The 110,883-nt window shown below is 73.0% G+C and carries 107 protein-coding genes, 2 pseudogenes and 1 riboswitch (2 of these 110 only partly in view); of the genes and pseudogenes, 58 read left to right on the top strand and 51 right to left on the bottom strand.

Annotated elements, in window-relative coordinates:
- Positions 1-179: the final stretch of a carbohydrate-binding protein gene (locus tag ACZ8ZB_RS15365; RefSeq protein WP_470738298.1), read on the top strand. The gene continues 763 nt to the left of window position 1, outside the view; the window shows 179 of its 942 coding nt (coding positions 764-942); its start codon lies beyond the left edge, outside the window; it ends in the stop codon at positions 177-179.
- Positions 180-185: 6 nt separating this feature from the next.
- Here ACZ8ZB_RS15365 and ACZ8ZB_RS15360 read toward each other — a convergent pair whose 3' ends face one another.
- The 3 genes from ACZ8ZB_RS15360 to ACZ8ZB_RS15350 form a co-directional block, all read right to left on the bottom strand.
- Positions 186-1,115, bottom strand: a complete 930-nt coding sequence (locus ACZ8ZB_RS15360; RefSeq protein ID WP_470741489.1) for a 1-phosphofructokinase family hexose kinase — start codon at positions 1,113-1,115, stop codon at positions 186-188.
- Between the two features lie 116 nt (positions 1,116-1,231).
- Positions 1,232-2,377, bottom strand: a complete 1,146-nt coding sequence (gene nagA / locus ACZ8ZB_RS15355; RefSeq protein WP_470738297.1) for an N-acetylglucosamine-6-phosphate deacetylase — start codon at positions 2,375-2,377, stop codon at positions 1,232-1,234.
- On the bottom strand, positions 2,377-3,330 hold the full coding sequence (locus tag ACZ8ZB_RS15350) for an ROK family protein (protein ID WP_470738296.1): 954 nt from the start codon (positions 3,328-3,330) through the stop codon (positions 2,377-2,379). Before ACZ8ZB_RS15350 ends, nagA begins: the two co-directional genes overlap by 1 nt.
- Before the next feature lie 120 nt (positions 3,331-3,450).
- Between ACZ8ZB_RS15350 and ACZ8ZB_RS15345 the strand changes: the two genes are divergently transcribed.
- Both ACZ8ZB_RS15345 and ACZ8ZB_RS15340 read left to right on the top strand, forming a co-directional pair.
- A complete protein-coding gene (locus tag ACZ8ZB_RS15345) occupies positions 3,451-4,719 on the top strand; it encodes an extracellular solute-binding protein (protein WP_470738295.1) in 1,269 nt (422 codons plus the stop codon).
- Between the two features lie 10 nt (positions 4,720-4,729).
- A complete protein-coding gene (locus ACZ8ZB_RS15340; protein WP_470738294.1) occupies positions 4,730-4,984 on the top strand; it encodes a DUF3263 domain-containing protein in 255 nt (84 codons plus the stop codon).
- 78 nt (positions 4,985-5,062) lie between these two features.
- Here the strand turns inward: ACZ8ZB_RS15340 and otsB are convergent, their stop codons facing one another.
- Together otsB and ACZ8ZB_RS15330 are read right to left on the bottom strand one after the other, a co-directional pair.
- On the bottom strand, positions 5,063-5,923 hold the full coding sequence (gene otsB / locus ACZ8ZB_RS15335; RefSeq protein ID WP_470738293.1) for a trehalose-phosphatase: 861 nt from the start codon (positions 5,921-5,923) through the stop codon (positions 5,063-5,065).
- 56 nt (positions 5,924-5,979) lie between these two features.
- Positions 5,980-7,383, bottom strand: a complete 1,404-nt coding sequence (locus ACZ8ZB_RS15330) for an alpha,alpha-trehalose-phosphate synthase (UDP-forming) (RefSeq protein WP_470738292.1) — start codon at positions 7,381-7,383, stop codon at positions 5,980-5,982.
- Positions 7,384-7,535: 152 nt separating this feature from the next.
- Here ACZ8ZB_RS15330 and ACZ8ZB_RS15325 point away from each other — a divergent pair, with 152 nt between their 5' ends.
- Positions 7,536-8,246, top strand: coding sequence for a hypothetical protein (locus ACZ8ZB_RS15325; RefSeq protein WP_470738291.1), 711 nt, complete (start codon positions 7,536-7,538; stop codon positions 8,244-8,246).
- 21 nt (positions 8,247-8,267) lie between these two features.
- On the opposite strand, the gene ACZ8ZB_RS15320 is transcribed toward ACZ8ZB_RS15325, so the two are convergent.
- Positions 8,268-9,212 carry a glucosyl-3-phosphoglycerate synthase gene (locus tag ACZ8ZB_RS15320; protein WP_470738290.1) on the bottom strand — a complete coding sequence of 315 codons (945 nt, stop codon included), beginning with the start codon at positions 9,210-9,212 and terminating at the stop codon, positions 8,268-8,270.
- A 133-nt stretch (positions 9,213-9,345) separates the two neighbouring features.
- A riboswitch (SAM riboswitch) is annotated at positions 9,346-9,502 on the top strand.
- 18 nt (positions 9,503-9,520) lie between these two features.
- Between ACZ8ZB_RS15320 and thrC the strand changes: the two genes are divergently transcribed.
- The 4 genes from thrC to groL all read left to right on the top strand — a co-directional run bounded on the left by thrC (position 9,521) and on the right by groL (position 13,796).
- On the top strand, positions 9,521-10,828 hold the full coding sequence (thrC, locus tag ACZ8ZB_RS15315; protein ID WP_470738289.1) for a threonine synthase: 1,308 nt from the start codon (positions 9,521-9,523) through the stop codon (positions 10,826-10,828).
- A gap of 109 nt (positions 10,829-10,937) precedes the next feature.
- Positions 10,938-11,213: a ubiquitin-like small modifier protein 1 gene (locus ACZ8ZB_RS15310; protein ID WP_470738288.1), complete on the top strand. Its 276-nt coding sequence runs from the start codon at positions 10,938-10,940 to the stop codon at positions 11,211-11,213.
- A gap of 429 nt (positions 11,214-11,642) precedes the next feature.
- On the top strand, positions 11,643-11,846 hold the full coding sequence (locus tag ACZ8ZB_RS15305) for a cold-shock protein (protein ID WP_004929928.1): 204 nt from the start codon (positions 11,643-11,645) through the stop codon (positions 11,844-11,846).
- Positions 11,847-12,173: 327 nt separating this feature from the next.
- Positions 12,174-13,796 (top strand): chaperonin GroEL, encoded by a 1,623-nt coding sequence (gene groL / locus ACZ8ZB_RS15300; RefSeq protein WP_470738287.1) that lies wholly within the window; start codon positions 12,174-12,176, stop codon positions 13,794-13,796.
- Positions 13,797-13,878: 82 nt separating this feature from the next.
- On the opposite strand, the gene ACZ8ZB_RS15295 is transcribed toward groL, so the two are convergent.
- Positions 13,879-14,235 (bottom strand): hypothetical protein, encoded by a 357-nt coding sequence (locus tag ACZ8ZB_RS15295; protein ID WP_470738286.1) that lies wholly within the window; start codon positions 14,233-14,235, stop codon positions 13,879-13,881.
- Between the two features lie 155 nt (positions 14,236-14,390).
- Here ACZ8ZB_RS15295 and ACZ8ZB_RS15290 point away from each other — a divergent pair, with 155 nt between their 5' ends.
- Positions 14,391-15,521: an NADH:flavin oxidoreductase gene (locus ACZ8ZB_RS15290; protein ID WP_470738285.1), complete on the top strand. Its 1,131-nt coding sequence runs from the start codon at positions 14,391-14,393 to the stop codon at positions 15,519-15,521.
- A gap of 82 nt (positions 15,522-15,603) precedes the next feature.
- Here the strand turns inward: ACZ8ZB_RS15290 and ACZ8ZB_RS15285 are convergent, their stop codons facing one another.
- The 3 genes from ACZ8ZB_RS15285 to ACZ8ZB_RS15275 all read right to left on the bottom strand — a co-directional run bounded on the left by ACZ8ZB_RS15285 (position 15,604) and on the right by ACZ8ZB_RS15275 (position 18,200).
- A complete protein-coding gene (locus ACZ8ZB_RS15285; RefSeq protein ID WP_470738284.1) occupies positions 15,604-16,173 on the bottom strand; it encodes a hypothetical protein in 570 nt (189 codons plus the stop codon).
- Positions 16,174-16,215: 42 nt separating this feature from the next.
- Positions 16,216-17,157 carry an N-acetylmuramic acid 6-phosphate etherase gene (murQ, locus tag ACZ8ZB_RS15280; RefSeq protein ID WP_470738283.1) on the bottom strand — a complete coding sequence of 314 codons (942 nt, stop codon included), beginning with the start codon at positions 17,155-17,157 and terminating at the stop codon, positions 16,216-16,218.
- A 101-nt stretch (positions 17,158-17,258) separates the two neighbouring features.
- Complete coding sequence (locus ACZ8ZB_RS15275; protein WP_470738282.1) at positions 17,259-18,200, bottom strand: MurR/RpiR family transcriptional regulator; 942 nt, start codon at positions 18,198-18,200, stop codon at positions 17,259-17,261.
- A gap of 56 nt (positions 18,201-18,256) precedes the next feature.
- Between ACZ8ZB_RS15275 and ACZ8ZB_RS15270 the strand changes: the two genes are divergently transcribed.
- The gene (locus tag ACZ8ZB_RS15270; RefSeq protein ID WP_470738281.1) at positions 18,257-18,661 is read left to right on the top strand and encodes a hypothetical protein; all 405 of its coding nucleotides are present in this window, start codon (positions 18,257-18,259) and stop codon (positions 18,659-18,661) included.
- Positions 18,658-18,936, top strand: coding sequence for a DUF4031 domain-containing protein (locus ACZ8ZB_RS15265; RefSeq protein ID WP_470738280.1), 279 nt, complete (start codon positions 18,658-18,660; stop codon positions 18,934-18,936). The genes ACZ8ZB_RS15270 and ACZ8ZB_RS15265 overlap by 4 nt, the downstream gene beginning before the upstream one ends.
- Here the strand turns inward: ACZ8ZB_RS15265 and ACZ8ZB_RS15260 are convergent.
- The 4 genes from ACZ8ZB_RS15260 to ACZ8ZB_RS15245 form a co-directional block, all read right to left on the bottom strand.
- Positions 18,918-20,003, bottom strand: a complete 1,086-nt coding sequence (locus ACZ8ZB_RS15260) for a GNAT family N-acetyltransferase (protein WP_470738279.1) — start codon at positions 20,001-20,003, stop codon at positions 18,918-18,920. The genes ACZ8ZB_RS15265 and ACZ8ZB_RS15260 overlap by 19 nt on opposite strands.
- Before the next feature lie 10 nt (positions 20,004-20,013).
- Positions 20,014-20,676 (bottom strand): HD domain-containing protein, encoded by a 663-nt coding sequence (locus ACZ8ZB_RS15255; RefSeq protein WP_470738278.1) that lies wholly within the window; start codon positions 20,674-20,676, stop codon positions 20,014-20,016.
- A gap of 193 nt (positions 20,677-20,869) precedes the next feature.
- Entirely contained in the window at positions 20,870-21,820 is a 951-nt protein-coding gene (locus ACZ8ZB_RS15250; protein ID WP_470738277.1) for a MerR family transcriptional regulator, read from the bottom strand.
- A 175-nt stretch (positions 21,821-21,995) separates the two neighbouring features.
- On the bottom strand, positions 21,996-22,496 hold the full coding sequence (locus tag ACZ8ZB_RS15245) for an ATP-binding protein (RefSeq protein ID WP_470738276.1): 501 nt from the start codon (positions 22,494-22,496) through the stop codon (positions 21,996-21,998).
- 109 nt (positions 22,497-22,605) lie between these two features.
- On the opposite strand from ACZ8ZB_RS15245, the gene ACZ8ZB_RS15240 reads away from it, so the two are divergent.
- The 6 genes from ACZ8ZB_RS15240 (at position 22,606) to ACZ8ZB_RS15215 (ending at position 26,655) form a co-directional block, all read left to right on the top strand.
- Positions 22,606-23,451 carry a helix-turn-helix domain-containing protein gene (locus ACZ8ZB_RS15240; protein WP_470738275.1) on the top strand — a complete coding sequence of 282 codons (846 nt, stop codon included), beginning with the start codon at positions 22,606-22,608 and terminating at the stop codon, positions 23,449-23,451.
- A complete protein-coding gene (locus ACZ8ZB_RS15235; protein WP_470738274.1) occupies positions 23,448-23,651 on the top strand; it encodes a DUF397 domain-containing protein in 204 nt (67 codons plus the stop codon). Before ACZ8ZB_RS15240 ends, ACZ8ZB_RS15235 begins: the two co-directional genes overlap by 4 nt.
- A gap of 158 nt (positions 23,652-23,809) precedes the next feature.
- The gene (locus tag ACZ8ZB_RS15230) at positions 23,810-24,715 is read left to right on the top strand and encodes a DUF3800 domain-containing protein (protein ID WP_470738273.1); all 906 of its coding nucleotides are present in this window, start codon (positions 23,810-23,812) and stop codon (positions 24,713-24,715) included.
- Between the two features lie 21 nt (positions 24,716-24,736).
- The gene (locus ACZ8ZB_RS15225; protein WP_470738272.1) at positions 24,737-25,150 is read left to right on the top strand and encodes a cytidine deaminase family protein; all 414 of its coding nucleotides are present in this window, start codon (positions 24,737-24,739) and stop codon (positions 25,148-25,150) included.
- A 39-nt stretch (positions 25,151-25,189) separates the two neighbouring features.
- Complete coding sequence (locus ACZ8ZB_RS15220) at positions 25,190-25,870, top strand: maleylpyruvate isomerase family mycothiol-dependent enzyme (RefSeq protein WP_470738271.1); 681 nt, start codon at positions 25,190-25,192, stop codon at positions 25,868-25,870.
- A gap of 95 nt (positions 25,871-25,965) precedes the next feature.
- On the top strand, positions 25,966-26,655 hold the full coding sequence (locus ACZ8ZB_RS15215) for a copper homeostasis protein CutC (protein ID WP_470738270.1): 690 nt from the start codon (positions 25,966-25,968) through the stop codon (positions 26,653-26,655).
- Positions 26,656-26,807: 152 nt separating this feature from the next.
- Here the strand turns inward: ACZ8ZB_RS15215 and ACZ8ZB_RS15210 are convergent, their stop codons facing one another.
- A complete protein-coding gene (locus ACZ8ZB_RS15210; protein ID WP_470738269.1) occupies positions 26,808-28,889 on the bottom strand; it encodes a HelD family protein in 2,082 nt (693 codons plus the stop codon).
- Positions 28,890-29,065: 176 nt separating this feature from the next.
- A complete protein-coding gene (locus ACZ8ZB_RS15205) occupies positions 29,066-29,953 on the bottom strand; it encodes a helix-turn-helix domain-containing protein (protein ID WP_470738268.1) in 888 nt (295 codons plus the stop codon).
- A gap of 93 nt (positions 29,954-30,046) precedes the next feature.
- Between ACZ8ZB_RS15205 and ACZ8ZB_RS15200 the strand changes: the two genes are divergently transcribed.
- Both ACZ8ZB_RS15200 and ACZ8ZB_RS15195 read left to right on the top strand, forming a co-directional pair.
- Entirely contained in the window at positions 30,047-30,919 is an 873-nt protein-coding gene (locus ACZ8ZB_RS15200; protein WP_470738267.1) for an aldo/keto reductase family oxidoreductase, read from the top strand.
- A 130-nt stretch (positions 30,920-31,049) separates the two neighbouring features.
- Entirely contained in the window at positions 31,050-31,235 is a 186-nt protein-coding gene (locus ACZ8ZB_RS15195) for a hypothetical protein (RefSeq protein ID WP_470738266.1), read from the top strand.
- Positions 31,236-31,248: 13 nt separating this feature from the next.
- On the opposite strand, the gene ACZ8ZB_RS15190 is transcribed toward ACZ8ZB_RS15195, so the two are convergent.
- Entirely contained in the window at positions 31,249-32,004 is a 756-nt protein-coding gene (locus ACZ8ZB_RS15190; RefSeq protein WP_470738265.1) for a helix-turn-helix domain-containing protein, read from the bottom strand.
- Between the two features lie 221 nt (positions 32,005-32,225).
- Here ACZ8ZB_RS15190 and ACZ8ZB_RS15185 point away from each other — a divergent pair, with 221 nt between their 5' ends.
- From ACZ8ZB_RS15185 to ACZ8ZB_RS15175, 3 genes are read left to right on the top strand one after another with little or no spacing between them, the layout of a single operon-like run.
- On the top strand, positions 32,226-32,894 hold the full coding sequence (locus ACZ8ZB_RS15185; RefSeq protein WP_470738264.1) for a DUF4097 family beta strand repeat-containing protein: 669 nt from the start codon (positions 32,226-32,228) through the stop codon (positions 32,892-32,894).
- 19 nt (positions 32,895-32,913) lie between these two features.
- The gene (locus ACZ8ZB_RS15180) at positions 32,914-33,870 is read left to right on the top strand and encodes an ATP-binding cassette domain-containing protein (RefSeq protein ID WP_470738263.1); all 957 of its coding nucleotides are present in this window, start codon (positions 32,914-32,916) and stop codon (positions 33,868-33,870) included.
- Complete coding sequence (locus ACZ8ZB_RS15175; protein ID WP_470738262.1) at positions 33,867-34,658, top strand: ABC transporter permease; 792 nt, start codon at positions 33,867-33,869, stop codon at positions 34,656-34,658. Before ACZ8ZB_RS15180 ends, ACZ8ZB_RS15175 begins: the two co-directional genes overlap by 4 nt.
- A gap of 119 nt (positions 34,659-34,777) precedes the next feature.
- Here the strand turns inward: ACZ8ZB_RS15175 and ACZ8ZB_RS15170 are convergent, their stop codons facing one another.
- The 3 genes from ACZ8ZB_RS15170 to ACZ8ZB_RS15160 all read right to left on the bottom strand — a co-directional run bounded on the left by ACZ8ZB_RS15170 (position 34,778) and on the right by ACZ8ZB_RS15160 (position 39,723).
- On the bottom strand, positions 34,778-36,421 hold the full coding sequence (locus ACZ8ZB_RS15170; protein ID WP_470738261.1) for a DNA repair helicase XPB: 1,644 nt from the start codon (positions 36,419-36,421) through the stop codon (positions 34,778-34,780).
- Between the two features lie 98 nt (positions 36,422-36,519).
- Complete coding sequence (locus ACZ8ZB_RS15165) at positions 36,520-36,705, bottom strand: hypothetical protein (protein ID WP_470738260.1); 186 nt, start codon at positions 36,703-36,705, stop codon at positions 36,520-36,522.
- Positions 36,706-37,107: 402 nt separating this feature from the next.
- Positions 37,108-39,723 carry a helicase-associated domain-containing protein gene (locus tag ACZ8ZB_RS15160; protein WP_470738259.1) on the bottom strand — a complete coding sequence of 872 codons (2,616 nt, stop codon included), beginning with the start codon at positions 39,721-39,723 and terminating at the stop codon, positions 37,108-37,110.
- 117 nt (positions 39,724-39,840) lie between these two features.
- On the opposite strand from ACZ8ZB_RS15160, the gene ACZ8ZB_RS15155 reads away from it, so the two are divergent.
- Both ACZ8ZB_RS15155 and ACZ8ZB_RS15150 read left to right on the top strand, forming a co-directional pair.
- Complete coding sequence (locus tag ACZ8ZB_RS15155) at positions 39,841-40,836, top strand: hypothetical protein (RefSeq protein WP_470738258.1); 996 nt, start codon at positions 39,841-39,843, stop codon at positions 40,834-40,836.
- Between the two features lie 293 nt (positions 40,837-41,129).
- On the top strand, positions 41,130-41,759 hold the full coding sequence (locus tag ACZ8ZB_RS15150; protein ID WP_470738257.1) for an HAD family hydrolase: 630 nt from the start codon (positions 41,130-41,132) through the stop codon (positions 41,757-41,759).
- On the opposite strand, the gene ACZ8ZB_RS15145 is transcribed toward ACZ8ZB_RS15150, so the two are convergent.
- Entirely contained in the window at positions 41,741-42,025 is a 285-nt protein-coding gene (locus ACZ8ZB_RS15145; RefSeq protein WP_470738256.1) for a hypothetical protein, read from the bottom strand. The genes ACZ8ZB_RS15150 and ACZ8ZB_RS15145 overlap by 19 nt on opposite strands.
- Positions 42,026-42,189: 164 nt before the next feature.
- On the opposite strand from ACZ8ZB_RS15145, the gene ACZ8ZB_RS15140 reads away from it, so the two are divergent.
- The gene (locus tag ACZ8ZB_RS15140) at positions 42,190-42,573 is read left to right on the top strand and encodes a cold-shock protein (RefSeq protein WP_470738255.1); all 384 of its coding nucleotides are present in this window, start codon (positions 42,190-42,192) and stop codon (positions 42,571-42,573) included.
- 41 nt (positions 42,574-42,614) lie between these two features.
- On the opposite strand, the gene ACZ8ZB_RS15135 is transcribed toward ACZ8ZB_RS15140, so the two are convergent.
- The 4 genes from ACZ8ZB_RS15135 to ACZ8ZB_RS15120 form a co-directional block, all read right to left on the bottom strand.
- Positions 42,615-43,529, bottom strand: coding sequence for a 1,4-dihydroxy-6-naphthoate synthase (locus tag ACZ8ZB_RS15135; RefSeq protein WP_470738254.1), 915 nt, complete (start codon positions 43,527-43,529; stop codon positions 42,615-42,617).
- Positions 43,516-44,214, bottom strand: a complete 699-nt coding sequence (locus tag ACZ8ZB_RS15130) for a futalosine hydrolase (RefSeq protein WP_470738253.1) — start codon at positions 44,212-44,214, stop codon at positions 43,516-43,518. Before ACZ8ZB_RS15130 ends, ACZ8ZB_RS15135 begins: the two co-directional genes overlap by 14 nt.
- 23 nt (positions 44,215-44,237) lie before the next feature.
- Positions 44,238-44,738 carry a DUF2771 domain-containing protein gene (locus ACZ8ZB_RS15125; protein ID WP_470738252.1) on the bottom strand — a complete coding sequence of 167 codons (501 nt, stop codon included), beginning with the start codon at positions 44,736-44,738 and terminating at the stop codon, positions 44,238-44,240.
- Between the two features lie 64 nt (positions 44,739-44,802).
- Complete coding sequence (locus tag ACZ8ZB_RS15120) at positions 44,803-46,236, bottom strand: MFS transporter (RefSeq protein WP_470738251.1); 1,434 nt, start codon at positions 46,234-46,236, stop codon at positions 44,803-44,805.
- A gap of 343 nt (positions 46,237-46,579) precedes the next feature.
- Between ACZ8ZB_RS15120 and ACZ8ZB_RS15115 the strand changes: the two genes are divergently transcribed.
- On the top strand, positions 46,580-47,506 hold the full coding sequence (locus ACZ8ZB_RS15115) for a DUF3027 domain-containing protein (RefSeq protein WP_470738250.1): 927 nt from the start codon (positions 46,580-46,582) through the stop codon (positions 47,504-47,506).
- Between the two features lie 4 nt (positions 47,507-47,510).
- Here ACZ8ZB_RS15115 and ACZ8ZB_RS15110 read toward each other — a convergent pair whose 3' ends face one another.
- Positions 47,511-47,942 carry a DUF4440 domain-containing protein gene (locus ACZ8ZB_RS15110; RefSeq protein ID WP_470738249.1) on the bottom strand — a complete coding sequence of 144 codons (432 nt, stop codon included), beginning with the start codon at positions 47,940-47,942 and terminating at the stop codon, positions 47,511-47,513.
- 799 nt (positions 47,943-48,741) lie between these two features.
- Here ACZ8ZB_RS15110 and ACZ8ZB_RS15105 point away from each other — a divergent pair.
- Positions 48,742-49,347 carry a dihydrofolate reductase family protein gene (locus tag ACZ8ZB_RS15105; protein WP_470738248.1) on the top strand — a complete coding sequence of 202 codons (606 nt, stop codon included), beginning with the start codon at positions 48,742-48,744 and terminating at the stop codon, positions 49,345-49,347.
- A 227-nt stretch (positions 49,348-49,574) separates the two neighbouring features.
- On the opposite strand, the gene ACZ8ZB_RS15100 is transcribed toward ACZ8ZB_RS15105, so the two are convergent.
- Entirely contained in the window at positions 49,575-50,180 is a 606-nt protein-coding gene (locus ACZ8ZB_RS15100) for a M23 family metallopeptidase (protein ID WP_470738247.1), read from the bottom strand.
- 352 nt (positions 50,181-50,532) lie between these two features.
- Positions 50,533-51,795: an SLC13 family permease gene (locus tag ACZ8ZB_RS15095; RefSeq protein ID WP_470741488.1), complete on the bottom strand. Its 1,263-nt coding sequence runs from the start codon at positions 51,793-51,795 to the stop codon at positions 50,533-50,535.
- Positions 51,796-51,877: 82 nt separating this feature from the next.
- Between ACZ8ZB_RS15095 and ACZ8ZB_RS15090 the strand changes: the two genes are divergently transcribed.
- From ACZ8ZB_RS15090 to ACZ8ZB_RS15080, 3 genes are all read left to right on the top strand, one after another.
- Complete coding sequence (locus tag ACZ8ZB_RS15090) at positions 51,878-55,060, top strand: sacsin N-terminal ATP-binding-like domain-containing protein (RefSeq protein ID WP_470738246.1); 3,183 nt, start codon at positions 51,878-51,880, stop codon at positions 55,058-55,060.
- A 171-nt stretch (positions 55,061-55,231) separates the two neighbouring features.
- Positions 55,232-56,011, top strand: a complete 780-nt coding sequence (locus ACZ8ZB_RS15085) for a calcium-binding protein (RefSeq protein WP_470738245.1) — start codon at positions 55,232-55,234, stop codon at positions 56,009-56,011.
- A 161-nt stretch (positions 56,012-56,172) separates the two neighbouring features.
- Entirely contained in the window at positions 56,173-57,063 is an 891-nt protein-coding gene (locus ACZ8ZB_RS15080; protein WP_470738244.1) for a DUF5707 domain-containing protein, read from the top strand.
- Between the two features lie 9 nt (positions 57,064-57,072).
- On the opposite strand, the gene ACZ8ZB_RS15075 is transcribed toward ACZ8ZB_RS15080, so the two are convergent.
- Together ACZ8ZB_RS15075 and ACZ8ZB_RS15070 are read right to left on the bottom strand one after the other, a co-directional pair.
- Positions 57,073-59,475 carry an HAD-IC family P-type ATPase gene (locus ACZ8ZB_RS15075; RefSeq protein ID WP_470738243.1) on the bottom strand — a complete coding sequence of 801 codons (2,403 nt, stop codon included), beginning with the start codon at positions 59,473-59,475 and terminating at the stop codon, positions 57,073-57,075.
- A 145-nt stretch (positions 59,476-59,620) separates the two neighbouring features.
- Positions 59,621-59,914: a DUF2530 domain-containing protein gene (locus ACZ8ZB_RS15070; RefSeq protein WP_470738242.1), complete on the bottom strand. Its 294-nt coding sequence runs from the start codon at positions 59,912-59,914 to the stop codon at positions 59,621-59,623.
- A gap of 205 nt (positions 59,915-60,119) precedes the next feature.
- Between ACZ8ZB_RS15070 and ACZ8ZB_RS15065 the strand changes: the two genes are divergently transcribed.
- Positions 60,120-61,571, top strand: coding sequence for an NCS2 family permease (locus tag ACZ8ZB_RS15065; RefSeq protein WP_470738241.1), 1,452 nt, complete (start codon positions 60,120-60,122; stop codon positions 61,569-61,571).
- A gap of 16 nt (positions 61,572-61,587) precedes the next feature.
- Here ACZ8ZB_RS15065 and ACZ8ZB_RS15060 read toward each other — a convergent pair whose 3' ends face one another.
- Positions 61,588-61,770, bottom strand: coding sequence for a ribbon-helix-helix protein, CopG family (locus tag ACZ8ZB_RS15060; protein ID WP_470738240.1), 183 nt, complete (start codon positions 61,768-61,770; stop codon positions 61,588-61,590).
- A 155-nt stretch (positions 61,771-61,925) separates the two neighbouring features.
- Here ACZ8ZB_RS15060 and ACZ8ZB_RS15055 point away from each other — a divergent pair, with 155 nt between their 5' ends.
- Entirely contained in the window at positions 61,926-62,363 is a 438-nt protein-coding gene (locus tag ACZ8ZB_RS15055; protein ID WP_470738239.1) for a MarR family winged helix-turn-helix transcriptional regulator, read from the top strand.
- 40 nt (positions 62,364-62,403) lie between these two features.
- Positions 62,404-63,768, top strand: coding sequence for an MFS transporter (locus ACZ8ZB_RS15050; protein WP_470738238.1), 1,365 nt, complete (start codon positions 62,404-62,406; stop codon positions 63,766-63,768).
- A 6-nt stretch (positions 63,769-63,774) separates the two neighbouring features.
- Here ACZ8ZB_RS15050 and ACZ8ZB_RS15045 read toward each other — a convergent pair whose 3' ends face one another.
- Entirely contained in the window at positions 63,775-64,362 is a 588-nt protein-coding gene (locus ACZ8ZB_RS15045) for a Uma2 family endonuclease (RefSeq protein WP_470738237.1), read from the bottom strand.
- Between the two features lie 113 nt (positions 64,363-64,475).
- Between ACZ8ZB_RS15045 and thpR the strand changes: the two genes are divergently transcribed.
- Complete coding sequence (thpR, locus tag ACZ8ZB_RS15040) at positions 64,476-65,072, top strand: RNA 2',3'-cyclic phosphodiesterase (RefSeq protein WP_470738236.1); 597 nt, start codon at positions 64,476-64,478, stop codon at positions 65,070-65,072.
- A gap of 125 nt (positions 65,073-65,197) precedes the next feature.
- Here thpR and ACZ8ZB_RS15035 read toward each other — a convergent pair whose 3' ends face one another.
- The 3 genes from ACZ8ZB_RS15035 to ACZ8ZB_RS15025 form a co-directional block, all read right to left on the bottom strand.
- A complete protein-coding gene (locus ACZ8ZB_RS15035; protein ID WP_470738235.1) occupies positions 65,198-66,190 on the bottom strand; it encodes an aldo/keto reductase in 993 nt (330 codons plus the stop codon).
- A gap of 30 nt (positions 66,191-66,220) precedes the next feature.
- Positions 66,221-66,823, bottom strand: coding sequence for a Uma2 family endonuclease (locus ACZ8ZB_RS15030; protein ID WP_470738234.1), 603 nt, complete (start codon positions 66,821-66,823; stop codon positions 66,221-66,223).
- Positions 66,824-66,934: 111 nt separating this feature from the next.
- Positions 66,935-67,612 (bottom strand): SGNH/GDSL hydrolase family protein, encoded by a 678-nt coding sequence (locus tag ACZ8ZB_RS15025; protein ID WP_470738233.1) that lies wholly within the window; start codon positions 67,610-67,612, stop codon positions 66,935-66,937.
- 88 nt (positions 67,613-67,700) lie between these two features.
- Here ACZ8ZB_RS15025 and ACZ8ZB_RS15020 point away from each other — a divergent pair, with 88 nt between their 5' ends.
- Positions 67,701-68,675, top strand: a complete 975-nt coding sequence (locus ACZ8ZB_RS15020; RefSeq protein ID WP_470738232.1) for a WD40 repeat domain-containing protein — start codon at positions 67,701-67,703, stop codon at positions 68,673-68,675.
- Between the two features lie 27 nt (positions 68,676-68,702).
- Here the strand turns inward: ACZ8ZB_RS15020 and ACZ8ZB_RS15015 are convergent, their stop codons facing one another.
- The gene (locus tag ACZ8ZB_RS15015) at positions 68,703-69,470 is read right to left on the bottom strand and encodes a TetR/AcrR family transcriptional regulator (RefSeq protein ID WP_470738231.1); all 768 of its coding nucleotides are present in this window, start codon (positions 69,468-69,470) and stop codon (positions 68,703-68,705) included.
- Positions 69,471-69,556: 86 nt separating this feature from the next.
- On the opposite strand from ACZ8ZB_RS15015, the gene ACZ8ZB_RS15010 reads away from it, so the two are divergent.
- From ACZ8ZB_RS15010 to ACZ8ZB_RS14995, 4 genes are all read left to right on the top strand, one after another.
- A complete protein-coding gene (locus ACZ8ZB_RS15010; protein WP_470738230.1) occupies positions 69,557-70,522 on the top strand; it encodes an ATP-binding cassette domain-containing protein in 966 nt (321 codons plus the stop codon).
- Positions 70,519-71,340: an ABC transporter permease gene (locus tag ACZ8ZB_RS15005; RefSeq protein WP_470738229.1), complete on the top strand. Its 822-nt coding sequence runs from the start codon at positions 70,519-70,521 to the stop codon at positions 71,338-71,340. The genes ACZ8ZB_RS15010 and ACZ8ZB_RS15005 overlap by 4 nt, the downstream gene beginning before the upstream one ends.
- Positions 71,341-72,526: 1,186 nt before the next feature.
- Positions 72,527-73,204 (top strand): RICIN domain-containing protein, encoded by a 678-nt coding sequence (locus tag ACZ8ZB_RS15000; RefSeq protein WP_470738228.1) that lies wholly within the window; start codon positions 72,527-72,529, stop codon positions 73,202-73,204.
- A complete protein-coding gene (locus ACZ8ZB_RS14995) occupies positions 73,189-73,905 on the top strand; it encodes a hypothetical protein (protein ID WP_470738227.1) in 717 nt (238 codons plus the stop codon). Before ACZ8ZB_RS15000 ends, ACZ8ZB_RS14995 begins: the two co-directional genes overlap by 16 nt.
- A gap of 70 nt (positions 73,906-73,975) precedes the next feature.
- On the opposite strand, the gene serC is transcribed toward ACZ8ZB_RS14995, so the two are convergent.
- The 7 genes from serC to ACZ8ZB_RS14960 all read right to left on the bottom strand — a co-directional run bounded on the left by serC (position 73,976) and on the right by ACZ8ZB_RS14960 (position 81,056).
- On the bottom strand, positions 73,976-75,094 hold the full coding sequence (gene serC / locus ACZ8ZB_RS14990; RefSeq protein WP_470738226.1) for a phosphoserine transaminase: 1,119 nt from the start codon (positions 75,092-75,094) through the stop codon (positions 73,976-73,978).
- 124 nt (positions 75,095-75,218) lie between these two features.
- Positions 75,219-76,469 (bottom strand): cytochrome P450 family protein, encoded by a 1,251-nt coding sequence (locus ACZ8ZB_RS14985; protein WP_470738225.1) that lies wholly within the window; start codon positions 76,467-76,469, stop codon positions 75,219-75,221.
- Entirely contained in the window at positions 76,466-77,701 is a 1,236-nt protein-coding gene (locus tag ACZ8ZB_RS14980; protein WP_470738224.1) for a cytochrome P450, read from the bottom strand. Before ACZ8ZB_RS14980 ends, ACZ8ZB_RS14985 begins: the two co-directional genes overlap by 4 nt.
- Positions 77,698-78,315, bottom strand: coding sequence for a GTP-binding protein (locus ACZ8ZB_RS14975; protein ID WP_470738223.1), 618 nt, complete (start codon positions 78,313-78,315; stop codon positions 77,698-77,700). Before ACZ8ZB_RS14975 ends, ACZ8ZB_RS14980 begins: the two co-directional genes overlap by 4 nt.
- The gene (locus ACZ8ZB_RS14970) at positions 78,296-78,643 is read right to left on the bottom strand and encodes a DUF742 domain-containing protein (protein WP_470738222.1); all 348 of its coding nucleotides are present in this window, start codon (positions 78,641-78,643) and stop codon (positions 78,296-78,298) included. Before ACZ8ZB_RS14970 ends, ACZ8ZB_RS14975 begins: the two co-directional genes overlap by 20 nt.
- Positions 78,640-79,047: a roadblock/LC7 domain-containing protein gene (locus tag ACZ8ZB_RS14965; protein WP_470738221.1), complete on the bottom strand. Its 408-nt coding sequence runs from the start codon at positions 79,045-79,047 to the stop codon at positions 78,640-78,642. Before ACZ8ZB_RS14965 ends, ACZ8ZB_RS14970 begins: the two co-directional genes overlap by 4 nt.
- Complete coding sequence (locus ACZ8ZB_RS14960; RefSeq protein ID WP_470738220.1) at positions 79,044-81,056, bottom strand: ATP-binding protein; 2,013 nt, start codon at positions 81,054-81,056, stop codon at positions 79,044-79,046. Before ACZ8ZB_RS14960 ends, ACZ8ZB_RS14965 begins: the two co-directional genes overlap by 4 nt.
- Positions 81,057-81,365: 309 nt before the next feature.
- On the opposite strand from ACZ8ZB_RS14960, the gene ACZ8ZB_RS14955 reads away from it, so the two are divergent.
- Positions 81,366-84,233 (top strand): FAD-binding and (Fe-S)-binding domain-containing protein, encoded by a 2,868-nt coding sequence (locus ACZ8ZB_RS14955; RefSeq protein WP_470738219.1) that lies wholly within the window; start codon positions 81,366-81,368, stop codon positions 84,231-84,233.
- Positions 84,234-84,361: 128 nt separating this feature from the next.
- On the opposite strand, the gene ACZ8ZB_RS14950 is transcribed toward ACZ8ZB_RS14955, so the two are convergent.
- Complete coding sequence (locus tag ACZ8ZB_RS14950) at positions 84,362-84,814, bottom strand: NUDIX hydrolase (RefSeq protein WP_470738218.1); 453 nt, start codon at positions 84,812-84,814, stop codon at positions 84,362-84,364.
- Positions 84,815-85,039: 225 nt separating this feature from the next.
- On the opposite strand from ACZ8ZB_RS14950, the gene ACZ8ZB_RS14945 reads away from it, so the two are divergent.
- From ACZ8ZB_RS14945 to ACZ8ZB_RS14895, 11 genes are all read left to right on the top strand, one after another.
- Positions 85,040-85,996 carry an EamA family transporter gene (locus tag ACZ8ZB_RS14945; RefSeq protein WP_470738217.1) on the top strand — a complete coding sequence of 319 codons (957 nt, stop codon included), beginning with the start codon at positions 85,040-85,042 and terminating at the stop codon, positions 85,994-85,996.
- A 112-nt stretch (positions 85,997-86,108) separates the two neighbouring features.
- Complete coding sequence (locus tag ACZ8ZB_RS14940) at positions 86,109-86,471, top strand: DUF6247 family protein (protein ID WP_470738216.1); 363 nt, start codon at positions 86,109-86,111, stop codon at positions 86,469-86,471.
- Positions 86,468-86,728 (top strand): hypothetical protein, encoded by a 261-nt coding sequence (locus tag ACZ8ZB_RS14935; RefSeq protein WP_470738215.1) that lies wholly within the window; start codon positions 86,468-86,470, stop codon positions 86,726-86,728. The genes ACZ8ZB_RS14940 and ACZ8ZB_RS14935 overlap by 4 nt, the downstream gene beginning before the upstream one ends.
- Before the next feature lie 139 nt (positions 86,729-86,867).
- Positions 86,868-87,662 carry a TIGR03084 family metal-binding protein gene (locus tag ACZ8ZB_RS14930; protein ID WP_470738214.1) on the top strand — a complete coding sequence of 265 codons (795 nt, stop codon included), beginning with the start codon at positions 86,868-86,870 and terminating at the stop codon, positions 87,660-87,662.
- The gene (locus tag ACZ8ZB_RS14925; protein WP_470738213.1) at positions 87,659-89,341 is read left to right on the top strand and encodes an acyclic terpene utilization AtuA family protein; all 1,683 of its coding nucleotides are present in this window, start codon (positions 87,659-87,661) and stop codon (positions 89,339-89,341) included. Before ACZ8ZB_RS14930 ends, ACZ8ZB_RS14925 begins: the two co-directional genes overlap by 4 nt.
- A complete protein-coding gene (locus ACZ8ZB_RS14920) occupies positions 89,338-90,936 on the top strand; it encodes an acyl-CoA carboxylase subunit beta (RefSeq protein ID WP_470738212.1) in 1,599 nt (532 codons plus the stop codon). Before ACZ8ZB_RS14925 ends, ACZ8ZB_RS14920 begins: the two co-directional genes overlap by 4 nt.
- A 7-nt stretch (positions 90,937-90,943) precedes the next feature.
- Positions 90,944-92,827 carry an acetyl/propionyl/methylcrotonyl-CoA carboxylase subunit alpha gene (locus tag ACZ8ZB_RS14915; RefSeq protein ID WP_470738211.1) on the top strand — a complete coding sequence of 628 codons (1,884 nt, stop codon included), beginning with the start codon at positions 90,944-90,946 and terminating at the stop codon, positions 92,825-92,827.
- Positions 92,828-92,858: 31 nt separating this feature from the next.
- On the top strand, positions 92,859-93,998 hold the full coding sequence (locus ACZ8ZB_RS14910; protein ID WP_470738210.1) for an acyl-CoA dehydrogenase family protein: 1,140 nt from the start codon (positions 92,859-92,861) through the stop codon (positions 93,996-93,998).
- A gap of 26 nt (positions 93,999-94,024) precedes the next feature.
- On the top strand, positions 94,025-95,605 hold the full coding sequence (locus ACZ8ZB_RS14905; protein ID WP_470738209.1) for a 4-coumarate--CoA ligase family protein: 1,581 nt from the start codon (positions 94,025-94,027) through the stop codon (positions 95,603-95,605).
- Positions 95,602-96,336, top strand: coding sequence for an enoyl-CoA hydratase family protein (locus ACZ8ZB_RS14900; protein WP_470738208.1), 735 nt, complete (start codon positions 95,602-95,604; stop codon positions 96,334-96,336). Before ACZ8ZB_RS14905 ends, ACZ8ZB_RS14900 begins: the two co-directional genes overlap by 4 nt.
- Positions 96,324-96,938, top strand: coding sequence for a TetR/AcrR family transcriptional regulator (locus ACZ8ZB_RS14895; protein ID WP_470738207.1), 615 nt, complete (start codon positions 96,324-96,326; stop codon positions 96,936-96,938). Before ACZ8ZB_RS14900 ends, ACZ8ZB_RS14895 begins: the two co-directional genes overlap by 13 nt.
- 12 nt (positions 96,939-96,950) lie before the next feature.
- On the opposite strand, the gene ACZ8ZB_RS14890 is transcribed toward ACZ8ZB_RS14895, so the two are convergent.
- The 3 genes from ACZ8ZB_RS14890 to pdxH form a co-directional block, all read right to left on the bottom strand.
- Entirely contained in the window at positions 96,951-97,112 is a 162-nt protein-coding gene (locus tag ACZ8ZB_RS14890) for a hypothetical protein (RefSeq protein ID WP_470738206.1), read from the bottom strand.
- A gap of 238 nt (positions 97,113-97,350) precedes the next feature.
- The gene (locus tag ACZ8ZB_RS14885; protein ID WP_470738205.1) at positions 97,351-97,587 is read right to left on the bottom strand and encodes a FitA-like ribbon-helix-helix domain-containing protein; all 237 of its coding nucleotides are present in this window, start codon (positions 97,585-97,587) and stop codon (positions 97,351-97,353) included.
- A gap of 40 nt (positions 97,588-97,627) precedes the next feature.
- Entirely contained in the window at positions 97,628-98,314 is a 687-nt protein-coding gene (pdxH, locus tag ACZ8ZB_RS14880; protein ID WP_470738204.1) for a pyridoxamine 5'-phosphate oxidase, read from the bottom strand.
- 273 nt (positions 98,315-98,587) lie between these two features.
- Between pdxH and ACZ8ZB_RS14875 the strand changes: the two genes are divergently transcribed.
- The 3 genes and pseudogenes from ACZ8ZB_RS14875 (at position 98,588) to ACZ8ZB_RS14865 (ending at position 101,998) form a co-directional block, all read left to right on the top strand.
- Positions 98,588-99,688, top strand: a complete 1,101-nt coding sequence (locus ACZ8ZB_RS14875) for a citrate synthase 2 (protein WP_073934464.1) — start codon at positions 98,588-98,590, stop codon at positions 99,686-99,688.
- A gap of 315 nt (positions 99,689-100,003) precedes the next feature.
- Positions 100,004-100,461: pseudogene (locus tag ACZ8ZB_RS14870) on the top strand (GNAT family N-acetyltransferase).
- Positions 100,462-100,603: 142 nt separating this feature from the next.
- Positions 100,604-101,998, top strand: a complete 1,395-nt coding sequence (locus ACZ8ZB_RS14865; protein WP_470738203.1) for a PAS domain-containing protein — start codon at positions 100,604-100,606, stop codon at positions 101,996-101,998.
- A 127-nt stretch (positions 101,999-102,125) separates the two neighbouring features.
- Here the strand turns inward: ACZ8ZB_RS14865 and ACZ8ZB_RS14860 are convergent, their stop codons facing one another.
- Positions 102,126-102,881 carry an SIS domain-containing protein gene (locus tag ACZ8ZB_RS14860; protein WP_470738202.1) on the bottom strand — a complete coding sequence of 252 codons (756 nt, stop codon included), beginning with the start codon at positions 102,879-102,881 and terminating at the stop codon, positions 102,126-102,128.
- Positions 102,882-103,108: 227 nt separating this feature from the next.
- On the opposite strand from ACZ8ZB_RS14860, the gene ACZ8ZB_RS14855 reads away from it, so the two are divergent.
- Positions 103,109-103,801, top strand: a complete 693-nt coding sequence (locus ACZ8ZB_RS14855) for a metal-dependent transcriptional regulator (RefSeq protein WP_470738201.1) — start codon at positions 103,109-103,111, stop codon at positions 103,799-103,801.
- Positions 103,802-104,312: 511 nt separating this feature from the next.
- Complete coding sequence (locus ACZ8ZB_RS14850) at positions 104,313-105,191, top strand: alpha/beta fold hydrolase (RefSeq protein WP_470738200.1); 879 nt, start codon at positions 104,313-104,315, stop codon at positions 105,189-105,191.
- Positions 105,192-105,264: 73 nt separating this feature from the next.
- On the opposite strand, the pseudogene ACZ8ZB_RS14845 reads toward ACZ8ZB_RS14850, so the two are convergent.
- Positions 105,265-105,955: pseudogene (locus ACZ8ZB_RS14845) on the bottom strand (transporter); the annotation flags it as partial.
- A gap of 124 nt (positions 105,956-106,079) precedes the next feature.
- The gene (locus ACZ8ZB_RS14840) at positions 106,080-106,742 is read right to left on the bottom strand and encodes a bifunctional DNA primase/polymerase (protein WP_470738199.1); all 663 of its coding nucleotides are present in this window, start codon (positions 106,740-106,742) and stop codon (positions 106,080-106,082) included.
- Between the two features lie 306 nt (positions 106,743-107,048).
- On the opposite strand from ACZ8ZB_RS14840, the gene ACZ8ZB_RS14835 reads away from it, so the two are divergent.
- Entirely contained in the window at positions 107,049-108,434 is a 1,386-nt protein-coding gene (locus ACZ8ZB_RS14835; RefSeq protein WP_470738198.1) for a transcriptional regulator, read from the top strand.
- 178 nt (positions 108,435-108,612) lie between these two features.
- Positions 108,613-110,394: a hypothetical protein gene (locus ACZ8ZB_RS14830; RefSeq protein ID WP_470738197.1), complete on the top strand. Its 1,782-nt coding sequence runs from the start codon at positions 108,613-108,615 to the stop codon at positions 110,392-110,394.
- Between the two features lie 48 nt (positions 110,395-110,442).
- Here the strand turns inward: ACZ8ZB_RS14830 and ACZ8ZB_RS14825 are convergent, their stop codons facing one another.
- A protein-coding gene (locus ACZ8ZB_RS14825) for an ABC transporter substrate-binding protein (RefSeq protein WP_470738196.1) crosses the window boundary here: on the bottom strand, positions 110,443-110,883 show its final stretch. 870 nt of this gene lie beyond the right edge of the window; only the last 441 of its 1,311 coding nucleotides appear in the window; the start codon falls outside the window, past its right edge; its stop codon occupies positions 110,443-110,445.

Genomic DNA, 110,883 nt, shown 5'->3' with positions numbered 1-110,883 from the left:
ACATGGACAACTTCGCCGGTGCCAAGGACGGCGACTTCTCCAAGGGCTGGACCCAGACCTTCGCCTGGCCCACGCTCAACAAGGGCTCCAACACCATCTCGCTCTCCTGCGCCGACGGCGACAAGTGCAACGTCCTGGTGGACCAGCTGTGGCTGAAGGAGGGCCAGGTCAAGAAGTGACCTGGCCTACGCCGCGTTCGCCTCTCCCGTCACCGTGACCCCGGTCAGCAGCTCCTCGTAGACCGCCCGGTCGAACGTGCCGGCCGTCGGGGACAGGACCGTCGCCGCCGACAGGGCCGCCGCCCGGACGAGCCGGTCGGGCCAGGGGCGGTGTTCCACCAGGGCCGAGAGCAGACCCGCGACCGCCGAGTCGCCGGCGCCGGCCGGGTTGCCGTGCAGGCGCTGCGGAGGTGCCGCGCGCCAGCGGCCCTCGGGGGTGACGGCGAGCAGGCCCTCCGGGCCCAGGGAGGCGACCACCGCGCCCGCGCCGCGGCGGCGGGCGTCCTGGGTGGCGCGCAGCGGTTCGTGGGAGCCGGTGAGTTCGGCCAGTTCCTCCGCGTTCGGCTTGAGGACGTCGGGACGGCCTGCGACCCCGCGGCGCAGCGCCGCCCCACTGGTGTCCAGGAGGGTCGGCACCCCGGCCGCGCGGGCCGTGCGGATCAGGCCCGCGTACGCGCCCACCGGGACGCCCGGGGGCAGGCTGCCGCACAGGGCCACCGCCGAGGCCGAGGCCAGCAGGTCCTCGTACGCCTCCTGGAACGCGGACCACTCGGCGTGGGTGATCACCGGTCCGGGCTCGTTGAGCTGGGTGGTGGCGCCGGAGTGCCCGTCGACGACGGCGACGGTGCGCCGGGTCGTGCCGGAGACCGGGACCAGCGCGTCCGTCAGGTGCGGCACCCCGGTGAGCCGGTCGCGCAGGATCCGGCCCGTCGTGCCGCCCGAGAAGCCGGTGACCGTCACCTCGTGGCCGAGGGCCGCGAGCACCCGGGCCACGTTGACGCCCTTGCCGCCGGGGCGTTCCGTCACTTCGGCGACCCGGTGGGAGGTCCCCGGCCGCAGGGCCGGCACGCGATAGGTGATGTCGAGAGCGGTGTTCAGTGTGACCGTGAGGATCACCGGGCCGACCTCCCCTTTTGCCTGCGCTTCCACGTGTCCCGGGGGCACGATCATGCCAAAAGGACGGCGGTCGGCCCACCCCTCGGACCGGCCGCCGCCCCCGGCGAAGGGACGGATCAGCCCAGTCGGGGATCGATCACCCATTCCCCCCGGCGCATGACGCCCACCAGGTCGAACCCGTCGTCCAGGACCACCAGGTCGGCGTCCTTCCCGGGCTCCAGGGAGCCGGTCCGGTCGTCCAGGCCGAGCAGCCGGGCCGGGGTGGCGGAGATCGCCCGTACGACGTCCTCGACGGGCAGCCCGTCCACCGTCACCGCCCGCTTGAAGGCGCGGTCCAGGGTGAGCGTGGAGCCGGCGATCGAACCGCCCTCCACCAGCCGGGCCACGCCGTCCGCGACCTCGACCTCCATCGGGCCCAGCATGTAGCGGCCGTCGCCGAAGCCGGCCGCGTCCATCGCGTCGGTGATGAAGGCGACCCGGTCGGCGCCCGCGTGGTGGAAGGCCAGCCGGAGCGTGGCCGGATGCAGATGGGTGCCGTCGTTGATCAGCTCGACGGTGACCCGTTCGTCCTCGAGGAGGGCGGTGACCGGGCCGGGCGCGCGGTGGCCGAGCGGCGGCATCGCGTTGAACAGGTGGGTGGCGACGGACGCGCCCGCGTCGACGGCCTGGAGCGTCTGCTCGTACGTGGCGTCCGTGTGTCCGACGGCCGCGATCACCCCGTGCTCGGCGAGCAGCCGTACGGAGTCCAGGCCGCCCGGCAGTTCGGTGGCCAGCGTCATCATCCTCGCCTGTCCGTGCGCCGCGTCGAGCAGCTTGCGGACCTCGGCCGGGTCGGGGTCGCGCAGCAGCCCCTCGTCGTGCGCGCCCTTGCGGCACGGGGAGATGAACGGCCCCTCGAAGTGGATGCCGGCGATCTCCCCCTGCTGGGCCAGCTCGGCGAGCATCCCGGCCTGCCGGGCGAGGAAGTGCAGGTCGCCGGTGACGGCGGAGGCGACCACCGTGGTGGTGCCGTGCAGCCGGTGGGTGTGCACGCCCTTGAGGACGTCCTCGGCGGTGCCGCCGGTGAAGGACGCCCCGCCGCCGCCGTGGTTGTGGAGGTCGACGAAGCCGGGGACCACCCAGTGGCCGCTCAGGTCGACCGTCTCGGCGTTCTCGGGTCCCGTGGAGGCGATCCGCGTGCCCTCGACGGTCACGCGGCCGCCGTCCACGGTCCCGGTGGGCAGGACCACCCGGGCGCCGGCGAGAACCTTGGTGGGGGCCATCAGGTGGTTACCTCCGAGGGGTACGAGGAGTCAGTGGTGTCGATCAGGTCCCGGGCGAGGAGCCCCGCGCCCAGGCATCCGGCGGTGTCCCCGAGGGCCGCGGGGACCAGGGACGGCGGCTTCTGGAAGGTGATCCGCCGCCGGACGGCCTCCCGCAGCGGTGTGAACAAGGTTTCCCCCGCCTCGGCGAGCCCGCCACCGACGATCAGCGTGCGGGGGTCCAGCAGGGTGAGCGCGGTGACCAGCCCGTCGGCGAGCGCGTCCACCGCCTCCTGCCACACCCGGCGGGCCCGCGCGTCCCCGGCCTCGACGGCCTTCGCGCAGTCCGCCGCGTCCGCGCCCGGGTCACCGCAGGCCGCCGCCCACGCCTCGCTCACCGCCGCGGCGGACGCGAACCGCTCCAGACAGCCGCGCTGCCCGCACGGACAGGGGGCGCCCCGGGGCCGTACGACGATGTGGCCGATCTCGCCGGCGAAGCCGTGCGCGCCCGCCTCCACCCGGCCGTCGACGCCGATGGCGCCCGCGATACCGGTGCCCAGCGCCACGAACAGGAAGCGGTCGGCGCCCCGGCCCGCCCCGATGCGGCCCTCGGCGAGGCCGCCGGTGCGCACGTCGTGGCCGAGGGCGACGGGGACGCCGCCGAGGCGCTCGGCGAGCAGCGCGCGCAGCGGGACGTCGCGCCAGCCGAGGTTGGCGGCGTAGACGGCGACGCCCTCCGCCTCGTCGACGATGCCGGGGACGGCGACGCCGGCGGCGGAGGCGGGCTCGCCGTACCGCCGTACGCCGTGGGCGCGCAGTTCGGCCGCGAAGTCGAGGATGTCCGCGACGACCGCGTCCGGGCCGCGCTCGCGGCCGGTGGCGCGGCGGGCCCGGTGCAGCAGCTCGCCGTCCGCCCCGACCAGGGCGGCCTTCATCCCGGTGCCGCCCACATCGAGGGCGATGACGTGTCTCACGGGGGACAGTGTGGACCGGGGACCCGCAAGAGGTCTAGTCCATTCACGTGGTGTAGACCTTATTCCGATTATCGAAATGTCGTCGGACGGCGCGGAAGCGCCGGGGCAGGGGCTGAGCACGTGCAGCGGCGGGTCAGGACAAGGGCGATCGCGGTGGTGTCCGCACTGGGGCTGACGGGAGTCCTCGGCGGATGCGGGCTCGGCGGCGGGTCCTCGGACGTGACGCTGAAGCTGGTCGCCGCCGACTACGGCGACAGCGCGGCCAACAGCTCCGAGAAGTACTGGGCCGATCTGGTCGAGCGGTACGAGTCCGAGCATCCCGATGTGAAGATCGACGTCAGCGTCCACTCCTGGAACGACGTCGACCGCAAGGTCAAGGAGATGGTGGACGCGGGCGACCCGCCGGACATCGCGCAGATCGGCGCGTACGCCGACTACGCGGCCGAGGGCCTGCTCTACAAGGCCGGCGACCTGCTCTCCATCCCCGTCCAGGCGGACTTCCTCGCCCAGCTGACCACCGCGGGCGAGGTCAACAGCGTGCAGTACGGTCTGCCGTTCGCCTCCTCCACGCGCGTGCTCTTCTACAACAAGAAGCTGTTCGCCGAGGCCGGCGTCACCCCGCCGCGGACCTGGGACGAGCTCGCCGCGGCCGCCGAGGCGCTCGAGGCGGAGGGCGTGAAGTACCCGTACGCGCTGCCGCTCGGCCCGGAGGAGGCGCAGGCCGAGACCATGCAGTGGCTGCTCAGCGGCGGTGGCGGCTACACCGACATCACGGGCACGTACAGCATCGACTCCGCGCAGAACGTCAAGACCTTCGCCTGGCTGAAGGAAGAGCTGGTCGGCAAGGGCCTGACCGGTCCCGTAGCGCCCGGCAAGCTCGACCGGGCCGACGCGTTCGCGGCGTTCGCCGCCGGGGAGGTCGGCATGCTCAACGGGCACCCCTCGCTGATGGAGACGGCGAAGGAGAAGGGCGTGGAGTTCGGCATGGTGCCGACCCCGGGCGTCGACGGCGAGAGCCAGGTCACGCTCGGCGTCGCCGACTGGATGATGGCCTTCAAGGAGAACGGCCACCGCGACCAGGTCGGCGAGTTCCTCGACTTCGTCTACAGCGAGGAGAACGTGCTCGACTTCTCCCGCGAGTACAACCTGCTGCCGGTCACCGCCTCCGCCTCCCGGACGATGGCCGCGTCCGACCAGGACAAGGACCTCAAGCCCTTCCTCGACCAGCTGGCGATGTCGGAGCTCTACCCGGTCGGCAACACCTCCTGGGCGACGGTCAACGCGGCGGTCAAGAAGCAGATCGGCAAGGCGGTCGCCCCGAACGGCAGCCCCGCCGGCGTCCTCGGCGGCCTCCAGGCGACGGCGACGCGCGCGGAGACCGCGGAGTAACCTGCGGGGCATGGACACGGGGGACGAGGAGCGGGAGGCCGGCCGGCTGGGCCGGCGCGAGCGGGACATCCTCGCGCTGGAGCGCCGCGGCTTCGCCGGCCCCGGCGTCAAGGAGCGCGCGATCCGCGAGGAGCTGGGCCTGGCCCCCGTCCGCTACTACCAGCTCCTCAACGCCCTCCTCGACGACCCCCGCGCCCTCGCCCACGACCCGGTGACGGTCAACCGCCTCCGCCGCATCCGGGAAAACCGCCGCACGGAACGCTGAGCGCGCGGTGGGAACCAGCCCCTCCGGCGTCCGGGGAGCGGGGGCCCGGGGGCAGCGCCCCCGGGGGCGGGGAAACCGTCAGGACATCCGCGCCGCCAGCGCCCGCAGCAGCCGTACGACCCCCGCCGGCCCGTCGACCACCAGGTCCGCCCGCTCCCTCAGCTCCGTGACCTCGTCGCTGCCGCTGCACACCAGCAGCCCCGGCACACCAGCGGTGCGGAGCTTCTCGACGGCCGTGTAGGCCGCGAGGTCGCCCAGGTCGTCCCCGGCGTAGAGGACCGAACCGGCGCCGATCTCCCGGGCGTACTCCCACAGGGCGACGCCCTTGTCCATGCCGGGCGGGCGCAGCTCCAGGACCATGCGGCCGGGCTCGACGACGAGCCCGTGCCGGGCGGCCAGCCCGGCGAGCGGCTCGCGCAGGGCCTCGAACGCGGCCTGCGGATCGGCGGCCCTGCGGGTGTGGACCGCCACCGCGCGCCCCTTCTCCTCGATCCAGGTGCCCTGCCACGCGCCGACCCGGTCGAGCAGCCCGGGCAGCTCCGCGCGGGCGGTGGCGACGCCGGGGTGCGGGGCGGGCGCGGTGACCCTGCCGGTGGCGGTCTCCCAGCGCTCCGCGCCGTAGTGGCCGAGCACGACGAGGTGCTCGAGGCCGGGGACGCCCGCGAAGCCCCCGTGCCGGACCGCGACCCCCGCCGGCCGGCCGGTGACGACCGCGACCGCCGCCACCCGCGGGGCGATCGCGGCGAGCGCGGGCACCGCGTCGGGGTGCGCGCGGGCCTGCTCGGGGTCGGCCACGATCGGCGCGAGCGTCCCGTCGAAGTCGAGCCCGATCAGCGCCTTGCCCGGGCGGGAGACAAGTGCCTCCAGCCCTTCCCGTCCGGCCTGCGTGGCGGGCGTCGGCATGGCGTTCGGGTCCGTGGAATCCGTATGACTGCCCATACGCCCAACCTATCCACGCCCGCCCCCTCGCACTCCTGTGTGACCGGCCCCGCCGGTCAGCGGGGCGCCGGTCCGTCCCGCAGCGCCTCCAGCTGGTCCAGGAACCAGCGCTCCGGGGGCAGCGCGGTGGCCGCCGCGGCCAGGCGCTTGGTGCGCTCGGCGCGTTCGCCCGGGCCCATCGTCAGGGCCTGGTGCAGGGCGCGGGCGGTCTCGACGACGTCGTACGGGTTGACCGTGAGCGCGTCCTCGCCCAGCTCCTCGTGGGCGCCCGCCTCCCGCGACAGCACCAGCGCGCAGCCCGCGTCGGAGACGACCGGGACCTCCTTGGCGACCAGGTTCATGCCGTCGCGCACCGGGTTGACCAGGGCCACGTCCGCCAGCCGGTAGGCGGCGAGCGAACGCGCGAAGTCGTCCTTGACGTGGAGGACGACCGGCCGCCAGCCGGGCGTCCCGTACCGCTCGTTGATCTCCTCCGCGAGCCGCCGCACCTCGGCGGTGTAGTCGCGGTACACGGTGAGGTCCTGCCGGGAGGGATAGGCGAACGCGACGTGCACGACGCGCTCGCGCCACTCGGGGCGGTCCTCCAGGAGCTGCAGGTACGCCAGCAGTCCGCGCACGATGTTCTTCGACAGCTCGGTCCGGTCGACCCGGACGATCGTCCGGCGCCCCTCGCCGATCTCCTCCTTCAGCGCGGTGATCCGCTCCTCGACGTCCGCCTCGTGGGACCGGGCGCGCAGGAAGTCCGCGTCGGCGCCCAGGCCGTGCACCCCGACGCGCGTCTTTCCGAGCCCGTCCGCGAACCGCTCGCAGCACGCGGTGAACGCGTCCGCCCAGCGGCGGGTGAGGAAGCCGAGCCGGTCGGCGCCGAGCATCCCGCGCAGCACCTGCCGCGCGATGTCGTCGGGCAGCATCGCGAAGTACTCCGGCGGCGCCCACGGCGTGTGCGAGAAGTGCGCGATGCGCAGGTCGGGGCGGAGCTCGCGGAGCATCCCGGGGACCAGCGTGAGGTGGTAGTCCTGCACCAGCACCGCCGCGCCCGGCGCCGCCTCCTCGGCCAGCGCCTCGGCGAACGCCCGGTTGTAGGCCTCGTACGACGCCCACTGCCGGCGGAACTCCGCGTCGAAGACGGGCTCCAGCGGCGTCTGGTACAGCATGTGGTGCACGAACCACAGCACCGAGTTGGCGATCCCGTTGTACGCGTCCGCGTGCACGTCCGCCGGGATGTCCAGCATCCGCACGCCGTCCTCGCCGACCCCGCGCCGCACCGCCTCGCGGTCGCCGTCGGACAGCACCGAGCACACCCACAGCGCCCCGGCGTCCGGCCCGATCGCCGACAGTCCGGACACCAGCCCGCCACCACCCCGCTTGGCCCGCAGCGACCCGTCGTCCTCCACCGTGTACGAGACCGGTCCCCGATTGGAGGCGACCAGTACCTGAGCAGCACCGTTGCTTGAAGCCATACGCCTGAACCTAGCCCGGCCCCCGGAACCTCAAACGTGCCCGTGCGTCACCTCGGCGACGATTCGGTCACGCGTCTTGTGTGGAAGATGTGAGCGGGTCGAGGATGTGTAGTGCATGTTTCAACTTTTCGGGGGGTGTCATGCACATACGCATGTCCACAGGCTTGTCCGCAGGTGTGCGCAGACTCGCGGGCACGACCGCTTTGATCGCGGCCTCCGCACTGGCGCTGGCCGGCTGCGGCGACGCGGGCGCCGACACGGCGGCGGACGAACGGCCCGCCGCGGCCACCGCCACACCGAGCAGCGGCAGTCCCACCCCCGAGGCGTCCTCCGGCGCCGAGGCGTCCTCCGGCACCGAGGCCCCGACGTCCACCCCGGCGCCCACTCCGACCCCGACCCCCGTCACGTTGTCGGACCACACCGGCCGCAGCATCGGATCGGCCGTCATCGCGGCGAAGAAGGCCAGCCTCGACTACACCGTCCGCCTCCAGGGCACCGGGAAGCGGGCCTCCTCCTGGGGCACGGGCGAGAAGGTCTGCGAGCAGGCCGACGGAGCCGACGGCGTGACGTTCACCGTCCCCCGCGACGGCCGCGACTGCGACGGCCGCCCGCTGTACACCCCGAAGCCGACCCCGACCCCCGAACCGGCGCAGACACGGGACACCGGCAGCGACAGCGGTAGCACCGGTGGCGGCACCGGTGGCTGCGAACTCACCAGCCCGGCCGGCAACTGCTACGCCGACGGCCAGTTCTGCGCCAAGAAGCACCGCGGTCTGAGCACGCACGGCCGTGGCGGCGAGTACCTGACCTGCGCGCAGGACTCCGGCGGCACCTGGCGCTGGTCGGACGGCGTCTCCGGCTGACGTCCGGTCGACGCCGGCAGGTCAGGCCACCCTGCGTGCCTGGTACTCCGCGACCTGCGCCATCGGCGGCCGTTCCACCGTGTCCACGGAGTGCGTACGGGGGGCGAAGGTGTTGCCGACCCGCTCGAACTGGGTGAGCGCGGGACGTATCAGGTGGCCGCGGGCCAGGCGGAGCTGGGCGGTGCGGTAGATCGTGGCGGCCATGCGGCCGAGGGCCTGGCCGTCCTGGTGACGGTGCTTGCGGACGCCGACGTCGACCTGGGCGAGGGCGTCCAGGCCGACCAGGTGCAGGGCGTCGACCAGCATGCCGAGCTCGACGCCGTACCCGACCGGGAACGGGAGCTGTTCGAGCAGGCTCCGGCGGGCCGCGTACTCGCCGCCCAGCGGCTGGACGAAGCCGGCCAGCTGGGGCCAGTGCATGTTCAGCAGCGGGCGGGCCATCAGCTCCGTGACCCGGCCGCCCTGGCCGGCCGCGGTGCCGAGCGGGCGGTCGTACATGGCCTTGACCAGCTGCACGTCCGGCTCGGTGAGCAGCGGGCCGACGATGCCGGAGACGAAGTCGGAGGAGAACTCCCTGAGGTCCGCGTCGACGAAGCACACGATGTCACCGCGTGTGACGAGCAGCGACCGCCACAGCACCTCGCCCTTGCCGGGCACGGCCGGGATGCGGGGGAGGATCACGTCGCGGTGGACGACGCGGGCGCCCGCCGCCGCGGCCACCTCCGACGTGCGGTCGGTCGATCCGGAGTCCACGACCACGACCTCGTCGACGAGCGGCACCCGCCGCACCAGATCCCGGCGGATCACCGTGACGATGTCACCGACCGTCGCTTCCTCGTTGAGGGCGGGCAGTACCACGCTCACCGTCCGGCCCGTGGCGCGCTTGGCGGCCAGGAGCTGGTGCAGCGGCCGGTCGGTCACCGACCAGGAACGCTCGCCCAACCAGCGCTCGACTTCTTCCAGCACGGTCAGCGGCTCCTCACTTGTGATCCATCTCGCGGTTCGGACGACTATCTCAAACGCCCCGCTCGTCGGTTACAGTCTTGAACAGCGCGGAAGCCCACCGCAGGCCGGGGGTGTCGCGCGGACAACTGAACACCGCTCATCCAGAGGGGCAGAGGGACACGGCCCGATGAAGCCCCGGCAACCCTCCAGCCGGTTCTCGTAGATCACTGTTGATCTTTTCCGCGAGGCTCCCGGCTAGGGAAGGTGCCAAATCCGTCTCACGGCGAGATGCGTCGTGAGGAAGATGAGGAGAAAGGGCCTCGCCTCACATGGCTGTGCACACTGTTGCAACCACCACCGATTCCACCGTAGGCGCATCCGCCTCTTCCGTCGACTTGGGCCCCGCCGCCGCGCTCTCCTGCCGCGAATGCGGGCACCGGGTCCCCCTGGGCCCCGTCTTCGCCTGCGAGGAGTGTTTCGGCCCGCTGGAGATCGCGTACGACTTCTCGGCCCACGACACCGAGGAGCTCCGCAAGCGGATCGAAGCGGGCCCCGCGAACATCTGGCGCTACGCGCCGTTGCTGCCCGTGCCGGCGGACGTGGCGACCAAGCCGAACCTGAACCCCGGCTGGACCAAGCTCGTCCAGGCCGACAACCTCGCGCGTGAGCTGGGCGTCGACGCCGGCAAGCTGTTCGTCAAGGACGACTCGGGCAACCCGACGCACTCCTTCAAGGACCGCGTCGTCGCCCAGGCCATCGAGGCCGCCCGCGCCTTCGGCTTCACCACCCTCTCCTGCTCCTCCACCGGCAACCTCGCCGGCGCCGTCGGCGCCGCCGCGGCCCGGGCGGGCTTCCGGTCCTGCGTGTTCATCCCGCACGACCTGGAGCAGGGCAAGGTCGTCATGGCCGCCGTCTACGGCGGCGAGCTCGTCGGCATCGAGGGCAACTACGACGACGTGAACCGCTTCTGCTCCGAGCTGATCGGCGACCCGGCCGGCGAGGGCTGGGGCTTCGTCAACGTCAACCTGCGGCCGTACTACGCGGAGGGGTCCAAGACCCTCGCGTACGAGATCTGCGAGCAGCTCGGCTGGCGGCTGCCGGACCAGATCGTGATCCCGATCGCCTCCGGCTCGCAGCTCACGAAGATCGACAAGGGGCTGCAGGAGCTGATCAGGCTCGGCCTGGTCGAGGACAAGCCGTACAAGATCTTCGGTGCGCAGGCGGAGGGCTGCTCGCCGGTGTCCACCGCGTACAAGGCGGGGCACGACGTCGTACGTCCGCAGAAGCCGGACACGATCGCCAAGTCGCTGGCGATCGGCAACCCGGCGGACGGGCCGTACGTCCTGGACATCGCGCGTCGCACGGGCGGTGCGGTGGAGGACGTGGACGACGGGCGGATCGTCGAGGCGATCAAGCTGCTCGCGCGCACGGAGGGGATCTTCGCGGAGACCGCGGGGGGCGTGACCGTGGGGGTCACCAGGAAGCTCCTCGAGAGCGGGGCGCTCGACCCGTCCCTGACCACGGTCGTGCTCAACACGGGTGACGGTCTGAAGACGTTGGACGCGGTGGCCGGCACGGGGCTGACCGCGACGATCCGTCCGAGCCTCGAGTCGTTCCGCGAGGCCGGGCTCGTCTGAGTCGTTTCGTCCGCGGGCCGCCTGTGGCCGACCGCGCCCACGCGGCGGCAGCCGCATGTCAAACACAGCCCCGCGCCCCCAGGGGCGTCACCTGACCGGAGGTCTTGTCGTGAGCGTCACCGTTCGTATCCCCACCATCCTGCGCACCTACACCGGTGGGCAGGCCGAGGTGAGCGCCGAGGGCGCCACCCTCGGCGAGGTCATCCAGGACCTGGAGAAGAACCACACCGGTATCGCCGCCCGGGTGCTGGACGACCAGGGCAAGCTGCGGCGGTTCGTCAACGTCTACGTGAACGACGACGACGTGCGGTTCGAGCAGGGGCTCGAGACGGCCACCCCGGACGGGGCCGGCGTGTCCATCATCCCGGCGGTGGCCGGCGGCTGATCATTACCGTCGGTAACGACGGTTGCCGAGCGTTCGGCGCACTGCCCCCTCCGTGAGAGAAGCGGAGGGGGCAATTCCATGAGATTGGGCGCGGTAGAGTTGGGGAACGCGCTCCCGATCCACCGATCGGGAACACTGAATTCCTGCCGCGGGCCGACTGGATATGGCCAAAGTGCGCGCCCCCTTCGCGGCATTTTACCCCTTTATGCGGCCCGACTTGCCCTGGATTCAGGCGAATTCTCGCCACACTCCGGACCGGCGTCGTCCAGATTTCTCGTCCGACTGACCTGTTGCAGACGGCAGTTGGACAGATACATTCAGCCGCGGTCGACGCGTTCCGGCGCACGCCCCCAACCGTTGGGGGGTGAGGTCTGACCCGGATCCGCGAAGTGTGGATCTGTGCAAGGGCCAGTAATAGGGGAGTTAGGCATGGCTCAGGGCACCGTCAAGTGGTTCAACGCGGAGAAGGGGTACGGCTTCATCGCGGTCGACGGTGGTGCGGATGTTTTCGTCCACTACAGCGCGATCCAGATGGACGGCTACCGCACCCTCGAAGAAGGCCAGCGGGTCGAGTTCGAGATCTCGCAGGGTCAGAAGGGCCCGCAGGCCGACATGGTTCGTCTCAGCGCCTGAACGCGCTACCTGCCGCAAGCATCTTCTGCCGACGAAGGGCCCGCGACCTCCCGGGGTTGCGGGCCCTTCGCCATGCCCGCGTACGGCCGAACGGTGTTCGCGCGCGGCTGAGCGAGCCCCGCGACTCTCCGAAGGCGCTTGCACTCGCATGGGTCGAGTGCTAATCATTGGCGTTAGCACTCTGAAGGTGAGAGTGACAACGAAGGACCGGGTCGGTGAGGCCCGCGGGCCGTGTGGGGCAAGGAACCACGGGGTCGGCGAGCCGTCCGTCGCGGGCGCGGGCGCGGTCCGAAGGAATCACCCCCAGTCCTGGAGGGACCACTTCACATGGCCAAGATCATCGCGTTCGACGAGGAGGCGCGGCGCGGCCTCGAGCGCGGCATGAACCAGCTCGCGGACGCCGTCAAGGTGACGCTCGGCCCCAAGGGCCGCAACGTCGTCCTCGAGAAGAAGTGGGGCGCCCCCACGATCACCAACGATGGCGTGTCCATCGCCAAGGAGATCGAGCTCGAGGACCCGTACGAGAAGATCGGCGCCGAGCTGGTCAAGGAAGTCGCCAAGAAGACGGACGACGTCGCCGGCGACGGTACGACCACCGCGACCGTTCTCGCCCAGGCCCTGGTCAGGGAGGGCCTGCGCAACGTCGCCGCCGGCGCCAACCCGATGGCTCTGAAGCGCGGCATCGAGAAGGCCGTCGAGGCCGTCTCCGGCGCCCTGCTGGAGCAGGCGAAGGATGTCGAGACCAAGGAGCAGATCGCCTCCACGGCCTCCATCTCCGCCGCCGACACCCAGATCGGCGAGCTCATCGCCGAGGCCATGGACAAGGTCGGCAAGGAAGGCGTCATCACCGTCGAGGAGTCCCAGACCTTCGGTCTGGAGCTGGAGCTCACCGAGGGTATGCGCTTCGACAAGGGCTACATCTCGGCGTACTTCGCCACCGACATGGAGCGTATGGAGGCCGTCCTCGACGACCCGTACATCCTGATCGCCAACTCCAAGATCTCCAACGTCAAGGACCTGCTCCCGCTCCTGGAGAAGGTCATGCAGTCGGGCAAGCCGCTGCTGATCATCGCCGAGGACGTCGAGGGCGAGGCCCTGTCGACCCTGGTCGTCAACAAGATCCGCGGCACCTTCAAGTCCGTCGCCGTCAAGGCCCCGGGCTTCGGCGACCGCCGCAAGGCCATGCTCGGCGACATCGCCATCCTCACGGGCGGCGAGGTCATCTCCGAGGAGGTCGGCCTCAAGCTGGAGAACGCGACGCTCGACCTGCTGGGCAAGGCCCGCAAGGTCGTCATCACCAAGGACGAGACCACCATCGTCGACGGTGCCGGCTCGGCCGACCAGGTCCAGGGCCGCGTGAACCAGATCCGCGCCGAGATCGAGAACAGCGACTCGGACTACGACCGCGAGAAGCTGCAGGAGCGCCTGGCGAAGCTCGCCGGCGGTGTCGCGGTCATCAAGGCCGGCGCCGCCACCGAGGTGGAGCTCAAGGAGCGCAAGCACCGCATCGAGGACGCCGTCCGCAACGCGAAGGCCGCCGTCGAGGAGGGCATCGTCGCCGGTGGTGGCGTGGCCCTGCTGCAGGCCTCCCAGGTCTTCGAGAAGCTGGAGCTCGAGGGTGACGAGGCGACCGGCGCCCAGGCCGTGAAGCTCGCGCTCGAGGCCCCGCTGAAGCAGATCGCCGTCAACGCCGGCCTCGAGGGCGGCGTCGTGGTGGAGAAGGTGCGCAACCTGACCCCGGGCCACGGCCTGAACGCCGCGACCGGCGAGTACGTCGACCTGGTCAAGGAAGGCATCATCGACCCGGCGAAGGTGACCCGTTCCGCGCTGCAGAACGCCGCCTCCATCGCCGCGCTGTTCCTCACCACCGAGGCCGTCATCGCCGACAAGCCGGAGAAGGCCGCGGCCCCGGCCGGCGGCGGCATGCCGGGCGGTGACATGGACTTCTGATCCTTCCGGGGATCGGACCCGTCCGTCACGTACCGAGGGCGGCGCACCCTGCTACCGGCAGGGGGCGCCGCCCTCGGGCGTTTCAGGCGGCGCACCACGGCACACGGCAGGTGTGCGGCGCCGCGCCCTGCGGGCACAGGCCCCGCAGCACCGCCTTGCGGACCGCCCGCCAGGTCCGCAGCGAGCACACCAGGCGCACCCGCAGCTCGACCGGTTCCCGTGCGCCGGCGCTCCGCCCCGGGTTCTCCCAGGCCCATTGCTCCGCCAGGTGGTCGTAGAGGCCGGCGGTCGTCGTGCCGCTTCCCGGCGGGGTGCGCAGGACGGTCCGCCCGACGAGCCGGGCACCGTGTGCCGCCACGGCCCCGTCGACGAGTGAGCCGGCCCACGCCAGCCCCTCCTCGTCCGCGTACAGGCCGAAGCGCAGGAGACGTGTCCTCATCGGGCGACCGTATCCGGCGCGAGAGGAGGCGCTCCGTGACCGGGGTCACATCCGAGCGCCGGGGGGAATGCCCCTCGCCCCCGCCCGGTTGATGCTGAGCGTGCATTTAATGCATGTACACATACTTTCAGGTACGCGAAGCAGAGGAGCCCCACGTGACCGTCACCTCCCCGGACACCGCCGCCCGAGCCGCCGCAACGCTCTCCCGGCCCGTCGCGATCAACGGCCTGACCGTCCCCAACCGCATCGCCATGGCGCCGATGACCCGGATGTTCTCGCCGGGCGGCGTCCCCGGTGAGGACGTCGTGTCGTACTACTCCCGCCGTGCCGCCGCCGGTGTCGGGCTGATCGTCACCGAGGGGACGTACGTGGGGCACGAGTCGGCCGGGCAGAGCGACCGGGTGCCGCGCTTCCACGGGGAGGAGCAGCTCGCGGGCTGGGCGAAGGTCGCCGAGGCGGTGCACGCGGCGGGCGGCACGATCGTGCCGCAGCTCTGGCACATCGGCATGGTCCGTGAGCAGGGCCAGGCGCCGTACCCCCAGGCTCCGGCGGTCGGCCCGTCCGGGGTGCGCACGGACGGCACCGAGGGCGGGGGCAAGACGATGACGCAGGCCGACATCGACGACGTCGTCGCCGCGTTCGCCCGGGCGGCCGCCGATGCCGAGCGCATCGGCTTCGACGGCGTGGAGCTGCACGGCGCCCACGGCTACCTCATCGACCAGTTCCTGTGGTCCGGCACCAACCGCCGCACCGACGCCTACGGCGGCGACCCGGTGGCCCGCGCGAAGTTCGCCGCGGAGGTCGTGGCCGCGGTGCGCGCGGCCGTGTCGCCGGAGTTCCCCGTCATCTTCCGCTACTCGCAGTGGAAGCAGGACGCCTACGACGCCCGGCTCGCCGAGACGCCCCAGGAGCTGGAGGCGATCCTCGCCCCGCTCGCCGCGGCCGGTGTCGACGCCTTCCACGCCTCCACGCGCCGCTACTGGCTCCCGGAGTTCGAGGACTCCGACCTCAACCTGGCCGGCTGGACGAAGAAGCTGACCGGCAGGCCCGCCATCACCGTCGGCTCCGTCGGTCTGAACGGCGAGTTCCTCGAGGCCTTCCAGGGGAAGGGGGCCGAGCTCGGCAACCTCGACGACCTGCTCGACCGGATGGAGCGCGACGAGTTCGACCTCGTCGCCGTCGGCCGCGCGCTGCTCCAGGACCCGGACTGGGCGGCCAAGGTGCTGGCCGGCCGCTTCGACGAGCTGGCGCCGTACGACGCGGCGTCCCTGCAGACGCTGAGCTGAGCCGAGCCGGCCGGTCCCCGCGGCCGCCGCCCCGGGAGCCCCGGGCGGCGGCCGTCGGCGTCACGAACGGGGGCTGGAGCCCTCAGCCATGGCCCATCGGCTCGATGTCCACCCGCACCGGCGTCCCCCACACGCGCAGCACCTCGTAGTCGGTGAACTCGTGCACGACCCGGTACGCCATGGCGGCCCGGGGCCCGCGCAGCTGCGCCGCGACGTACAGCTCCGCCTCGCGCCGGTCCCGGCGCGGGGTGCCGCACAGCTGCCACGCCTGCCCGTTCCACAGCTCCGGCAGCCAGCGCTGCTGCGGCTGCGGCCGGTCCCCGCGCACCCCGTACCGGGACGGGGCGGGCTCGGTCGGACGGGGCTGCGGGGCGGGACCGTTGAACTCGGCGCGGCGGGCGGCGCGGCGCCGGGTCTCGCAGAGCAGACACAGGTCCGGGGCGCTCTCGTCGACCGGTCCGGTCGGGTGCTCGGCGCAGCGCGTGCTGGGCGCGGCCGTGGTGACGCTCTCCTCCAGCAGGTCCAGGGCCCGCCGCAGGTCGTCCTTCACTTCGTGCAGCCGGGCGTCGGGGGTGTCGGCGGACAGCGCCTCGCCGTGCTCCCCGAGCACGCGCAGGGCGCGGCCCAGGGCGGTGAGCTGCGCGTGGTTCATGGTTCGTCTCCGGGTCGGGTGCCTCCAGTATCCGCCCGGCCGCTACGCCCCGTCGCCCGCCCTGGCCAGCGCCGCGCGCAGGTGGCCGTCGGACTCCGCGAGGAGGCGGGCGGCCGTCGGGCCGTCCACGTCGGCCAGGATGACCAGGATCGCGTGTTTGACCTCGCCGTCCGCGGCGGCCAGGGCGCGCTCGACGACATCGTCCGCCGCGCCCGTCGCCTGCGCGACGATACGGCGGGAGCGGGCGCGCAGCTTCTCGTTGGAGGCCCGCACGTCGACCATCAGGTTCCCGTAGGTCTTGCCCAGCCGGATCATCGTGATCGTGGACAGCATGTTCAGCACCAGCTTCTGCGCCGTACCGGCCTTCAGGCGCGTGGAGCCGGTGAGGAACTCCGGGCCGACGACGACCTCGATGCCGTGCTCGGCCGCCGCCGCCAGCGCGCTGCCCCGGTTGCAGGCCAGGCCCACGGTGAGGGCGCCGCGCGCACGGGCGTACGCGACGGCGCCGACCGCGTAGGGGGTGCGGCCGGAGGCGGATACCCCGACCACCGTGTCGTCGGCGGTCAGCCCCAGCACGGCCAGGTCGGCCTCGGCCAGCTCGCGGGAGTCCTCGGCGCCCTCCACCGAGGTGACCAGGGCGCCCTGGCCGCCCGCGATCAGACCGACGACCCGCGCGGGATCGGTGTTGAAGGTGGGCGGGCACTCGGAGGCGTCCAGCACCCCCAGCCGGCCGGCGGTGCCGGCGCCCGCGTAGACCAGCCGCCCGCCGCGGGCCATCCGCTCGGCGACGGCGTCGATCGCGGCGGCGATCACCGGCACCTGCTCGGCCACGGCACCGGCCACCGAGGCGTCCTCGCCGTTCATCAGGCGCGCGATGTCGAGGGTGGGCAACCGGTCGACGTCCGCCAGCTCGGGCCGGAACGCCTCGGTGGTCAGGGTCTCCAGCTGGGCCCGGAGGTCGCGGTGGCGGGAGGTGGAATTCATGGCGGATCTTTCCGGTCCGGGAATTGGGCAGCGCACTCAGGGGCGCGGGGAACTGTGCGATCGACCACGGACCACCCGCGGTCGACCACGGCGACCACCCCCTACGGGCCTTTGCGCACCGCCCGGTGCCGGTGCGCCAAAGCCTCGTACGACGCGGTCAGCGAAGGCGCCGCCGACTCGTACGTCCGCTGGGCGACCCCCACGAACAGGCAGTCCACCACCAGCAGCTGTCCCGTCCGGGAGGACATCGCGGCCGGCCGCAGCTCGCTCTCCCGGGCCGTGGACGTGGTCAGGACGTGGTCGGCGTACTGCGTGACGGGGCCGTCCGGACGGCCGGTGACCGCCACCGTCGTCGCGCCGCGCTCGAAGGCGACCCGGAGGGGCTCGATGACGTCCCCGGTCGACCCGGAGTGGGTGACGGCGATCGCCACGTCCCCCGGGCGCAGCTGCACCGCGTTGGTGACGGCGAGGTGCGGGTCGCTGTGGGCGTGCGCCAGCAGGCCTATGCGCAGCAGCTTCTGGGTGAGGTCCTGGGCGACGAGGCCCGAGGCGCCGACGCCGTACACATCGGTGCGGCGGGCGCCGGCCAGGGCGGACACGGCCGCCGCGAGCTGCACGGTGTCCAGTCCGGCCGCGGTGTCGGCGAGGGTCTGCTGTTCGTCGTAGGCGAGTTTCACCACGACGTCGGCTATGGGGTCGTCCACCGCGATGTCGGTGGTGATGGCGGGCGCCCGCCCGGACTGCTGCTGGGCGGCGAGACCGGCCAGCGCGAGGCGCAGATCGCGGTAGCCGGGGTAACCGAGCAGACGGGCGGTGCGGACGACGGTGGCCTCGCTGGTGCCGGTGAGCTCGGCGAGCCCCGTGACCGTGAGGGCCGCACAGCCGGCCGGGTCGTCGGCGACGGCCTCGGCGACCCGCTGCATGGAACGGGTCATCGACGGAGCCAGTGTGCGGACCTTGGCCGCCAGGGCGGCGGGCGGGGGAGGGGCGGGCACACCGCCGCCGGAACCGCTTCCGAAGATTTCCTTCACTTCACGGGTCACGGTGTGAAAGATATTTTCGTTCCGGGTGCGTGGTCAAGAGTGCGCACAATGGGGGCATGGACCCCCACGACGAACCCGGAGCCCCCGGACCCCGCCCCCTCAGCCCCCTGGAGCAGGCCTTGCACGCGGCGCGCGCCCTCGTCCTCGCCGATCTGGCCGCGCGCGAGGTCGCCGAGGCGGACGTGGTGTCCCTCGTCGAGGAGTCCGTCGCGCACCGGCGCTGGTGGGTGGAACAGTGGCCGGACGGCGCCGGGTTCCTCCCCGGCCTGGTCGCCCAGGACGTACAGGACGCCCTGCTGGAGAGGCACGGGCGCTGGCCGCTGTGCCCGGTCTGCGGCTCCGGCGACCCGCACGCGCTGGAGGTGGAGCCGGAACTCGGACCCGATCCGCACTGGGTGTGCCACAAGGCGGGCGTGAGGGTCGCGGCGGTGGGCACGCTGGGCGGAGCGACGCCCTCGTGACCGTCTACATCGACCCGCCCGCCTGGCCGGGCCACGGCCGGATGTGGTCCCACCTCGTCAGCGACCTCTCCTACGACGAACTGCACGCCTTCGCCGACCGCCTGGGCGTGCCCCGCCGCGCCTTCGAACGCGACCACTACGACATCCCCCGGCACCGGTACGCCGACGCCGTGCGCGCCGGGGCGGTCGAGGTCAGCAGCCGCGAGGTGGTGCGGCTGCTGCACGGGGCGGGGCTGCGGCGCCGCAAGGGCGCGGCTCAGCCGCCCAGTTCGTAGGAGATCCGCCCCTCCTGCCGGGACACCTCGGTGAAACCGGCCCGGGTGACGACCCTCTGCGAGGGCACGTTCTCCTGGTCGACGACGGCGGCCACCGTCCGTACGCCGTCCTGCGCGAGCGCCCACGCCGACAGGGTGCGCAGCGCCTCGGTGGCGTAGCCGCGGCCGCGGGCGTCCACGGCGAGGTCGTAGCCGATCTCCACCCTGCCGTCCCCGTCCGGGACGCCGTGGAACCCCATCGCGCCCACCGCGCGGTCGTCCTCGCGCCGGACCAGGACGTACATGGCCCACTCCGGGTGGAAGACCCCCTCCTCGTACTGCGTGAGCAGCATCCCGGCGCCCTCCCGCGTCCCCTCGAACGGGCCCGGGTCCACCCAGTCGAACCCGCCGTCGCCGGCGAGGGAGAGATCGGCCGCGACCGCGGGCGTGACGCCCTCCAGGGCCAGCCGCTCCGACCGCAGCACCGGGTTGTTGCTCCACCGCCACCCGGTGACCGGCTCCCGCCCCGGCAGTTCGCCGCGCCCGGTCGCCCACAGCAGCGTCCGCCAGGGGGTGGGACCCGGTTCGACCCGCGGGAAGATCCGGGTGAGGACGAAGGAGGCCAGTTCGGCCGGCGGTTCGTGGTCGATGCCCGTTCCCTTGGCGATGTCGTGCGTGTGCAGCAGCACCTCGGCCACGCCCATCGCGGCGAAGCCCTCACGGTTCGCGTGCCGGAAGGGGTACGGGTGGAAGGCGCGGACCGCGCGGGGGGTGGTGCGGATCGCGGCGGCGAGCAGGGCGCCGGTCGTGGTGATCACCTGGAGGGCGCCCGCGTTGTCGGCGGGGTCCAGGCCGTCCTCGCTGCCGTCGAGCGTGATCTCGAAGGGCACGTACGCGTCCTGCGCCCGCCCGGCGAGCTGCCCCGCGTACGCGACGAGATCGCTCGCGATGTGCGCCGCCGTCTTCCGGCAGCTCCACTCCAGCCGCCCGGCCCTCACCTCCCCCCAGTCCCGGTCGGTGACCGCCCCCAGCGCCGCCACGCAGTCCGCGACGGCTTCCTCCACCTGCTCCGCTCCCACAGCACGCATGCGGGGCAGGCTAGGCGGGCGGCGCGGCCGAGGTCGACAGCATTTCCAGCTCGCCGCGCACGTTGTAGCGGGCGGTGGCCTCCCAGCGCTCCTGGCCGTAGGGGGTGCGGAACAACCGTGGCAGGGCGAGAAGTCGCCGTAGCACGTCCGCCCGGCCCTCGCGGAAGGCCTCGTTCGGCACGAAGTGGTACTCCTCGCGGACGGCGGCGGTGTAGGCGGCGTACGCCGACGGCGACGCGGCGAGGACCGCGAGGTCGGCGTCGCACAGCACCTGCCCGTTCCGGTCGTCGTCGGCGGGATCGTGCGTGACGGTGAGCCGCACCAGCCGGGCCACCTCGGCGGTCCTCTGCGCGGACACCCCGGCCTCGGGGAGCGCCCGCTCGGCGAGCCGGGCGGACCGCTCCTCGTTCTCCGACCGCTCCGGCAGGTACACGGCGTCGTGGAACCAGGCGGCGAGCCGGACCACGTCCGGGTCGGCGGCGTGGTCCGCCAGCTCGTCGACGTGGTCGAGGACCGCCGTGAGGTGGGTGGGCGTGTGGTAGCGCCGCTGCGGTTCCCGCCAGCGCCCGAGCAGGTCGTCGGCGTACGGCAGCGGATCCGGACCGCCCCCGGGACCACGGGCCCCTTCCAGGGCGCGGACGAAACGGGCACGCAGGGCTTCGGTGTCGGCCATGCCGTCATTCTTCCCTCCCGCGGGTGGCCCGTTCCACGGCTCCGGGATCTTCGCGCCCTGCCCACCCTGCCGCGGCGGCTGCCCGGCGTCGTCGTGGTCGACGAGCAGGCGGACGGCTCCCTGCCCTCCGAGGACGACGAGAGCCGCACCGAGGCTCTGTGGAACGTCGTGCTTCACGGGATGCCCCCGGGGCTCAAGACGTCGCTGCCGCGACGGGAGCACCGCACGGGGCGGTGGTGAACCAGGTGTAGACGGGGGCGAGCGTCGGTGACGCGGGCCGTCCGTTGACCGTCGCCAGGAGCTGCCAGTAGCGCCTGGCGTGCGGGTCGGCGGCCATCTCCAGACGGGCGACGAGCCAGCGGCGCAGATCGCCGTCGCCGACGCTCGCGAAGGCGTGGCCGTACAGGCCGCCCGGTGAGTCGGCCAGGGGCGCGGTCGTGGCGGAGGCGGGCAGGACGCCGGTGGACACGGCTTCTTCGATTCGCTCGCGCACCGCTCGGTCGAGGCCGTCGTGCAGGCCGGCCACGTCCTGCCGGGAAGGTTCCCCCGCCTGCTCCTCGGCCATGCGCCGCACCGCGGCACGGAAGTCCGCGTCCTGGCAGAGCTCGGCGAGCTCCGCCCAGGCCTCGACCTGTTCGGGCGTGGGGTCGTCGGGGAGCTCGGGCGTGGCGGACCGCATCAGCGCCACGAACTCGGGGTTGACGTCGGGACCGTTGAAGGTGTCGTCGGTGAAGTCGGCCACCAGTTGCCGTTGTTCGGTCCGGGAAAGCGTGGCGAGTCGATGCATGAGGTCCCTCTCCATGGTCGTGGTCCAGCCTCTGGCGACTGCTCGTAGTACCGCCCGGCGCAGACGGAGGGCCCGGATCTGTACGTCCAGGGCGTCGGCGTGCGCTTCCGCGACCTCCGGTACGGACGCCTCCCGGTCCAGCACCCTGCGCACGGCCGCCAGGTCGAGCCCGAGATCGCGCAGCGTGCGGACCAGGTTCAGGCGGGCGAGAGCGTCGGGGCCGTACAGCCGGTAGCCCGCCGGGCTCCGGTCGGTCGCCGGGACGATGCCCTTGTCGGAGTAGTGCCGGATGGTCTTCACCGCCAGGCCGGCCCGGCGGGACAGCTCTCCGATGGAATGGAGCGTGTCGCTGTCCATGCCCCCAGCCTGGTGTCTCCCCCGCGGGAGACACAACCGGGAACAGGACTCGCCGCGGGGCCCCATCAGCACCGGGGCCGGTGTCATCCACCCTTGTGGTCACAGCCGACGCCGGAGCCGTGCACGCCTCGGCGCGGACCCGTACCGCTCACGTCGTGACCGTACGGTCATTCGGTCACTCCGAGACCTGGTTGATCGCGAGGGCTTCGCCGCAGAGGTCCAGCTCGGCTCGTACCGTCTTGCCCGGTCCTCCCTCCTCGCGCGGGCCGACGGACAACCGGCTCGCCAGGCGGGACACCAACCACAGGCCGCGGCCCCCCTCCGCCTCGGGATCCTGAGGAGCACAGGACCAGGCCGGCGACGAGCCACCGTCTCGAGCGTCGGTGACCTCGACGCGCACGAGGTCGCGGGCGGCCGCCAGTGCCAGGCTCAGGCGGAAGTCGCGGCCCGGAACACGGCCGTGGGTCACCGCGTTGGCGGTGAGCTCGGCCACGACCAGCGTCACGGTCTCGTTCACCTCGGACTCGTACGGGAAGCCCCAGGCATCCAAGCGGTGGGAAGCGAGCCGCCGGGCCAGGCGGGCGCCTCGCGGGGTGGAGGTGAAGCACATGGAGAACTCTTCGGCATGGGCTGTGGGCTGCCCAGTGTGCTCGATGGGGGGAATTTCGGTGGTCATGGGGGCGAGCCTCGTACGGCGTACGTACGGTGACCAGCAACCACGTTCTTACACAGTGTGTCTGTAAGGGCGCCGAATGTGTCTGTAGGGGCAGGAAAAGGGGTGGCCCATGGTGCAGGTTCCGGAACAGGCGATCGCAGCGCGCGGCCAGGATCCTGCCGACGAGCTCCTGCGGTGCTTCGGTAGGCAGATCAAGCTCTTTCGGGAGCGTGCCGGTCTCACCCAGGCCGCCCTCGGCCCGCTCCTCGGATACAGCGAGGCGCAGATCGCCGCGATCGAGCAGGGCCGGCGTATCGCCAGGCCGGACACCATCGAGAAGCTGGACATGTTGCTTGAGGCAGACGGTGTTCTGCTTGCGATGAAGCGAGCGGTCGCCCTGACGCGGTACCCGGCCTTCTTTCGGGATGCTGCGCGGATCGAGGAAGAAGCCGTCGAATTCCACGCGTACGCGGTGCTGGCCGTGCCCGGCCTGCTCCAGACTGAGGAGTACGCACGGACCATGTTCACCGTGTGGCGGCCCCGGCGGCGCGAGGACGAGATCGAGCAGATGGTGGCGGCGCGGATGGCCCGTCACAGGATCTACGAGCGGAAGCCCGCGCCGACCCTTAGCTTCGTCATCGAAGAATCCGTGCTGGAGCGTCCGTTCGGTGGCGTGGATGTATTGCGTGGTCAGTTGGAGCACATGCTGCTCGTTGCCGAAAACCCTCACGTTGAGATCCAGGTCATGCCGACCCGGGTTGCCGATCACGCAGGGGCGGACGGTCCATTCACGATCATGACCCCGGAGGGCGGGGAGCAAGTTGCGTACGTGGAGAGCCAGGGCAACGGGCGTGTGATCGCCAAGCGGGAAAGCGTACGCGGGTTCGCCGTGCGGTATGGAATCCTGCGGGCACAGGCGCTGTCCCCTGCCGAATCCGTGCGCCACATCGAGAAGTTGCTGCAAGGAGACCTATGAACACCGAGCAGTCCCAGGCCCAGGCGCTCCACTGGTTCAAGTCCAGCTACAGCGGTGGCGCGGGCGGCGAATGCATCGAGGTCGCCGCCCTCCCCGCCTCCGTCCACGTCCGCGACTCCAAGGACACGGGCCAGGGCGCCTTCACGGTGCCCCCCGCCGCCTGGTCCGCCTTCGTCGCTCACGCACGTCACGCTCACTGAATGAAAAGATACGTCAACGTAGTGTGACGGCCGGCTTGACCCGCTTCCGTCGGTCTTGACACCATTGGTACTAGCAAACAAAACACGGTGCATACGGCTGCACCAGGTCCTGGGGCCGCTCCTTCGGGAGCGGCCCCAGTGTTTTCCGGGAGGGATCGTTGTACCTGTGCTGCATCGACGAGGCGGGCAACGGCCAGACGCTCGACCCCGCCAGACCGGACGCCCCGCCGGTCCTCGTCGTCGGTGGCTTCACCGTCCACGACTCCCACGTCAAGCAGTTGACCTGGGACTTCCTCAGCGTCAAGAAGACGTACCGGCCGCAGTTGCGCCGTGCCCAGCATCTCTCCGAAGTGATCCACACGGAGATCAAGGGGTCCGACGTCCGCAAGGACGTCCGTGTCGGGAACCGTGATCGGCGCCGGGCGGCGATGTTCCTCGTCGACTCGGTTCTCGGCTTGCTGGAGCGCTGCAACGCACGCCTGCTGGCCCGTGGGTGGGTGAAGCAGGAGGGCCTCGCCTTCGACGAGACCGGCGTGTACCGCACCTCCGTCGGGAGCCTCACCGAGACGTTCCAGGCCCAGCTGCTGGACTGTCACTCGCGCGGCGTCATGGTCCTCGACAGCCGCACCAAGTCCAAGAACGTCCCGAACGTGCACTGCGTGACGACGCGCAAGTACCGCGCGGGTGGCGACCCCCTCAAGGGCGTCATCGAGTCGCCGGTCCTCGGGCACAGCGACACCCACACGCTGCTCCAGCTTTCGGACCTCGTCGTCTCCTCCCTGCTGTTCCCCGTCGCGTGCCACGCCTACCTGAGCGACGTGAGGTGGAACGTGCACTGCGACGACGCGTACCGCCCGCTGCGGGAGGAGTTCGGGGAGCGGCTGAAGAAGCTCCAGTTCCGGTACCAGGATCCGGCGGGCAAGTGGCGTGGCGGGATCGTGGTGTCCGACCGGCGGACCGCGCGGCCGTCGAGCCTGATGTTCGGGCCGGGGAGGCCTGTCGCGTCCGGGGTCGTGATTCCCGCGCAGCAGGCGGACGGCGGAGGGCTGCCGAGCGTGTTGTAGCGCCTGTTGCAGACTGAGGGGATGACCACCCAGATCCACTCCGTCGACCGTGAACTCGTCGAGGCCGCCGCCCGGGTCGCCCGTACCCGGTGCCGGGGTGACAACCACACCATGGCGGCCGCCGGCCGTGGCCGGGACGGGCGGATCGTCACCGCGGTGAACGCCTACCACTTCACCGGAGGGCCCTGCGCCGAGCTGGTCCTCGTCGGCGCGGCCGCGGCCCAGGGGATCTACGAACTGGAGACGATCGTCGCCGTGGGGGACCGGGACCGGGGGGTCGTTCCGCCGTGCGGCCGGTGCCGGCAGGTCCTGCTCGACTACTTTCCCGGGCTCCAGGTCATAGTCGGCGGGGGCGAGGACGTCCGTACCGTCCCCATCGCCGAGCTGCTGCCCGTGAGCTATGTCTGGGCCGATCACCAGATCGACGGCGAGTAGGTCCTGTGGGCCGGCGGTTCCGCAACTAGCGTGGGCGGCATGACGACTCCTGCGGATGTGCAGAACGTACGAGACCCCGAACTGCCCGGGCGGCTGCTGGCCGTCGAGCGGGACGCGCTGATCCCGCTGCTGCGGGGGCGCGGTGACGCGGACTTCGCGCTGCCGGTGGCGGCGTGTCCGGGATGGACGGTGCGGGACGTGCTGGCGCACTGTTCGGCCGCGTTCACCCGGGTCCTGGAGCGACGGTTCGAGGACGGGGTGTTCTCGCCCGGGAGCAACGAGCGCGACATCGCGGAGCGGGCGGAGTGGACGAACGCCCGGGTCCTGGACGAGCTGGAGCGCGGGATGACCGGGGCGGGGCCCGTGATCGCCAAGGCGGACGGGGCGCTGGACAAGCTCGCGCTGGGCGAGTGGGTGCACGCCGGGGACGTGCGGGCCGCGCTCGGGGAGCCGGGGGCGTACGCGGGCGCGGGGCTGCCGTACGCGCTGGAGCTGCTGGCGCAGGTCACGTGCCGCACGGGGCACCTCTCCCTGCACGCCGACCTCGACGACGCCGACGAGCCGCTGCGGCTGGGCGACGCCACGGGGGAACGCCCTCCGGCCCGCTACATCGGCGACGGGCCGACGCTCCTGCGGCTGTACGCGGGGCGCCCGGTGGACGGGGCCGCGTACGAGCTGGCCGGGGTGGAGGCGGCGGAGCTGAACATCTTCGGAGGGTGAGCCGAGGGGCGGGGCGGCCCCGGGCCGGTGGTCGGGCGTAGGCTTGGATTGGACTAGACCTGTAGTCGCCGCCTGATGCCGAGGAATGGGGTCCCATGAGCAAGCGTGCAGTCCTGGAGGTGATCGCCCTCGACGTCGAGGACGCGGTGGCCGCCCAGGCCGGAGGTGCGGACCGCCTCGAGCTGGTGACCGACATGGCCGCGGACGGGCTGACGCCGGCCGCGGCGACCGTCGCGGGGATCCGGGCGGCCGTGGACATCCCGGTGCGGGTGATGCTGCGGCTGGCGGACGGGTTCGCGGCGGGGTCCGTCGAACGGCTGGCGGAGACCGCGTGCGCGATGCGCGGGGCCGGGGCGGAGGAGTTCGTGCTCGGGTTCCTCGGCCCGGACGGGGGTGTGGACCTGGGGGCGGTGGAGCGGGTGGCCCGTGAGCTGGAGGGGTGCCGGTGGACGTTCCACCGGGCCATCGACCGGGCCGCCGACCGGGACGCCCTGCGCAAGCAGCTCGCGGACTTCCCCGGCCTGGACACCTACCTGACGGCCGGGTCGGCCGACGGGGTGGACGCCGGGCTGCCGACCCTGCTCGCGGAGGCGGGGCGGCGGGGGGAGCCGGGGTACGAGCAGCGGTTGCTGGTGGGGGGCGGGTTGCGGCTGGACCATGTGCCGCTGTTGCTGAAGGCCGGCATCGACGCCTTCCACATCGGGGGAGCGGCGCGGCCGGAGGGCTGGGGCGGGCCGGTCTCGGCGGAGGCCGTCGCGGAGTGGCGGCGGGTACTGGGGGGTTGAGCGTTCGCTCCCTTGGCGCCGGGCTTCACGCTGAGCGGGGGTGGGTCGCGCGGCCCGGCGCTTGCGGGGTGCCGTCCGCGCCCACCCGTGCCGCCCCAGCGGTGCGGCTGCCCGCGGGGCGGCGGCACGACTGCCCGCGGGAGCGGTGGTGGTTACGTGAGTTGTTCCGGCAGCGGGGCCGCGTGCGTCACGATGAGGCCCGAGACCGCTCGGGTCAGGGCCACGTACAGGCGGCGCAGGCCGGTGCGTTCGTCGGGTTCGGCGTCCACCACCGCCCGGGGTTCGTCCAGGACCACGTAGTCGTACTCCAGGCCCTTCGCCAGGGAGGCCGGGACCAGGGTCAGGCGGGTGGTGCGGGTCGTCTCCTCGCCGGGGGCGACGTACGCGATCCCCGCCGCCGTCAGCGCCCCGGCCAGTTCCGGGACACGGGTGTCCGCCGCGATCAGGCCCACCGAGCCCTCGTTGCGCAGGAGTGCGCGGCAGGCGGAGACCACGTCGTCCGTTCCCCCGGCCGGGCGGACCTCGAAGAAGCCCGGGTTCTCGCGGATCGACGCCACCGGGGTCAGACCCGGCGCGATGTGCGGGAGGAGCCGGGAGGCGTAGGCGATGACGTCCGTCGGGACGCGGAAGCCGGCCGTCAGCTCCTCGACCACGGCGTCCTGTTTGCCCAGGTGGGTCAGCGCCTCCTCCCAACTGCGGGTCGCCCACGGGGTGGTGCCCTGGGCCAGGTCGCCCAGGACGGTCGCCGAGCCGGTCGTGCAGCGGCGGCCCACCGCCCGGTACTGCATGGGGGAGAGGTCCTGCGCCTCGTCGAGCACCACGTGCCCGAGGGAGTGCGTGCGCTGGATCAGGTCGGCCGCCTCGTCGATCAGCACCGCGTCCGCCGCCGACCACTTCGCCGACTTCACCGAGCGCGCGGGCTTCGCCCACAGGATCGTCTTCTGCTCCTGCTCGTCGAGCAGGCCCTCCGCGTGCTCCGCCAGGAACTCCGCGTCGCCCAGCAGCCGGAGCACCAGCTTCGCCGGGTCGACGGCCGGCCAGACCGCCTTCACCGCCGCCTTCACCGCGGCGTTGCGGGCCACCGCGTCCTGGACCCTGTCGTCCGGCGCCTCGCCCGCCCGCTCCATCTGCACCAGCACGGCGTGCGCGATGCGCTGCGGGAGGGCGTCGCGGGCGGCGCCGTAGCGGATGTCGCGGTCGAGCAACTGCCGGACGATCTCCTCCAGTTCGTACGCCGGGACCCGCCAGCGGCGTGATCCGCGCACGACGACGACCGGCTCGGTGGGCATCGTGACGTGGGAGTAGAGGGCCCTGCGCAGCACCTGCGCCATGCGGGCGTCGCCCTTGACCACCGCCGCCGGCGCCTCGTCCGTCCCGCGCACCTCCACGTGCGCCACCAGGTCGTCCACCGTGGCCTGCGCGACCGTCAGCTCGCCCAGCGCGGGGAGCACCTGCTCGATGTAGTGCAGGAAGGAGCGGTTCGGCCCGACGACCAGCGTGCCGCTGCGGGCCAGCCTCTCGCGGTGGGCGTAGAGGAGGTAGGCGACCCGGTGCAGACCGACGGCCGTCTTCCCGGTCCCCGGGCCTCCCTGCACGCACACGCTGCCGGACAGCCCGGACCGTACGATCTCGTCCTGCTCGGGCTGGATCGTGGCGACGATGTCCCGCATCGGGCCGACGCGCGGGCGTTCGATCTCCTGCTGGAGCAGCTTGCTGGTGGTGGCCGCCTCGGTGGGGTCGGAGAGGTGCTCGTCCTCGTAGGCGGTGAGGTCGCCGCCGGTGTAGCCGAAGCGGCGGCGCAGCGCGACGTCGTGCGGGTCCTTCCTGGACGCCCGGTAGAACGGCTGGGACACCGGCGCACGCCAGTCGATCACCATCGGGTCGCCGTCCGCGTCGTGCACGTGCCGGCGCCCGATGTAGAAGCGTTCCCCTTCCGTGCCCTCGGCCTGTTCGGCGCCGGGGGAGTGCAGGTAGTCGAGGCGGCCGAAGAACAGCGGGGTGTCGCTGAGGTCGGCCAGCGCCTTGATGCGCTCCCCGATCTGGCGCTCGAGCACGACCGCGTTGACCCAGTTCGCGGTGGTGTCGCTGATGTCGAGGGCCTCGACGTCCTCGCGCATGGCGCGCAGCGCGGAACGGGACGCGGCGAGGTGGGAGCGTTCGCGGGCGAGCGGGTCGTCCGCGGGGGTGGTCGCGGGGCCGTCTACGGGCTCGTCTACGGGTGTGGACGCGGACAAGTGGGTGCCTCCGGTGGACCTGCTGCTGGCTGCTGCGGCGAGATGCCGGCCGGTTTCCGTCCGGACGGCGGCGCTCCGTGAGGGGAGGCGGGCAGGAGCGGAGATTCTAGGGCGCGCGGCGGGTGCGGTCCAAACGGTTTGTGCGCGGGGCGGGGCGGGTGCGGCGGGCGCGCCGGTCAGCTCGTACGGGGTGAGCCGTCCGTTTCCCGTACGCCGGGCACGTCGACCGGCCGCCGGCCCGGTCCCGTGGCCAGCGAGGCGAGCAGGGCGAGCCGCTCGGCGTCCTCGGTCCCCGGCTCGGCGTGGTAGAGCGCGAGCGTCATCCCGTCGGGGCCGTCGACGTCCAGCTTGGACATGGTGAGGTTCAGCCGGCCGACCTGCGGATGGTTCATCCCGATCGTCCCGCTGCCCGTCGGCCGGACGTCGTGGCGCGCCCACACCCGCCGGAACTCCTCGCTGGCCAGGGACAGTTCGCCGACGATCCGGACGACCCGCGGGTCGTCGACGTCGGACCCGAGGCGTCTGCGGAAGCCGGCGACGCACCGGGCCGCCGTGTGGGCCCAGTCCGTGTGCAGCGCCTGCTCGGCGGGGTCGAGGAAGAACGACCGGAGCCGGTTCTCCCCCACCCGCACGCTCGGGACCAGCGCGGTGGCGAGCGCGTTGGCCGCGATCACGTCGAGGGACCTGTCCGTCACGAAGGCCGGCAGCCCGATCGCCTCGAGCAGCTGTGCCGTGGCGGGCGGAACGGTCCGTCGCCGGGTCCTGCGGCGGGTGCGGGGGCGCGGCGCGGCGAGCTGGTGGAGGTAGCCCGTGGCGGTGTCGTCGAGCCGGAACACCCGGGCCAGCGCGTCCAGGACCTGCGCCGACGGGTTGCGGTCGCGGCCCTGCTCGAGCCGCAGGTAGTAGTCGGAGCTGATGCCGGCGAGCATGGCCACTTCCTCACGGCGCAGCCCCGGGACGCGGCGTATCCCGTGGACCGGCAGCCCGATGTCCTCGGGCGTCACCAGCTCCCGGCGCGCCCGGAGGTAGTCACCGAGCAGGTTCTCCTCAGGCATGGCCCCCATGCTAGGCGCGCGGGGCCGCCCGTCCCTGTCCCTGTCACTCCCAGGATCGGCGGGGACCTGGGCGGGGCCGCCGGGGGCGTGGACGGTGGGGGCATGAGCACTCCGACCACATCCCTCCCCGGCGGCACCTGGACGATGGGCGACCTGACCGTCACCCGGTTCGGTTACGGGGCCATGCAGCTGACCGGCCCCGGCGTGATGGGGCCGCCGGCCGATCACGACGGCGCGCTCGCCGTCCTGCGCGAGGCCGCCGCCCTCGGCATCACCCACATCGACACCGCCGACGCCTACGGGCCGCACGTCACCAACCGGCTGATCCGCGAAGCGCTGCACCCCTACCCCGACTCGCTGCACATCGTGACCAAGGTGGGTGCGGTCCGCGACGCACAGGGCGGCTGGCCCCCGGCCCGGGAGCCGGACGACCTGCGCCGGGCCGTCCACAGCAACCTCGAAACCCTCGGCGTCGAGACGCTGGACCTCGTCAACCTCCGGCTTGGCGACGCCGAGGGCCCGCGGCCCGGCTCGCTCGCCGAGGCCTACGAGACCCTCGTCGAACTCCAGCGGCAGGGCCTGATCCGGCACCTCGGCCTGAGCAACGCCACCGCCGACCAGATCGCCGAGGCACAGACCATCGCCCCGTTCGTCTGCGTGCAGAACCTCTACAACCTCGCCCACCGCCAGGACGACGAACTCGTCGACCGGCTCGCCGAACAGGGCATCGCCTACGTGCCCTTCTTCCCGCTCGGCGGCTTCAGCCCCCTGCAGTCCTCGGCGCTCTCCGCCGTGGCCGCCCGGCTCGGCGCCCGCCCGCTGTCGGTCGCCCTGGCCTGGCTGCTGCACCGGTCGCCCAACATCCTGCTCATCCCGGGGACCTCGTCGGTGGCGCACCTGCGGGAGAACATCACCGGCGCGGGCCTCGCGCTGTCCGAGGAGGACCTCGCCGAGCTCGACGGGATCGGCCGCTGACCCGCCGCCCCCAGGGGACGACCCGTCCTGCCCGAGGGCTACGGGTCGTTCCGCAGGCGTACGCGGGGGGCCGGCGGGTCGGTCCCTGCGGCCGACGCCCGTCCCGGTGGCGGAGGGCGACCATGGAGACATGAGCGCAGCGACCTTCCACCCCACCACACCGCCGGTGCGGCCGACCGGCGCGACCTCGGTCCTGGGCGGTCACCCGCACCGCCTCGGCGGCGCCCTGCGCGCCGCGAAGGTGTTCCTCGGCGCCGCCTTCGACGTGATCGTCCTCGGCGAGTACGGCGGGGAGGCGGGCGTCCGCCGCACGTAGACGGGGCGGCCGGCTACCCGCGGTCCGGGCGCGGCCCGGCGGCGCCGTCCGAGGCCGCTTCGGGCTTCGCGAAGAGGACCTCGCGGGCCTGCTCGGCGGCGCGGATCATGGTCTCGGCGACGAAGTCGAGGAAGCGGGCGGCGTTCTCCAGCCGTGTGGCGGCCGGTGTGCCGGGCCCCATGACGGCGACGCCCTGCCGTGAGGTCTCGGCGACCTGGGCGGTGGACCGTGCGCTGGCGATCATCGACTGGTACCAGATGTCCTCGTCGAAGCCGTAGCGCTCACGCCGCCCTTCCTCGCGCTCCCGGCGGATGAGGCCCTGGCCCTCCAGGAACGTGACCGCCTTGGAGACGGACGCCGGGCTGACCTGGAGGCGCCGGGCGAGTTCGGCGGCGGTGAGGCTGCCGGTGTCGGTGAGGGTCAGGCAGGCCATGACCCTGGCCATCATCTTGGGCGTGCCCGACGCTATGAAGACGGTGGTGAGCGTCTCCTCGTACGCGCGCACGGCCTCCGCGTCGCGGCCGTGGTCCTCCGTGAGCGCCTTCGGCCCCCGCGCCGCCGCCTGCCTGCGCCGGTGGGCGCGGCGTTCGGTGGCGCGGTGGGCCAGGTCCGCGCGGTAGGCGGTGGGTCCGCCGTTGCGCATCACCTCGCGCGTGATCGTCGAGGTGGGACGGTCCAGACGTCTGGCGATCTCCGCGTAGGCGAGTCCGTCGGCCAGCCCTGTCGCGATCTGCTGCCGTTCCTGCTGGGTGAGCCTGCCTCCTGGCAACGCGGTCTCCTTCGCGGTCCGTGGTGGCTCCAGCATAGCGTTCACTCCCAATCCATTGCAACGATCCGAGCTCGCTCGTTGCGTTAGATTTCAAGCCGTTGCAACGATATTAGCGCTTCGAGCTGCATAAATAGTCTTTCTATGCAACGAACTCGTTGCATAAGTCATGAACGCAACGTAGCGTTTCCGGTGTCAGAAACAACGGCCCGAAGGAGCGCACGATGCAGTTCGCCACCCCCGCCCCCATCTCGGTCGCCCTCGACGTCCCCGCCGGCCGCATCCGGTTCATCGCCGCCGACCGGGCCGACACCGTGGTCGAGGTCCTGCCCGCGGACGCCACGAAGAGCCGCGACACGAAGGCGGCGGAGCAGACCAGGGTCGAATACGGCGGCGGGGTCCTGCGGATCGACGGCCCACCGGCGAAGAACCAGTTCCTCGGCCCGTCCGGATCCGTCGAGATCACCGTCCGGCTGCCCGCCGGCTCCCACGTCGAGGCGAAGGCCGCCGACGCGGAGCTGCGGGGTGTCGGCCGGCTCGGCGACGTCGTCTTCGAGGGCGCACAGGGTCCGGTCAAGCTCGACGAGACCGCGAGCGCCCGCCTCGCCGTCCTCGCCGGCGACGTCTCGGTCGGCCGCCTGGGCGGTCCCGCCGAGATCAGCACCCAGAAGGGCGACGTCCGCGTCACCGAGGCCGTGCGCGGCACGGTCACGCTGCGCACCGAGCACGGTGACATCGCCGTCGGCGCCGCCCGCGGAGTCTCCGCCTCCCTGGACGCCGGCACCGGCTACGGCCGGGTCCGCAACGCGCTCAGGAACGCCGACGGCGCCGCCGCCGGCCTGACCGTCCACGCGACCACCGCCTACGGCGACATCACCGCCCGCAGCCTGTGAACCTGTGAAGGAGCTCCCCATGACCGGCTTGGCCATCGCGGCGAACGGGCTGCGCAAGTCCTACGGCGACAAGACCGTCCTCGACGGCGTCGACCTGACCGTCCCGGAAGGCACGATCTTCTCCCTGCTCGGCCCGAACGGCGCCGGCAAGACCACCGTCGTCAAGATCCTCTCCACCCTCGTCACCGCGGACGCGGGCGACCTGCGCGTCGGCGGCCACGACCTCGCCACCGACTCCCAGGCCGTGCGGGCCGCGATCGGGGTCACCGGCCAGTTCTCCGCCGTGGACGGCCTGATCACCGGCGAGGAGAACATGCTCCTCATGGCGGACCTGCACCACCTCCCCCGTGCGGAGGGGCGGCGGGTCACCGCCGAACTGCTGGAGCGGTTCGACCTCACCGAAGCGGCGAAGAAGCCCGCCTCCACCTACTCCGGCGGCATGAAGCGCCGCCTCGACATCGCCATGACCCTGGTCGGCGACCCGCGGATCATCTTCCTCGACGAACCGACCACCGGCCTCGACCCGCGCAGCCGCCACACCATGTGGCAGATCATCCGCGAGCTCGTCACGGGCGGTGTCACCGTCTTCCTCACCACCCAGTACCTGGAGGAGGCCGACGAACTCGCCGACCGCATCGCGGTGCTCCACGACGGCGGGATCGCCGCCGAGGGCACCGCCGAGGAGCTCAAGAGGATCGTCCCCGGCGGACACGTCCGGCTCCGCTTCACCGACCCGGTCGGCTACCGGTCCGCCGCCTCCGCACTGCCCGGGGCATCCCGCGACGACGACGCCCTCGCCCTGCAGATCCCCAGCGACGGCAGCCAGCGCGAACTGCGCGCCGTCCTCGACCGGCTCGACACCGCAGGCGTCGAGGCGGACGAGCTGACCGTGCACACCCCCGACCTCGACGACGTGTTCTTCGCCCTGACCGGCGGCGTCGCCGTCCCCGCCCAGTCCAAGGAGGCCGTCCGATGAGCAACCTCGCCCTCGCCGTGCGCGACTCGTCCACGATGCTGCGCCGCAACCTCCTGCACGCCCGGCGCTACCCGTCGCTCACCCTGAACCTGCTGCTCACACCGGTCATGCTGCTGCTGCTCTTCGTCTACATCTTCGGCGACGCGATGAGCGCCGGCCTCGGGGACGGCGGAGGCGACCGGTCCGCGTACATCGCCTACATCGTGCCCGGCCTGCTGCTGATGACCATCGGCTCCACCACGATCGGCACCGCGGTCTCCGTCTCCAACGACATGACCGAGGGCATCATCGCCCGCTTCCGCACCATGGCGATCCACCGGGGCTCCGTGCTCGTCGGGCACGTCGTCGGCAGCGTGCTGCAGTCGGTCGCGAGCGTGGTCCTCGTCGGCGCCGTGGGCGTGGCCATCGGCTTCCGCTCGACGGACGCCACGGCCCTGGAGTGGCTGGCCGCGTTCGGGCTGCTGGTGCTGTTCGCCCTGGCGCTCACCTGGATCGCCGTCGGCATGGGTCTGGTCAGCCCGAACGCCGAGGCCGCCAGCAACAACGCGCTGCCGCTGATCCTGCTGCCGCTGCTGTCCAGCGCCTTCGTCCCGGTCGACGGGATGCCGGGCTGGTTCCAGCCGATCGCCGAGTACCAGCCCTTCACGCCCGCCACCGAGACCCTGCGCGGGCTGCTGCTCGGCACGGAGATCGGCCACCACGGATGGCTGGCCGTGGCCTGGTGCCTGGGCCTGGCGGTGCTCGGCTACTTCTGGTCGGCCGCCAAGTTCGCGCAGGATCCGAAGTAGCCCCCATGAGGGAACGAGTCGCGTCCCGCTCCGGGGCGGCGTACGCCGACACCGTCGGTGCGCGCCGCCCCGCCGGCGTTCCGGGCCGTCCGCCGCCGGGCGCGTGCGCGGGCCGGCGGTCAGCTCTCGGTCAGCAGCTCGTCCGCGTCCATGATCCGGTACGCGTACCCCTGCTCCGCCAGGAACCGCTGGCGGTGCGCCGCGAAGTCCTGGTCGACGGTGTCCCGGGCGACCACGGAGTAGAAGTGGGCCCGGTGCCCGTCGGCCTTGGGACGGAGCACCCGGCCGAGCCGCTGCGCCTCCTCCTGCCGCGACCCGAAGGTGCCCGACACCTGGATGGCGACCGTGGCCTCCGGCAGGTCGATCGAGAAGTTCGCGACCTTGGACACCACCAGGACGTTGATCTCGCCCTCCCGGAACGCGTCGAACAGCTTCTCCCGCTGGGCGTTCGACGTATCGCCCTTGATCACCGGTGCGTCCAGGTGCTCGCCCAGCTCGTCCAGCTGGTCGATGTACTGTCCGATGACGAGGATCTGCTGCCCCGCGAACCGCCGGACGATCGCCTCCGTCACCCTCTGCTTGGTCGCCGTCGTCGAGCAGAACCGGTACTTCTCCTCCTGCTCCGCCGTCGCGTACGCCAGTCGCTCGGAGTCGGTGAGGTTGACCCGGACCTCCACGCAGTCGGCCGGGGCGATGTAGCCCTGCGCCTCGATCTCCTTCCACGGCGCGTCGAACCGCTTCGGGCCGATCAGCGAGAACACGTCCGACTCGCGGCCGTCCTCACGCACCAGGGTCGCGGTCAGGCCGAGCCGCCGCCGGGCCTGGAGATCGGCGGTGAACTTGAAGACGGGGGCGGGCAGCAGGTGCACCTCGTCGTAGAGGATCAGGCCCCAGTCCCGGGAGTCGAACAGCTCCAGGTGGGGGTAGATCCCCTTCCGCTTCGTCGTCAGCACCTGGTAGGTGGCGATGGTGACGGGGCGGATCTCCTTCCTCGTCCCGCTGTACTCGCCGATCTCGTCCTCGGTCAGCGAGGTCCGCCGCACCAGTTCGTGCTTCCACTGGCGGGCCGAGACGGTGTTGGTGACCAGGATCAGTGTGGTCGACTTCGCCCGCGCCATCGCACCGGCGCCGACCAGCGTCTTGCCCGCGCCGCAGGGCAGGACCACCACGCCGGAACCGCCGTGCCAGAAGTTCTCCACGGCCTGCTTCTGGTACGGGCGCAGCGCCCACCCGTCCTCGACCAGCTCGATGGGGTGCGCCTCGCCGTCCACGTATCCGGCGAGGTCCTCGGCCGGCCAGCCCAGCTTCAGCAGCGTCTGCTTGATCTGCCCGCGCTCCGAAGGGTGCACGATCACCGTGTCGGGGTCGATGCGGGCGCCGACCAGCGGGGCGATCCGCTTGGAGCGCAGCACCTCCTCCAGGACCGGCCGGTCGGTGCTGGTCAGCACGAGGCCGTGCGCCGGGTGCCTGACCAGGCTGAGCCGGCCGTAGCGGTCCATGGTGTCGGCGATGTCGACGAGCAGCGCGTGCGGCACCGGGTAGCGGCTGTACTGCACCAGCGCGTCCACGACCTGTTCGGCGTCGTGTCCGGCCGCCCGTGCGTTCCACAGGCCGAGCGGGGTCACCCGGTAGGTGTGGATGTGCTCGGGCGCCCGCTCCAGCTCGGCGAACGGCGCGATGACCCGACGGCAGTCGTCGGCCTGCTCGTGGTCGACCTCGAGGAGCAGAGTTTTGTCGGACTGGACGATGAGCGGACCATTCACGCGCGGCTGCCTTTCTGCGACGGGCTCGGCACGGGCACTGCACGGCCAAACCTCCAGTCTGCCCGATCGCACGCGTCGGTGGTCCTGAGCGGACCGCGCTACAGCGGCGAGGGCGGCGTGAGGTTGTTCACCAGCGGCCCTTCGATGCTCACCCGCTCGGTGACGAGCGGCCCCCCTCCGGCGGCCGGGATCGGCGACGGCAGCGCGGCGGCGGCCGGGGCGAGCACCGCGACGAGCGCGAGAGCGGAGAAGCAGACGGCCACCGCACGGAACGTGGAAGACACGGGACACCCTTCGTCTTCGGTCGACGGGGACGGGCCGGTCCCGGGACGAGGGACCGGCCCGTCGTGAACGGGAAACGGATCGGGACGAGGAACGGATCAGGACACGGAACGGGTCAGAAGGTCACGCCCCCGCCGAGGTCGATCCCGATCGCGGCGGCCTCGGCGGCGAACGCCCCGAGCAACACGGCGGTGGAGGTCAGTACGGCGGCGACGCGACGAACGGCACGCATGGGACTTCCTTTCTGTTGCGCGCGAACGGACCGCGGTGGTCCCCGGGCCCGTTCAGGACACCCGGTGGCTGCCCACCGGCCCACCGCGTGATGCGCGACGGCCCGCGACCTCGCTCATCGGGGGGAACGGCACGGCGTGGCGTGCATGGAACCCGCCGTACACCCGAACGGGTCAGCTCTCGCCGTCCGCCAGCTCCGCGACCCCCGTGATCCTGTGCAGCGGATACGTACGCACCTCGTCCGCGGTGTGGTCGTACGCCGTGACGAAGCCGCCCTCGACCCGGACCGGGGCGATGACGCGCTGGCTGGCGCCGCCCTCGGCGTTGACGTAGCCGATCCACAGCGCCTCGCCGGTGAGGACGGCGGCCTGCACGGTGGCGAGGGTCTCGGCGGCGGTCGTACGGGGCAGCTCCCCGCGGCCCGGGTCGCCCCCGGCGGCCGGTCTGCGCGGGGCGGTGGAGGCGAGGTCGCCGGCGCGGACGGCGCGGAGCGCCGCCGCGAGCAGGGTGTCGTCGGGGACCGGCGGCCCGTCCGGGACCGGCGCGGGAGGGGTGCGCGGCGGGGTGCGGTGGGCGTCGGCCCGGGCGATCACCACATCGCCCTCCGCCGACTCGGCGGCCGGTGCGAACCCCATCGCGCGCAGCCCTTCCAGCAGACCGGCCGGACCGGCCTGCGCGGCCAGCACGGTCGGGGCCAGCCGGCGCAGACCCAGCCCCGCGGCCCGCTTGTCGGCGAGGATCTCGCTGAGCACGGCGTCGTCGTCGCAGCGGACGTAGGCCGAGGCGGCGCCCACCCGCAGGTGCCCGTGCCTGCGGGCGACATCGTCGATGAGGTACGCCAGCGGCTGCGGCACCGGCGTACGGGAGTGCGCGGTGAGGAAGGCGTGCAGGTCGGAGGCGGACTGCCCGGCGTCCAGGGCGCGCCGTACCGAGCCGGGCGTGAACCGGTAGACGGTCGCGCCACCCTTCGACTCCACGTCCGCGAGGACCCCCAGCATGTCGGCGAGCGGCCGCTCCAGCGGGCCCGGCGCCACCGCCGTCAGATCGGCCTGGAGGAGCACGTGGTCCAGCGGCTCGGGCAGCAGCGGCGCGAGCAGCCGGGCGGCGGCAGCCGCGGCCGTGGCCTGCCCGGCGGGGGAGGGCGGCACCGGCGCCGGGGCGGTCCTGTGGTGCACGGGCAGCTTGTCGCCCGGCCCCTCGGGCTCCGCCTCCGCCCGTCCGGCCGCGGGCGCGCCGATCAGCGCCCTGCCGTGCGCGGACAGGGCGCCGCGCCCGGTGATCCCGAGCATCTCCGCCTCGGAGAGCGTCCACCGCGCGATCCGCGCCCGCAGATCCTCACCGTCCCCCGCCCCCGAGGAGCCCCCCGCTCCCGCGCCGCCTGCACCCTCCGCCGCCGAGGACGCCGCACCGGCGGAACCCCGCCCGCCCCCGCGCGGCGGGCGCTCCCAGCGCAGCCGTGCCAGGACCGACTCCGGGACCGGAGCCGCCCCCTCCGGGAGGCCGGCCAGCAGGGTCAGGACCCGGTGCCGTACCTCCGGGGCCGCCGAGCGGTCCAGGCCCGGCCCCAGGGCCGACAGCGTGCGGTCCTTCGCGTCCCGTCCGCCGACCAGGCCCGGCGTCCGTGTCGCCGCCAGCCACGCCGTGACCAGCTGTGCCCACCGCTCCGCGGCGGGCCGCTCGAGCCACTCGTCGTACGCCGGGGTGGCCGCGTACCGCTCGTCGGCCTCCCCGTCGGAGGCCAGCAGCCCGGCCGCGTAGGCGAGTTCCACCCAGAAGGCGGCCACCGGCTCGGTCACGTCCAGCGCGACGGCGGTCCGCTTCAGGTCCCGCACGCTCAGCCCGCCGGCCCGCAGCACCGCCGGGCCGCCCTCGTGCCAGTCCTTCAGCAGCTCCTCGACGGTCGACAGCGCCGTGTACGCCTGCCCGGCCGCCGTCGCGTCCACCACCCGCGGACGGTGCGTGGCGGCGGCCTCGACGGGCGGAGGCAACGGCTCCGGCGTCCGGTGCGCCCGCCCGGCCCGCAGCCGCAGCGCCACCTCGCGCGGCAGGACGACCGTCCCGGGCGCCGTCGGCAGCAGCAGCCCCCGGTCCAGGAGCCAGCGCAGCCGGGGCGCGGGATCGGCGGTGACCTGCCCGTACGGCGGCCCCCACACCAGCCGCTCCAGCACCTCCACGGACTCGGCCGGCGCCTCGTCGAGCAGCGCGGACATCCGCGCCGGGTCCTCGAACAGGGCGGTCAGGGAAGCCACGGCGGACACCGAGTCGTGCGTCGACGGCAGTCCCACCGTCGCCACGATCTCCTGGATCCGCCCCGGCGACATCCCCGCCGTGGCCTCCCGCACCGTCGGGCCGAGCCCGGTCGGCGACGGGTGCTGCGGCGACGGCGCCAGCAGCTCACGGGCGGTGCGGACCAGCCGCAGCCGGTCGTCGCCGCCCCACACCAGCGCCTGCTCGCGCAAGCCGCCGAGCGCGCGCGGCAGCGCGGCGGAGACCACCGGGTCACCGTCGTCGCCGGCCAGCAGCCCGAGCAGCTCCTCGTACGACGCCGGGTCCGCCGCGACGGCCAGCGCCTGCGCCGTCTGCAGCGTGAACCGGTCCAGCCGCTCCAGCGCCCGTACGACCGAGGCGCGGGTGCCGGCGCGGGTGGCGAGCTGGGTGAGGTCGGTGGGCACGGGCGTGATGAGATCCGGCCGGCTGCGCAGCAGCGCGGCCAGGGAGACGTCGTCCCGCGCCCGGAGGGCCTCGGCGAGGGATCGGGGGGCCGCCGCGGGGTTCTCCTCGGTGCTCATCCGTCTCACGTTAGCGGGTGGGTACGTCCGTGGAGCGCCGGGAGTTGGGTCGGCCGGCCCCACTCGCGGTACCGTCGGGCGACGGTGTCCCGACGCATCCGTCCCGGAGGGGACTTCGTGGGTATCGAGAGCGACCAGGTCGTCTACGAGTATCTGAGCCGCGTCGGCGACGTGGCGCAGCAGCGGCAGCTGCCGTCGGCGGCCCGCATGCGGCTGGTCGCCGAGCTGCGCGACGAGATCGACCGGCGCCGGGCGAAGGCCGTGGTCGATTCCCCCGCCGCGGTCCGCCGCATCATCTCCCGCATCGGCACGCCGACCGAGGTCGTCACGGCGGCCGAGGACCCCTCCGGAGCCGCCCCGAGCGTCCCCGCGCCGTCCGCCGCCGTCCCGGTGCAGCGGGAGCCGGACCGCGGTGGCGAGACCCGCGAGGGCCGTCCGAAGGGCATGCTGCGCCGGATCGTCCCCCGTCCCCGCCCGACCGGGACGCCGGACGGCGGCCCCGCCCCCGCCGACGTGCCGTCCCCGCCGCACCGGGCCAGTACGGAGGAGCTCGGCGACAGCGCCGACCGGCCCGACTGGTGGCGGGTGGACAGCAGCGCGTTCGGCGTCGGCGACGGGGTGCCGGGCTTCGTCGGCGGCATCGAGGTCCCCGAGCTCCTCAAGCCGCCCCCGGCGAAGGAGGAGAAGCAGGCGACGCCGCCCGGCCCGGCCCCCGCCGCAGCCGAGGCGGAGCCCGTCCCCTCCCGTCGCCGCCTCCTCCCGCGCCTCCCCTCCGGCCGCTGGAGCAACCCCCTGCTCCTGCTCGCCGCCGGCCTGCTGGTCGCGGGAACCGTGATCGGCGACTGGCGCGCCCTGATCCTGGGCTGGCTCATCGCCTACGCCTCCCGCCGGCTGACCCGGGCGGAGATCAAATGGGCGGTGGTCGTCCTCCCCGGCCTCGCGCTCGCGGGCGGCGTCGTCTGGCTCTGGGGCAGGACGGAGGGCCGCTGGGGCGCCCCCGTCCCCGAGGGCGGGATGAACGACGCGATCTCCGGGACATGGCCGTGGGTCATCAGGGCCGCGGCCCTCGCCACGGCCCTGTTCCTGGTCTGGCGCTCCCAGCGCCGACGCTGAACCTCCGGCCGCATCCAGCCCCTCCGGCGTTCGAGGAGCGGGGGTCGGGGGCGGCGCCCCGGGGACGGGACGGGAAGGGGCGGCGGGGGCGATCCACCCCGGGGGCCGACCGCGCCCACGGTGCGTGCCAGGCGCCTCCCCGCTCCCGGCTTCGCTCGAGCGGGAGGCACCCCCACCGCCCACCCGTGCCGCCCTGGGGGTACCTCCCAGGCCTTCAAGGCGCTGGGGGAGGCACGACCGCCCGCAGCCGGGTCAGGCACGACCGCCCGCAGGCGTTGGGCACAATGGCCCGCATGGCCCTCACCACCCCCCTCCCGCCCACCGTCGGCTTCGACCTCGACATGACGCTCATCGACTCCCGCCCCGGCATCCGCGCCTGCTACCTCGCACTGGCCGAGCGGACCGGGACGTACATCGACGCCGATCTCGCGGTCAGCCGGCTCGGGCCGCCGCTGGTGGACGAGCTGGTCAACTGGTTCCCGGCCGAGCGGGTCGACGAGATGGCGGACCTGTACCGGGAGATGTACCCGGTGTACGCCATCGCGCCCACGCCCGCCCTGCCCGGCGCCCGTGAGGCGATAGCAGCCGTACGGGAGGCGGGCGGGCGCGCGGTCGTCGTCACCGCCAAGTACGAGCCCAACGCCAAGCTGCACCTGGCCCACCTCGGGATCGAGCCGGACGCCGTGATCGGCGACCTGTGGGCCGAGGGGAAGGCGCTCGCGCTGCGCGAGCACGAGGCCACCGTCTACGTCGGCGACCACCTGGGCGACGTGCGCGGCGCACGGGCCGCCGGCGCGCTGTCCGTCGCGGTCGCCACCGGCCCGTACGCCCCCGACGCGCTGCGCGAGGCCGGCGCGGACGTCGTCCTCACCGGCCTGACGGAATTCCCGCGGTGGTTTTCGGACTACTGCTCGGACAACTGACCGGAAACCGGCCCGGAAGTCCTTCCCGCCCGCGCCCGGCGGCGTCCCGCCGCGACCGAACGCAGTACGCCCGCGCCGGCCATCAGGAATCCGACGGCCATGAACATGCTCAGCCCGAACATGTACGTCGGAAAGGGCGTCGTACCGAGGAACAACGGGGCCACGGTGACCAGAGTGGCCACGGCGCCGACGAAGAAGACGAGGGCGCCGGCACGGACCAGGCCGTCACCGGGCGCGGGGGAATTCGCTTGGATTTTGTCACGCACCGGACCAGGGTAGTTCCCAGCGCGAAGGAACAGCCGAGTGACGTCTTGTCAGCGGCCTGAAGACCATTAGCCTTGGTGGTGGCGGGTCACCGGGCCCGCCCGAGTGCTATCGAGAGCCGATTTCCGAAGCAGTTTTCCCTACGAGTACGAGGACGAGGACGGACGTGCCCACCGGCAAGGTCAAATGGTTCAACAGCGAGAAGGGCTTCGGCTTTCTCTCCCGTGACGACGGCGGCGACGTCTTCGTGCATTCCTCGGTCCTCCCCGCCGGAGTCGAGGCCCTCAAGCCGGGCCAGCGCGTGGAGTTCGGCGTGGTCGCCGGACAGCGCGGCGACCAGGCCCTCTCCCTGACCGTCCTGGACCCGACCCCGTCGGTCGCGGCGGCCCAGCGCAAGAAGCCGGACGAGCTGGCCTCCATCGTCCAGGACCTCACGACCCTGCTGGAGGGCACCCTGGTGTCGCTGGAGCGGGGCCGCTACCCCGACCGCGTGGCCGGCAAGAAGATCGCCGGCCTGCTCCGCGCGGTCGCCGACCAGCTGGACGTCTAGGACGTTCCGGCGCCCGGGACGTCCGACACGCCCGGAGCCCGTCACGGGAACCGCAGCGCGTCCGGGCCGAGGGGCGGCACCAGCCCCTCGGCCGCCGCGCGCGTGAGCAGTCCCCGTACGGCCGCGTACCCGTCCTCGCCCAGATCGGCCGTGAACTCGTTCACGTACAGCCCGATGTGCTGGTCGGCGACGGCCGGGTCCATCTCCTGGGCGTGCTCCATGACGTACGGACGCGACACCTCGGGCTCGTCCCAGGCCATCCGCACCGATGTGCGGATGGAGTCGGCGAGCCGCGTCAGCGTCTCCTCGCCCAGCGACCGCTTCGCGATGATCGCGCCCAGCGGGATCGGCAGCCCGGTGGTCCGCTCCCAGTGCTCGCCCATGTCGGCCAGCCGGCGCAGCCCGTAGTCCTGGTACGTGAAGCGGGCCTCGTGGATGACGAGTCCCGCGTCGACCTTCCCGTCCCGCACGGCGGGCATGATCTCGTGGAACGGCATCACCACGATCTTCCCGACCCCGCCCGCCCGTCGCCCACCACCGCCCTCGACCGAGGGTCCTTCGGGCCCGCCCCCCTCGGTTCCAAAGACGTCCGCCGCCCACAGCCGGAACAGCAGGTACGCCGTCGACCGCTCGCTCGGCACGGCGACCGTACGGCCCGTCAGGTCCACGCCCTCCTCCCGCGCCAGCACCAGCGGTCCGCAGCCCCGCCCCAGCGCGCCCCCGCAGGGCAGCAGGGCGTACGCGTCGAGGACGTACGGCAGCACCGCGTACGACACCTTCAGCACGTCCAGCTCACCGCGCTCGGCCATGCCGTTGGTGAGGTCGATGTCGGCGAACGTCACGTCGACGGCGGGCGCGCCGGGAACGCGGTCGTGGGCGAGGGCGTCGAAGACGAAGGTGTCGTTCGGGCAGGGGGAGTAGGCGATCCGCAGCCGCTGCTGCTCAGGGGTGGTCATGCTGGTTCCAACTCTCGAGGACGGGCGCGAGCTTCCCGAAGCCCTCGGTGAGGGCCGTCAGGGCGTCGCCGATGCGCCAGGCGGCGCGGTCGCGCGGGCCGACGGGGTTCGACACCGCCCGCACCTCCAGCACGGGCACGCCGTGCGCGGCGGCGGCCTCGGCGACCCCGAAGCCCTCCATGGCCTCGGCGAGGGCGCGCGGGTGACGGGCGCGGAGCGCGGCGGCGCGGTCGGCGGTCCCGGTCACCGTCGACACGGTGAGCACGGTCCCGGTGAGCGCGCCGGCCGCGACGGCGGCCCGCCGGACCAGGGCGGCGGGCGGACGGTGGGTGACGGCGCCGAAGCCGAGATCGGTGACCGGCAGGAAACCGCCGGCCGTCTCGGCGCCCAGGTCGGCCGCGGTGATCTCGTCGGCGACGACGAGACGGCCGAGGGGCGCGTGCGGCGGGAAGCCGCCGGCGATCCCGGCGGAGACGACCAGGCCGTAGGGCCGGCCGTCGAGGGCGGCGGCGGTGAGCGCGCCGGCCGTGGACGCGGCGGCGAGTGCCGGGCCGACCCCGGCGGCGAGCAGGTCGGGCCCGCCGGGGACCCGGTGCAGGATCCCCCCGGGGAGGGGGAGTTCCCGTACGGGCCCGGGGAACGCCCCGGCCACCGCGTCCCGCTCGACGGGGACCGCGGTGGCCACGAGAACGCGTGACGGCGACGTGATCAGTCGTCCTGCTTCTTCAGCCGGAAGGACCACAGGCCCGTGGCCGACTCCTCGCCCTCCTTGACCGACACCAGGGTCGAGTCGCCCTGGGCGCCGTACTGGGCGTTGAAGAACACACTGCCCGGGATGACCTGGTAGGTCTTCTTGCTGGAGTCGACCAGCGGCCGGCCGTTCATCAGGATGGTCCAGCCGTTGTCGGCGATGTCCGGGTCGACGCCGAAGCGCACGCTCTCGGTGGGGTCGACGGAGATCTCGTCGACGCCCTTGTCCTTCAGGCACGCTTCGAGCGCCTTGGCGTTCAGGGCCTCGCCCTCGCCACCGCAGGTGGCCTCCGAGCTCACCGAGTCGCTGCCCACCGTGATGGTGGCCATCGACGTCGGCTTGTCACAGGCGGCCAGGACGAGCAGTCCGGCGGATACGGCGCCGACGGCGGCGACGGCACGGCGGCGTCGCACAGCGCGGTGACTCAGAGCGGCTGCGCCGCGGGGCAACGTGGTCATGGGGCGAAGGCTATCTGGCGCGTCCCCCGCACTCCCCATGCGGGGGTACGGCGTGGCCGCGGTGTTACGCCACACGCGCCCGTCCCGCGTTCCCCCGGCGGGCCGAACGGATCAACCCGCGGACCGTGGCCAGCCAGCCCGCGGCGACGATCGTCGCGCCCACCGCCAGCCCCAGTGCGCCGATCAGCGGCATCACGATGCCGATCGCGCCGCCCAGCACCCACGCCGTCTGCAGCAGCGTCTCCGAGCGCGCGAACGCCGACGTCCGCACCAGTTCGGGCACGTCCCGCTGGATCAGCGCGTCCAGCGACAGCTTGGCCAGCGCCTGCGCGAACCCGGCGATCGCGGCGAGGCACGCCACTAGGACCGCGCCGAAGAACGCGGCGGCCAGGATCGCCGCGCTCACCACACACGCCACCACCGTCACGATGATGATCTCCGGGGCGCGCGAGCGCAGCCACGCCCCGACCGCCGTACCGAGCGCGTTGCCCGCGCCCGCCGCCACGCCCACGATGCCGAGCGACACCGCGGCGTTCTGACCCGTCATCGGGTGTTCGCGCAGGAGGAAGGCGAGGAAGAAGATCAGGAAGCCGGTGAGGCAGCGGATGGAGGCGTTGGCGCCGAGCGCGTGGGTGACGGCCGGGCCGACCGTGCGCAGCCCGGGGCGCTTCTCCGAGGCGCCGCGCGGGCCGTGCAGGTGCCGCTCGTCGGCGGCGAGCAGCGCCACGTCCTCGCCCTTCGCGGAGTCCACCACCGGTGGCAGCCGGAAGGACAGGAACATCCCGGTCACGAAGAGCGCGAACGCCCCGTACAGCGGCCAGCGCGGCCCGATCTGCTGCAGGCCCGCACCGATCGGCGCGGCGATCCCGGTCGCCAGCAACCCGCCGAGCGTCACTCGCGAGTTCGCCTTCACCAGGGAGAAGGCGGGTGGCAGCAGCCGCGGTACGACCGCGCTCCTGACCACGCCGTACGCCTTGGACGCCACCAGCACGCCCAGCGCCGCCGGATACAGCTCCAGTCCGCCGGTGACGACCGCGCCGGACAGGACCAGCGCGAGCAGCGCCCGGGCGAGCATCGCGCCGGCCATGGCGGCGCGGCGGCCGTGCGGGAGGCGGTCCAGGAGCGGTCCGATCACCGGGGCGAGGAGGGTGAACGGCGCCATGGTGATGGCGAGGTAGAGGGCGACCCGCCCGCGCGCCTCGTCGGTCGGCACCGAGAAGAACACGGTGGACGCCAGCGCGACCGTGATCATGACGTCACCGGCGCCGTTCACGCCGTGCAGCTCGATCAGCTTGCCGAGCCCGGACTCCCCGGCGCCGTGCGCGTGGGTCGCCCGGCGGATGCCCCGCGCGGTTCCGGTCACCGGCAGGTGCAGGGCACGCCCGAACGCGCGGAGACGGCCGCCCGCCCGGCTCGTCCCGAAGCGTCGGCCGTTGCCCCTGACCTCTTTCGGCCCACCGGTCCCGGTGGCGCCCTGGGGTGTCCTCGCGGTAGCCACGACGCCATAGTGCCCCGAGAAGGCGGTGTGTAATGCCGTATCACCGTGGACGCAGCCAGGGGTGCGGCTGTACGGCGGAACGCCGGAGGCCGCCGGGAACACGTCTCCGGGGGCGGCCGGAGGCCCCCGGAAACCGGCGCGCGGGACTCCGTAACAACCGTCGGTGTAGGCCCAGCGCACGCGAACAGGTAGCGTGCGTATCTCAGCCATCCCGCAGAATGGATGGAGGCGCGCCCGAGCACGTTGCGGCGCGGACGTCGACGCGGTCCCACTGTCCGCTCCGTCCGCCCCCCGCGCTGGGAGTGGCGCACTCGTGAGACGGCGTAGGAGAGAAGCGATACCTGTGAGCGCAGCGACAACGCGAAGCCGCACCCCCGACCGCCTGTGCGCCGAGGCCGTCGACCTCGCCCGCGCCGCAGCCGAGGAGGTCGCCGCGCCCGGGGTCGTGGGCGAGCACGAAGGGCTGGTCTCCGAGGGCGACCGCGTCGTCACCCACTTCTTCGGGTGCCACGAGCCCGGCTACCGCGGCTGGCGCTGGGCCGTCACCGTGGCCCGCGCCTCCCGCGCCAAGATCGTCACGGTCGACGAGGCGGTGCTGCTGCCCGGCCCCGACGCGGTCCTCGCACCGGAGTGGGTGCCGTGGAGCGAGCGGCTGCGCCCCGGCGACATGGGGCCCGGGGACCTCCTCCCCACCGACGCCGAGGACCTGCGCCTGGAGCCCGGCTTCTCCGGCGAGGAGGAGCCGCCGCCGAGCTCCGCGGTGTCCGGCGAGATGGCCGACCTGGTGGAGGCGGAGGACGCCGAGGTCACGGAGGGCACCCCGGCCCACCTGGCGGTGACTCCGTCCCGCGGCACGATCGCGGCGGTGGCCGAGGAACTCGGCATGCGCCGCGCCCGGGTCCTGTCCCGCTACGGCCTGCACATCGCCGCCGACCGCTGGGAGGAGTCGTTCGGCGCGAAGACCCCGATGGCGCAGGCGGCCCCCGCCTCCTGCATGTCGTGCGGCTTCCTCGCCCCCATCGGCGGTTCGCTGGGCCAGGCGTTCGGGGTGTGCGCCAACGAGTTCTCCCCGGCCGACGGCCACGTCGTCTCCCTGGCCTACGGCTGCGGCGGCCACTCCGAGGCCGCGGTCATGCCGAGGCCCCCGCAGCCGGCCCCGCCGGTCATCGACGAGACCCGCGTCGACCCGTTCCCCCTCCGCCCGTCCCCCGACTCCGGCTCGGTCCCGGCGACGGAGGACACGTCGACGGCGGAGCTGGGGCACTCGTAGGACGTCATCGCAGGTTGTCCCCCCAGCCGCCCTGGACCATGGTCTGGAACGCCCACCTCCCGTCCCGCCTGAGCAGGATGTCGGCATAGCGGAGCCGCTGGGACTCACCGTCGGCGGTCATGGTCGAGTCCGTGAAGACCACGGCCATCGAGGGGGACAGGAACACCGGGGTCCGGGTGGACTCGAAGGTGATGTCCTGACTCCCCTCGCCCATCACCCGGGTCATGACCGCGACGAACCGCTCCCGGTCCCACTGCGCCGACCGCCCGTCGCCCGCGGAGTCGTCGCTCACGAGGTTGAGGGGGAACACGGCCAGGTCCGCCATGCGCTCGACGTCACGCTTCCCGCTCGCCGCGTCGTACTCGGCGAACCACGCGTCGAGGCTCGCGCGGTCCTCGGCGGTCGGGGTGTATCCGGTGTCGGGGAGGAAGGTCATACGGGCTCCTTCGAGAGAGGGGTGGTCAAGTTTGTCTAGTGGTCGACGGGAGAGTGTCTACCTCCCGTGAGGGCTGGTCAAACTTGACTAATAATGTCTCCTGATGTGATCTGAGCCACATCGGGGGTGAGGGATGCCTACGGGCCCTCGAGGACCTCTTCGGCCTTCGGGGCGGTGACGGCGCGGGCGAGCCGGCGACGGAGGAGGTCGGGGTCGGTCTTCCTCGGTGGTCAGGCCCTCGCGGTGGGACGGCAATCCCGGCGGGGCCGAAGTCTTTTCGGGTGGTGTGCGCTGAGCGCAAGGGCGTCGGAGGGCCGGAAATCCAGCTGTGCCGGTGATGTCCACCCGCCCGAGTGACCGCGTGCCCCGGGCGGGAAGGGGCAGGGTCCGGCGGGGTTCCTCTTCCCGGAGTTCTTGAACGGGTAAGGCGCCGACGGCGCCGGAGCTTCGGATCCCGGGTTCCGGCGCCGTAAGGGGTGAACCGGGCCCGCACGGTGGCCGACGGGAGGGTCAGGACGGATTCGAGTTCCGGGATCGCGTAGATCGTCGGAGCCGTTCGCGGACGGGGCTGAGCTGAGGCTCTGACAGAACTCGAACCGCCGTTCCCGATCGCGTGAAGATCATTGCCCGACTGTGTGCACAGCGCGATCACGCACCGCTTCGGGCTCTCCGAAGCAGTGCCGCTCCGCCGACCTGATCGGCTGCGACGTCATGGGTTTTCGTCACTCCGCAGCGCGGCCGATGAGTTCCTGGCTCCCGGCCGGTCCAAGCTCGTGACAACCCAGGAAAGGACACTGCCATGTCGGAGCTTCTCGTCGACTTCATCACCTCCCTCGACGGCTACGCCTCGGGAGAGGGATGGCCCGGGTTCTGGGGCCTCGAGGGACCGGAGTACCTCGCGTGGCTCGGCGAGCAGCCCGAGGTCACCTACCTGATGGGAGCGAACACCTACCGCCTGATGTCGGGCTTCGCCGCAGGTGAGGTCCCGAGCGGCCAGGACGAGTTCAGGCCCGAAGAGGAGGCGTCCGTCGACGAGCTCACGCAAGCGTCCAAGGTGGTGTTCTCCTCCTCGCTCGAGGAGCCACTGACGTGGGCCAACTGCACACTCGTCCGAGACGACGCCGTCGAGGCGGTCCGCGCCATGAAGTCGAGCGGCTCAGGGCTCCTCAGCACGATCGGCAGCCTCAGCCTGTGCCGGTCCCTGCTGCGAGCCGGACTCGTCGACCGCTTCCGGGTCGTGATGTTCCCGGTGATCACCGGGGCCACGGGCGAAGAGCGCATCTACGACGGCTATCCGGACGTCGCCCTCGAGATGATCGAGCACCGCACCTTCGACGGCCGCATCCAGCTGGTCGAGTACAAGCCCCGCGTGCTCGAGCACCCGCCGCTCGGCGCCCCTGCGTGACGTCGTCCCGTCCGCCGGGCCGGACGGCCGCCGGGCCGGCGCCGATGGGCGCGGACGGGCGTGCGGGCCGCCGAGTTCGGCAGGGTCGTCGGCTACGGCGGGGACATGATCCACAAGATCGGGGGCGGCAAACCGGCTCCGGTCGGGGGCGGAACGCCGAAAGCGACCCCGAGGCGGGCGCGGGGCCGTTCTCGGGGTCGCTCGGGTACTGCCGGGGGCGCGGTGGGTCAGACCGTCACGCCGTGGGCGCGCAGGAACTTCGCCGGGTCCACGGCGGAGCCGTAGTTCGGGGTGGTGCGGATCTCGAAGTGCAGGTGCGGGCCGCTGGAGTTGCCGGTGTTGCCGGACAGGGCGATCTTCTGGCCGGTCTTGACGACCTGGCCGGCCTTCACGTCGACCTGCGACAGGTGGGCGTACTGGGAGTACTTCCCGTTGCCGTGGTTGATCACGACGGCGTTGCCGTACGCGGGGCCGTCGCCGGCGCCGTTGGGGCCGGCCTTGACGACGGTGCCGCCGTGCGCGGCCATCACCGTGGTGCCGGTCGGGACGGCGTAGTCCTGACCGCTGTGCTTGGACGCCCACATGCCGCCGTTCTGGGCGAAGCTCGCGGACAGCTGGTAGCTCTTCACCGGGGAGACCCAGGAAGCCGTCGTCTCCTTGGCGACGGTCTGCGCCTGGGCGGCGGTGGCAGCGCCGGGCACGGCCGTGTTCTCGGCGGCGACCGCGGCCCCGACTCCCAGGACGACCGTGGCGCCCATGCCGGCGGCCAGCACGGCGGCGCGGGGGCGGGTCAGGGGCGTACGGGGGAGACGGGACGTGACGCGCTGGAACATGAAAACCTCGTGGGTGAGGGGGCGGGGGAAGCCACCGGCGGAACGGGTCCGTGCCGTGGTGGCCGTTCCTTGGTAACGGCCACCGCCCGAACGCCGCAAAGGTGTGACCTACGACGGAAGGCCGTACTCCGGGCATGAGACGCACGTCTCTTGACGGGGGGTCCCGAGCGGGGCGAAACCCGCCATTTCAAGCTGATCCATCAGCTCTGCGCACTAAATGTCCCTTTTGTTTTCCATCGCTTTTCCACTATCCCGGGTAGTACCGGACGAAGCGCCTGTGCGGCTTGTCACCGGCGGGCCGGTCCGGCCGCCCGTCGTGTGTGGCGTGGGTCTCCGGGTCCTGCCTCCCCGCTCAGCCGCCCAGCACCTCCAGCGACACCCACAGCGCCACCGTCGACGCCAGCAGCGCCGCCGGGACGGTGGCCAGGCCCAGCAGGGTGAAGCGTCCGAGGCTGACCTCGTGGGCGTGGTGGTGGGCGATGCGGCGCCACAGGAGGGTGGCCAGGGAACCCGCGTAGGTGAGGTTCGGGCCGATGTTGACGCCCAGCAGGACCGCGAGGACCGCGCCGGGGCCGGACGGCGCGGCCAGGGGGACGAGGGCGAGGACCGCCGGCAGGTTGTTGATCAGGTTGGCGAGCAGTGCCGCCAGGCCCGCGACGGCCAGCAGGGCGGGCAGGGACGTGCCGTCGGGGAGGGCGGCGCCGAGCGCGTCCCCCAGCCCGTGGTCCAGGACCGCCCGTACGACCACGCCGAGGGCGAGGACGAACGCGAGGAACGGCAGGTCGGCCGAGCGGAGGATCGCGACCGGGGTGGTGTGGCGGCGCCCCAGGGCACGCACGGCCAGCACGGTCGCGCCGGCCGCCGCCGCCCACGCCGGGTCGATGCCGGCCGCGGACGCCACGGCGAACCCGGCGAGCGTGGCGGCCACGGTCACCAGGGCGAAGAGCGGCGGCTTCGCCGGTTTCTCCGGCACCTCGGGCGCGGTGGGCTCCGCGTCCAGGTCGGCGGCGAAGAAGCGGCGGAAGACGGCGTACTCCACGGCGATCGCCGCCAGCCACGGCAGGGTCATCAGCAGCGCGAAGCGGGTGAAGCTCAGCCCCGTGGCGGTGAACGCGAGCAGGTTCGTCAGGTTCGACACCGGCAGCAGCAGCGACGCCGTGTTCGACAGGTGCGCGCCGGCGTAGACATGGGGGGCCGGCCGGGCTCCCATCCGGGTGGCGGTGGCGAACACCACCGGCGTCAGCAGCACCACGGTGGCGTCCAGACTGAGCACGGCGGTGATCAGCGAGGCGAGGACGAAGACCGCGCCCAGCAGCCCGCGCGGCCGGTGGCGGGACCAGCGGGCCATCCAGATCCCGCAGGCGTGGAAGAGGCCCTCGTCGGCACAGAGCCGGGCCAGCACCAGCACGGCGGCGAGGAAGCCGATCACCGGTCCGAGCCGGACGGCCTCCTCCCGGACCGCCTCCAGGGGGATCGCGCCGGTCGCGATCACCACGCCGGCCGCGGGCACCGCGAACGCCGCCTCCGGCCAGCGGAACGGACGGACGACGGCACACACCAGCACCACGGCCAGCGCGGCGACGGACAACGACTCGAGCAGCACGGTCACGATCATCCACAGGGGGCGGCGGGGCGCGGACACCGCGTCCCCGGGATGCCGGGGAGCGGTACCTTCGACCTCACGCAGAAGTGGGCCGATGAGGAGAGTCAACGTGAGCAAGTTCGTGCGGCCCGCCGCCGAGGGCGCCGACCCGTTCGGTACGGCGCGGCTGCGGCGCGGGGTCCTGGACGCCTGGGTCACCAGCCCCGCCCGCTTCCGGGAGGACGCCAACGCCGAGGAGGACCTCGTCCTCGGCGGGTACCGGGACCGCCTCGTCGTCGAACTCGCCCAGAACGCCGCCGACGCCGCCGCCCGCGCGGGCGTGCCGGGACGGCTGCGGCTCACCCTGCGCGACGGCGTCCTCGTCGCCGCCAACACCGGGGCCCCGCTGGACGCGGCCGGCGTCGAGTCGCTGTCCACGCTGCGGGCCTCCGCCAAGCGGGACACCTCGGACCGGACCGTGGGCCGGTTCGGCGTCGGCTTCGCCGCCGTCCTCGCCGTCACCGACGAGCCCGCCGTCGTCGGCCGGCACGGCGGGGTCCGCTGGTCGCTGGCCGAGGCGCGGGAGATCGCGGGGGACACCGCCCGGCACAGCCCCGGCCTGGGGGACGAGATCCGCCGCCGGGACGGGCACGTGCCGCTGCTCCGGCTGCCGTTCGCCGCCGAGGGCACCGCGCCCGCCCCGTACGACACGGCCGTCATCCTCCCGCTGCGCGACACCGCCGCCGCCGATCTCGCCGAGCGGCTGCTGCACGCCGTCGACGACGCCCTGCTGCTCGCCCTGCCCGGCCTGGAGGAGGTCGTCGTCGAGACCGGGGACGCGGAACCCCGCACGGTGAGCCGCCGCGTCGAGGACGGACTCACCGTCGTCGAGGACTCCCTCCCCCACTCCCGGCTTCGCTCGAGCGGGGGGACCCCCACCGGAACCACCCGCTGGCGCACCGCCGTCGCGCACGGTCCCCTCACCCCCGAGCTGCTCGCCGACCGGCCGGTCGAGGAGCGGCTGCGCCCGCACTGGTCGATCACCTGGGCCGTCCCCGTGGACGCCGACGGCAGCCCCGCCCGGCCCCGCACCAGCGCCGTCGTGCACGCGCCCACCCCCAGCGACGAGCCGCTCGGCGTGCCCGCCCTGCTCATCGCCTCCCTCCCGCTGGACTCCACCCGCCGGCACGCCGCCCCCGGCCCGCTCACCGACTTCCTCGTGCAGCGCGCCGCCGACGCCTACGCCGGACTCCTCGCCGACTGGCGCCCGGTGACCGCCGGGATCATCGACCTGGTGCCGGGCCCGCTCGGCAAGGGCGAACTGGACGGCGCCCTGCGCCGGGCGATCCTCGAGCGGCTGCCCCGTACGTCCTTCCTGCCGCCGGCCGCCGCACCGCTCGAGCGGGACGACGACTCCGACCTGCCCGAGACCCTGCGTCCCAGGGACGCCGAGGTCGTCGAGGGCGCGGGCGCGGACACCGTACGGGTGCTGGCCGACGTCCTCCCCACCCTGCTGCCCGCCGGTCTCGAACGCCGCGCGGAGCTGCGCACGCTGGGCGTGGCACGGGTCCCGCTCACCGACGCGATCGACCGGCTGGCCGGCCTGGAGAAGTCCCCCGACTGGTGGCGGCGGCTGTACGACAGCCTCGCCGGGGTCGACCCGGACCGGCTGTCCGGGCTGCCGGTGCCGCTGGCCGACGGCAGGACGACGATCGGCCCCCGTCAGGTGCTGCTGCCCGGCGCGGAGGCCGCCCGGATCGACCCCGAGGTGCTGGCCCGGCTCGGGCTCAAGGTCGCCCACCCGGACGCCGCCCACCCCCTCCTGGAGAAGCTGGGCGCGCTCCCCGCCACCCCGCGCGCCGTCCTCACCACCCCGCAGGTGCGGGCCGCCGTCGCCGCCTCGCTCGACGACGAGGGCGGGGTGAACTGGGAGGAGGACGCCCCGGACGCCGAGGAGCTCGCCGACACCGTGCTCGGCCTGGCGCGCGACGCCGGGCTCGAACCCGGCGACGAGCCCTGGCTGGGCGCCCTGGCCCTGCCCGACGAGGACGGCGAACTCTCCCCGGCCTGCGAGCTGGTCTTCCCCGGCGGACCGTTCGCCCAGGTCATGCGGGAGGGTGAACTCGCCGCGGTGGACGCCGAGCTGGCCGACAAGTGGGGCGAACAGCCGCTGGCAGCCTGCGGGGTGCTGGTGGACTTCGCGCTGATCCGCGCCACCGACGTCGTCCTCGACCCCGACGAACTGGAGCCCCGCGAGGGGGACTTCGCCGAACCCGATGACGCCGGCCTGCTGGACGCCGTGGACGTGTGGAGCGAGGACGTCCTCGACCGCTTCCCGGACAGCCCCGTCCCGCCCGTCGCCACCGAGATCGTCGCCGTGCGCGACCTCGACCTCGTCGACGACGACCAGTGGCCCCGCGCCCTCGCCCTGCTGTCCCGTCCCCCGCTGCGCGACGCGCTCGTCCAGCCGGTGCGGATCCTGCTGCACGACGGCACCCACGAGGTCGTACGGCCGTACACCGCGTGGTGGCTGCGCGGGCACCCGGTGATCGGCGGGCGCCGCCCCGCCGGACTGCGCGCGGCCGGCGGCGACCCGCTGCTGCGCGGCCTGTACGACGAGGCCGACGCGACCGGGTTCGAGGACGAGCAGGTGCTGCGGGCGCTGGGCGTACGGACCTCGGTGGCCGCCCTCCTCGACGAGCCCGGCGGCGCGGCGGAGCTGCTGGACCGCCTCGCCGACCCCGACCGCCCGGTCACGGCCGCGCAGCTGCACGCCCTGTACGGCGCGCTGGCCGAACTGGACCCCGAGCAGGTGACCCTGCCGGACGAGCTGCGCGCCGTGGTCGACGGCCGGGTCGAGGTGGTGGACGCGGCCGACGCGGTGGTCGTCGACTCGCCGGACCTGCTGCCGTTCACCTCCGGTGTGCCGCTGTTGCCCGTACGGCCGGCGCGGGCCGCCGAGCTGGCCGAGCTGTTCCAGGTGCGGCGGCTGAGCGAGTCCGTCACCGGCGGGGTGGACTCCGAGGGCACGGAGCACGACGTGCCGGAGCCGGTGCGGGTGCTGCTGGGCCCGCGCACCCCGGCGTCGTACGTCGAGCACGAGGAGCTGGTCGTCGACGGCGTGGAGATCGACTGGCGCCTCACCGGCGACGGCGTCCTGCACGCCGCGACCCTGGAGGGCGTGGCCGCGGGCCTCGCCTGGGCGGCGGGCCAGTGGCCCCGGCGCTTCGAGGTGGCGGCGCTGCTGGAGGACCCGTCCCGCACCGAGGAGTTGGCGCGGGACCGCTGGTTCGACTAGCCCGGGGGATCCTGCACGAATTTTCCACTTCCCGTACAACCATGTGACCGAACGGTGCATCTGATCGGGTGAGTCAACAGACTCCCCGATCATCCGGGGCCCCGGCCGACGACGAGCCGTACGAAACGACCAGAGCCGGGGCCCCCTTCTCCACCGTGGGGAACACAACACATGCGTATTCGCGCCACCGTGGCCGCCGTCTCCGGCGCCCTGGCCCTGTCCGCCCTCGCCGTCCCGGCCGCCCACGCCGACGACTCCGTGGGCGACACGAAGATCTCCAACGTGGTGGTCAACGGCGGCAAGTCCGTCGTCGTCGGCGCCACCGCCGCCAAGAAGGCCACCGTCACCTTCACCGTCACCGACAACTCCGGCGTCAAGTGGGCGCAGGCCATCCTCTACCACGGCCCGAACATCGAGGCGTCCGACGCCGGAGCCGTCGCCGACAGCGGCGACGGCCGGGCCAAGTGCACCAAGGTCAACGCCACGAAGTCGACCTGCACGTCGACCTTCACCCTGGAGCCGGGCTACGACATCATCAACGCGTCCGCCGGCACCTGGAAGACGTGGGCCGTCGCCAAGGCCAAGGACGGGAACTACACGCAGAAGGACAACGTCAAGAGCTTCAAGGTCCAGCGCGCCTCCAAGCTCACCGTCAACGCCTCCCCCGAGCCGGTGAAGAAGGGCAAGACCGTCACGGTCACGGGCAAGCTGTCCCGCGCCAACTGGGAGACCGGCAAGTACGCCGGCTACACCGGCCAGTCGGTGAAGCTCCAGTTCCGCAAGAAGAGCTCCAGCACCTACACCACGGTCAAGACCATCAAGACCAACTCCAGGGGCGAGCTGAAGACCACCGTCAAGGCCTCCGCCGACGGCTACTACCGCTACGCTTTCGCGGGCACCTCGACCACCCCGGCGGTCAACGCCACGGGTGACTACGTCGACGTGAAGTAACTCGCTTTCCCCTACCGGCAGTTCACCTCGCGGATGCCAGGGTGAACTGCCGGTGTCGTCTCCGCCAACCCTTCGCACGGTGTGCAACCAGTCGCTTCCGCCACGGATCAGATCGTGTGAGTCATCAGACTCCACCGTCACCCTGTGGGGGGATCCAACACATGCGTATACGTACCACCGTGGCCGCCGTCACCGGCGCCCTGACCCTCTCCGCCCTCGTCGTGCCGGCCGTCGCACAGGCCGCCGACGACACCCGGCCGTCCTTCGGGGCGACCGTCAGCGAGACCACCGCCGACCTCAAGGCCGGCCTGAAGGCCGACGCGTCCGCGCCCGCCGCCCGCAGCGGCGCCCCCGCGAAGGCCGCCGCCGCGCTCGACGTCACCGTCTCCGGCGTGTCGGTCAACAACAACAAGGACGTCGTCGTCGGCACGACCGGCACCTACACCGTGCCGCTCACGTACACCCTGAACCACACCGGCGACCTGGGCGTCTACGGCACCGCCGCGATGATCTACCACGGCACCTCGGTCGACGACGCGACCTGGGGCTTCGCCTCCGACGACGCGGCCGCCTGCACCGAGGTCTCCTCGACCGCCCTGAAGTGCTCGACCACCGTCACCTTCCTGCCGGCCGAACTGCTCAACGAGGACGCCGGTACCTGGCGCGTCGGCGTCGTCGTGGTCACCGAGAACGACGAGGTGACCCTGGAGAACGTGGGCACCCGCAAGGTCCTGCGCACCTCCAAGGTGACCGTCGACGCCGCTCCGGAGCCGGTGAAGAAGGGCAAGACCATCACCGTCACCGGCAAGCTGACCCGCGCCGACTGGGACACCAACACGTACGTCGGCTACGGCGGCCAGTCGGTGGTCCTCCAGTACCGCGCGAAGGACTCCAGCACCTACGGCAACGTCAAGGGCATCAAGTCCACCTCCACCGGCGCCCTGAAGACGACCGTCACGGCGAGCGCCAGCGGCCACTACCGCTTCGTCTTCAACGGCTCCCCGACCGGCGGCAAGGCCACTGCCACCGGTGACTACATCGGCGTGCAGTAACCCCGGGGCCTACCCGACGGGAAAGCGGCGGTCGACCAGTCTCCACAGGAGTTCCAGGGCGGCCGCCGCCACCGCCGCGATGCCGACCGCGGCCCACGGCATCACCGTGCCGACCAGCTTCAGCGCGAAGAAGTCCTGCAGCCACGGCACCACCAGCACCACCAGGAACGCCCCGCCCATCGCCGCCACCAGGCCCACCCGCCACCAGGTGTACGGCCGGGCGACGATCGCCAGCACCCAGATCGAGATCAGGAACAGCGTCAGCGTCGCCGCGCTCGTCTCCGCCTCCAGCGAGCCCTCACCGGTGTAGTGCTCCCGCGCGACCAGGTACGACGCGAACGTCGCCAGCGCGGCCAGCACCCCGCCCGGGATCGCGTACCGCATGACCCGCCGTACGAAGTGCGGCCGGGCGCGTTCCCTGTTGGGGGCGAGGGCCAGGAAGAACGCCGGGACGCCGATGGTGAGCGTGGACAGCAGCGTCAGATGGCGCGGCAGGAACGGGTACTCCACCTGCGAGATCACCACCAGCACCGCCAGCAGCACCGAGTACACCGTCTTCACCAGGAACAGCGTGGCGACCCGGGTGATGTTGCCGATCACCCGCCGCCCCTCCGCCACCACCGACGGCAGCGTGGCGAAGCTGTTGTTCAGCAGCACGATCTGCGCGACCGCCCGCGTGGCCTCCGAACCGGAGCCCATCGCCACGCCGATGTCCGCGTCCTTCAGCGCCAGCACGTCGTTCACGCCGTCCCCGGTCATCGCCACCGTGTGGCCGTTCGACCGGAGCGCACCCACCATGTTCCGCTTCTGCTGCGGGGTGACCCGCCCGAACACCGTGCCCTCGTCCAGTGCGTCGGCCATCCCGTCCCGGTCGGCGGGCAGCCCGCGCGCGTCCACCGCCGTCCCCGACAGGCCCAGCTTGGACGCGACCGCCCCGACCGACACCGCGTTGTCCCCGGAGATGACCTTGGCGCGGACGTCCTGCTCGGCGAAGTAGCGCAGGGTGTCGGCCGCGTCCGGGCGCAGCCGCTGCTCCAGCACCACCAGCGCGGCCGGCCGTACGCCCTCGGCGGCCCCGGGGTCGTCGACGTCCACGCCGTCGCGGGCGCGGGCGAGCAGCAGCACCCGCAGCCCCTGCTCGTTCATCCGCCCGGTCTCGGCCAGCGCCGGGTCGCCGGGGCCGAGCAGCACGTCCGGGGCTCCCAGCAGCCAGGTGACGGTCTCGCCGGCGCCCTCGTCGAACGTCGCGCCGCTGTACTTGCGGGCGGAGGAGAAGGGCAGGGTGTCGGTGAGGCGCCAGTCCGTGGTGTCCGCGTAGGCGTCGATGATCGCCTGCAGGGAGGCGTTCGGGCGGGGGTCCGCCGAACCGAGCTCGCCCAGCACCTTGCGGAGGTACGCCTCGTCGCCGTCCCCCAGGACCCGCAGCTCGGTGACGTCCATGCCGCCCTCGGTGAGCGTGCCCGTCTTGTCCAGGCACACCGTGTCGACGCGGGCCAGCCCCTCGATCGCCGGCAGCTCCTGCACCAGGCACTGCTTGCGCCCCAGCCGGATCACCCCGATCGCGAAGGCGACGGAGGTGAGCAGCACCAGCCCCTCGGGGACCATCGGCACGATCCCGCCGACCGTGCGGGCGACCGAGTCCTTCAGATCGTCGTCCTCGACCACCAGCTGGCTGATGACCAGGCCGATCGCGGTCGGGACCATCATCCACGTCACGTACTTGAGGATCGTGGAGATGCCCGAGCGCAGCTCGGAGTGGACCAGCGTGAACCGGGACGCCTCCTCGGCGAGCTGCGCCGCGTACGCCTCGCGCCCCACCCGGGTCGCCTGGAAGGAGCCGCCGCCCGCGACGACGAAGCTGCCGGACATGACCTGGTCCCCGGGCCGCTTCACCACGGGATCGGCCTCGCCGGTGAGCAGTGACTCGTCGATCTCCAGGCCGTCCGCCTCGACGCACGACCCGTCGACGACGACCTTGTCGCCCGGTCCGACCTCGATCAGGTCGTCCAGCACGATCTCGGAGGTGCCGATCTCCGCGGCCGTCCCGTCCCGGCGCACCGTGGGCCGTACCTCGCCGATCACCGCGAGGGAGTCGAGGGTCTTCTTCGCCCGCCACTCCTGGACGATGCCGATGCCGGTGTTGGCGAGGATCACGAAGCCGAACAGGCTGTCCTGGATGGGCGCGACCACCAGCATGATCAGCCAGAGCACGCCGATGATCGCGTTGAACCGGGTGAACACGTTCGCGCGGACGATCTCGGCGAGGGACCGGCTGCTGCGCACCGGCACGTCGTTGACCTGCCCGCGCGCCACCCGCTCGGCCACTTCCGCGGCCGTCAGCCCGGTCACCGGTGAGGTGACCCTGGCGGGTCGCACGGCCTCGACCCGGTCACCCGCCTCGAGATGTGTCATGCATTCGACGGTACGTGCGGATCCGGTGGCCCACCCACCCGATCGGCGGAAGATCCGACCCCGGGAGGACGGCCGTAGTGCCGTGGTCGTACGGCGGCGGCGCGGAAGCCGGCGGGGCTCGTCGACGGAGCCCGGCCGGCGGGGCTCAGTCGGCCGACGGGGCGGGGGAGTGGCCGGCCGGGGAGGCCGCTCGGGCCGCCGGCGCCCGCTTGATCGCGGCGTCGCGCCTGCGGACGTACCAGATGCCGATGAAGCCGAGCCCGCCGCCGGCCAGGCAGGTCCACAGCCACCAGGTGTGGCCGTGGTCGTCGAACCAGCCGTAGAACGGCAACTGGACCAGGAACAGGGCGAACCAGACGATCGTGCCGCCGGTGATGGTGGCGACCACGGGGCCCTCCAGGGGCTCCGGCGCCTCGTGCTTGGGGGTCCACTTCGCCATGCGGACAGCTTACGAGGGATCCGGCACGTGACGGGGACCGCATGGGCCGCGTGACGGGGACCGCACGGGACCACGTGGGTCTACGCGCGGAGATAGCGTGGACGGCGTTATATGTTCATACTGAATCCGTTTGTCTCTGACCGCTTTCATTCGTAGAAAACACCAAAGGGCTTCGGGGGGCGCCCACCGGTGATGAGGTCCCCGCATGTCCCCGTCGGCCACCACCAAGGCCCCCACCCCCGAGCAGCCGGGGTCCGGTGCCGCGTCCGGCGCCCTCGACCGCTACTTCCGGATCTCCGAGCGCGGCAGCACCCTGTCCCGCGAGATCCGCGGTGGTTTCGCCACCTTCTTCGCCATGGCGTACATCATCGTGCTGAACCCGATCATCCTGGGCAGCGCGAAGGACATGTACGGCCACCAGCTCGACAACGGTCAGCTGGTCACCGCGACCGCCCTGACCGCGGCGTTCACCACGCTGCTCATGGGCGTCATCGGCAACGTCCCGATCGCGCTGGCCGCCGGCCTCGGCGTGAACTCGGTCGTCGCGCTCCAGCTCGCGCCGCGCATGTCGTGGCCGGACGCCATGGGCATGGTGGTGCTGGCCGGCTTCGTCGTCATGATCCTGGTCGCCACCGGCCTGCGCGAGCGCGTGATGAACGCCGTCCCCTACGGGCTGCGCAAGGCCATCGCCATCGGCATCGGCCTGTTCATCATGCTGATCGGTCTGGTCGACTCCGGGTTCGTCACCCGCATGCCGGACGCCGCCCAGACCACCGTCCCGCTCCAGCTCGGCACCGGCGGTCACCTCACCGGCTGGCCGGTCCTCGTCTTCGTCCTCGGCGCGCTGCTCACCCTGGCGCTGATCGTGCGCAGGGTGCCGGGCGCGATCCTCATCTCGATCGTCGCCATGACGGTCGTCGCGATGGTCGTCAACGCCGTCGCCGACATCCCGTCCTGGGGCCTGACGACCCCGACCTGGCCCGGCAACCCGCTCGCCACCCCCGACTTCGGTCTGATCGGCCAGGTCAGCCTGTTCGGCGGCTTCGGCAAGGTCGGCGTGCTGACCGGCGTCCTGTTCGTCTTCACCGTGCTGCTGTCGTGCTTCTTCGACGCGATGGGCACGATCATGGGCGTCTCGGACGAGGCCAAGCTGACCGACGCGCAGGGCCAGATGCCCGGCATCAACAAGGTGCTGTTCATCGACGGTGTCGCGGTCGCCGCGGGCGGCGCCAGCTCCTCCTCGGCCACCACCGCCTTCGTGGAGTCCACGGCCGGTGTCGGCGAGGGCGCGCGGACCGGCTTCGCCAACGTCGTCACCGGCGGCCTGTTCGCGGTGGCGCTGTTCCTCACGCCCGTCGCCACCATGGTCCCGTCCCAGGCGGCCACCCCGGCGCTGCTCGCGGTGGGCTTCCTGATCCTGGCCGGGTCGATCAAGGAGATCGACTGGGCCGACCACACGATCGCCATCCCGGCCTTCGTGACGATGCTGATGATGCCGTTCACCTACTCGATCACCAACGGCATCGGCATGGGCTTCATCGCCTTCGCGGTGCTGCGCCTGGCGGCCGGCCGCGGCCGGGAGGTCCCGCCGGCGATGTACGCGGTGGCGGCGGTCTTCGCCTTCTACTACCTGATGCCGGCGCTGGGCCTGACCTGATCCCGCGCCACGGGGCTCACGTGGCCTCGTAGAACTTCTCCGTCTCCTCGACGGCGGTCTGGAACCGCTGGTCGAAGTCATCGCGCATGAGCGTCCGGACGACATAGTCCTGGACGCTCATGCCGCGTCTGGCGGCATGCCCGCGGAGCCGTTCGAGCAGGTCGTGGTCGATGCGCAGGCTGAACACCTCGGTTCCCATGCGCACGAGGGTCGCTGCACACCACGGTGCGGCGTACCGCGATTCACGGATGGATCACTCGTACGGGTGATGGAGCGTGACAGTGGCAGGAGTCACGGGCGTGCACGCGTCTTCCAGGTGGTCTTTAGCGAGAGTAATGAGTTACGCTAAAGAACATGCCGGACTTCAGCCATGGCGATGACGCAGCCGCCGTGAACGCCCTCCGATCCGCCGTGATGCGGCTGTCCCGTCGGCTCAAGCACCAGCGCGTCGACGAGTCCCTCAGCCCCACCGAGATGTCGGTGCTGGGCACCCTGGCCCGCTGCGGCCGGGCCACCCCGGGCGAGCTCGCCCGCAAGGAGCACGTCCAGCCGCCGTCGATGACCCGCATCGTGGCCCTGCTGGAGGGCAAGGGGCTGGTCCGCCTGGAGCCGCACCCCGACGACCGCCGTCAGAAGGTCGTCACGCAGACCGAGCGGGCCGAGGCGATGCTCGAGGAGAGCCGCCGCAAGCGGAACGCGTTCCTGGCCTCGCTGGCCGGGGAACTGGACGACGACGAGTGGGCGAAACTGCGCGCCGCCGCCCCCGTGCTGGAGAAACTGGCGCACGTCTGAGCACACGGCACAGCAGTACGTACGTAGGAGGCGAACCCTTTTGAGTACGGGATCCGGAGCAGCTTCCGCCCCCGCACCTGACCACCGCGACACCCTGGCCGCCCCCGACACCCCCGCCCGCAGGACCTCGATGTTCTCCTCGCTGCGGATCAGGAACTACCGCCTGTTCTTCGCCGGCCAGGTCGTCTCCAACATCGGCACCTGGATGCAGCGCATCGCCCAGGACTGGCTGGTCCTCAGCCTCACCGGCTCCTCGGCCGCCGTCGGCATCACCACGGCCCTGCAGTTCCTGCCGATGCTGCTGTTCGGCCTGTACGGCGGCGTCCTCGTCGACCGCCTGCGCAAGCGCCCCACGCTGATCGTCACGCAGATCGCGATGGCCCTCACCTCCCTCGCGCTCGCCGTCCTCACCCTGACGGGACGGGTCGAGGTCTGGCACATCTACGTCGCCGCCTTCGCCCTCGGTCTGGCGACCGTCGTCGACAACCCGGCCCGCCAGTCCTTCGTCTCCGAACTCGTCGGCCCCGGCCAGCTGCAGAACGCGGTCAGCCTGAACTCCGCGAACTTCCAGTCCGCCCGCCTGGTCGGCCCCGCCGTCGCGGGCCTGCTGATCACCGGCGTCGGCACCGGCTGGGCGTTCCTCCTCAACGGCCTGTCCTTCATCGCGCCGCTGGCCGGCCTGATGATGATGCGCGCCCGCGACCTGCACCCCGTCGAGCGCGCCCCGCGCGGCAAGGGGCAGCTGCGGGAGGGCGTGCGCTACGTCACCGGACGCCCGGAGCTGATCTGGCCGATCGTCCTGGTCGGCTTCATCGGCACCTTCGCCTTCAACTTCCCCGTCTACCTCTCGGCCTTCGCCGACGACGTCTTCCACGGGGGCGCGGGCGTCTACAGCATGTTCAACACGCTGATGGCGGTCGGCTCGGTCGCCGGCGCCCTGCTCGCCGCCCGGCGCGGCACGGCCCGGCTGCGGCTGCTGATCGTGGCCGCGATCGCGTTCGGCGCGCTGGAGATCCTGGCCGCCGCGTCGCCGGAGCTGTGGATGTTCGCCCTGATCATGGTCCCGCTGGGCCTGTTCTCGATGACGGTCAACGTCACCACCAACACCAGCCTCCAGATGGCCACCGACCCGGTCATGCGCGGCCGTGTCATGGCCCTCTACATGATGGTGTTCCTCGGCGGCGCCCCGGTCGGCGCCCCGATCGTCGGCTGGATCACCGACGCCTACGGCGCCCGCGTCGGCTTCGCGGCGGGCGGCGCGATCGCGGTGGCCGCGGCGTCCGTCATCGGCCTGATCCTGGCCAGGGTCGGCGGCCTGCGCCTGTCGGTGGCCTGGCGGCGCGGCCACCCCAGCGTCCGCTTCGTACCGCGGGAGCGTCAGGAGGCACTGGCCCCGGCGGTGTAGCGGCCGTCAGTCGCGGGGGAACTCGTCGGTCTGGAGGACGAGACCGACGACCGTCTTGGTCAGATCGGCCTCGATGCCGAAGTCGAAGCGCACGTTGCCGTGGTACTTCCCGTCCTTCGGCAGCGTGTGCAGGTGCCACTCGCCGGTGTACGGGTCGACGATCAGGTACACCGGCACGCCGGCGGCGGCGTACGCGTCCTTCTTCGGCCCGTAGTCGTTGCCGGCGGTCCTCCGGGAGATCACCTCGGCGATGAACACGACGTCCTCGCAGCGCCACCGCCCCTCGCCGTTCCTGGTCGCGCCCTCGGCCAGCAGGGTCACGTCGGAGGCGAAGCCGTTGAGGTGCCCCGGGTAGTCGATGCGGACGTCGGACTTGACGCGCTTGCGCGGGTACTTCACGCGCAGTTGCTCGACGATGTCCAGGATGATCTCCCAGTGGGCGTCCCGCTGCGGTGCCATGAAGATGTGCCCCCCGACGATCTCGGTCTTGTAACCCTCGGGGATGGGCATCTTCTCCAGCCACTCGAACATCATGTCGAGCGTGAGCTCGTCGCCGCTCTCGGCCATCTCGATCCTGTCTTCGAGGACGGTCATCGTGGCGCTCCTCCCCGGCTGCCGCTCGATGCGTACAGCCGCGCGGTACAACGATACGCACGGCGACCGGGATACGACTGAGCGTACGTACGTTCTCCTGTGAGACTGGACGTATGAGACTCTTCGCCGCCGTGCTGCCCCCCGAGGACGTGGTCCAGGAGCTCGCCGCCGAGGTGGCGGCGTTGCGGAGGCTGCCCGGGGCGGACGGGATGCGGTGGACCGGGCGGGCGGGACGGCCCCGCGGCGGAGCCGCTGATTGGCACTTCACGCTGGCGTTCTACGGCGAGGTCGACGACGGGCTCGTGCCGGAGCTGACGGCGCGGCTGGGGCGGGCCGCGGCCCGGACCGAGCCGTTCCGGCTCGCTCTCGCCGGTGGCGGTCAGTTCGGGCACGGCAGGGTGCTGTGGACCGGGGCGGAAGGAGACCTGCGCACCATGCGGCTGCTGGCCGAGCGGGCCGGGGCCGCGGCGCGCAAGGCGGGCGTGGCCGTGGACGAGCACCGGCGGTACAAGGCCCACCTGACGGTGGCCCGCAGCCGGGACGCCGTCGACGTGCGGCCGTACGTGGAGGCCCTGCACGCGTTCCGCGGCCGCACCTGGACCGTGGACGAGCTGGTGCTGGTGCGCAGCGACCTGCCGACGTCCGGGGTGCCGGGCGAACAGCCCCGCTACGAGGCGGTCGCCCGCCGGGCACTGGGCGCGGCCGGTTAGGCTCGGGGGCGTGGACCCGAAGACCCGGAACCGGATCATGGCCGGTGCGCTCGTGCTGATGTTCGTCGTGGTGGCCCTGGCGGCGGCGCTGGGTAATTAGCGTCGCCGCCCGCTGCCGTACGCCGCTACCAGGCGAAGGCCTCCGGCGACGGCCCAGGACCCGGGAAGATCTCGTCCAGCGAGGTCAGCAGCTCCTCGCTCAGCTCCAGCTCGACCGCCCGCAGCGCGGAGCCGAGCTGCTCGGCCGTGCGCGGGCCGACGATCGGTCCGGTCACGCCGGGCCGGGTGAGCAGCCAGGCCAGCGCGGCCTCACCGGGCTTGACGCCGTGCTTGTCGAGCAGGTCCTCGTACGCCTGGATCTGCGCGCGCGACGACGGATCGGCGAGCGTGTCGGCGGCCCGCCCGGAGGCACGCCGGCCGCCCTGGACCTCCTTCTTGATCACACCGCCCAGCAGGCCGCCGTGCAGCGGCGACCACGGGATGACCCCGAGCCCGTACTCCTGCGCGGCCGGGATGACCTCCATCTCGGCGCGGCGCTCGGCGAGGTTGTAGAGGCACTGCTCGCTGACCAGGCCGATGGTGCCGCCGCGCCGGGCGGCGATCTCGTTGGCCTGGGCGATCTTGTAGCCGGGGAAGTTCGAGGAGCCGGCGTAGAGGATCTTGCCCTGCTGGACCAGGACGTCGATCGCCTGCCAGATCTCCTCGAACGGCGTGTTCCGGTCGACGTGGTGGAACTGGTAGACGTCGATGTAGTCGGTCCCCAGCCGCTTCAGCGAGGCGTCGACGGCCCGCCGGATGTTCACGGCCGACAGCTTGTCGTGGTTGGGCCAGGCCTCGCCGTCGGCGCCCATGTTCCCGTAGACCTTGGTCGCGAGGACCACCTTGTCGCGGCGGTCGCCGCCCTTCGCGAACCAGCTGCCGATGATGCTCTCGGTACGGCCCTTGTTCTCGCCCCAGCCGTAGACGTTGGCCGTGTCGAAGAAGTTCAGACCCGCGTCCAGCGCGGCGTCCATGATGGCGTGGCTGTCGGCCTCGTCGGTCTGCGGACCGAAGTTCATCGTCCCGAGGACGAGCCGGCTGACCTTGAGTCCCGTGCGTCCGAGCTGTGTGTACTTCATGGTCGTCAAGCCAACGACTTGGAGTGCGCTCTATGCAAGAGGGGATCGGTCCCGGGGGAATTTGCTGGTGCTCACGGTCAGGTCGGCCACGGTGCCGGTGAGATCGATGTCGTCGCCGAAGTCCACCCGCGTCCTTGTGACGTAGTCGCCGTTCTTGGGATCGGTGTAGACGTAGCAGCGGCCCTGATAGGGGTCGGCGATGACGTAGAGAGGGACCTCGGCGGTCGCGTAGGCGACCTTTTTCGGGCCGTAGTCGTTGGCGGCCGTGCCCTCGGAGATGACTTCGAAGACGAACTCGACGTCCTCGTACCGCCAACGGCCCTCGTCGTCCTTCTCTGCGGAGGCGCGGAGTACGGCGACGTCCGGGCAGAGGCCGTTCTCGTGGCCGGGGAAGTCGATGCGGACGTCCGAGAACACCGGCACGTCCATCCCGAACCTGTCCTCGACGGCTCGTACGATCCGGCGGATGATCCCCCAGTGGGTGTCACGCTGCGGTGTCATGTAGACGTTGCCCCCGACGATCTCGACCCTGAATCCTTCGGGGACGGGCATCCGCTCCAACCGCTCGAACCACTCGTCCAAGCGCTGAGTGTTGACGTCGGCCATGGCGATCCTGTCTTCAAGGACGGTCATCGTGGCGCGCTCCTCCCCGGCCGCCCACGGACGAGTGCGGCCGCGCGGTACAACGATACGCACGGCGCGCAGGACACGGGGCGGGGCGCATATGCCAGAACCCCCGGGCCGCTACGCCGCCCCGTACGGCCCGCCCAGCCCCCACCCCCGCCACATCGCCTCCGCGAAGGCGCCCGCGATCCTGTGCTCGCCGCTCTCGTTGGGGTGCGTGCCGTCGTACGTGTCCGTGTGGAAGTCGTACGACGCCGGCGGCGGGACCAGCAGCAGCGGCGAGCCCGCCTCGTCCAGGTCGGCGACGGTCTTCGCCAGGAGTTCGTTGAAGCGGGCGACCTGGTCGGCGAAGTCCGGGTCCGACTCCACCCGGATGTTGCGGATCACCGGCATGACGGCCACGCGGACGCGCGGACCGGCCTCCCGTGCCGCGGCCACGAAGGCGCGGACGTTGTCCGCCGTCTGCTCGGCGTTGGTGTAGAAGCCCAGGTCGATCAGGCCCAGCGACACCAGCAGCACGTCCGCGCGGCAGGAGCGCACGGCCTCGCCGATCAGCGGGGTCATGTGGTGCCAGCCCTCGCCCCAGCCGGCCAGGTGGGCGCGGGGGAAGCCGGGGTCGGCGTACGCGTGCGAGGTGGGGGCGTCCGTCGCCGGGTCGTGGAGCGTCTCGCGCGGGCCGACCAGCGTGAAGGGGCCGTCGTACGCCGTGCACAGGTGCTGCCACAGCCGGTAACGCCAGGTGTGTTCACCCGCGCTCCCGATCGTCATCGAGTCGCCTACGGGCATGAACCTGAGCACCCGCTCATCATGGACGACCGGTCCGGCCGTCGCGATGTGAGTCCGGACACCACCCGTGAAGTGCGTTGATCGATGGCACTCTTGGCACATGCGCCGACCCTTCGCCCTGCTCGCCGCGACCCTCCTCACGGGCGCGCTCGCCGTGCCCGCCGCCTCCGCAGTCGACGGCGACGAGGGCTTCACCATCAAGGACCCGCGTATCACCGAGTCCAGCGGACTCGCCGCCTCCCGCCTCCACCCCGGCGTCTACTGGACCCACAACGACCAGGACGACGGGCCCTACCTGTACGCCGTCGACGGCGGCACCGGCGAGACGGTCGCACGGGTCGCGCTCTCCGGCGTCGGCACGCTCCGCGACGTCGAGGCGATCGCCGTCGGACCGGGCGACCGGATCCTCGTCGGTGACATCGGGGACAACCTCGGCGGTACCTGGCCCCACGTGTGGATCTACGAGCTGCCCGAGCCGACGGAGCTGAAGGACCGGACGGTCCGGGCGACGCAGTACGTCGTGAAGTACGCGGACGGGGCCCGCGACGCGGAGTCGATGGTCGTCCACCCGAAGACCGGGCGGGTCTACATCATCGACAAGAACGAGGACGGCGGACACCTCTACGAGGGTCCGGCGAAGCTCTCCGCCTCCGGGACGAACGTCTTCCGGCCCACCGTCCCCGTGGACCTCTGGGCCACCGACGCCGCGTTCTCCCCGGACGGCGAGCGGCTCTCCGTGCGCGGCTACCTCGGGGGCATCTGGTACGACTGGAACGGCGGCGAGATCCGGCGCGGGGGGCGGATCAGCGTGCCCCTGGGGCAGGGCGAGTCCGCCACCTACACCACCGACGGCAGGAAGCTGCTGCTCGGGATGGAGGGCGCCGGGAGCCGCGTCGAGGCCGCGGACGCGCCCGGGGGCGGCGGAGGGCCGGGGGCGGGCGCCGAGGGCGAGAAGGGCGGCGGCGCCGCCGGTGACGGGAGCGGGGGCGGGAGCGGGGACACCGTCAAGGTCGTCGCGGCGGCCGTCGTCGTCGCGGTCCTGTTCGGGCTGGTGCGGCGGCGGCGCCGGGGCTGAACCGGCCGCCGGCCGGGCGGGGCGCCGTCACCGCGCCGTCCGCCGGGCGACGAACACCTCCAGACCGTCCAGGATGCGCTGCAGCCCGAACTCGAAGTGGTCGAAGTCGGAGCCGAAGGTGTCCTCGGAGAGCCCGACCATGACGGGGTAGCGCCCGCTGTCCATGGCCTTCTCCAGGGCCGGCCGCTGCGCCTCCCAGAACTGCGCGTCCGTCAGCCCGGAGCCGCGCTCGGCCTGCTCCTGGTACAGCTGCGTACGGGCGGCCCCGACCACGTACCCGTCGATCATGACGATCGCCGACAGCAGCTCGGGGTCGGACAGGCCCATCGGCTTGATCCGGGAGAGCACCTTCTCCAAGCCGTCCAGCGCGCCCGGGCCGAGGACCGGGCGGGACTGGTTGACCTCCAGCAGCCACGGGTGCCGGCGGTACAGGGCGAGGGTGGCGCGGCCGAAGGCCTCGAGGGCCGCGCGCCAGCCGCCGTCGCCGAGGTCCGCGGGGTCCTGTGAGGGCCGCTGCACCCGGTCCAGCATCAGGTCGAGCAGCTCGGCCTTGCCGGGGACGTAGCGGTACAGGGACATCGTGCCGGTGCCGAGTTCCGTGGCGATCCGGCGCATCGACAGCGCGCCGATCCCGTCCCGGTCGGCGACCTGGACGGCGGCCTCCACGATGCGGTCCAGCGTCAGGCCCGGCTTCGGCCCCCGGCTGGGCCGCGGGCCGGTGTCCCACAGCAGGTCGAGGGTACGGGCGAGGTCGCCGCCGCCACTGGTCTCCGTATCGCCCCTGCCGCTGTTCATGAGTGCATTTTAAGTCCGCGTCCAAAAACTGGGTACGCCGTACGCGCAATCGGGTACGGTGTACCCGGTTACTGGAAGGGGGACCCATGAACGACGACGGTTACGCGGTCCGGGCCGAGGGGCTGGAGAAGCGCTACGGCGAGAAGCGCGCCCTCGACGGCTTCGACCTGGCCGTCCGCGAGGGCACCGTGCACGGGCTGCTCGGACCGAACGGCGCCGGCAAGACCACCGCCGTGCGCATCCTGTCGACGCTGCTCCGCCTCGACGGCGGCCGTGCCGTGGTGGCCGGGCTCGACGTGGTCCGGCAGGCCCGCGAGGTGCGGGCGCGGATCGGGCTCACCGGGCAGTACGCGGCCGTGGACGAGGTGCTCACCGGACGGCAGAACCTGGAGATGTTCGGCAGGCTGTTCCACCTGGGCGGCGGGCGCGCCAGGGCGCGGGCCGCCGAACTGCTGGAGCGGTTCGGCCTGACCGACGCCGCCGACAAGGGGGTCGGTGACTACAGCGGCGGCATGCGGCGGCGCCTCGACCTCGCCGCCTCGATGATCCTCGCACCGGCCGTGCTGTTCCTGGACGAGCCGACGACGGGGCTGGACCCCCGGAGCCGGGGCGAGGTCTGGGAATCCGTGCGGGCGCTGGTGGCGGACGGCACGACGGTGCTGCTGACCACGCAGTACTTGGAGGAGGCCGACAGACTCGCCTCCCGGATCACCGTCATCGACCAGGGCCGAGCCATCGCCGACGACACCCCGGACGGGCTGAAGAACCTGGTCGGCGGCGACCGCGTCGAGGTCGTGGTCGCCGAGCGGTCCGACATCCCGCGCGCGGTGAAGGTGGTCGCGCGGTTCGCCGACGGCGAACCCGAGTCCGAAGACGCTGAGTTGCGGGTGCACGCCCCCGTGACCGACCGGGTGGCCGCGCTGACCGACGTGGCGCGCACCCTCCAGGACGAGGGCGTACGGGTCGAGGACATCGGGCTGCGCAGGCCCAGCCTCGACGACGTGTTCCTGAGCCTGACCGGACACCGCACGGAGAAGGAGGCGGCGGCGTGAGCGCCCTCGACCTGACCGGCCCGGCCGCGCACGGCCGGGCGTACTGGGCGCTCGCGGACTGCTGGAACATCGTCCGCCGCGGCCTGACCCACTACCGGCGCCAGCCCGTCAACATCGCCTGGCAGCTGGGCTTCCCGATCCTGTCGGTCCTCCTCTACGGCTATGTCTTCGGCAGCGCGATGACCGTGCCCGGCGGCGGGGACTACAAGGACTTCCTGATGCCGGGCATGTTCGTGATGACCATGGCCTTCGGCTTCGTCAACACCGCGACCGTCGTCGTCTACGACTCCACCAAGGGGGTCATCGACCGCTTCCGCTCCATGCCGATGGCCTCCTCGGCGGTGGTGGCCGGGCGCGGGGTGACCGATCTGGTCGTCGCCTGCGCCGAGTTGGCCATCATGATGCTCACCGCGCTGGCCATGGGCTGGCGCCCGGACGGCGGCTGGGGCTTCCTGGCGGCGTTCGGGCTGCTGCTGTGGCTGCGGTTCGCGCTGATCTGGACCGGGGTCTGGCTGGGGCTGCTGGTGCCCAACCCGGAGGCGGCGGGCGGCCTGTTCGCGGTCGCCTTCCCGCTGACGATGATCTCCAGCATCTTCGTCGCCCCGCAGCTGATGCCCGACTGGCTGGGCTGGGTGGCGGCCTGGAACCCGATCTCCTCCACGGCGGCGGCGACCCGCGAGCTGTTCGGCACGCCGGTCGGCGGCGGCGACTCCTGGGTCGAGCAGCACGCGCTGCTGATGGCGGGGGTGTGGCCGGTGATCCTGACGGCGGTCTTCCTGCCGCTCGCGGTACGGAGGTTCCAGCGGCTCAGCCGGTGAACCTCGGATTTTCGGGGTGCTTCGGACATGAAGGACGCCCTCCTGCTTCTCGGCGTCCGAGAAGCAGGAGGGCGGGCTCGGCGAGGAGGCCGCGGCCGGCCTCGCTCTCGTGGATCCCGTCGACGCCGCCGGTACGAGGAGACGCGGTTGCCCCACTCCACCGGAGCCGCCCGCTTCCGGTGGGGCTCGGCCTCCAGCAGGTCACCGCGGTGATCGAGGTCCGGCCGGACCGGGATGCGGTGGTCGGAGTCATCGACGGTCGAGAAGATCCTGTCGTTGTTGTCGAGCAGCCTCGTGAAGTCCGCACCGTTGTAGACGCACACCGGCGCCACACCGGGGCGCGGCCGGGGACAAGGACGCCGCCGAAGGTGAGGGCGCCGAGTGCCGCTCCGGTACGACGATTCTTCGACACGGGCTTTCTGCTTTTCCCGGATGCACCGCGACATGAGGAGATGTTCGGGGTTCCGAATCCGGACCGCGCGCGGACCGGCGGTCGGTCTTCTGCTCCGCCTCCGCGGATTCTTCTGGGGAACCGGCCGGCGGACATCGGCTGACCGGCCTATACCGCCGGCCTGCCTGCCTTGATGGGGAACGCCATGAACAGCTGTCAGGTGCCGGTCGGAAGGTACCTTCCCGGGACGAACGACGGCCCCCGGCACGCTGATTCACCGTGCAACGCCGCCGCTTCCTTCGTCGGACACGGGCAGGACTCCAGCACCAGTACGCTTACATTGACAACGATAATCAGGAAATGATCTGTTGGATGTTCGCGTAGTACGCGAGAAGCGCAGTCGGCCCGGAACGGAACCGAGCCCCACCGCAACCGCACCGCTCACCCTCTCCCGGAATACGGAATTCCGGACGCACTCGACCCCTGCACGAGGAGTACGGCAGAATGCCGGAGCTGCCCAAACGGAGCACAGGCCAGGACCGACGTGTGGACTCACCACCGGACAGGCCTTCCGGTGTCGACGACGCGGCGAAGCTGGCGGCAGCCCGTGCCGCTCTCGCCCGTGCGGCTACGGCTCATCGAGCCGAAACCGGGGACGGCCAGGCAACCGCACAACCGGAGCCGCCCGTCCGTATCGCCGGCCGTGACGAATCCGCCACTGGCCCGGCGGCGCCGGACGACAGCACTCGGTCCGGTCCACGCCGCCCACCCGCGAAGTGGATCGCTGTCGCCTCCGTGGCCGTCGCGGTGGTAACCGCCGTGGTGGCCGTCACGATCAGCGGGTCCCAGGGGGAGGACGACCGGCAGTCCGGCGTCGCGGGCGAGCTGCACCAGTCCGATGCGACCGAACTCGAAATCCCTGACGTGGAGCGGTCCTCGAGCGCTTCAGCGAGCGCGACCGCGGCGTCTCGGCCTCCCTCCACCGGCTCCCCCACGTCCTCCGGCCGGGAAACGGAACCGGGCACGGACAAGACGGCGGAGAACGAAGCGGATCCCACCGTGAGCAAGGCGCCGGACAAGGACGGAACCGGCCGGGCAGGCGGATCGGCTCCCGACCCCGGGAGGGCGCTCGCGGTCGAAGCCTCCGGCAACTGCCTGACAGGCGCCGGCTCGGGGTCCGGACTCGTGGTCGCAGCCTGCACCGGCGCAGCCTCCCAGTCGTGGAGCATCGGGTCCGACACGGCACTCCGGCAGGGTGACCTCTGCGCGACCGTCACCGGCACCGCGGACCGCACACCGGTGACCCTCGCACCGTGTGACCGGTCGGCAGCTCAGCGGTTCAGCCTGTCAGGGAAATCGCTGCTGTCCGCGTCGAGCGGTAAATGCCTGGACCTCTTCGGAGGGGCGTCCGGCACCCAGGTGGTGCTCTGGGAATGCAACGGCCGCGACAACCAGCGGTGGAGCAGTACCTGACCACCGCGCACGGAGGGCCGACCGCCGGCCCGCAGGCCCAGGCGTTCCTCCTGGTGGTGTGCAAGGACAAGGCGACCGCTGCGTGGGCGGCGGAGCCGATCCGTATCGGTCGCGGGTTCCACACGAGCATGGTCGTCTTTCCGCTGGTCCTGGGACCCGGAATTCTCCCTGTGATCACCGAGGCGGACGAGGCGGCCCGGGACCTCGGAGTCGCCGTCTTCTCCGCGCTCGCCTACGCCAAGGATCCGGCGCTGACTGTGATACTGGACGCGCTGGCGTCAGGAGTGGCGGAGAACGCCGACAAGTCCGGGTCCCAGGGCACCATCGAGTCGGACGAGGGTGGCGACATGGACCGCGTGGACTGGGCGGAGATCGTCGAAGTCGGTCTGGGTGAGGGCCCGGGCCGTGAGTACTGGAGGCATCTGATGGCCACTTACACCCCGAACTTCCCGGGCAGCAAGACGATCGTCGAGGAGTCGTGGCTCGAAGGCAAGGAAGAGGGCAAGGAGGAGGGCAAGGCCGAAGGCAAGGCCGAGGGCAAGGCCGAGGCCATCCTGCGCGTTCTCGATGTGCGGGGTGTCGAGGTCTCCGACTCCCTCCGGGAGCGGATCACCGGCTGCACCGATCTCGACGTGCTGGGGACCTGGCTCGACCGCTCCCTGAGCGCGGAGCGTGCCGAGGAGCTGTTCGTCGAGGAGTAGGGCGTACGGATGCGCGAGGGGCGCCCGGCGGATGGTCCGCCGGGCGCCCCTCGGTGTCGTACGGGTACGACTACAGCTGCTCGATGACGTGGTCGACGCACTTGGTCAGGGCCTCGACGTCCGACGGGTCGATGGCCGGGAACATCGCGACGCGGAGCTGGTTGCGGCCGAGCTTGCGGTAGGGCTCGGTGTCGACGACGCCGTTGGCGCGCAGGACCTTGGCGACGGCGGCGGCGTCGATCTCGTCGGTGAAGTCGATCGTGCCGATGACCTGGGACCGCTTGGCCGGGTCGGTGACGAACGGGGTGGCGTGCTTGGACTCGTCCGCCCAGGTGTACAGGCGGGTCGAGGAGTCCTTGGTGCGGGCCGTGGCCCAGTCCAGGCCGCCCTGGCCGTTGAGCCACTCCAGCTGCTGGTTGAGCAGGAAGAGGGTGGCCAGGGCCGGGGTGTTGTACGTCTGGTTCTTGCGGGAGTTGTCGATCGCCGTGGGCAGCGAGAAGAACTCCGGGACGTGGCGGCCGGAGGCGTGGATCCGCTCGGCGCGCTCGATCGCGGCCGGGGAGAACACGCCGATCCACAGGCCGCCGTCGGAGGCGAAGGACTTCTGCGGGGCGAAGTAGTAGACGTCCGTCTCGGCGATGTCGACCGGCAGGCCGCCCGCGCCGGAGGTGGCGTCCACCAGGACCAGGGAGCCCTCGTCGGCGCCGGCGACCCGCCGGATCGGCATGGCGACACCGGTGGAGGTCTCGTTGTGGGTGAAGGCGTAGACGTCCACGCCGGCCTCGGCGACCGCCTCGGGGTGCGTGCCCGGGTCGGCGGAGACGACGGTGGGCTCGGCCAGCCACGGGGCGAGCTTGGCGGCCTTGGCGAACTTGGAGCTGAACTCGCCGAAGGTGAGGTGCTGGGACTTGTTCTCGATCAGGCCGTGGGTCGCGATGTCCCAGAAGGCGGTGGAGCCGCCGTTGCCGAGGACCACCTCGTAGCCGTCGGGGAGCCGGAACAGCTCGCGGACGCCCTCGCGCACCGCGCCGACCAGGTTCTTCACCGGGGCCTGGCGGTGGGAGGTGCCGAGCAGGGACGTGCCGGTCGCGGCCAGGGCGTCCAGCGCCTCCGTCCGCACCTTGGAGGGACCCGCGCCGAAACGACCGTCGGCGGGCTTGATGTCAGCAGGAATCCGGATCTCAGCCACGACCGGAGCCTAGCGGCTGCGGGAAACCCGGGCGAAACATCGTCCGTCCGCTGAGACGGGCGGCGGACGGGAGGAGACGGGTGGCGGACGGACCGGGGGGAGGTCCGTCCGCCACCCGCGTCGCTCACCCGCCCAGCTTCACCGGGAGCTCGAACAGGTCGTTCTGGGTGACCACCGGCTTGTTGCGCAGCTCGCTCGCCGGGACCGCCAGGTCCAGCTTCGGGAAGCGGGCGTACAGGGCCGGGAGGGCCACGCCCGCCTCCAGGCGCGACAGGGCCGCGCCGGGGCACACGTGCGGGCCGTGACCGAAGGAGATGTGCCGGCTGGCGGTCTCGCGGGTGATGTCGAAGACGCCGGCCGTCGGACCGTGCGCCTGCTCGTCGCGGCCGATCGCGGCGTACGACACGATCAGCGCGTCACCGGCCGGCAGGACCTTGTCGCCCACCGGTATGTCCTCGGTCGCGAACCGGATCAGCACGTGGGACGTCGGCGTGGCGTACCGCAGGGTCTCCTCGACCACCGCCGACCAGTCCGCCTCGCCGGACAGCACCAGCTCCCGCTGCTCGGGGTGGAGGGACAGGTTGACCACCGCGTTGACGATGAGGGAGATCGTCGTCTCGTGGCCGGCCGCCACCATCAGCTGGAGCGTGGCGACGATCTCCTCGTCGGTGAGGCGGTCGCCGTCCTCCGAAGCCTGGATCAGCGCGGAGGTCAGGTCGTCGCCCGGGTGCTCGCGCTTGTGCGCCACCGTCTCGGTCATGATCCGGGCCAGTTCGGTCAGCGTCGCGATGACCTCCTCGGGCGGGGTCTGCGTGGAGAAGAACTTCTCGAAGAGCTCCTTCAGCCGCGGCAGCCGCTCCTCCGCCAGCCCCATCAGGTCGGCGATGACGTACATCGGCAGCGGGTAGGCGAACGCCGCCTTCAGGTCGACCGTGTCGCCGGGCTGCGCGGCCACCCGGTCCAGCAGGCCCTCGGTCAGCTCCGTGATCCGCTCCCGCATCCGCTCCACCCGGCGCGGGGTGAGCGCCTGCGCGACCAGGGTGCGCAGCCTGCGGTGGTCGGCGCCGTCCACGGTGAGCATGGAGCGGGGCGGGTTGGCCAGCCCGATCAGCGGCCAGTCGGGGGCGATCTCGCCGCGCTGCCAGGCGGTCCAGACGTTGATGTCCTTCACCACGCGCGGGTCGGTGAGCAGCTTCTTCGCCTCGGCGTGGTGGGTGACCGCCCACACCGGTACGCCGCCCGGCAGCGTCACGGCGGCCAGCGGCCCGGCCGCCCGCAGCGCGGCGCTCTCCCCGTCCAGGTCGGAGACGAAGGGGTCGAGGGGGATGCGGGTCTGTTCGGTACCCGTCGTCATGGTGTCCGTACCAGCCGTCATGCGGGCGAGCCTCCAAGGGCGGGAGTGGGTGTGAACGTGACCGGGAGCTCGGACAGCCCGCGCAGCCACGGCGACGGGCGGCGGGTCAGCTTCGCGGCCGGCACCGCGAGGTCGATGTCCGGCAGCCGGTCCAGTACGACCTCGATGCCGGTCCGGGCGATCACCTCGGCGATCTCCTGCGCCGGGAACGGGCAGCGGTGCTCCCCGTGACCGAAGGAGAAGTGGGCGCCGTTGCCGCCGGTCAGCGCCGAGCCGTCGGTGCGCACCTGCGGGTCGGAGTTGGCGCCCTGCAGACCGAGCAGCACCATGTCGCCGGCGCGGATCCGGCGTCCGCCGAGCTGGGTGTCGCGGGACGCCCAGCGGGCGGCCACGTTCTGTGTCGGCGTGTCCTCCCACAGCACCTCGTTCATCGCCTCGGCGATGCTGTTGCGGCCGCCGAACAGGGAGGCCGCGAAGCGGCTGTCGGTGAGCATCAGGTGCAGCGAGTTGCCGATCCAGTCGGCGGTCGGCTGGTGTCCGGCCGCCAGCATCACCATCAGGTCCTGGAGGATCTCCTCCTCGGTGAAGCCGGAGGGGTCGGCGAGCATCCGGGACGCGACGTCCTCGGCGGGCGCGCTCTTGCGGGCGGCCACCAGCTCCGTCATCGACGTGAACAGGTGGCTCTGGCCCGCGAGGGCCCGCTCCCGCCCGTCGATCATGTCGTTGAGGGCGGTGACCAGGGCCGGGCCCTCCTCGTCGGAGAAACCGAAGAGCCGGGCCAGCACCCGCACCGGCAGCAGCATCGCGAACTCGCCGATCAGGTCGGCGGTGCCCCTGGGGCAGATGCCGTCGATCAGTTCGTCCGCGAACTTCTCGGCGTAGCCGCGCAGTTCGAACGGGTCGACCGCCTCCAGCGCGTTGCCCAGCATCCCGGCGCGCTCACGGTGCCGCTCGCCGACGGTGTAGAGGATCGACGGCTGCCTGCGGCCGATCATCGGCAGCAGCGGCCAGTCGTCGGGGATGTTCTCCCACTGGTTCCACAGGTCGGAGTCGCGGCTGAACAGCACCGGGTCGCCGGTGACCTGGTGCAGCTCGCGGTAGCCGAGCACCAGCCACGCCGGCGCGTCCCCGTCCAGCACCACCGGGACGACGCTGCCGTGTTCGCGCCGCATCTCCCGGTACACGCGGGCCGGGTCGTCCTGCAGCAGGGATCCCTGGAAGCGGACGGCGTTGGGGAGGGAGGCGGGACTCACACCAGCTCCTGACGGGGGGCTCGGGCCGGATCGGCGTACAGGGCCTGGATGTGCTCCACCAGCGTGATCAGCACGATCTTGCTGGACTCCCGGGACCGCGCGTCGCAGTTCACCAGCGGCACGTGCGGGTCGAGGTCGAGGGCATCGCGGATCTGCTGGGGGGTGAAGGTGGGGCCGCCGAAGTCGTTGCAGGCCACGATGAACGGCGTGCCGTGCTTCTCCAGCCGGTCGATGGCGTACCAGGAGTCGTCGATGCGCCGGGTGTCGACCAGCACGACCGCGCCGAGCGTGCCGGAGAACAGCCGGTCCCACAGGAACCAGAAGCGTTCCTGGCCGGGCGCGCCGAACAGGTACAGCACGTTGCGCGCGTCGAGGGTGATGCGGCCGAAGTCGAAGGCGACGGTGGTCGCGGTCTTGGCGCGCACCCCGCTGATGTCGTCGACGGCCTCCCCGGCCTGGGTCATCGTCTCCTCGGTGTTGAGGGGACGGATCTCACTGACCGAACGGACCATCGTGGTCTTGCCGGCGCCGAAGCCGCCCACGACCACGATCTTCAGGCCGTTGTCGGCCGACGCGCCCAGTGGCGTGCGCGTCTCAGAGGTTGCGGAGTCCAACGAGCACCTGCTCCAGGATGTCGGGGTCGGGTACGGCGGCCTTGCGGGGGTGACGGGCGCTGACCCGGCCCGCCGCGTGGAGGTCGGAGAGCAGGATCCGGGTGATGCTGACGGGCAGCTTCAGCTCGGCCGCGATCTCCACGACCGCCGTGGGGCGTTCGGTCAGCCGCAGGATCGCCGCGTGCTCGGACTGCATGCCGGGCACCGGATCGCACTCGGCGACGACCAGGGTCACCAGGTCGAAGGGGTTGTCGGGACCGGACCGGCTGCGCCCCTGGGTGAGGGTGTAGAGCCGGTCCGGGGCGTCGTCCCTGCCGGGCCTGCTCATGAGGTGCGCGGCTGCGCGGTCAGGTGTTCGCCGAGCTGCTCCACGAGCTCGCTCATGTTGTGCCCGATGAGCCCGGCGTCCGCGTCCTCGGCGGTGATGACGGCCAGGTGCGCGCCCTCGCCGGCCTCCACGATGAACAGCACGCCGCCGTAGAACTCGGTCATCGCCGAGCGCACGCCGCCGCTGCCGTCGCCGAACTCGACGGAGGCGCCGTGCGACAGCGACTGGATGCCGGCGGCGATCGCGGCGAGCTGGTCGGCCTGGTCGGCGGACAGCTCCGGGGTGCGGCACAGTTTCAGGCCGTCGCGGGAGAGCACGAGCGCGTGCCGTGCGCCCGGCGTGCGCTCCAGCAGGCCCTCCAGCAGCCAGGTGAGCTTCTCGTCGGCGGTCGTCGTGCCGGTCATGAGGTGGTGTCGCCTTCCGGGTTCGCGGGGGTGGGTCGTGCTTCGGGGGCCGGGTCGGCGGTGGCGCCGGTGTCCGGGGCGGCCGTGTCCTCCGGGGTGGGAGGCCGGACGGCCTGGCGGAAGCTGCTGAAGCGGGCGGTGCGCGCCTTGGTCTCCTCGGCGGTCGGGGCGGGCCGGTGCGCGGCGTGGCGGTTGCCCGGACGCGTGCGCTCGGCCTCGGCGAGGGTGCGGCCCCGGCGGCGGCGGGGCAGCACGAGGGGCGGGGCGTCGGCGTCCCGGTCCGGGGACTCGTGGGTCGGCACCGGGTCGGGGTCGAGGTCGGCGCCGGCGCGGGAGGCCGCGTAGGAGGGGGCGGGGCGGGTGTTCCCGGAGGGCGCCGGCCGGTCCGCCGGGACGGCGCCCTCGCCGGTCGCGCCGTCGCCGTCGTGCGCGGTGACGTGGCTGGTCTCCGGTTCCGGCCGGCCGGGGGCGGTTTCCGTACGGCGGTGGGGGAGGGCGCCGGCCGCCTTCTCCGCCGGGGCCTTGGGGCCGAGCGCGGCGGGGGCCGCGGGGACGGACGGGGCGCCGGCCGCAGGGGTGCGGGACACCGGCGCGGCGGTGCCGCCGGCCGTCACCGGGGCCGCGGGTGCCGCCTCCGGCGGTACGAGGATGTCCTGCGGGACGAGTACCAGGACGCCCGTGCCGCCGCGGGCCGAGGGCCGGTAGGAGACCCGGAGCCCGTACCGCCGGGAGAGCCGGCCGACCACGGCGAGGCCGAGCCGGGTGCCGGTGAGACCCCCGAGCCCGGCGGACTCGCCGGAGACCGCGCGCTCGGCGCGACGCAGCTGTGCCTCGCCCATGACGAGCCCGCTGTCCTCGACGGAGACGATGACCCCGGCCGGGACCTCCTCGACGTACACGTGGACCTCGGCGGTCGGCGGCGAGAAGTTCGCGGCGTTGTCGAGGAGTTCGGCGAGCGCGTGCATCACGCCCTCGGCGGCGTGCCCGGCGACCGCGGTGTCGCTTGCGGAGTGGACCCTGATCCGCTGGTAGCCGCTGATCCGGCCCATGGCGCCGCGCAGGATCGACTCCATGGAGATGGGCCGGGCCCAGCGGCGGCCGGAGCGGGCGCCGGTGAGGACGGCGACGGAGTCGGCGAGCCTGCCCGCCTGCGCGGTGCGGTGGTCGAGGTGGAGCAGGTCGGCGAGGACCTCCTCGTCGTGGTGCTTCTCCTCCATCGCGCGCAGGTCGGCGAGCATGCCGGTGGCCAGGGCCTGCATGCGTCCGGCCGCGTTGGCGGTCGCGGAGAGCGCGGCGGCCCGGGCGCCCTCGGCCTCGCGCAGCCGGGCGGTCAGCCGCGCGTTCTCCGCGGTGAGCCGGTCCCGGTCCGCTCCGAGCCGGTCCAGTTCCCCGGTCAGCCGGTCGCGCTCCTCCGCGTGGTCGCGGGCCGACCGGGCGGTGTGGGCGCCGTGTTCCTCGGTGATGAGGCGCAGTTTCCCGGCGTGCTCCTCGGCGAGCCGCTTCAGCGCGGCGGTGTGGTCGTCCGTGAGCCGGGCCCGCTCGTCGGCGTGCTCCCGTGCCAGGCGGGCGGTGTCGGCGGCGTGCTGCTCGGTGAGGCGGTCGCGCTCGGCGGCCAGGGCCTCGGCGAGGTGGTTGCGCTCCCGGTCCAGCTCGGCGGACAACCGGGCCCGCTCGCGGGTGAGTTCGCCGGTCAGCCGCTCGTGCTGGCGGCGGGACTCCTCGGTCAGCCGGGCGCGTTCCTGGAGCAGCCGGCCGACGTCCTGGGTGACGGCGTCCAGCCGCGTCCGGGCGGTGCGCGCCGACAGGACGGTGTACGTGGCCACCGTGGCGGCCGCGCACAGCAGCACGGCGGCGACCGCACCGGTCGCCATGACGGCGCCGGCCGCGGAGTCCGGCACGAGGAGGACGGCGGTGACGACCGCGGCCGCGGCGAGCGCCGCGGTGAGCAGCGGGACGGGCAGCAGGCTGCGGGGGGCGGGGCGGTCGCCGGGGAGCAGGGGGGAGGTCATCAATCAGGGTCCTCGGTCAGTCCTCGGTCGGGTCCTCGGTCGGTCCGCGGGCGTACACCGTCGTGTCTGCGCGGTCCTCGGGCGGTTTCACGGGAGTGCCGGACCCGGTTTCGGGGTCGCTTTCGAACGAGTCCGACAACTGCGCGCAACTCGCGGTCACTATATGAGAGTTCGTGTTCGACTTGGGAAGATTCCGCTTCCGTTTTCGTCGGTCACCCCATCCTGGGCGCCTGTCGGGCGCCTCCGCGGCGCCGTGGGGCGCGGGGCGCCGTCGCCCGTGCCCGGCCTCGGCGGAGGCATCCTGAGGGCATGACGGATCACCGGGAACTGTCGGCCGGGCTGCGGGCGGCCGTGCGCGGCGAGGTCGACTTCACCGCGACCGCACGGGCGCTGACCACGATGGACGCCTCCAACTACCGCCGGGTACCGCTCGGCGTGGTGGCTCCGCGGGACGCCGACGACGTGGCGGCGGCGCTGTCGGTCTGCCGGATGCACGGCGTCCCCGTGGTGCCGCGCGGCGGCGGCACCTCGATCGCGGGGCAGGCGACCGGCACCGGGGTGGTGCTCGACTTCACCCGCCACATGAACCGTCTGCTGTCCCTCGACCCGGAGGCCCGCACGGCCGTCGTCCAGCCGGGTCTCGTCCTCGACCGCCTCCAGGAGGCCGCCGCCCCGCACGGCCTGCGCTTCGGCCCGGACCCCTCCACCCACAGCCGCTGCACCCTCGGCGGCATGATCGGCAACAACTCCTGCGGCTCCCACTCGGTGGCCTGGGGCACGACGGCCGACAGCGTGCGCGAACTGGCGGTCGTCACCTCGCGCGGGGAGCGCCTGCGCCCCGGCCGGGACGGGGCCGGGGCCCCGGCGGGGCTGCGGGAGCTGGTGGACGGCGAACTGGCCCGTCTGCGCACCGGCTTCCCCGACCTCCCCCGCCGCATCTCCGGCTACGCGGTGGACGCCCTGCTGCCCGAGAGGGGCGTGGACGTCGCCCGCTCCCTCTGCGGTTCGGAGGGCACACTGGGCGTGCTGACGGAGGCGGTCGTGGACCTCGTACGGGCGCCGCGCGCGCGGGCGCTCGCCGTGCTGGCGTACGCGGACGAGAGCGGGGCCGCGGAGGCGGCGGCGGGGCTGCTGGAGCACGGTCCGCTGACCGTGGAGGGCATGGCGGCGGACCTCGTGCCGTTCGGCGCGGGCCTCCCGCGCGGGGGCGCCTGGCTCTTCGTGGAGACCGGCGGGGACACGGCGGCGGAGGCGCGCGCGGGTGCGGAGCGCATCGTCCGCGCGGCCGACGTCCTGGACTCCCTGGTGGTCACCGACCCGGCCCGGCAGCGCGCGCTGTGGCGGATCCGGGAGGACGCGAGCGGCACGGCGACCAGGATGCCGGACGGCACGGAGGCCTGGCCCGGCTGGGAGGACTGCGCGGTGCCGCCCGCCCGGCTCGGCGCGTACCTGCGCGACTTCCGGGCCCTCATGGCGGACCACGGCCTGCGCGGCGCCCCGTACGGGCACTTCGGGGACGGCTGCATCCACGTCCGCATCGACTTCGACCTGCTGACCGGACCGGGCGTCGCCCGCTTCCGTCGTTTCTCGGAGGAGCTGGCCGGCCTGGTCGTGTCCCACGGCGGCTCGCTCTCCGGCGAACACGGGGACGGCCAGGCACGCGCCGAACTGCTCCCGCGCATGTACGGCGACGAGACGGTCGCCCTCTTCGCACGCGTGAAGGCCCTCTGGGACCCGGACGACCTCCTCAACCCGGGCATGCTGGTCCGCCCGGCCCCCCTGGACGCGAACCTCCGCTTCTCCGTCCTCCCGCGCGAACCGGTCGACGTCGCCTTCGGCTACCCGGCCGACGGCGGCGACTTCTCGGCGGCGGTGCGCCGCTGCGTGGGCGTCGCCAAGTGCCGTACGACGTCCGTGCCGGGGCCGGCGGTGATGTGCCCGTCGTTCCGCGCGACGGGCGAGGAACGGCACTCCACGCGCGGGCGCGCACGCCTGCTGCACGAGATGCTCGCGGGCGAGCTGGTGACCGACGGCTGGCGCTCCACGGAGGTACGGGACGCCCTCGACCTGTGCCTGTCCTGCAAGGGCTGCCGCTCGGACTGCCCGGTCGGGGTCGACATGGCCACGTACAAGGCGGAGTTCCTGCACCACCACTACGCGGGCCGCCGCCGCCCCGCCGCGCACTACGCGACGGGGTGGCTGCCGGTGTGGCTGGGCTGGGTCGCGCGGACGCGGACCGCGGGGGCGGTGAACGCCCTGGCCTCGGCGGGTCCGCTCGCGCGGACGGCGAAGCGGCTGGGCGGGATCGCGGGCGAGCGGGAGATCCCCCGGGTGGCGGGGGAGACGTTCACGCGGTGGTGGCGAGGGCGGGGAGCGTCCTCGGGGGAGGGCAGGCCGGTGGTCCTCTGGCCGGACACCTTCACCGAACACCTCTCGCCGTCGGTGGGCCGGGCGGCCGTACGGGTGCTGGAGGCGGCGGGCCTGCGGGTGGCGCTGCCCCCGACGCTGCGGATGGCCGGCCGCCCGGTGGGCGACGCCCGCAGCCGCTCCGCCCTGTCCCTGCTGACGGCCCGCAGGGCCCGGGTCTGCTGCGGCCTCACCTACATCTCCACGGGCCAGCTCGACCGCGCCCGCGCGGTGCTGCGTCGCACACTGGACCTGCTGGAACCCGTCCTGGCCACCGACGCCCCGCTGGTGGTCCTGGAACCGAGCTGCGCGGCCGCTCTGCGCACCGACGCCCCGGAGCTGCTGCACGACGACCCCCGCGCGGAGCGGCTCGCGGCACGGGTCCTGACCTTCGCGGAAACCCTGGAGCGGCACGCCCCGGACTGGACCCCACCGGCCCTGAACCGCCCGGTCACCGGCCAGACCCACTGCCACCAGCACGCGGTGCTGGGCGAGGAGCCCGACCGCCGACTGCGCGCGGCGGCGGGCCTCACCGGCGAACTCTCCGGCGGCTGCTGCGGTCTGGCGGGCAACTTCGGTTTCGAGAAGGGCCACTACGAGGTCTCCAGGGCCTGCGCGGAGGACCGGCTCCTGCCGTCGGTCCGCAAGGCACCGGAGGAGGCGGTCGTCCTGGCCGACGGCTTCTCCTGCCGTACGCAACTGGAGCAGCTGGCGGGCGTGCGGGGGCGGCACCTGGCGGAGGTGCTGGCGGCTGCTCTGGAAGACACGTGAGCAGTCGCCGCCCTTCTGTCCTCGACGCGCTCAGCCGAGCTGCTGCGGCCCGCGTCCTCGGCTCCCTGCCACCCGCAGCGCCTGGGTGAGGCACTCGGCGGGACGGCGGGGCTCACCCGCCGGTGCGCTCAGGGCGCCGTCTCGCCCCGGACCAGGGGGTGGCACACCGGCTGGACGCCCTTGGGGAGGTCGTCCGGGCGGCACCAGCGGGCCTCCAGGACCTCGAAGGGGTCCAGGCGCAGTTCGCCGCCGAGCAGGCGGGCCTCGTAGGCCACCTCCATGCGGGTGCGCAGGCCGCTGTTCAGCATGACCAGGCGGCCCACCTCCACGTCGAGGTTCGTCTCCTCCTTGACCTCGCGCACCACCGTCGCCCGGAAGTCCTCGCCCTTGCGGGCGAAGCCGCTCGGCAGGCCCCACTGGCGGCCCTCGGGCCACATCCGGTGGCGGAGCATCAGCACCCGCCCCTCGTCGTCGCGCACCACGCCGGTCACGCCCACCACGTACTTGGTGTGCAGCAACCACATGATGCGGCTCTGCACGGGGCGCAGGAGCCGCCAGAGACGGGCAATGAGTCGTCGCACGGGACCTCGGACGGTGTGGGAGCGGACGCGGGTGATCTCCGGTGGGAACGGTACCCGCTGGGTCCACGGGGTGAACGGAGTTGACCTGGGCGGGGCGGGGGCCGCATGGTCAGGCATGTAAGTGCTTCACGGTGCTGACTCCGTTCAATACCCTGGACTGGGCAGTTCATCAGGATGCACACTCGGTACAGGCAAGTGTCCACTCCGACGTCCCTGGAAGGCCCCGTGACCGTCCCCAGCGCCGCCACCCCGTCCGCCACCACAGGGACGGGGCCGCACGGCCGTGCGCCCACACCGGCCGGCGCCCCGCGCGGACGGGGTTCCCTCGGGCCGGTCGGGCTGGTCCTCGCCGGTGGGATCTCCGTGCAGTTCGGCGGGGCGCTGGCCGTGACGCTGATGCCGCGGGCCGGTGCGCTCGGGGTCGTGACGCTGCGGCTGCTGGTGGCGGCGCTCGTGCTGATGGTGCTGTGCCGGCCCAAGCTGCGCGGGCACTCGCGCGCCGACTGGGGCACGGTGATCGTCTTCGGCGTCGCCATGGCCGCGATGAACGGCCTCTTCTACCAGTCCGTCGCGCGCATCCCGCTGGGCCCCGCGGTCACGCTGGAGGTGCTCGGCCCGCTCGCCCTGTCCGTCCTGGCCTCACGGCGCGCGGTCAACCTCGTGTGGGCGGGGCTGGCCCTGGCCGGCGTCTTCCTCCTCGGCGGCGGAGGCTTCAGCAGTCTCGACCCGCTGGGTGTGGTCTTCGCACTGGGCGCCGGCGCCATGTGGGCGGCGTACATCGTCTTCAGCGCGCGTACGGGGCGCCGCTTCCCGCAGGCGGACGGTCTCGCCCTCGCGATGGCCGTGGCGGCGGTCCTCTTCCTGCCGCTGGGCGTCGTCGAGTCCGGTACGAAGCTCCTCGACCCGGCGGTCCTCGGCCTGGGCGCGGCGGTCGCGGTGCTGTCCTCCGTCCTCCCGTACACCCTCGAACTCCTCGCCCTGCGCCGCCTGCCCTCCTCCACCTTCGCCATCCTGATGAGCCTGGAACCGGCTCTCGCGGCCACCGCGGGGTTCCTGATCCTCGACCAGGCCCTCTCCACCGCCGAGGCCGCCGCCATCGCCCTGGTCATCGCGGCGAGCATGGGGGCGGTGCGGACGCAGGTGGGGCGGGGGAGGGTGAAGGGAGCGGAGACTGTCTCCTGACGATCGCCGGGCACGGCGAGGCGCGTCAGGACTAGAGTCGCTCTCGTCTCTCGAAACAACCGGCCTTGCCGCGTGACCGGCACGTCCCCGGAGGCACGAAGGGAACAGCGCCATGAGCGTGCAGCACAGTGAGACCGCCGGTGATCGCCCGTTGATCCCTCGCCCCGAGCGAACACCGGGTGCCCTGCGGGCCGCCTGCACGGTCGTCGCCCCCGGCCTTCTGGCGGCGTACGACCAGGCAAAGGACCAAGCGCTCGCGGAGGCCGTGGAGCACGGTTCGCTCAAGCCGGTACACGCTTACCTCAGCCACTGGGCCGCTCTGATCGAGATCGAGCGTCACCCGGCCATGGCTCAGGCCTACCACCGCGCCGAGTACCTCGCCCGGATCGCCACTACGGCGGACGAGGCACGCACACATCTGGCAACGGCGAGTTCCCTGTACCGCGACGCCGCCAAGGCGGTGCACGCGGAGTGACCTGGCGTTGGGAATACGTCCCCGACGAGGAGACCGTCGCGGACGGAGCTCCGCCGGATTTCCTCGCCGAGGTGAAGAAGGCGGCTGACGAACTGGTCAGAGCGGCGGAAGCGCTCCACCTCCACGGGCCCGCGTACCAGGGAATGGACGAAGGGGCGAAGCACGCCTTTGTCTCCGGCGGATTTTTCGTTTACGTGGTCACGCCACGTTCAGAGCTCGTCACCATCTGGCAGGTCACGCCCGATCCTCTCGCCTGACGGCTCGGCGGGAGGGTCGGTCGGTACGCGGTCGGCCGGAAAATTAATGCAAGCATGCTTGCTTGTTTATGGCCCCGCTGCCATGCTCCACGCAACCGCGCCGCACACCGCCGTGTCCGTGTCCCGAGGGGAGCGCCTCGTGTCCGATCCGACGCCCGTGATCGACGATCTGCGTGAGGAGAGTGACGACCTCGACCGGCTGGTGGCCGGACTCGGCACCGGGCAGTGGGCACTTCCGACGCCCGCCGCCGGCTGGACCGTCGCCCATCAGATCGCCCACCTCGCCTGGACCGACCGCTCCGCGCTGCTCGCCGTCACCGACCCGGACGGGTTCCGGGCGCTGGTGGAGAAGGCCCTCGCCGCCCCGCACACCTTCGTGGACGAGGGCGCCGATGAGTACGCCCGGTCCGCGCCCGCCGAGCTGCTCGCGCGGTGGCGGGAGGGGCGCGCGGCGCTGGAGAAGGCGCTGCGGGAGGCGCCGGCCAGGGCGCGGTTCCCCTGGTACGGGCCGCCCATGTCCGCCGCCTCCATGGCCACCGCCCGTCTCATGGAGACCTGGGCGCACGGACAGGACGTGGCGGACGCGATCGGTGTGGTGCGGCCCCCCGGCGACCGGCTCCGGCATGTGGCGTGGCTCGGGGTGCGGACCCGGGACTTCGCCTACGGCGCGCACGGGCTCACCCCGCCCGCCGAGCCCTTCCGCGTCGAGCTCGTCGGACCGGGGGGCGGGCTGTGGGCGTACGGTCCCGAGGACGCCCCCCAGCGCGTCACCGGACCCGCGCTCGACTTCTGCCTCCTGGTCACCCAGCGCGCCCACCGCGCGGACCTCGCCCTCACCGCCGACGGCCCCGACGCCGACCGCTGGCTGGACATCGCCCAGGCCTTCGCCGGGCCCCCCGGCGGCGGCCGCCCGCCGAAGGCGGGCACCCGGTGACCCTGCGCATCGGCAACTTCTCCGGCTTCTACGGCGACCGCGCGGACGCCCTGCGCGAGATGCTCACCGGCGGCGAGGTCGACGTCCTCACCGGCGACTACCTCGCCGAGCTGACCATGCTCATCCTCGCCCGCGACCGGCTGAAGGACCCCTCCGCCGGGTACGCGCGCACCTTCCTGCGGCAACTGGAGGAGACCCTCGGGCTCGCCCACGAGCGGGGCGTCAGGATCGTCACCAACGCCGGCGGGCTGAGCCCCGCCGGGCTCGCCGACGCCGTACGCGCCCTCGCCGGCCGGCTCGGCATCCCCGTACGGGTCGCCCACGTCGAGGGCGACGACCTCACCGCGCGGTACCCCGGGGGCCTCGCCGCCCACGCCTACCTCGGCGGGTTCGGGATCGCGGAGTGCCTCCGCGCGGGCGCCGACGTGGTCGTCACCGGGCGGGTCACCGACGCGGCCCTCGTCACCGGGCCCGCAGCCGCCCACTTCGGCTGGGCGCCGACGGAGTACGACCGGCTCGCGGGGGCCGTCGTCGCCGGGCACGTGCTGGAGTGCGGGACGCAGGCGACCGGCGGGAACTACGCCTTCTTCGGCGAGCACCGCCCCGGTGACCTCCGGCGGCCCGGATTCCCGCTCGCCGAGATTTACGCCGACGGCTCCGGCGTCATCACCAAGCACCCCGGCACCGGCGGCTTCGTCGACGTGGGGACCGTCACCGCGCAGCTGCTCTACGAGACGGGCGGCGCCCGGTACGCCGGGCCGGACGTCACCGCGCGGCTCGACACCGTACGGCTGCGGCAGGACGGGCCCGACCGGGTGCGCGTCGAAGGCGTCCGGGGGGAGGCCCCGCCGCCCACGCTCAAGGTCGGGCGCAACCGGCTCGGCGGCTTCCGCAACGAGGTCGTGTTCGTGCTCACCGGGCTCGACATCGAGGCCAAGGCCGCCCTGGTGAAGGAGCAGATGGGCGACGCGCTCGCCAAGTCGCCGCCCGCCGAGGTGCGCTGGGAGCTGGTGCGCACCGACCGGGCCGACGCCGGCACCGAGGAGACCGCGAGCGCGCTGCTGCGGCTCGTCGTACGGGACCCCGCGCAGGAGGCGGTCGGACGGGTGCTGAGCGGGGCCGCCATCGAGCTGGCGCTGGCCAGCTACCCCGGATTCCATGTGATGGCACCACCGGGCAAGGGCTCCCCCTATGGCGTCTTCGAGGATGTGTACGTCCCCCAGGGTGACGTCGACCATGTGGCCGTCCTCCACGACGGGCGCCGCATCGCCGTGGACGCACCTCACGACACCGCCGTACTCGCCGGCGTACCGGAGCCCGCGCTCCCCGAGCCGCTGCCCGCGGGACCCACCACGAGAGCCCCCCTCGGCCTCCTCGCCGGCGCCCGCAGCGGCGACAAGGGCGGGAACGCCAACGTCGGCGTCTGGGTCCGCTCCGACGACGCCTGGCGGTGGCTCGCGCACGAGCTGACCGTCGAGCGGTTCCGGGAGATGGTCCCGGAGGCCCGTGACCTGCCGGTCACCCGGCACGTCCTGCCCCGCCTGCGCGCCCTGAACTTCCTCGTCGAGGGCATCCTCGGCGAGGGCGTCGCCGCGCAGGCCCGCTTCGATCCGCAGGCCAAGGCGCTCGGCGAATGGCTGCGCTCCCGGCACCTCGACATCCCGGAGGTCCTCCTGTGACGGTCCTCGAATCCGCCCTGGACCCGGCCGACCCGGAGTACCGGGCGCACCGCGACGCCATGCTGGCCAAGCTGGCCGAACTCGACGCCGAGCACGCCAATGCCCTCGCGGGCGGCGGCGACAAGTACGTCGAACGGCACCGGAAGCGCGGCAAGCTGCTCGCCCGCGAGCGCATCGAGCTGCTCCTCGACCCCGACACGCCCTTCCTGGAGCTCTCCCCGCTGGCCGCGTGGGGGAGCGAATACACCGTCGGCGCCTCGCTCGTCACCGGCATCGGCGTCGTCGAGGGCGTGGAGTGCCTGATCACCGCCAACGACCCGACCGTGCGCGGCGGCGCGAGCAACCCCTGGAGCCTGAAGAAGGCCCTGCGCGCCAACGACATCGCGCTCGCCAACCGGCTCCCCTGCATCAGCCTCGTCGAGTCCGGCGGCGCCGACCTGCCCTCCCAGAAGGAGATCTTCATCCCGGGCGGCGCGATCTTCCGGGACCTGACCCGGCTCTCGGCGGCCGGAATCCCCACCGTCGCCGTCGTCTTCGGCAACTCCACCGCCGGGGGCGCGTACGTCCCCGGCATGTCCGACCACGTGATCATGGTCAAGGAGCGGGCGAAGGTGTTCCTCGGCGGCCCGCCGCTGGTGAGGATGGCGACCGGCGAGGAGAGCGACGACGAGTCCCTGGGCGGCGCCGAGATGCACGCGCGCGTCTCCGGCCTCGCCGACCACTTCGCCGTCGACGAACCGGACGCGCTCCGCCAGGCCCGCCGGGTCGTCGCCCGCCTCAACCACCGCAAGGCGTACGGCGACCCGGGACCGGCCGCACCGCCCAAGTACGACGAGGAGGAACTCCTCGGCATCGTCCCCGGCGATCTGAGGATCCCCTTCGACCCGCGCGAGGTCATCGCGCGGATCGTCGACTCCTCCGACTTCGACGAGTTCAAACCGCTCTACGGGGCCAGCCTCACCACCGGCTGGGCGACTCTCCACGGCTACCCCGTCGGCATCCTCGCCAACGCCCGGGGGGTCCTCTTCAGCGAGGAGTCCCGGAAGGCCGCCCAGTTCATCCAGCTCGCCAACCAGCGCGACATCCCCCTGCTGTTCCTGCACAACACCACCGGCTACATGGTCGGCAAGGAGTACGAGCAGGGCGGCATCATCAAGCACGGCGCGATGATGATCAACGCGGTGAGCAACTCCCGCGTCCCCCACCTGTCCGTCCTCATGGGCGCCTCCTACGGCGCCGGGCACTACGGCATGTGCGGCCGCGCCTACGACCCCCGCTTCCTCTTCTCCTGGCCCAGCGCCAAGTCCGCCGTCATGGGCCCGCAGCAGCTCGCCGGCGTGCTGTCGATCGTCGCCCGCCAGTCGGCGGCGGCGAAGGGACGGCCGTACGACGACGAGGCGGACGCGGCGCTGCGCGCCATGGTGGAGCAGCAGATCGAGTCCGAGTCGCTGCCCGTGTTCCTGTCCGGGCGGCTCCACGACGACGGCGTCATCGACCCGCGCGACACCCGCACCGTCCTCGGCCTGTGCCTGTCGGCCGTCCACACCGCGCCCTACGAGGGCGCGCGCGGTGGCTTCGGCGTCTTCCGGATGTGAGGGACCGATGATCACTTCCCTGCTGATCGCGAACCGGGGCGAGATCGCCTGCCGCATCGCCCGTACCTGCACCGAGTTGGGAATCCGAACGGTCGCCGTGCACTCGGACGCCGACGAGAACGCCCGCCACGCGCGCGTGGCCGACACGACGGTACGGCTGCCGGGGTCGGCGCCCGCCGACACCTATCTGCGCGGCGACCTGATCGTGAAGGCCGCCCTCGCGGCCGGCGCGGACGCCGTGCACCCCGGCTACGGCTTCCTCTCCGAGAACGCCGGCTTCGCGCGGGCCGTGCGGGACGCCGGTCTGGTGTGGATCGGGCCGCCCCCGGAGGCGATCGAGGCGATGTCGTCCAAGACGCGCGCCAAGGAGCTGATGGGCGTCGAGCCCCTGCGGAACGTCACCGAGGCCGATCTGCCCGTGCTGGTGAAGGCGGCGGCGGGCGGCGGCGGACGCGGGATGCGCGTCGTACGGCGCCTCGCGGACCTGGACGGCGAACTGGCCGCCGCCCGCGCGGAGGCCGCGAGCGCCTTCGGCGACGGCGAGGTGTTCGTCGAGCCGTACGTGCAGGGCGGCCGGCACGTCGAGGTGCAGGTGCTCGCCGACACCCACGGCACCGTGTGGGCGCTGGGCACCCGCGACTGCTCCCTCCAGCGCCGCCACCAGAAGGTGATCGAGGAGGCCCCGGCACCCGGTCTCACCGGCCCGCTCACCGAGGAGCTCCACGCCCTCGCCGTACGCGCCGCGCGTGCCGTCTCCTACGTCGGCGCCGGGACCGTCGAGTTCCTCGTCGCCGACGGCCGGGCGCACTTCCTGGAGATGAACACCCGCCTCCAGGTGGAACACCCGGTGACGGAGGCCGTGTTCGGTCTCGACCTCGTCGCCGAGCAGATCCGCGTCGCCGAGGGCCACGCCCTCGCGGACGACCCGCCGCGCGCGCGGGGCCACGCCGTCGAGGCCCGCCTCTACGCCGAGGACCCGTCCCGGGAGTGGGCCCCGCAGACCGGCCGTCTGCACCGCCTCGCCGTCCCCGGCGCCGTGCGCCTGGACACCGGCTACACGGACGGCGACGCCGTCGGCGTCCACTACGACCCCCTGCTCGCCAAGGTCGTCGCCCACGCCCCCACCCGCGCGGAGGCGGTCCGCAGACTGGCCTCCGCCCTCGACCGCGCGGTGATCCACGGCCCCGTCACCAACCGGGACCTCCTCGTCCGCTCCCTGCGGCACGAGGAGTTCACGGAAGCCCGGATGGACACCGGCTTCTACGAGCGCCACCTTCCCGGCCTCACCGAACCGGCCCCCGACCCGCACGCCCCGCTCGCCGCGGCCCTCGCCGACGCCCACGGCCGCTCCCGCTTCGGCGGCTGGCGCAACGTGCCCTCACAGCCGCAGGTCAAGCGGTACGCGATGGCGGGCGAGGAGCACGAGGTCCGCTACCGGCACACGCGCGAGGGCCTGGCGGCCGACGGTGTGCGGGTCGTGCACGCCGACGCCGGTCTCGTGATCCTCGACGTGGACGGCGTACGACGCCGCTACGAGGTCAGCCGCTACGGCGACCAGGTGTACGCGGGCGCCACCGCCCTCACCGCCCTGCCCCGCTTCCCCGACCCCACCGTCCAGCACGCCCCCGGCTCCCTCCTGGCCCCCATGCCGGGCACGGTCGTCCGCGTCGCCGAGGGCCTCACCGAGGGCACACCCGTGGAGGCCGGACAGCCCCTCCTCTGGCTGGAGGCGATGAAGATGCAGCACAGGATCACCGCCCCGGTCACCGGAACGCTGACCACCCTCCGCGCCGTGACGGGCCGGCAGGTGGAGCCCGGCACCCTCCTGGCGGTCGTGGACGCGACTCCCCTCAGGGGCACGACCGACCACGACGGCCCCGCACCCTCCTGACGCCCGAAGACCCTCCCCCTTAGGAGCGCTCATGCCGGTGATCGAGTCAGAAGAGCACAAGGCCCTCCGCGAAGCCGTCGCCGCGTTCGCGAGCAAGCACCCCCGCGCCACCCACGGCGCCGACAACCGCTCCTTCTGGCGGGAAGCGGCCGAGCTCGGCTACATCGGCGTCAACCTGCCGGAGGCGTACGGCGGTGGCGGCGGCGGCATCGCCGAACTCTCGCTCGTGCTGGAGGAGATGGGCGCCGCCGGCAACCCCCTGCTGATGATGATCGTCTCCCCGGCGATCTGCGGCACCGTCATCTCCCGCTTCGGCACCGAGGCCCAGAAGCGGGAGTGGCTGCCCGCCCTGGCCGACGGCAGCCGGCTGATGGCCTTCGGCATCACCGAACCCGACGCCGGCTCCAACAGCCACCGCATCACCACGACGGCACGCCGCGACGGCGCCGACTGGCTCCTCACCGGCCGCAAGGTGTTCGTCTCCGGCGTCGACATCGCCGACGCCACCCTCGTCGTGGGCCGCACCGCGGACGCCCGCACGGGCAGGCTCAAACCCTGCCTGTTCATCGTCCCGCGGGACGCCGAGGGCTTCCGGCGCTGCCCCATCGACATGGAACTCAACGCCGTCGAGAAGCAGTTCGAGCTCGCCTTCGACGACGTACGGCTGCCCGCCGACGCCCTCGTGGGCGACGAGGACGCGGGCCTGCTCCAGCTCTTCGCCGGCCTCAACCCCGAACGCGTCATGACCGCCGCCTTCGCGATCGGCATGGGCCGCCACGCGCTCGCCCGCGCCGTCGAGTACGCGCGCGAGCGCACGGTGTGGAGCGCCCCCATCGGTTCCCACCAGGCGATCGCCCACCCCCTCGCCCAGGCGCACATCGACCTGGAACTGGCCCGCCTGATGACGCAGAAGGCCGCCCACCTCTACGACGCCGGCGACGACACCGGCGCCGGCGAGGCCGCCAACATGGCCAAGTACGCGGCCGCCGAGGCCTGTGTGAAGGCCGTCGACCAGGCCGTGCACACCCTCGGCGGGAACGGCCTCACGCGCGAGTTCGGGCTCGCCTCGCTGATCACCGCCGCGCGCGTGTCCCGCATCGCCCCGGTGAGCCGGGAGATGATCCTCAACTACGTCTCCCACCGGACCCTGGGCCTTCCCAAGTCGTACTAGGCACTCCCGGCCGTCCTGGAGGAACCATGTTCCGAAGCGAGTACGCAGACGTCTCCCCCGTGGAACTCCCCGTTCATGACGCGGTGCTCGCCCGGGCCGCCGAGTTCGGGAGCACCCCGGCACTGATCGACGGAACCGACGGCACCACCCTCACCTACGAGCAGGTGGACCGCTTCCACCGGCGGGTCGCCGCCGCCCTCGCCGAGGCGGGCGTGCGCAAGGGGGACGTGCTCGCCCTGCACAGCCCCAACACGGTCGCCTTCCCCCTCGCGTTCTACGCGGCCACCCGCGCGGGCGCCTCCGTCACCACCGTGCACCCCCTCGCCACCGCCGAGGAGTTCGGCAAGCAGCTGAAGGACTGCGCGGCCCGCTGGATCGTCACCGTCTCCCCGCTGCTGGAGACCGCGCGCAGGGCCGCCGAACTGGCCGGCGGGATCGAGGAGATCCTCGTCTGCGACAGCGCGCCCGGACACCGGTCCCTGATCGACATGCTGGCCTCCACCGCGCCCGAGCCGGTGGTCGACATCGACCCGGTCGAGGACGTCGCCGCCCTGCCGTACTCCTCCGGCACCACCGGCGTCCCCAAGGGCGTGATGCTCACCCACCGGCAGATCGCCACCAACCTCGCCCAGCTCCAGCCGCTGATCACGGCGGGCCCCGGCGACCGCGTCCTCGCCGTCCTCCCGTTCTTCCACATCTACGGGCTCACCGCCCTGATGAACGCCCCCCTCCGGCAGGGCGCCACCGTCGTCGTGCTGCCGCGCTTCGACCTGGAGACGTTCCTCGCGGCCGTCCAGAACCACCGCATCACCGGCCTGTACGTGGCCCCGCCGATCGTCCTGGCCCTCGCCAAGCACCCCCTGGTCGACCGGTACGACCTGTCGTCCCTGAAGTACGTCGTCAGCGCCGCCGCACCCCTGGACGCGAGCCTCGCCGCCGCCTGCTCGCGGCGGCTCGGACTGCCGCCCGTCGGCCAGGCGTACGGCATGACGGAACTCTCGCCGGGCACCCACGTCGTCCCCCTGGACGCGATGGGCGACGCGCCCCCCGGCACCGTCGGCAAGCTGATCGCCGGCACCGAGATGCGCATCGTCTCCCTCGACGACCCCGGCGAGGACCTCGGCCCCGGCGAGTCCGGCGAGATCCTCATCCGCGGTCCGCAGGTCATGAAGGGCTACCTCGGCCGCCCCGACGCCACCGCCGCGATGATCGACGCGGACGGCTGGCTGCACACCGGGGACGTCGGGCACGTCGACGGTGGGGGATGGCTCTTCGTCGTGGACCGGGTGAAGGAACTGATCAAGTACAAGGGCTTCCAGGTCGCCCCCGCCGACCTGGAGGCGCTGCTCCTCACCCACCCCGGCATCGCCGACGCCGCCGTCATCGGCGTCCACGACGAGGACGGCAACGAGGTCCCGCACGCCTGCGTCGTCCGCCATCCGTCCGCCCCGGAGCTCTCCGAGGGGGAGGTCATGGCGTACGTCGCCGAGCGTGTCGCCCCGTACAAGCGCGTCCGGCGCGTCACCTTCGTCGACGGCGTCCCGCGCGCCGCCTCCGGAAAGATCCTGCGCCGTGAGCTCCGCGCGGCGCACGAGGAGCCCTCGTGACCCTGATCGGCCGCTCCCGCGAACGGGGCGTCGAGACGCTCTCCCTCGACGCCCCGCAGCGCCGCAACGCCCTGTCCGCCGCCCTCGTCGGCGAACTGGCCGACGCGCTCACCGAGGCCGGTGAGGACACCGGCGTCCGCGCGGTGGTCCTCACCCACACCGGCACCACCTTCAGCGCGGGCGCCGACCTGCGCGACCCGCCCGCGCCCGAGGCGCTGACGGGCCTGCTGCGGCAGATCGTGGAGGTGCCCAAACCGGTCCTCGCGCGGGTCACCGGACACGTCCGCGCGGGCGGCCTGGGCCTGCTCGCCGCCTGTGACGTCGCCGTCGCCTCCCGCGCGGCGACGTTCGCCTTCACCGAGGTCCGCATCGGGGTCGCGCCCGCCGTGATCTCGCTGCCGCTGCTGCCCCGCGCCGATCCGCGCGCCCTGGCCCGCTACTGCCTCACCGGCGAACGCCTCGACCCGGCCGAGGCCGCCCGCATCGGCCTGCTCACCGCCGCCGGCGACGACGTGGACGAGGTCCTCGCGCCGATCCTCGACGGGCTGCGCAGATCCGCCCCCGAGGCCCTGGCCGAGACGAAACGGCTGCTCACGGCTAGGGTGCTGGAGACCTTCGACCGGGACGCGGCCGGCCTGGCCGCGCTCTCGGCACGCCTCTTCGCCTCCGCCCCCGCGCGCGAGGGAATGACGGCCTTCCTCGAACGACGGGATCCGCAATGGGTGGTGTGAGCACGGCCGACCGTGCGGAACGAGTCCCCAAGCAGGACCGCAGCCGGGCCACCCGGCAGCGGCTCCTGGAGGCCGCCGTGGCCTGCCTCGCCGAGCGCGGCTGGGCGGGCTCCACGGTCTCGGTGGTCGCCGAACGCGCGGGCGTCTCCCGGGGGGCGGCCCAGCACCACTTCCCGACGCGTGAGGACCTCTTCACGGCCGCCGTGGAGTACGTCGCCGAGGAACGCTCCACCGCCCTGCGCGCCCTCTTCCCGGAGGGCGCCGCGGCCGGTGACCGCCGCGCGGTGGTCGCGGCGCTGGTCGACCTCTACACCGGCCCCGTCTTCCGCGCGGCGCTCCACCTGTGGGTCGCCGCCTCCGACGAGGAGCAGCTGCGCCCGCGCGTGACCGAGCTGGAGCTGCGCGTCGGCCGCGAGTCCCACCGCATCGCCGTCGAACTCCTCGGCGCCGACGAGTCCCGCCCCGGCGTCCGGGAAACCGTCCAGGGCCTCCTCGACATGGCCCGCGGCCTGGGCCTCGCCACCCTCCTCACCGACGACGGGGCCCGCCGGGAACGGGTGGTGGCGCAGTGGGCGGCGCTGCTGGACGGGGCGCTGGGCTGAGGTCTCCCCGGGTCAGCCGAGCCGGAGGTCGTTCACCCGGCAGCGGATGTGCGGTGCTCCGGCGAACTCGGCGTCCACAGTGACGAGCTCGGCGCCCAGTGTCTCGGCGAGTGCCGCGTAGGAAGCGTCGTAGGGCCACATGTCGTGGCGCAGCTCCCGGACGCGAGGGAGCAACGGCGCATGGTCGTGGCGTCTGAGCTGCATACGTCGCAGAAGGTCGAGCGCGCGTTCCGCTTCGGCCTCGGGAAGCTTCTTCCCCGGAGGAGACCACGCAGTACCGAGGCACATTCCAGATCGACGGCGTGGGGTGCGGCCAGTCGTTGGCGCAGGGTGTACGCCCGTACCCGGTCGGCGAGGGCGTCGCCACCGACGAGGAACTCCACGACGGCGGAAGTGCCGAGGACGAGTACGCTCACCCGCGAGCCTCCCGCATGTCGCGAATGGCCTCGGAAATGTCGTCCGCCGTGACGTCTCCGCGCGCCGCGATGGAGCGGGCCTCGCGCGCTGCTTCGGCCGGTGACAGCATGGCCGCCTCGCCGGTGAGCAACTGCAGCACATGGTTCTGCAGTGACTGCCCGCTCTGTGCCGCCCTCGTCTTCAGCGCCTGGAGGGTGTCTTCCGGGACATCACGTACGTATATCGTCGCCATGCAAGCATTTCAGCCCTAATGCAAGCAGAATGCTTCAACTTCATGGGGCAAGTCGCTCCACCCGCCAGCCCCCGTCCGCCTCCGCGACGTACCGCAGGCGGTCGTGGAGGCGGTTCTCCCGGCCCTGCCAGAACTCCACGGCCTCCGGGACCACCCGGAAGCCGCCCCAGTGGGGCGGCACCGGTACCTGCTCGCGCTCCGGGTAGCGGGCCGCCAGGCCGGCGTAGGACGCGTCGAGCTCCGCGCGGCCGGCGATCACCGAGGACTGGCCGCTGGCCCACGCGCCCAGCTGGGAGCCGTGCGGGCGGGTGCGGAAGTAGGCGGCCGTCTCGTCGCGGCCGGTGCGGCGCGCGGTGCCGGTGACGATGACCTGCCGGGCCATCGGATGCCAGGGGAACAGCAGCGAGACGTGCGGGTTCTCGGCCAGGTCACGGCCCTTGCGGGAGTCGTAGTTCGTGTAGAAGACGAACCCGTCGTCGTCGAAGTGCTTCAGCAGCACCGTGCGCGAGCTGGGCCGGCCCTGCGCGTCCGCCGTCGAGACGATCACGGCGTTCGGTTCGAACAGCCCGCCGTCCGTCGCGGCCTGTTTGAACCAGCGCGCGAACTGTTCGACGGGAGTGGCGGCCAGGTCGGTCTCGGAGAGCCCCTCGGTCCGGTACTGCTTGCGCATCGAGGCGAGATCGAAGGGGACGGCGTCTCGGTCGGTCACGCCGTCATCCTGCCGCATGCGCGCACCCCCCGGGAGGGGGGTGGCCTACGTCACGCGGTGGCACTGAGTGCCGCGAACCCTCCCCAAGAATGGCACTCGGGGATATCGTGCTGCCACTGTTCCGATTGGGTGACCGCCAGCCGGGCATCACAGGGGTGACGTCCCGGACCGCGAGTCCGTTCGAACGGACCGTGGATCCACCGGACACGCGCCTTCGCTCCCGCCGACCGCCGACCCGTGGTCGTCCCACCCCACACCACCATCTGCCACCACCTCACAAGGAGCCGCCAGATGTCCGACTTCGTACCCGGGCTCGAAGGAGTCGTCGCGTTCGAGACGGAGATCGCCGAACCGGACAAGGAGGGCGGCGCCCTGCGGTACCGGGGCGTCGACATCGAGGATCTGGTCGGGCACGTCTCCTTCGGCAACGTCTGGGGACTGCTCGTCGACGGGGCCTTCAACCCCGGACTGCCGCCCGCCGAGCCGTTCCCGATCCCCGTGCACTCCGGCGACATCCGCGTCGACGTGCAGTCCGCGCTGGCCATGCTGGCGCCCGTGTGGGGTCTGAAACCGCTCCTCGACATCGATGCCGAGCAGGCCCGCGACGACCTCGCCCGCGCCGCCGTCATGGCCCTGTCCTACGTCGCCCAGTCCGCGCGCGGCCAGGGCCTGCCCATGGTGCCGCAGCGCGAGATAGACCGGGCCGAGTCCATCGTCGAACGCTTCATGATCCGCTGGCGCGGTGAGCCCGACCCCAAGCACGTCGCGGCCGTCGACGCGTACTGGACGTCGGCCGCCGAGCACGGCATGAACGCCTCCACGTTCACCGCGCGGGTCATCGCCTCGACCGGCGCGGACGTCGCGGCGGCCCTCTCGGGCGCGGTCGGCGCCATGTCCGGCCCGCTGCACGGCGGCGCCCCCTCGCGGGTGCTGGGCATGATCGAGGAGATCGAGCGCACCGGGGACGCCGAGGCGTACGTCAGGCAGGCCCTCGACAAGGGCGAGCGCCTCATGGGCTTCGGCCACCGCGTCTACCGCGCGGAGGACCCCCGCGCCCGCGTCCTGCGCCGCACCGCCCGCGAACTCGGCGCCCCGCGCTTCGAGGTCGCCGAGGCGCTGGAGAAGGCGGCCCTGGCCGAGCTGCACGCCCGCCGCCCGGACCGGGTGCTGGCCACCAACGTGGAGTTCTGGGCGGCCATCGTGCTGGACTTCGCCGAGGTTCCGGCGCACATGTTCACGTCGATGTTCACCTGCGCCCGTACGGCGGGCTGGTCGGCGCACATCCTGGAGCAGAAGCGCACCGGCCGTCTGGTCCGGCCCTCGGCCCGCTACGTCGGACCGGGCACGCGCGACCCGCGCGAGATCGAGGGATACGCGGACATCGCCCGCTGAGCGGGGCCCCGGAAAAGCAGGCGACCCGCGAGTCTGGTTCCTCCCTGGGGAGGAGCCGGCCGGACGTTACCGGCGACTCGCGGGTCGGGTGACTGCGTTGGATTGGGCCGGTTGCGTGCGTCTCGCACACGCCGGTCCGGCGCCGAACCGAGTACGACGACGGGCTACTGGCCCGCAGCCACCTCTTCCGTCCGGTTGTCATACATCTGCCGAACCACCTCCTTTCCGAAGTACCGTCCACCTTAAGAACCGGCTCCCGCCGTATCAACCGCTTTTTTCGTTGACCTCCGCGCGGGGGCGCGATTGGCTTGCCGGATGAGTGATCTTCGTATCGAGGCCGTGGGCGGCGACGCCATGCTGGAGCAGTGGCGGCACGTCCACAACGTGATCGTGCCGCCCGCCGCGATGACGCTCGACGAGGTGCGGGAGCGCGTCGCGCGCGGGTACCGGCTGGAGAACGCGTACGCCGGTGACGTGCTGGTCGGCTGCTCGACGGTACGGCCCCCGCAGGGGGAGGACGCCGTGGTGACCGTCATCGCGCGGGTGCTGCCCGGGCACCGGCGCAGGGGACACGGGACGGCGCTCTGCGCGTCAGGGCTCGCACACGCGCGCGCGGCGGGCGCCGGGGCCGTCGAGACCGTGGCCCTGGCCGCCGACGAGGACGGCGTGCGGTTCGCCCGCGCGCGCGGGGCTTCGACGAGGTCGAGCGGTACGTCCTGCCGGGGGAGAGCGAGCTGTGGCTGACGTTGCGCCTGGCGCCGTTTCCCTCGTAGACGGGCGGATCGGGCGGTGCCGTACAACGATTCCCCCAATCTTGCGGGAACTCGATGTGCGCTGTGTCACGTTCAAGTTGAATGATTGCAAGTGAGTGAACCGTCGTGCCGTACGTGCGGACGCAGCCTGCAGGGGGTCCAGGTGAGTGCTTCCCGGCGTAGTGGGACCACCGACGAGCTGGGGCCGGACGAGCCCGGGCCCGCGCGGGAGGGGGCGGACGGATCCGACCTCCTCGCCGCGCTGCTCGACGGCATGGACGCCGCCCTGTGCGCCTTCGACGCGGACGGGACGGTCACGCACTGGAACCGCGAGGCGGAGCGGATCCTCGGCTGGACCGCCGCCGAGGCGGTGGGCCGGGCCGGGTTCGCCGGGTGGGCCGTGCGCAGCGCGGACGCCGAGGAGGTCGAGGCGCGGCTGATGTCGGTCATGGACGCGCCGGGCCGGCAGGTGAACGAGTTCGCGCTGCTGACGAAGGACGGCGGCCGGGTGCTGGTGCGGACGCAGTCCGCGGCGGTGCGCGGGCCGGACGGGAAGCCGGCGGGGGTGTACTGCGCGTTCAGCGAGGTGCACGCGCAGATCGACCTGGAGCGGTCGATCGCGCTGAGCGAGGCGCTGCTGGAGGAGGCGAGCTGGGGGGTCGTCCTGGTCGACGTCGATCTGCGGCCCGCGGTGGTGAACGCGCACGCCGCGCGGGCGCTGGGGACGGGGCGGACGTCCGTCCTGGGGCGGCCGTTGGGCGAGCTGCTGGCGCAGGGCGCGGAGGAGCTGGAGAGCGCGCTCGCCCATGTGCTCGCGGAGGGCGCGCCGCCCGCGCCGGCCGAGTTGTGGGTGAGCGTGCGCACGCCGGAGGGCGAGCGGCGGCGGTGCTGGCGGAGCGGGTTCGTGCGGCTGGCGTCGCCGCTCGCGGAGGAGCCGGTCCCGCTGGGTGTCGGCTGGCTGTTCCAGGACGTGACCGAGGCCCGGCAGGGTGAGCAGGAGGCGTCGCTGCTGCGGTTCCGCGCGCAGCAGCTGCACCGCGCGGCGCGCGCGGCGGCGGAGTGCGAGGACCCGGCGGAGGCGGCGGCGCTCCATCTGGACTTCGCGCTGGCCGGGTTCGCCGACCACGCGCTGATCGACCGGGTGGCCGACGGCGGCGAGGGCGTCGACCGGGTGCGGCTGGTCCGGGTCGCCGCCACGCCGTCCGGGTCGCCGGGGCCGAGCCGGCTCGCGGGGTGGGCGGGGCTGCCGGTGCGGTACGACGAGGGGCATCCGGCGGTGCAGTGCGTGGAGCGGGCCGGGACGGTGCGGGCCGGCGCCGGTTCCCTGGGCGCCGAGGAGGCGCGGGCGTGGGCGCTGTCCCGGCAGTGGCCGCAGGACGCGGTGCACGCCCTGTGCGCGGTGCTGCGGAGCCGGGGGCGCACGCTGGGTGCCGTGACGTTTCTGCGGGGGGCGGGGCGCGGCGCGTTCGAACGCTCCGACGCGATGTACGCGGAGGACGTGGCGATGCGCATCGCCACGTCCCTGGACCTGGCGGCCCTCCTCGGCGACGACCGCTGACACCGGTTCCCCGCCGTCCCTTGCCGTCCCGGCCCGGGGCCCCGCCCCGGACCCCGCTCCTCGGACGACGAAGGGACCGGAAGCCGGGAGGGGAGGGACGGCGGTGGCGAGGAGGCGTCGTTCCGGGTCAGCGGCGGTAGAAGATGCGGTCGGCGTACTCGTCGAAGACGCGCGCGTTCCATTCGTGGCCGCCGTCCACGTTGCCCGAGCGCAGCAGCGGCGGCTCGATCCCGCGACCGGCGAGCTTTGCCGCCGCGGTGGCCATGACGGCCTGGAGGAGCGCCGTGGTGACCACCGTCGACGCGGGGGCGAAGGGCGCGGGCACGTCGTCGAGGGTGAGCTCCGCGTCGCCGACCGCGATCCCGGAGTCCAGGACGAGATCGCAGTGGTCCTTCAGGAACGTCCCGGAGGAGTGCCGGGACGACGTCCGCGCCGCGTACGCCACCGACGTCACGCCGATCACCTTCACGCCCCGCTCCCGGGCCCCCACGGCCATCTCCACGGGCAGCGCGTTGCGCCCGGACAGGGAGACGACGATCAGCGCGTCGCCCGCGCGCAGGGGCGAGGACGCGAGCACGGCGCCCGCGAGCCCGTCGACGCGTTCCAGGGCGGAGCCCAGCGTGGCCGGCACCACGTCGACGCCGACGGCCCCCGGCACGGCGAGCAGGTTCATCAGGGCGAGTCCGCCGGCCCGGTAGACGAGGTCCTGCGCCGCGAGCGACGAGTGCCCCGCCCCGAAGGCGAAGAGCCGGCCGCCGTCCGCGACCGTGTCGGCGAGCAGCGCGCCCGCCGCCGCGACGGACTCGGCCTCCTCGTCGCGGATCCGCCGCAGCAGGTCGATCGCGGCGTCGAGGAACCGGTCGGCCGGCGTGCGGTCGCTCATGCGGTGTCCCTTCGGGCAGGAGTGTCGCGGATCACCGTGCGGTCTGGACCAGTGCCGTGTCAACACGGCGCCCCACGGCGTGCTTTCCCCTCCGCGCGCCCCTCGTTCTCACCGCGCGGCCCGGTTGTCGGTCGTATGCGTCAGAATTGACTTCTGGGCCAGCGCACGCGCCGGTGAGCCGTCCAGCCTCCGGCAGAGCCAACCGCAGATCTCATCGAGGGGCATGTATGTCCGGACTGATCGACACCACGGAGATGTATCTCCGCACCATCCTCGAGCTGGAGGAGGAAGGTGTGGTCCCCATGCGCGCCCGGATCGCCGAACGGCTCGACCAGAGCGGTCCGACGGTCAGCCAGACGGTGGCGCGGATGGAGCGCGACGGCCTGGTGTCCGTCGCCCCCGACCGGCACCTGGAGCTCACCGACGAGGGCCGTCGGCTGGCCACGCGCGTGATGCGCAAGCACCGCCTCGCCGAGTGTCTCCTGGTCGACGTGATCGGCCTGGAGTGGGAGCAGGTCCACGCGGAGGCCTGCCGCTGGGAGCACGTGATGAGCGAGGCCGTCGAGCGCCGCGTGCTGGAGCTGCTGCGGCACCCCACCGAGTCGCCGTACGGCAACCCGATCCCCGGTCTGGAGGAGCTGGGCGAGAAGGACGGGGCCGACCCGTTCCTGGACGAGAGCATGGTGTCCCTGGCCGACCTCGACCCGGGCGCCGGGGGCAAGACGGTCGTGGTGCGCCGGATCGGCGAGCCGATCCAGACGGACGCCCAGCTGATGTACACGCTGCGCCGGGCGGGCGTACAGCCCGGTTCGGTGGTCAGCGTGACGGAGTCGGCGGGCGGGGTGCTGGTGGGCAGCGGCGGCGAGGCGGCCGAGCTGGAGGCGGAGGTGGCCTCGCACGTGTTCGTCGCCAAGCCCTGACCGGCCGGGGCGACGGGGGCGGGACGCCGGCGGACGAGCGGTGCGGGCCCGGCGGAGCGAAGGCGCCGAATCCGAGGTCCGCTGCGTCGAATCGCAGCGCCCGCCGGATGCGCGTGCGAGGCTGACGCGTGAGGCATGAGACCTGAGCGGCTCTGGCCGGGCCCGGCAGCGATGTCACCCGGCGGGGGAGGGGCGGGACGATGTGCCGTGATCACGTGAGGAGCCCCGGCGCCGCACGGCGCCGGGGCCTGTCCTCCCCTTTGCTGACCCGGAGCCCCGAGCTCTCAGGGTCATTCCCCGCGGACCGTTTTCCCCGAGCGGTCCGCCCCCCGCTGAAGATCTCCCCCGGGCCACGGCGATCAATCCCCGCGGGGGGTCACTCGAACGAGGGGTGTTGCCGGGCAAAAGGCCATCTTCGAATGGGTATTCGATAATCTGCGGACATGCGGCAACAGGCAGGGCCAGCACGACGGGCAACGGGCAGGCAGCGAGCTTGGGGGGTGCCAGGACCATGGTGCGACGCATCGACGTGACCGGGGCGGACGGTGTACGGCTCGCCGCCTGGGAGTTCGGCGACCCGCCCAAGGACGGGACCGACCCGGCGGAGAACGCCGCGCGGGACGCGCCGGGCGTGCTGTTACTGCACGGCCTGATGGGCCGCGCCTCGCACTGGGCCGCCACCGCCCGCCGGCTCTCCGGGCGGTACCGCGCGGTCGCCCTCGACCAGCGCGGCCACGGACGCAGCGACAAGCCCCCGCAGGCCTCCTTCACCCGTGACGCCTACGTCGACGACGCCGAGGCAGCCCTGGAGCAGCTCGGCCTCGGCCCCACCGTCCTCGTCGGCCACGCGATGGGAGCGCTGACCGCCTGGCAGCTCGCCGCCAAGCGCCCCGACCTGGTGCGCGGGCTGGTCATCTGCGACATGCGGGCCTCCGCCCTCGGAGCCGCCTCGCAGCGCGAGTGGGCGGAGTGGTTCACGACCTGGCCGGTCCCGTTCGCCACGCTCGCCGACGTGCGCAAGTGGTTCGGCGAGGACGACCCCTGGGTGGAGCGGCCCAACCCGGCCCGCGGCGCCTTCTACACCGAGGTGATGGCCGAGTCGCCGGACGGCTGGCGCCCGGTGTTCGACCCGGACCAGATGCTCCGCTCCCGCGAGACCTGGGTGTTCGACGCGCACTGGGAGGAACTGACCCAGGTGCGCTGCCCCGCCCTGGTGGTCCGCGGCCTCGACGGCGAGCTCGGCCGCGCGGAGGCCCAGGAAATGGTCCGCGTCCTCCCGCACGGCCGGTACGCGGAGGTCGCCGACGCCGGCCACCTGGTCCACTACGACCAGCCGGAGGCCTGGCTCACGGCGATCGAACCCTTCCTGGACTCACTGGGCGACCGCTGACCGCCGGTTCGACCCCTGCTCACCGCCGTCAGGATCTCCGGCGGCCGACGGGCCGTCCGCGGGGTCGCCGGCCGCGGACCGAGGAGGGGCAGGGCCGCGCCGTGCGCCGTGGGGGCCGACGGCGGCAGCCGGGGCGGGCCCGTCGTCGTGCGGTCGAGGACCTCCGTGTCCCGGCCGCCTGGAGGGCGGAACCGTCCGGCGAGGTCATCAGCCGGGTCAGGGACCGCGACCACGGCGTGAGCAGCCCCGCCGACACCACGGCGCTCGACGCCGGTTGCCCCAGCGCGACCCCGTACGCCCCCTCGCCCGCCGCATGCGCCGCGGCGACCGCCGCCGCCGGCGGGAACCACCGCGGCACGTCCGCCGCCGGGGCCGGGTGCTCCAGGCCGGAGGAACCCAGCCGCCGCGCACCGAAGTCGACCACCTGTGCCCGGACCGCGATCACCGGTCCGCCGAGCACCGCGAGATCCCGGCCCGTGCGGCTGGTGAGCAGCCGCACGTCGGCGGCGGCCACCGCGCGCGCGAGCGCCCACGCACACCAGCAGCGCCGGCGGCGCGGCGAGGACGCCCACGGCGAACGCAGCCCCGCCGCGCGCGACGGCGATCACGGAACCGGTGAGCAGGCACAGCGTGAACAGCGGCCCGGCACCGACCGGCGAGGACGCGAGCAGCGCCCGCACCAGCGGCCGCGGGCGCAGCGGCGGCATCACCGGCCGGGTCGGGCCGAGGGTCTCGTCGCCACCGGGGAAGGACAGCGGCCTCACGAGGGGGCGCAACTCCCCGAAAGGGCGCGGACCGTGCCGGCACGCGGCTCCGCCGCACGGACGCGACCAGCCACGACGGACCCGCGTCCGCCGGACGACACGAGCCCCGCAGGACGGAAGGCGCCTACCGGTCCCTGCCGCACGCGTAGGCCAGCGGCGGGATCAGCTCCTCCACGCCCGGCAGCCACCGGTTGGCGGCCGTGGGCCGGCAGGCCCACTGCACGGCCCCCCGGCACCCGACCCGGGTGGGCGGCGCGGCCACGTACGCCCCCTCCCCGAGGACCGCCAGGTCGGTCGACGACAGCGCCCACCCCAGCTTGCGCAGCAGTCCCGGCACCTTCGCCGACGCCCCCGGCAGCACGAAGAACTCCATCCGCCGGTCCGGCGTCACCGTGACCGGCCCCAGCGCCGACCCCATCCGCTCCATCCGCGCGAGCGCCAGGAACCCCGCCGTCTCCGGCACGGAGACCGCGTCGAACGACCGCCCGGTGGGCAGCAGGACCGACGCGGCCGGCCGCTCCCGCCACATCCGGCGGACGACGGTCGCGCTGCCGGTCACCAGGGCCGCCCAGTCCGGACGGGCCGGGTGCGCGCCGGGTGCGGGGCACGCGGCGTCACCGCACGAGCAGCGCTGCACCCCCTCGACTGCCTCCAGCCAAGTGCCCGGGACCACGTCCCAGTGCCGCTCCTCGGCGTAGCCGACGGCGGCGTCCAGCAGCGATTCCCCGCGCTGCTTCGGGATCTGTACGGCCTCGGCGCCCGCGATCGTCTCTTCCACGATGAACACAACTACGGCCGTCACCAGGGGTTACGCCCGCCCGCATGCGCGGGGGAGGAGCACCGGTTCCCCGTCCGGGGCGCATGGGTGCATCCGTGGGGGCGCGCGGGAGGATCCGCCTGCCCGGTGGGTAACCAGGAGGGGGGCCGGCATCCGCCGTTACCCCGGCAATCCTCACATGTCCCGCATTGTCCGCACTTCGGCGGGGCATTGATCTTCCCGGCCGCACGTCTCGCCGGGACGCGAGACGTACGGCCGCGGAAGACACGTCAACTCGGTGCGTGGGCAGGGCACCGCAGCCTCAGGGGGTACGCCATGGCCGCAAGGCCTCTCGTCGCGCGGCAGCCGAACGAACGGCTGCAGGCGCTCATCCAGGAAGCCGGATGCTCCAACGCCGGGCTGGCCCGCAGGGTCAACATGTGCGGCGCCGAGCACGGCCTCGACCTGCGCTACGACAAGACGTCGGTGGCCCGCTGGCTGCGCGGACAGCAGCCGCGGGGCCGGGCGCCGGCGATCATCGCGGAGGCGTTGGGCCGCAAACTGGGCCGTACCGTCACGATCGACGAGATCGGCATGGCCAACGGCAAGAACCTCGCGTCGGGCGTCGGCCTCCAGTTCTCGCCGACGGTACTGGGGGCCATCGAGCAGGTCTGCGAGCTGTGGCGCAGCGACGTGGGGCGGCGGGACTTCCTGTCCGGGTCCTCCGTCGCCGCCTCCGCGCTGGTGGAGCCCAGCCGGGACTGGCTGATCTCCGCGCCCGACGGGCAGGTGGCGCGCTCCGCCGGGCCCCGTGTGGGCCAGTCCGACGTGGCGGCCGTACGGTCCATGACGCAGGCGCTGGTGGACCTGGACCACCAGTACGGCAGCGGGCACGTGCGCCCGGTCGTGGTCCACTACCTCAACAGCGTCGTCTCGGGGCTGCTGGCGGGGTCGTACCGCGAGGCCGTGGGACGCGACCTGTTCGCGGCGGTCGCGCGGCTGACCGAACTCGCCGGGTACATGGCCGTCGACACCGGGCAGCCGGGCCTCGCCCAGCGCTACTACATCCAGGCGCTGCGGCTGGCGCAGGCCGCCGGGGACCGCGGGTACGGCGGGTACGTGCTCGCCGCCTCCATGAGCCACCTGGCCGCGCAGCTCGGAAACCCGCGGGAGATCGCCCAGTTGGCGCGCGCGGCGCAGGAGGGCGCGCGGGGGCGCGTGACACCCCGCGCGGAGGCGATGTTCCACGCGGCGGAGGCGCGCGGGCACGCGCTGCTGGGCGACGCGCACGCCGCACAGACGGCGGCGGGGCGCGCGGTGAACGCCATGGAGGCCGTCGATCCGGCCTCGGGCGACGACCCGGCGTGGATCGCGCACTTCGACGAGGCCTATCTGGCCGACGAGTTGGCGCACTGTCACCGGGACCTCGGCCAGGCGGAGGCCGCCGCGCGGTGCGCCCGCCAGGCGCTGGACGGGCATCCGGCGTCGCGGGTGCGGCGGCGGGCGATCGGTCATGTGCTGCTGGCCACCGCGCAGGTGCAGCAGCGGGAGATCGAACAGGCCTGCAGCACGGGCCTGAAGGCGGTGGAACTGCTCGGCGGACTCCGGTCCAACCGGGGCGCCGAGTACCTGGAGGACCTCCAGCAGCGCCTCGAACCGTACCGGGAGGAGTCGGTGGTACGGGAGTTCGGGGCGCGGATGGAGCTCCGGACGGCGGCGTGACGCCGGTGACGTGAAGGCCGTGAAGAGGAGGGAGACGGCGTAATCAGCGTGTGGTGACCCGGTTTTGTTACCGCGCTCACGGGCAGGAGGTCAGGTCCCGTGCTGCGTGGCACCGCGCTCAGGGGACCCGGTAGCGTGAGCCGACGATTCACAAGGTCCCCCATTGGTAGGAGTCCCGGTGACGCAGAGTGGACAGGGCGAGGAGCCCTCGGCGCGCCCCGCGCGCGAAGGCATCGTGCTGCCCTCCGACGGTGGTGAACCCCTGCTGCCGGGCATGACGACCGGACCGGTCGCCCCCGGCGGCAGCGCGGGCGGCCGGAACTCCGGCGGCGGGTTCCCCGCCTCGGCCCCGCCCGGCGGCCAGACCTGGGGCGCGTCGTGGGACCCCGGGCAGCAGAGCCCGCCCCCGCCGTCCGGCCAGGACCGGCAGCCCCCGTCCGACGGCGGGTGGGGCGCTCCGGAGCCGTCCCCGTGGGGCGCGCAGCACCCGCCGGCCCGGGGCGGCGGCCCCGGTCCGCTCCCGCCCGAGGGCGCGCCGGCCCACGGCGGCCACCCCCCGTACGGCGCCGGTGACGTCTACGGCGGACACGGGAACGACGCCGCGCCGTCGCACCTGCCGCAGCCGGGCGCCGGATACGGCGGGAACACCCCGCCCGGCCCGCAGGGAAACGTTCCGCACGGCGGCGCCGGCCCGTACGCCGCCGGAGCCTCCGCCCAGAACGGCTACGGAGCCCCCCAGTACCCGCCGGCCGCCGCGCCCGACGGGTCGGAGGGCGTCACCCAGTACATGCCGCCGGTGCCCGCCGGCGGCGACGAGGGGGCGACGCAGTTCATGCCGCCGGTGCCCGCCGGCGACGAGGGGGCGACGCAGTTCATGCCGCCGGTGCCCGCCGGCGACGAGGGGGCGACGCAGTTCATACCCCCGGTGAGCCCGGGCGCGCTGCCGCCCGAGATGCCCGTCCACGGCTCCGAGGCGGGCGGACATCCGGGCGCGCCCCCGCGGAACGCGTCCGGCGCGGGCCCCCTCCCGGCCGCCGGCCACCCCGACGCCGAGGCCACCCGGTACATCGCCCCCGTCACCGACCAGCCTCCCGGACAGCCCTACGGCGCCCCGCCGCCCGGTGACGGCGACCGGCAGCCGCCGGCCGAGTTCGACAACCTCTTCCGCAGCGACGCCGCCGGCGGCCCGGCCGGATCCACCCAGCAGCTCCCGCGCGTGGAGTACGGCCGGCCCGCCCGGGGAGCCCACACCCCGCCCGGAGGCCCGACCGGCCCCACCGCCCCCGTCGGCGGCCGGGGCGGCCGGGGCGGACGCGGCGGTGGCCGCACCGGCTCACGCGTGCCGCTCATCGCGGCGGTCGGCATCGGCATCGCCGTGCTCGGCGTCGGCGCGGGCGCGCTGCTCGGCAGTCCGGACGGCGGCGACGACGAAGGCGGCGACAACCAGACCGTGTCCGCCACCGCGCCCACGAGCGAAGGGGCCTCCCCGTCGCCGTCCGTCGACCCGGCCCGTGAGCAGGCCGTCGAGCTGGACAAACTGCTGGCCGACAGCGGCGACAGCCGGACCGCCGTGATCAACGCGGTCGCCGATGTGAAGGCCTGCCGCGACCTGGGCCGGGCGGCCGCGGACCTGCGGGAGGCGGCCGGACAGCGCACCCAGCTGGTGACCGACCTCACCGGCCTGTCCGTGGACAAGCTGCCGGACCACGAGGCGCTGACCACCGCGCTCACCAAGGCGTGGGAGGCGTCGGCGTCGGCCGACAACCACTACGCCGCCTGGGCGGACCAGACCGCCGGCAAGAAGGGCTGCAAGAAGGGCCAGGCCCGGACGACCGGCCAGACCCAGGCCGGCAACCGGGCCAGCGGCACCGCGACCACCGAGAAGAAGAAGGCCGCCGCGCTGTGGAACGCGATCGCCAGGCAGTACGGCCTGACCGAGCGCCAGCCGACCCAGCTGTGACCGGACACCGCCGGCCCGCGGTCCCGCCCGGCCGGGCGGGACCGCGGGTCAGCCCAGGTCCGCTTCCCGCAGCGTCTTCGTCACGTCGGTGAAGCCCTCGCGGGCCGCGACCAGCCGGCCGTCCCTGACCACCTGGAGGGTCACGTTCGCGTTGACCAGGCGGGGGAAGCCGACGGCGGCGAGCTCGTCCTGGAAGTTCCACCGCAGGGTGGGCGTGAGCCCGCCCGTGGTGACCTTCAGCCCGCCGTCCAGCGCCCCGCTCACCGTGTCGGCGCTCACCTCGCCGTCCCCCAGCGATTCGACGACCTGCTTGAACACGGTGTAGGCGATCCAGGTGGTCTGCACCCCGGCGTCCGCGGCGTCGATCCGGTTGTCGCCGAACGCCTCCTCCTCGATCACCTTCTTCATCGGGTCCCAGCGGGCGTCGTCCGCCGCCGGGTACCAGCCGGTGACGTACGACCCCTCGTACGGCCCCGACGCCCCGCCGGA

The sequence above is a fragment of the Streptomyces sp. 12E genome, assembly GCF_055633275.1.
Note: the sequence above shows the minus strand (reverse complement) of the source record. Positions and strands in the feature narration are given on the sequence as shown.

What these genes read in the sequence shown, in the direction of transcription:
- ACZ8ZB_RS15090 (WP_470738246.1), top strand. Translation starts at nt 51,878, where the DNA reads ATGAGGAGAGTCAACGTGAGCAAGTTCGTGCGGCCCGCCGCCGAGGGC.
- ACZ8ZB_RS15305 (WP_004929928.1), top strand. Translation starts at nt 11,643, where the DNA reads ATGGCTCAGGGCACCGTCAAGTGGTTCAACGCGGAGAAGGGGTACGGC.
- ACZ8ZB_RS15215 (WP_470738270.1), top strand. Translation starts at nt 25,966, where the DNA reads ATGAGCAAGCGTGCAGTCCTGGAGGTGATCGCCCTCGACGTCGAGGAC.
- ACZ8ZB_RS15135 (WP_470738254.1), bottom strand. Translation starts at nt 43,529, where the DNA reads ATGACCACCCCTGAGCAGCAGCGGCTGCGGATCGCCTACTCCCCCTGC.
- nagA (WP_470738297.1), bottom strand. Translation starts at nt 2,377, where the DNA reads ATGGCCCCCACCAAGGTTCTCGCCGGCGCCCGGGTGGTCCTGCCCACC.
- ACZ8ZB_RS15110 (WP_470738249.1), bottom strand. Translation starts at nt 47,942, where the DNA reads ATGACCTTCCTCCCCGACACCGGATACACCCCGACCGCCGAGGACCGC.
- pdxH (WP_470738204.1), bottom strand. Translation starts at nt 98,314, where the DNA reads ATGCGGCAGGATGACGGCGTGACCGACCGAGACGCCGTCCCCTTCGAT.
- ACZ8ZB_RS14960 (WP_470738220.1), bottom strand. Translation starts at nt 81,056, where the DNA reads ATGACCTCCCCCCTGCTCCCCGGCGACCGCCCCGCCCCCCGCAGCCTG.
- ACZ8ZB_RS15125 (WP_470738252.1), bottom strand. Translation starts at nt 44,738, where the DNA reads ATGACCACGTTGCCCCGCGGCGCAGCCGCTCTGAGTCACCGCGCTGTG.
- ACZ8ZB_RS14985 (WP_470738225.1), bottom strand. Translation starts at nt 76,469, where the DNA reads ATGACGGCTGGTACGGACACCATGACGACGGGTACCGAACAGACCCGC.
- ACZ8ZB_RS14835 (WP_470738198.1), top strand. Translation starts at nt 107,049, where the DNA reads ATGGCCGCAAGGCCTCTCGTCGCGCGGCAGCCGAACGAACGGCTGCAG.
- ACZ8ZB_RS14905 (WP_470738209.1), top strand. Translation starts at nt 94,025, where the DNA reads ATGTTCCGAAGCGAGTACGCAGACGTCTCCCCCGTGGAACTCCCCGTT.
- ACZ8ZB_RS15055 (WP_470738239.1), top strand. Translation starts at nt 61,926, where the DNA reads ATGCCGGACTTCAGCCATGGCGATGACGCAGCCGCCGTGAACGCCCTC.
- ACZ8ZB_RS14850 (WP_470738200.1), top strand. Translation starts at nt 104,313, where the DNA reads ATGGTGCGACGCATCGACGTGACCGGGGCGGACGGTGTACGGCTCGCC.
- ACZ8ZB_RS15065 (WP_470738241.1), top strand. Translation starts at nt 60,120, where the DNA reads ATGTCCCCGTCGGCCACCACCAAGGCCCCCACCCCCGAGCAGCCGGGG.
- ACZ8ZB_RS15180 (WP_470738263.1), top strand. Translation starts at nt 32,914, where the DNA reads ATGACCGGCTTGGCCATCGCGGCGAACGGGCTGCGCAAGTCCTACGGC.
- ACZ8ZB_RS15285 (WP_470738284.1), bottom strand. Translation starts at nt 16,173, where the DNA reads ATGAACCACGCGCAGCTCACCGCCCTGGGCCGCGCCCTGCGCGTGCTC.
- ACZ8ZB_RS15035 (WP_470738235.1), bottom strand. Translation starts at nt 66,190, where the DNA reads ATGAAGTACACACAGCTCGGACGCACGGGACTCAAGGTCAGCCGGCTC.
- ACZ8ZB_RS15225 (WP_470738272.1), top strand. Translation starts at nt 24,737, where the DNA reads ATGACCACCCAGATCCACTCCGTCGACCGTGAACTCGTCGAGGCCGCC.
- ACZ8ZB_RS15080 (WP_470738244.1), top strand. Translation starts at nt 56,173, where the DNA reads ATGCGTATACGTACCACCGTGGCCGCCGTCACCGGCGCCCTGACCCTC.
- ACZ8ZB_RS14885 (WP_470738205.1), bottom strand. Translation starts at nt 97,587, where the DNA reads ATGGCGACGATATACGTACGTGATGTCCCGGAAGACACCCTCCAGGCG.
- ACZ8ZB_RS15150 (WP_470738257.1), top strand. Translation starts at nt 41,130, where the DNA reads ATGGCCCTCACCACCCCCCTCCCGCCCACCGTCGGCTTCGACCTCGAC.
- ACZ8ZB_RS15045 (WP_470738237.1), bottom strand. Translation starts at nt 64,362, where the DNA reads ATGACCGTCCTCGAAGACAGGATCGAGATGGCCGAGAGCGGCGACGAG.
- ACZ8ZB_RS15075 (WP_470738243.1), bottom strand. Translation starts at nt 59,475, where the DNA reads ATGACACATCTCGAGGCGGGTGACCGGGTCGAGGCCGTGCGACCCGCC.
- ACZ8ZB_RS15020 (WP_470738232.1), top strand. Translation starts at nt 67,701, where the DNA reads ATGCGCCGACCCTTCGCCCTGCTCGCCGCGACCCTCCTCACGGGCGCG.
- otsB (WP_470738293.1), bottom strand. Translation starts at nt 5,923, where the DNA reads ATGGGCAGTCATACGGATTCCACGGACCCGAACGCCATGCCGACGCCC.
- ACZ8ZB_RS15295 (WP_470738286.1), bottom strand. Translation starts at nt 14,235, where the DNA reads ATGAGGACACGTCTCCTGCGCTTCGGCCTGTACGCGGACGAGGAGGGG.
- ACZ8ZB_RS15255 (WP_470738278.1), bottom strand. Translation starts at nt 20,676, where the DNA reads ATGGCCGACACCGAAGCCCTGCGTGCCCGTTTCGTCCGCGCCCTGGAA.
- ACZ8ZB_RS15015 (WP_470738231.1), bottom strand. Translation starts at nt 69,470, where the DNA reads ATGAACAGCGGCAGGGGCGATACGGAGACCAGTGGCGGCGGCGACCTC.
- ACZ8ZB_RS15095 (WP_470741488.1), bottom strand. Translation starts at nt 51,795, where the DNA reads ATGATCGTGACCGTGCTGCTCGAGTCGTTGTCCGTCGCCGCGCTGGCC.
- ACZ8ZB_RS15100 (WP_470738247.1), bottom strand. Translation starts at nt 50,180, where the DNA reads ATGTTCCAGCGCGTCACGTCCCGTCTCCCCCGTACGCCCCTGACCCGC.
- ACZ8ZB_RS15060 (WP_470738240.1), bottom strand. Translation starts at nt 61,770, where the DNA reads ATGGGAACCGAGGTGTTCAGCCTGCGCATCGACCACGACCTGCTCGAA.
- groL (WP_470738287.1), top strand. Translation starts at nt 12,174, where the DNA reads ATGGCCAAGATCATCGCGTTCGACGAGGAGGCGCGGCGCGGCCTCGAG.
- ACZ8ZB_RS15220 (WP_470738271.1), top strand. Translation starts at nt 25,190, where the DNA reads ATGACGACTCCTGCGGATGTGCAGAACGTACGAGACCCCGAACTGCCC.
- ACZ8ZB_RS15195 (WP_470738266.1), top strand. Translation starts at nt 31,050, where the DNA reads ATGAGCGCAGCGACCTTCCACCCCACCACACCGCCGGTGCGGCCGACC.
- ACZ8ZB_RS15205 (WP_470738268.1), bottom strand. Translation starts at nt 29,953, where the DNA reads ATGGGGGCCATGCCTGAGGAGAACCTGCTCGGTGACTACCTCCGGGCG.
- ACZ8ZB_RS14895 (WP_470738207.1), top strand. Translation starts at nt 96,324, where the DNA reads ATGGGTGGTGTGAGCACGGCCGACCGTGCGGAACGAGTCCCCAAGCAG.
- ACZ8ZB_RS14970 (WP_470738222.1), bottom strand. Translation starts at nt 78,643, where the DNA reads ATGAGCAGGCCCGGCAGGGACGACGCCCCGGACCGGCTCTACACCCTC.
- ACZ8ZB_RS15175 (WP_470738262.1), top strand. Translation starts at nt 33,867, where the DNA reads ATGAGCAACCTCGCCCTCGCCGTGCGCGACTCGTCCACGATGCTGCGC.
- ACZ8ZB_RS15105 (WP_470738248.1), top strand. Translation starts at nt 48,742, where the DNA reads ATGTCGGAGCTTCTCGTCGACTTCATCACCTCCCTCGACGGCTACGCC.
- ACZ8ZB_RS14875 (WP_073934464.1), top strand. Translation starts at nt 98,588, where the DNA reads ATGTCCGACTTCGTACCCGGGCTCGAAGGAGTCGTCGCGTTCGAGACG.
- ACZ8ZB_RS14955 (WP_470738219.1), top strand. Translation starts at nt 81,366, where the DNA reads ATGACGGATCACCGGGAACTGTCGGCCGGGCTGCGGGCGGCCGTGCGC.
- ACZ8ZB_RS15240 (WP_470738275.1), top strand. Translation starts at nt 22,606, where the DNA reads ATGGTGCAGGTTCCGGAACAGGCGATCGCAGCGCGCGGCCAGGATCCT.
- ACZ8ZB_RS14965 (WP_470738221.1), bottom strand. Translation starts at nt 79,047, where the DNA reads ATGACCGGCACGACGACCGCCGACGAGAAGCTCACCTGGCTGCTGGAG.
- thrC (WP_470738289.1), top strand. Translation starts at nt 9,521, where the DNA reads ATGGCTGTGCACACTGTTGCAACCACCACCGATTCCACCGTAGGCGCA.
- ACZ8ZB_RS14910 (WP_470738210.1), top strand. Translation starts at nt 92,859, where the DNA reads ATGCCGGTGATCGAGTCAGAAGAGCACAAGGCCCTCCGCGAAGCCGTC.
- ACZ8ZB_RS15245 (WP_470738276.1), bottom strand. Translation starts at nt 22,496, where the DNA reads ATGACCACCGAAATTCCCCCCATCGAGCACACTGGGCAGCCCACAGCC.
- ACZ8ZB_RS15270 (WP_470738281.1), top strand. Translation starts at nt 18,257, where the DNA reads ATGGACCCCCACGACGAACCCGGAGCCCCCGGACCCCGCCCCCTCAGC.
- ACZ8ZB_RS15250 (WP_470738277.1), bottom strand. Translation starts at nt 21,820, where the DNA reads ATGGACAGCGACACGCTCCATTCCATCGGAGAGCTGTCCCGCCGGGCC.
- murQ (WP_470738283.1), bottom strand. Translation starts at nt 17,157, where the DNA reads ATGAATTCCACCTCCCGCCACCGCGACCTCCGGGCCCAGCTGGAGACC.
- ACZ8ZB_RS15235 (WP_470738274.1), top strand. Translation starts at nt 23,448, where the DNA reads ATGAACACCGAGCAGTCCCAGGCCCAGGCGCTCCACTGGTTCAAGTCC.
- ACZ8ZB_RS14860 (WP_470738202.1), bottom strand. Translation starts at nt 102,881, where the DNA reads ATGAGCGACCGCACGCCGGCCGACCGGTTCCTCGACGCCGCGATCGAC.
- ACZ8ZB_RS15340 (WP_470738294.1), top strand. Translation starts at nt 4,730, where the DNA reads ATGGACACGGGGGACGAGGAGCGGGAGGCCGGCCGGCTGGGCCGGCGC.
- ACZ8ZB_RS15030 (WP_470738234.1), bottom strand. Translation starts at nt 66,823, where the DNA reads ATGACCGTCCTTGAAGACAGGATCGCCATGGCCGACGTCAACACTCAG.
- ACZ8ZB_RS15010 (WP_470738230.1), top strand. Translation starts at nt 69,557, where the DNA reads ATGAACGACGACGGTTACGCGGTCCGGGCCGAGGGGCTGGAGAAGCGC.
- ACZ8ZB_RS15200 (WP_470738267.1), top strand. Translation starts at nt 30,047, where the DNA reads ATGAGCACTCCGACCACATCCCTCCCCGGCGGCACCTGGACGATGGGC.
- ACZ8ZB_RS15185 (WP_470738264.1), top strand. Translation starts at nt 32,226, where the DNA reads ATGCAGTTCGCCACCCCCGCCCCCATCTCGGTCGCCCTCGACGTCCCC.
- ACZ8ZB_RS14855 (WP_470738201.1), top strand. Translation starts at nt 103,109, where the DNA reads ATGTCCGGACTGATCGACACCACGGAGATGTATCTCCGCACCATCCTC.
- ACZ8ZB_RS15330 (WP_470738292.1), bottom strand. Translation starts at nt 7,383, where the DNA reads ATGGCTTCAAGCAACGGTGCTGCTCAGGTACTGGTCGCCTCCAATCGG.
- ACZ8ZB_RS15160 (WP_470738259.1), bottom strand. Translation starts at nt 39,723, where the DNA reads ATGAGCACCGAGGAGAACCCCGCGGCGGCCCCCCGATCCCTCGCCGAG.
- thpR (WP_470738236.1), top strand. Translation starts at nt 64,476, where the DNA reads ATGAGACTCTTCGCCGCCGTGCTGCCCCCCGAGGACGTGGTCCAGGAG.
- ACZ8ZB_RS14940 (WP_470738216.1), top strand. Translation starts at nt 86,109, where the DNA reads ATGAGCGTGCAGCACAGTGAGACCGCCGGTGATCGCCCGTTGATCCCT.
- ACZ8ZB_RS14915 (WP_470738211.1), top strand. Translation starts at nt 90,944, where the DNA reads ATGATCACTTCCCTGCTGATCGCGAACCGGGGCGAGATCGCCTGCCGC.
- ACZ8ZB_RS15085 (WP_470738245.1), top strand. Translation starts at nt 55,232, where the DNA reads ATGCGTATTCGCGCCACCGTGGCCGCCGTCTCCGGCGCCCTGGCCCTG.
- ACZ8ZB_RS15325 (WP_470738291.1), top strand. Translation starts at nt 7,536, where the DNA reads ATGTCCACAGGCTTGTCCGCAGGTGTGCGCAGACTCGCGGGCACGACC.
- ACZ8ZB_RS15070 (WP_470738242.1), bottom strand. Translation starts at nt 59,914, where the DNA reads ATGGCGAAGTGGACCCCCAAGCACGAGGCGCCGGAGCCCCTGGAGGGC.
- ACZ8ZB_RS15260 (WP_470738279.1), bottom strand. Translation starts at nt 20,003, where the DNA reads ATGCGTGCTGTGGGAGCGGAGCAGGTGGAGGAAGCCGTCGCGGACTGC.